Source organism: Sinorhizobium sp. NG07B (assembly GCF_002532005.1).
GTDB lineage: Bacteria > Pseudomonadota > Alphaproteobacteria > Rhizobiales > Rhizobiaceae > Sinorhizobium > Sinorhizobium fredii_C.
Map to the genome: position 1 here is coordinate 503,128 of NZ_NWTD01000004.1, position 112,760 is coordinate 615,887.

At 63.1% G+C, this 112,760-nt stretch carries 105 protein-coding genes, 4 tRNA genes and 1 pseudogene (2 of these 110 only partly in view); 67 read left to right on the forward strand and 43 right to left on the reverse strand.

Annotated features, from left to right (window positions below):
- Positions 1–5, reverse strand: the beginning of a protein-coding gene (hemB, locus tag CO664_RS17085) for a porphobilinogen synthase (RefSeq protein WP_097539417.1). The gene continues 1,009 nt to the left of window position 1, outside the view; only the first 5 of its 1,014 coding nucleotides appear in the window; the start codon lies at positions 3–5; the stop codon falls past the left edge of the window.
- A gap of 182 nt (positions 6–187) precedes the next feature.
- Here hemB and CO664_RS17090 point away from each other — a divergent pair, with 182 nt between their 5' ends.
- The 7 genes from CO664_RS17090 (at position 188) to CO664_RS17120 (ending at position 6,743) form a co-directional block, all read left to right on the forward strand.
- Positions 188–625, forward strand: a complete 438-nt coding sequence (locus CO664_RS17090; RefSeq protein ID WP_097539418.1) for a DUF6163 family protein — start codon at positions 188–190, stop codon at positions 623–625.
- Between the two features lie 130 nt (positions 626–755).
- A complete protein-coding gene (locus tag CO664_RS17095; protein WP_097526468.1) occupies positions 756–1,268 on the forward strand; it encodes a MarR family winged helix-turn-helix transcriptional regulator in 513 nt (170 codons plus the stop codon).
- Between the two features lie 352 nt (positions 1,269–1,620).
- Positions 1,621–2,949, forward strand: a complete 1,329-nt coding sequence (locus tag CO664_RS17100) for a murein L,D-transpeptidase (RefSeq protein ID WP_037413991.1) — start codon at positions 1,621–1,623, stop codon at positions 2,947–2,949.
- Positions 2,950–3,133: 184 nt separating this feature from the next.
- The gene (glyA, locus tag CO664_RS17105; RefSeq protein WP_097539419.1) at positions 3,134–4,429 is read left to right on the forward strand and encodes a serine hydroxymethyltransferase; all 1,296 of its coding nucleotides are present in this window, start codon (positions 3,134–3,136) and stop codon (positions 4,427–4,429) included.
- 12 nt (positions 4,430–4,441) lie between these two features.
- Complete coding sequence (nrdR, locus tag CO664_RS17110) at positions 4,442–4,915, forward strand: transcriptional regulator NrdR (RefSeq protein ID WP_026612571.1); 474 nt, start codon at positions 4,442–4,444, stop codon at positions 4,913–4,915.
- Positions 4,916–4,932: 17 nt separating this feature from the next.
- Positions 4,933–6,138 carry a bifunctional diaminohydroxyphosphoribosylaminopyrimidine deaminase/5-amino-6-(5-phosphoribosylamino)uracil reductase RibD gene (ribD, locus tag CO664_RS17115; protein ID WP_097539420.1) on the forward strand — a complete coding sequence of 402 codons (1,206 nt, stop codon included), beginning with the start codon at positions 4,933–4,935 and terminating at the stop codon, positions 6,136–6,138.
- Entirely contained in the window at positions 6,123–6,743 is a 621-nt protein-coding gene (locus CO664_RS17120; RefSeq protein ID WP_097539421.1) for a riboflavin synthase, read from the forward strand. The genes ribD and CO664_RS17120 overlap by 16 nt, the downstream gene beginning before the upstream one ends.
- Before the next feature lie 22 nt (positions 6,744–6,765).
- On the opposite strand, the gene CO664_RS17125 is transcribed toward CO664_RS17120, so the two are convergent.
- The 7 genes from CO664_RS17125 to CO664_RS17155 all read right to left on the reverse strand — a co-directional run bounded on the left by CO664_RS17125 (position 6,766) and on the right by CO664_RS17155 (position 13,676).
- Positions 6,766–8,979, reverse strand: coding sequence for a xanthine dehydrogenase family protein molybdopterin-binding subunit (locus tag CO664_RS17125; RefSeq protein WP_097539422.1), 2,214 nt, complete (start codon positions 8,977–8,979; stop codon positions 6,766–6,768).
- On the reverse strand, positions 8,976–9,953 hold the full coding sequence (locus tag CO664_RS17130) for a xanthine dehydrogenase family protein subunit M (RefSeq protein WP_097539423.1): 978 nt from the start codon (positions 9,951–9,953) through the stop codon (positions 8,976–8,978). The genes CO664_RS17125 and CO664_RS17130 overlap by 4 nt, the downstream gene beginning before the upstream one ends.
- 2 nt (positions 9,954–9,955) lie before the next feature.
- On the reverse strand, positions 9,956–10,588 hold the full coding sequence (locus CO664_RS17135) for a (2Fe-2S)-binding protein (RefSeq protein ID WP_234820275.1): 633 nt from the start codon (positions 10,586–10,588) through the stop codon (positions 9,956–9,958).
- A gap of 207 nt (positions 10,589–10,795) precedes the next feature.
- Positions 10,796–11,698 (reverse strand): AraC family transcriptional regulator, encoded by a 903-nt coding sequence (locus tag CO664_RS17140; protein ID WP_097539424.1) that lies wholly within the window; start codon positions 11,696–11,698, stop codon positions 10,796–10,798.
- 221 nt (positions 11,699–11,919) lie between these two features.
- Positions 11,920–12,270: a hypothetical protein gene (locus tag CO664_RS17145; protein WP_097526460.1), complete on the reverse strand. Its 351-nt coding sequence runs from the start codon at positions 12,268–12,270 to the stop codon at positions 11,920–11,922.
- 318 nt (positions 12,271–12,588) lie between these two features.
- Positions 12,589–13,125, reverse strand: coding sequence for a GNAT family N-acetyltransferase (locus CO664_RS17150; RefSeq protein WP_097526459.1), 537 nt, complete (start codon positions 13,123–13,125; stop codon positions 12,589–12,591).
- Positions 13,126–13,127: 2 nt separating this feature from the next.
- Positions 13,128–13,676 carry a cupin domain-containing protein gene (locus CO664_RS17155; RefSeq protein WP_097539425.1) on the reverse strand — a complete coding sequence of 183 codons (549 nt, stop codon included), beginning with the start codon at positions 13,674–13,676 and terminating at the stop codon, positions 13,128–13,130.
- 246 nt (positions 13,677–13,922) lie between these two features.
- Here CO664_RS17155 and CO664_RS17160 point away from each other — a divergent pair, with 246 nt between their 5' ends.
- The 4 genes from CO664_RS17160 (at position 13,923) to CO664_RS17175 (ending at position 18,435) form a co-directional block, all read left to right on the forward strand.
- The gene (locus CO664_RS17160; RefSeq protein WP_097539426.1) at positions 13,923–14,384 is read left to right on the forward strand and encodes a 6,7-dimethyl-8-ribityllumazine synthase; all 462 of its coding nucleotides are present in this window, start codon (positions 13,923–13,925) and stop codon (positions 14,382–14,384) included.
- Positions 14,381–14,863, forward strand: a complete 483-nt coding sequence (gene nusB, locus CO664_RS17165; RefSeq protein WP_037414021.1) for a transcription antitermination factor NusB — start codon at positions 14,381–14,383, stop codon at positions 14,861–14,863. Before CO664_RS17160 ends, nusB begins: the two co-directional genes overlap by 4 nt.
- A gap of 5 nt (positions 14,864–14,868) precedes the next feature.
- Positions 14,869–16,098, forward strand: coding sequence for an MFS transporter (locus CO664_RS17170; protein ID WP_037414023.1), 1,230 nt, complete (start codon positions 14,869–14,871; stop codon positions 16,096–16,098).
- Positions 16,099–16,299: 201 nt separating this feature from the next.
- Positions 16,300–18,435, forward strand: coding sequence for a sodium-translocating pyrophosphatase (locus CO664_RS17175; protein ID WP_037414025.1), 2,136 nt, complete (start codon positions 16,300–16,302; stop codon positions 18,433–18,435).
- 69 nt (positions 18,436–18,504) lie between these two features.
- On the opposite strand, the gene CO664_RS17180 is transcribed toward CO664_RS17175, so the two are convergent.
- Complete coding sequence (locus CO664_RS17180) at positions 18,505–19,014, reverse strand: outer membrane protein assembly factor BamE (protein WP_083853857.1); 510 nt, start codon at positions 19,012–19,014, stop codon at positions 18,505–18,507.
- 139 nt (positions 19,015–19,153) lie between these two features.
- Between CO664_RS17180 and CO664_RS17185 the strand changes: the two genes are divergently transcribed.
- The 8 genes from CO664_RS17185 to CO664_RS17220 all read left to right on the forward strand — a co-directional run bounded on the left by CO664_RS17185 (position 19,154) and on the right by CO664_RS17220 (position 25,455).
- Complete coding sequence (locus CO664_RS17185; protein ID WP_037414027.1) at positions 19,154–19,693, forward strand: ubiquinol-cytochrome C chaperone family protein; 540 nt, start codon at positions 19,154–19,156, stop codon at positions 19,691–19,693.
- 65 nt (positions 19,694–19,758) lie between these two features.
- Positions 19,759–20,310: a DUF177 domain-containing protein gene (locus CO664_RS17190; protein WP_097526455.1), complete on the forward strand. Its 552-nt coding sequence runs from the start codon at positions 19,759–19,761 to the stop codon at positions 20,308–20,310.
- A gap of 198 nt (positions 20,311–20,508) precedes the next feature.
- Positions 20,509–21,552 carry a phosphate acyltransferase PlsX gene (gene plsX / locus CO664_RS17195; RefSeq protein ID WP_097526454.1) on the forward strand — a complete coding sequence of 348 codons (1,044 nt, stop codon included), beginning with the start codon at positions 20,509–20,511 and terminating at the stop codon, positions 21,550–21,552.
- An 18-nt stretch (positions 21,553–21,570) separates the two neighbouring features.
- On the forward strand, positions 21,571–22,542 hold the full coding sequence (locus CO664_RS17200) for a beta-ketoacyl-ACP synthase III (RefSeq protein ID WP_097539427.1): 972 nt from the start codon (positions 21,571–21,573) through the stop codon (positions 22,540–22,542).
- A gap of 91 nt (positions 22,543–22,633) precedes the next feature.
- The gene (locus CO664_RS17205) at positions 22,634–22,972 is read left to right on the forward strand and encodes an integration host factor subunit alpha (RefSeq protein ID WP_037414032.1); all 339 of its coding nucleotides are present in this window, start codon (positions 22,634–22,636) and stop codon (positions 22,970–22,972) included.
- A 134-nt stretch (positions 22,973–23,106) separates the two neighbouring features.
- The gene (locus CO664_RS17210; RefSeq protein ID WP_097539428.1) at positions 23,107–23,637 is read left to right on the forward strand and encodes a MerR family transcriptional regulator; all 531 of its coding nucleotides are present in this window, start codon (positions 23,107–23,109) and stop codon (positions 23,635–23,637) included.
- Positions 23,638–23,876: 239 nt separating this feature from the next.
- A complete protein-coding gene (locus CO664_RS17215; protein WP_097539429.1) occupies positions 23,877–24,239 on the forward strand; it encodes a YbaN family protein in 363 nt (120 codons plus the stop codon).
- A gap of 133 nt (positions 24,240–24,372) precedes the next feature.
- Complete coding sequence (locus tag CO664_RS17220; protein ID WP_097539430.1) at positions 24,373–25,455, forward strand: hypothetical protein; 1,083 nt, start codon at positions 24,373–24,375, stop codon at positions 25,453–25,455.
- A 75-nt stretch (positions 25,456–25,530) separates the two neighbouring features.
- Here CO664_RS17220 and CO664_RS17225 read toward each other — a convergent pair.
- Positions 25,531–25,607: transfer RNA gene (locus CO664_RS17225), tRNA-Pro, on the reverse strand.
- A gap of 195 nt (positions 25,608–25,802) precedes the next feature.
- On the opposite strand from CO664_RS17225, the gene CO664_RS17230 reads away from it, so the two are divergent.
- Positions 25,803–26,018: a hypothetical protein gene (locus CO664_RS17230; protein WP_037414035.1), complete on the forward strand. Its 216-nt coding sequence runs from the start codon at positions 25,803–25,805 to the stop codon at positions 26,016–26,018.
- A gap of 146 nt (positions 26,019–26,164) precedes the next feature.
- Here CO664_RS17230 and CO664_RS17235 read toward each other — a convergent pair whose 3' ends face one another.
- The 4 genes from CO664_RS17235 to CO664_RS17250 are packed head-to-tail and all read right to left on the reverse strand — an operon-like array spanning position 26,165 to position 30,775.
- Positions 26,165–27,412: an O-antigen ligase family protein gene (locus CO664_RS17235; protein ID WP_097539431.1), complete on the reverse strand. Its 1,248-nt coding sequence runs from the start codon at positions 27,410–27,412 to the stop codon at positions 26,165–26,167.
- Positions 27,409–28,965, reverse strand: coding sequence for an undecaprenyl-phosphate glucose phosphotransferase (locus CO664_RS17240; RefSeq protein WP_037414038.1), 1,557 nt, complete (start codon positions 28,963–28,965; stop codon positions 27,409–27,411). The genes CO664_RS17235 and CO664_RS17240 overlap by 4 nt, the downstream gene beginning before the upstream one ends.
- A 57-nt stretch (positions 28,966–29,022) precedes the next feature.
- Positions 29,023–30,195, reverse strand: coding sequence for a glycosyltransferase family 4 protein (locus CO664_RS17245; protein ID WP_176536613.1), 1,173 nt, complete (start codon positions 30,193–30,195; stop codon positions 29,023–29,025).
- A gap of 4 nt (positions 30,196–30,199) precedes the next feature.
- The gene (locus CO664_RS17250) at positions 30,200–30,775 is read right to left on the reverse strand and encodes a polysaccharide biosynthesis/export family protein (protein WP_037414040.1); all 576 of its coding nucleotides are present in this window, start codon (positions 30,773–30,775) and stop codon (positions 30,200–30,202) included.
- Between the two features lie 213 nt (positions 30,776–30,988).
- Between CO664_RS17250 and CO664_RS17255 the strand changes: the two genes are divergently transcribed.
- A complete protein-coding gene (locus CO664_RS17255) occupies positions 30,989–33,106 on the forward strand; it encodes an exopolysaccharide transport family protein (RefSeq protein WP_097539433.1) in 2,118 nt (705 codons plus the stop codon).
- Positions 33,107–33,112: 6 nt separating this feature from the next.
- Here CO664_RS17255 and CO664_RS17260 read toward each other — a convergent pair whose 3' ends face one another.
- On the reverse strand, positions 33,113–34,357 hold the full coding sequence (locus tag CO664_RS17260) for a GNAT family N-acetyltransferase (RefSeq protein WP_097526447.1): 1,245 nt from the start codon (positions 34,355–34,357) through the stop codon (positions 33,113–33,115).
- Positions 34,358–34,569: 212 nt separating this feature from the next.
- On the opposite strand from CO664_RS17260, the gene CO664_RS17265 reads away from it, so the two are divergent.
- A complete protein-coding gene (locus CO664_RS17265) occupies positions 34,570–35,217 on the forward strand; it encodes a CatB-related O-acetyltransferase (protein WP_097539493.1) in 648 nt (215 codons plus the stop codon).
- 2 nt (positions 35,218–35,219) lie between these two features.
- Here the strand turns inward: CO664_RS17265 and CO664_RS17270 are convergent, their stop codons facing one another.
- Together CO664_RS17270 and CO664_RS17275 are read right to left on the reverse strand one after the other, a co-directional pair.
- Entirely contained in the window at positions 35,220–35,960 is a 741-nt protein-coding gene (locus CO664_RS17270) for a metallophosphoesterase family protein (protein ID WP_097539434.1), read from the reverse strand.
- A 17-nt stretch (positions 35,961–35,977) separates the two neighbouring features.
- Positions 35,978–36,190, reverse strand: a complete 213-nt coding sequence (locus tag CO664_RS17275; RefSeq protein WP_097539494.1) for a DUF2842 domain-containing protein — start codon at positions 36,188–36,190, stop codon at positions 35,978–35,980.
- A gap of 211 nt (positions 36,191–36,401) precedes the next feature.
- Between CO664_RS17275 and CO664_RS17280 the strand changes: the two genes are divergently transcribed.
- Positions 36,402–37,505 (forward strand): COX15/CtaA family protein, encoded by a 1,104-nt coding sequence (locus CO664_RS17280; RefSeq protein WP_095677929.1) that lies wholly within the window; start codon positions 36,402–36,404, stop codon positions 37,503–37,505.
- A gap of 72 nt (positions 37,506–37,577) precedes the next feature.
- On the opposite strand, the gene argC is transcribed toward CO664_RS17280, so the two are convergent.
- From argC to CO664_RS17310, 6 genes are all read right to left on the reverse strand, one after another.
- A complete protein-coding gene (gene argC, locus CO664_RS17285) occupies positions 37,578–38,510 on the reverse strand; it encodes an N-acetyl-gamma-glutamyl-phosphate reductase (protein WP_097539435.1) in 933 nt (310 codons plus the stop codon).
- Positions 38,511–38,594: 84 nt separating this feature from the next.
- Entirely contained in the window at positions 38,595–39,551 is a 957-nt protein-coding gene (speB, locus tag CO664_RS17290) for an agmatinase (RefSeq protein WP_037414062.1), read from the reverse strand.
- 2 nt (positions 39,552–39,553) lie between these two features.
- On the reverse strand, positions 39,554–39,889 hold the full coding sequence (locus CO664_RS17295; RefSeq protein WP_037414064.1) for an antibiotic biosynthesis monooxygenase: 336 nt from the start codon (positions 39,887–39,889) through the stop codon (positions 39,554–39,556).
- An 81-nt stretch (positions 39,890–39,970) separates the two neighbouring features.
- Positions 39,971–40,438, reverse strand: coding sequence for a 30S ribosomal protein S9 (rpsI, locus tag CO664_RS17300; RefSeq protein ID WP_018239369.1), 468 nt, complete (start codon positions 40,436–40,438; stop codon positions 39,971–39,973).
- Positions 40,439–40,440: 2 nt separating this feature from the next.
- Complete coding sequence (gene rplM, locus CO664_RS17305) at positions 40,441–40,905, reverse strand: 50S ribosomal protein L13 (RefSeq protein WP_014327963.1); 465 nt, start codon at positions 40,903–40,905, stop codon at positions 40,441–40,443.
- 220 nt (positions 40,906–41,125) lie between these two features.
- A complete protein-coding gene (locus CO664_RS17310; protein ID WP_037414071.1) occupies positions 41,126–41,557 on the reverse strand; it encodes a PaaI family thioesterase in 432 nt (143 codons plus the stop codon).
- 151 nt (positions 41,558–41,708) lie between these two features.
- Between CO664_RS17310 and CO664_RS17315 the strand changes: the two genes are divergently transcribed.
- A complete protein-coding gene (locus CO664_RS17315; RefSeq protein WP_037414072.1) occupies positions 41,709–42,530 on the forward strand; it encodes an enoyl-CoA hydratase in 822 nt (273 codons plus the stop codon).
- Here the strand turns inward: CO664_RS17315 and CO664_RS17320 are convergent.
- Positions 42,527–43,363, reverse strand: coding sequence for a DMT family transporter (locus tag CO664_RS17320; RefSeq protein WP_097526442.1), 837 nt, complete (start codon positions 43,361–43,363; stop codon positions 42,527–42,529). The genes CO664_RS17315 and CO664_RS17320 overlap by 4 nt on opposite strands.
- Before the next feature lie 211 nt (positions 43,364–43,574).
- Between CO664_RS17320 and CO664_RS17325 the strand changes: the two genes are divergently transcribed.
- From CO664_RS17325 to CO664_RS17340, 3 genes are all read left to right on the forward strand, one after another.
- Entirely contained in the window at positions 43,575–44,003 is a 429-nt protein-coding gene (locus CO664_RS17325) for a CoA-binding protein (RefSeq protein WP_037414077.1), read from the forward strand.
- A 25-nt stretch (positions 44,004–44,028) separates the two neighbouring features.
- The gene (locus CO664_RS17330) at positions 44,029–45,309 is read left to right on the forward strand and encodes an O-acetylhomoserine aminocarboxypropyltransferase (RefSeq protein WP_097539495.1); all 1,281 of its coding nucleotides are present in this window, start codon (positions 44,029–44,031) and stop codon (positions 45,307–45,309) included.
- 302 nt (positions 45,310–45,611) lie between these two features.
- The gene (locus CO664_RS17340; RefSeq protein WP_097539437.1) at positions 45,612–45,956 is read left to right on the forward strand and encodes a cupin domain-containing protein; all 345 of its coding nucleotides are present in this window, start codon (positions 45,612–45,614) and stop codon (positions 45,954–45,956) included.
- 21 nt (positions 45,957–45,977) lie between these two features.
- Here the strand turns inward: CO664_RS17340 and CO664_RS17345 are convergent, their stop codons facing one another.
- The gene (locus CO664_RS17345) at positions 45,978–47,168 is read right to left on the reverse strand and encodes a NosD domain-containing protein (protein WP_097539438.1); all 1,191 of its coding nucleotides are present in this window, start codon (positions 47,166–47,168) and stop codon (positions 45,978–45,980) included.
- An 83-nt stretch (positions 47,169–47,251) separates the two neighbouring features.
- The gene (locus CO664_RS17350; protein WP_097539439.1) at positions 47,252–48,499 is read right to left on the reverse strand and encodes a cytochrome P450; all 1,248 of its coding nucleotides are present in this window, start codon (positions 48,497–48,499) and stop codon (positions 47,252–47,254) included.
- Positions 48,500–48,682: 183 nt separating this feature from the next.
- Here CO664_RS17350 and CO664_RS17355 point away from each other — a divergent pair, with 183 nt between their 5' ends.
- From CO664_RS17355 to CO664_RS17390, 7 genes and pseudogenes are all read left to right on the forward strand, one after another.
- A complete protein-coding gene (locus CO664_RS17355) occupies positions 48,683–49,540 on the forward strand; it encodes an endonuclease/exonuclease/phosphatase family protein (RefSeq protein WP_097526557.1) in 858 nt (285 codons plus the stop codon).
- A gap of 118 nt (positions 49,541–49,658) precedes the next feature.
- Positions 49,659–51,218, forward strand: a complete 1,560-nt coding sequence (locus CO664_RS17360; protein WP_097539496.1) for a phospholipase D family protein — start codon at positions 49,659–49,661, stop codon at positions 51,216–51,218.
- A gap of 281 nt (positions 51,219–51,499) precedes the next feature.
- Positions 51,500–52,132 (forward strand): ATP-dependent Clp endopeptidase proteolytic subunit ClpP, encoded by a 633-nt coding sequence (gene clpP / locus CO664_RS17365; protein ID WP_037389081.1) that lies wholly within the window; start codon positions 51,500–51,502, stop codon positions 52,130–52,132.
- Positions 52,133–52,417: 285 nt separating this feature from the next.
- Positions 52,418–53,695: an ATP-dependent Clp protease ATP-binding subunit ClpX gene (clpX, locus tag CO664_RS17370; protein ID WP_018239383.1), complete on the forward strand. Its 1,278-nt coding sequence runs from the start codon at positions 52,418–52,420 to the stop codon at positions 53,693–53,695.
- Between the two features lie 543 nt (positions 53,696–54,238).
- On the forward strand, positions 54,239–56,656 hold the full coding sequence (gene lon, locus CO664_RS17380) for an endopeptidase La (protein ID WP_097539440.1): 2,418 nt from the start codon (positions 54,239–54,241) through the stop codon (positions 56,654–56,656).
- A gap of 157 nt (positions 56,657–56,813) precedes the next feature.
- Entirely contained in the window at positions 56,814–57,149 is a 336-nt protein-coding gene (gene hupB, locus CO664_RS17385; protein WP_158254928.1) for a DNA-binding protein HupB, read from the forward strand.
- 299 nt (positions 57,150–57,448) lie between these two features.
- Positions 57,449–59,645 (forward strand): annotated as a pseudogene (locus CO664_RS17390) (esterase-like activity of phytase family protein).
- A gap of 85 nt (positions 59,646–59,730) precedes the next feature.
- On the opposite strand, the gene CO664_RS17395 reads toward CO664_RS17390, so the two are convergent.
- The gene (locus CO664_RS17395; RefSeq protein ID WP_037414095.1) at positions 59,731–60,204 is read right to left on the reverse strand and encodes a MarR family transcriptional regulator; all 474 of its coding nucleotides are present in this window, start codon (positions 60,202–60,204) and stop codon (positions 59,731–59,733) included.
- Between the two features lie 182 nt (positions 60,205–60,386).
- On the reverse strand, positions 60,387–62,219 hold the full coding sequence (locus tag CO664_RS17400) for a methyl-accepting chemotaxis protein (protein WP_097539441.1): 1,833 nt from the start codon (positions 62,217–62,219) through the stop codon (positions 60,387–60,389).
- Positions 62,220–62,503: 284 nt separating this feature from the next.
- Between CO664_RS17400 and CO664_RS17405 the strand changes: the two genes are divergently transcribed.
- The 3 genes from CO664_RS17405 (at position 62,504) to CO664_RS17415 (ending at position 67,726) form a co-directional block, all read left to right on the forward strand.
- Positions 62,504–63,784 (forward strand): exonuclease SbcCD subunit D, encoded by a 1,281-nt coding sequence (locus CO664_RS17405; protein ID WP_037414100.1) that lies wholly within the window; start codon positions 62,504–62,506, stop codon positions 63,782–63,784.
- Entirely contained in the window at positions 63,784–67,239 is a 3,456-nt protein-coding gene (locus CO664_RS17410) for an AAA family ATPase (protein ID WP_097539442.1), read from the forward strand. Before CO664_RS17405 ends, CO664_RS17410 begins: the two co-directional genes overlap by 1 nt.
- A gap of 88 nt (positions 67,240–67,327) precedes the next feature.
- Complete coding sequence (locus tag CO664_RS17415; RefSeq protein WP_037414104.1) at positions 67,328–67,726, forward strand: cupin domain-containing protein; 399 nt, start codon at positions 67,328–67,330, stop codon at positions 67,724–67,726.
- Between the two features lie 57 nt (positions 67,727–67,783).
- Here the strand turns inward: CO664_RS17415 and CO664_RS17420 are convergent.
- Positions 67,784–67,859: transfer RNA gene (locus CO664_RS17420), tRNA-Val, on the reverse strand.
- A gap of 394 nt (positions 67,860–68,253) precedes the next feature.
- Between CO664_RS17420 and CO664_RS17425 the strand changes: the two genes are divergently transcribed.
- The 22 genes from CO664_RS17425 to CO664_RS17530 all read left to right on the forward strand — a co-directional run bounded on the left by CO664_RS17425 (position 68,254) and on the right by CO664_RS17530 (position 88,038).
- A tRNA-Asp gene (locus tag CO664_RS17425) sits at positions 68,254–68,330 on the forward strand.
- A 72-nt stretch (positions 68,331–68,402) separates the two neighbouring features.
- Positions 68,403–68,479: transfer RNA gene (locus CO664_RS17430), tRNA-Asp, on the forward strand.
- 298 nt (positions 68,480–68,777) lie between these two features.
- Positions 68,778–69,143, forward strand: a complete 366-nt coding sequence (locus tag CO664_RS17435) for an NADH-quinone oxidoreductase subunit A (protein ID WP_037389059.1) — start codon at positions 68,778–68,780, stop codon at positions 69,141–69,143.
- A complete protein-coding gene (locus tag CO664_RS17440) occupies positions 69,134–69,712 on the forward strand; it encodes an NADH-quinone oxidoreductase subunit B (protein WP_037414105.1) in 579 nt (192 codons plus the stop codon). Before CO664_RS17435 ends, CO664_RS17440 begins: the two co-directional genes overlap by 10 nt.
- An 18-nt stretch (positions 69,713–69,730) precedes the next feature.
- The gene (locus CO664_RS17445; RefSeq protein WP_097526432.1) at positions 69,731–70,336 is read left to right on the forward strand and encodes an NADH-quinone oxidoreductase subunit C; all 606 of its coding nucleotides are present in this window, start codon (positions 69,731–69,733) and stop codon (positions 70,334–70,336) included.
- A gap of 56 nt (positions 70,337–70,392) precedes the next feature.
- Positions 70,393–71,583, forward strand: a complete 1,191-nt coding sequence (locus CO664_RS17450; RefSeq protein ID WP_037414108.1) for an NADH-quinone oxidoreductase subunit D — start codon at positions 70,393–70,395, stop codon at positions 71,581–71,583.
- A complete protein-coding gene (locus CO664_RS17455; RefSeq protein ID WP_037389051.1) occupies positions 71,583–71,837 on the forward strand; it encodes a hypothetical protein in 255 nt (84 codons plus the stop codon). The genes CO664_RS17450 and CO664_RS17455 overlap by 1 nt, the downstream gene beginning before the upstream one ends.
- A 16-nt stretch (positions 71,838–71,853) precedes the next feature.
- Positions 71,854–72,684 carry an NADH-quinone oxidoreductase subunit NuoE gene (nuoE, locus tag CO664_RS17460; protein WP_097539443.1) on the forward strand — a complete coding sequence of 277 codons (831 nt, stop codon included), beginning with the start codon at positions 71,854–71,856 and terminating at the stop codon, positions 72,682–72,684.
- A gap of 11 nt (positions 72,685–72,695) precedes the next feature.
- Positions 72,696–74,000 carry an NADH-quinone oxidoreductase subunit NuoF gene (gene nuoF, locus CO664_RS17465; protein ID WP_097526430.1) on the forward strand — a complete coding sequence of 435 codons (1,305 nt, stop codon included), beginning with the start codon at positions 72,696–72,698 and terminating at the stop codon, positions 73,998–74,000.
- 6 nt (positions 74,001–74,006) lie between these two features.
- Positions 74,007–74,699, forward strand: a complete 693-nt coding sequence (locus tag CO664_RS17470) for an NADH:ubiquinone oxidoreductase (RefSeq protein ID WP_176536614.1) — start codon at positions 74,007–74,009, stop codon at positions 74,697–74,699.
- A gap of 99 nt (positions 74,700–74,798) precedes the next feature.
- Positions 74,799–76,877 (forward strand): NADH-quinone oxidoreductase subunit NuoG, encoded by a 2,079-nt coding sequence (gene nuoG / locus CO664_RS17475; RefSeq protein ID WP_097539444.1) that lies wholly within the window; start codon positions 74,799–74,801, stop codon positions 76,875–76,877.
- 20 nt (positions 76,878–76,897) lie between these two features.
- Positions 76,898–77,941, forward strand: a complete 1,044-nt coding sequence (gene nuoH, locus CO664_RS17480; RefSeq protein WP_037414126.1) for an NADH-quinone oxidoreductase subunit NuoH — start codon at positions 76,898–76,900, stop codon at positions 77,939–77,941.
- A gap of 64 nt (positions 77,942–78,005) precedes the next feature.
- Positions 78,006–78,497, forward strand: a complete 492-nt coding sequence (nuoI, locus tag CO664_RS17485; protein ID WP_097526428.1) for an NADH-quinone oxidoreductase subunit NuoI — start codon at positions 78,006–78,008, stop codon at positions 78,495–78,497.
- A 146-nt stretch (positions 78,498–78,643) separates the two neighbouring features.
- The gene (locus CO664_RS17490; RefSeq protein WP_037414129.1) at positions 78,644–79,258 is read left to right on the forward strand and encodes an NADH-quinone oxidoreductase subunit J; all 615 of its coding nucleotides are present in this window, start codon (positions 78,644–78,646) and stop codon (positions 79,256–79,258) included.
- A gap of 29 nt (positions 79,259–79,287) precedes the next feature.
- On the forward strand, positions 79,288–79,596 hold the full coding sequence (nuoK, locus tag CO664_RS17495) for an NADH-quinone oxidoreductase subunit NuoK (RefSeq protein ID WP_037414132.1): 309 nt from the start codon (positions 79,288–79,290) through the stop codon (positions 79,594–79,596).
- A 7-nt stretch (positions 79,597–79,603) separates the two neighbouring features.
- Positions 79,604–81,598 (forward strand): NADH-quinone oxidoreductase subunit L, encoded by a 1,995-nt coding sequence (gene nuoL / locus CO664_RS17500; RefSeq protein ID WP_097539445.1) that lies wholly within the window; start codon positions 79,604–79,606, stop codon positions 81,596–81,598.
- Positions 81,598–83,109, forward strand: a complete 1,512-nt coding sequence (locus tag CO664_RS17505) for an NADH-quinone oxidoreductase subunit M (RefSeq protein ID WP_097539446.1) — start codon at positions 81,598–81,600, stop codon at positions 83,107–83,109. The genes nuoL and CO664_RS17505 overlap by 1 nt, the downstream gene beginning before the upstream one ends.
- A gap of 19 nt (positions 83,110–83,128) precedes the next feature.
- Positions 83,129–84,571, forward strand: coding sequence for an NADH-quinone oxidoreductase subunit NuoN (gene nuoN / locus CO664_RS17510; protein WP_097526424.1), 1,443 nt, complete (start codon positions 83,129–83,131; stop codon positions 84,569–84,571).
- The gene (locus CO664_RS17515; RefSeq protein ID WP_097539447.1) at positions 84,568–85,335 is read left to right on the forward strand and encodes a biotin--[acetyl-CoA-carboxylase] ligase; all 768 of its coding nucleotides are present in this window, start codon (positions 84,568–84,570) and stop codon (positions 85,333–85,335) included. The genes nuoN and CO664_RS17515 overlap by 4 nt, the downstream gene beginning before the upstream one ends.
- Before the next feature lie 24 nt (positions 85,336–85,359).
- Positions 85,360–87,027 (forward strand): ribonuclease J, encoded by a 1,668-nt coding sequence (locus tag CO664_RS17520; protein ID WP_037414142.1) that lies wholly within the window; start codon positions 85,360–85,362, stop codon positions 87,025–87,027.
- Positions 87,028–87,094: 67 nt separating this feature from the next.
- Positions 87,095–87,499, forward strand: a complete 405-nt coding sequence (gene mce, locus CO664_RS17525; protein WP_037414144.1) for a methylmalonyl-CoA epimerase — start codon at positions 87,095–87,097, stop codon at positions 87,497–87,499.
- A gap of 269 nt (positions 87,500–87,768) precedes the next feature.
- Positions 87,769–88,038 carry a DUF1467 family protein gene (locus CO664_RS17530; protein WP_037414146.1) on the forward strand — a complete coding sequence of 90 codons (270 nt, stop codon included), beginning with the start codon at positions 87,769–87,771 and terminating at the stop codon, positions 88,036–88,038.
- Positions 88,039–88,121: 83 nt separating this feature from the next.
- On the opposite strand, the gene CO664_RS17535 is transcribed toward CO664_RS17530, so the two are convergent.
- Positions 88,122–88,367: a hypothetical protein gene (locus tag CO664_RS17535; RefSeq protein WP_234820276.1), complete on the reverse strand. Its 246-nt coding sequence runs from the start codon at positions 88,365–88,367 to the stop codon at positions 88,122–88,124.
- 367 nt (positions 88,368–88,734) lie between these two features.
- Between CO664_RS17535 and proS the strand changes: the two genes are divergently transcribed.
- The 3 genes from proS to CO664_RS17550 are packed head-to-tail and all read left to right on the forward strand — an operon-like array spanning position 88,735 to position 92,089.
- Positions 88,735–90,063: a proline--tRNA ligase gene (proS, locus tag CO664_RS17540; protein WP_037414149.1), complete on the forward strand. Its 1,329-nt coding sequence runs from the start codon at positions 88,735–88,737 to the stop codon at positions 90,061–90,063.
- A gap of 14 nt (positions 90,064–90,077) precedes the next feature.
- Positions 90,078–91,388: a lipoprotein-releasing ABC transporter permease subunit gene (locus CO664_RS17545; protein ID WP_037414151.1), complete on the forward strand. Its 1,311-nt coding sequence runs from the start codon at positions 90,078–90,080 to the stop codon at positions 91,386–91,388.
- 14 nt (positions 91,389–91,402) lie between these two features.
- A complete protein-coding gene (locus CO664_RS17550; protein ID WP_037414153.1) occupies positions 91,403–92,089 on the forward strand; it encodes an ABC transporter ATP-binding protein in 687 nt (228 codons plus the stop codon).
- Positions 92,090–92,102: 13 nt separating this feature from the next.
- Here the strand turns inward: CO664_RS17550 and CO664_RS17555 are convergent, their stop codons facing one another.
- Positions 92,103–92,570 carry a DUF5680 domain-containing protein gene (locus tag CO664_RS17555; RefSeq protein WP_097539448.1) on the reverse strand — a complete coding sequence of 156 codons (468 nt, stop codon included), beginning with the start codon at positions 92,568–92,570 and terminating at the stop codon, positions 92,103–92,105.
- A gap of 62 nt (positions 92,571–92,632) precedes the next feature.
- On the opposite strand from CO664_RS17555, the gene CO664_RS30725 reads away from it, so the two are divergent.
- Entirely contained in the window at positions 92,633–92,791 is a 159-nt protein-coding gene (locus tag CO664_RS30725) for a hypothetical protein (protein WP_158254926.1), read from the forward strand.
- 296 nt (positions 92,792–93,087) lie between these two features.
- The gene (gene dnaE / locus CO664_RS17560) at positions 93,088–96,582 is read left to right on the forward strand and encodes a DNA polymerase III subunit alpha (RefSeq protein ID WP_097539449.1); all 3,495 of its coding nucleotides are present in this window, start codon (positions 93,088–93,090) and stop codon (positions 96,580–96,582) included.
- Between the two features lie 27 nt (positions 96,583–96,609).
- Here dnaE and CO664_RS17565 read toward each other — a convergent pair whose 3' ends face one another.
- A complete protein-coding gene (locus CO664_RS17565) occupies positions 96,610–97,827 on the reverse strand; it encodes a L,D-transpeptidase family protein (RefSeq protein WP_097539450.1) in 1,218 nt (405 codons plus the stop codon).
- Positions 97,828–98,005: 178 nt separating this feature from the next.
- The gene (locus CO664_RS17570) at positions 98,006–99,295 is read right to left on the reverse strand and encodes a DNA polymerase IV (RefSeq protein WP_097539451.1); all 1,290 of its coding nucleotides are present in this window, start codon (positions 99,293–99,295) and stop codon (positions 98,006–98,008) included.
- Between the two features lie 74 nt (positions 99,296–99,369).
- On the opposite strand from CO664_RS17570, the gene CO664_RS17575 reads away from it, so the two are divergent.
- Entirely contained in the window at positions 99,370–99,957 is a 588-nt protein-coding gene (locus CO664_RS17575) for a GNAT family N-acetyltransferase (protein WP_280953099.1), read from the forward strand.
- Between the two features lie 50 nt (positions 99,958–100,007).
- Here CO664_RS17575 and CO664_RS17580 read toward each other — a convergent pair whose 3' ends face one another.
- Both CO664_RS17580 and CO664_RS17585 read right to left on the reverse strand, forming a co-directional pair.
- On the reverse strand, positions 100,008–100,661 hold the full coding sequence (locus CO664_RS17580; RefSeq protein WP_037414158.1) for a hypothetical protein: 654 nt from the start codon (positions 100,659–100,661) through the stop codon (positions 100,008–100,010).
- 2 nt (positions 100,662–100,663) lie between these two features.
- Positions 100,664–100,933 carry a DUF3572 domain-containing protein gene (locus tag CO664_RS17585; protein WP_037414160.1) on the reverse strand — a complete coding sequence of 90 codons (270 nt, stop codon included), beginning with the start codon at positions 100,931–100,933 and terminating at the stop codon, positions 100,664–100,666.
- Between the two features lie 156 nt (positions 100,934–101,089).
- Here CO664_RS17585 and CO664_RS17590 point away from each other — a divergent pair, with 156 nt between their 5' ends.
- Together CO664_RS17590 and CO664_RS17595 are read left to right on the forward strand one after the other, a co-directional pair.
- A complete protein-coding gene (locus CO664_RS17590) occupies positions 101,090–101,461 on the forward strand; it encodes a response regulator (protein WP_037382972.1) in 372 nt (123 codons plus the stop codon).
- Positions 101,462–101,478: 17 nt separating this feature from the next.
- Positions 101,479–102,846, forward strand: a complete 1,368-nt coding sequence (locus CO664_RS17595) for a PleD family two-component system response regulator (protein ID WP_097539453.1) — start codon at positions 101,479–101,481, stop codon at positions 102,844–102,846.
- Between the two features lie 570 nt (positions 102,847–103,416).
- Here the strand turns inward: CO664_RS17595 and rpmG are convergent.
- The 8 genes from rpmG to plsY form a co-directional block, all read right to left on the reverse strand.
- Positions 103,417–103,584 carry a 50S ribosomal protein L33 gene (gene rpmG, locus CO664_RS17600; RefSeq protein WP_034795357.1) on the reverse strand — a complete coding sequence of 56 codons (168 nt, stop codon included), beginning with the start codon at positions 103,582–103,584 and terminating at the stop codon, positions 103,417–103,419.
- Positions 103,585–103,679: 95 nt separating this feature from the next.
- Entirely contained in the window at positions 103,680–104,864 is a 1,185-nt protein-coding gene (locus tag CO664_RS17605) for an MFS transporter (protein WP_097539454.1), read from the reverse strand.
- A 12-nt stretch (positions 104,865–104,876) separates the two neighbouring features.
- The gene (locus CO664_RS17610) at positions 104,877–105,500 is read right to left on the reverse strand and encodes an NUDIX domain-containing protein (protein ID WP_234819785.1); all 624 of its coding nucleotides are present in this window, start codon (positions 105,498–105,500) and stop codon (positions 104,877–104,879) included.
- Positions 105,501–105,586: 86 nt separating this feature from the next.
- Positions 105,587–106,042 carry a DUF983 domain-containing protein gene (locus CO664_RS17615; RefSeq protein WP_037414170.1) on the reverse strand — a complete coding sequence of 152 codons (456 nt, stop codon included), beginning with the start codon at positions 106,040–106,042 and terminating at the stop codon, positions 105,587–105,589.
- 42 nt (positions 106,043–106,084) lie between these two features.
- Positions 106,085–108,451, reverse strand: a complete 2,367-nt coding sequence (gene rnr, locus CO664_RS17620; RefSeq protein ID WP_097539455.1) for a ribonuclease R — start codon at positions 108,449–108,451, stop codon at positions 106,085–106,087.
- A gap of 2 nt (positions 108,452–108,453) precedes the next feature.
- Positions 108,454–111,114, reverse strand: a complete 2,661-nt coding sequence (gene topA / locus CO664_RS17625) for a type I DNA topoisomerase (protein WP_097526553.1) — start codon at positions 111,112–111,114, stop codon at positions 108,454–108,456.
- A 200-nt stretch (positions 111,115–111,314) separates the two neighbouring features.
- On the reverse strand, positions 111,315–112,475 hold the full coding sequence (dprA, locus tag CO664_RS17630) for a DNA-processing protein DprA (protein ID WP_097539456.1): 1,161 nt from the start codon (positions 112,473–112,475) through the stop codon (positions 111,315–111,317).
- Positions 112,475–112,760, reverse strand: the end of a protein-coding gene (gene plsY / locus CO664_RS17635) for a glycerol-3-phosphate 1-O-acyltransferase PlsY (protein ID WP_097539457.1). It continues 326 nt past the right edge of the window; 286 of the gene's 612 nt are visible here — the last part of the coding sequence; its start codon lies beyond the right edge, outside the window — the gene reads right to left on this strand; it ends in the stop codon at positions 112,475–112,477. The genes dprA and plsY overlap by 1 nt, the downstream gene beginning before the upstream one ends.

Here is a 112,760-nt window from a genome sequence, read left to right on the forward strand (position 1 = left end):
TTCATCGCGCCCGCTTCCTTCTTCTTTCACTGCGTTGGTCGAAGGCGGTTTATCATGCGCCCCGGTCGATTGAAAACGGCGTTGCGGGAGGACGGCTGCGGCATTTCCTCCCGCGAGTGAGCCGCTCGGGGCGGACTCTCCTGCTTTGCGCTGGTGGATTGCCGGCACTCGGCCTATCTTGCCGGCCATGCTTCACGATTCTGCTCATGTGCCGAAGCCATCGCTCACCGAAGTGCTGTTCGGCTGGTTCCTGCGACTGGTCTCGGCCTCCTGCTTCTGGTTTGCGCTGAACTACTGGGCGATGCTGATCGGCTTTTCCCACGGCGGCGCCGGGCGTTTCGATTTGCTGGCGCCAGAGTGGCGCGCCGCCGCGACCGCGCTTGCCGTCCTTTATCCGGTCGCTGCCATCGGGCTTTGGTTGCTCGTCTCCTGGGGACCGGTTATCTGGGTGCTCGCGGCGACCATCGAGGTAGCCATGCTCGAATTCTATCCAGGCATGCTCGGGGCCCGTCCGCTGCTCCTCTTGCTCCACGGGGCGGTCGCGGCGACCTTCATTCTTTTCCGTGCGGCGCTCTTCTGGCAGCGCCTGCGCCAGGCGCGGCAGGTAAGGGTTGATTCACCCTGAGACAGGCTCCGCGGATGGTAAGTACATGTTAAGGCTGCGGTTTAAGTAGAATTTTATACGTATTCGATAGGGTCTCACTCAAGGCGGGAAGACAAAGAAACACCGCCAAACGAAACAGTGAGGCACGAAAATGAACACCAAGATGAAGCCGCAGGTAGCTGCACCACGGGACCCGCAGGAAGAGACGATCCGTGGTCTCTACATGGAATCCCTTCACCTCGTCGAGCGTCTGCATCGCCGTCTGCTCGACGTCATCAAGGACGAGTTCGACCGGCAGGGCCGCAGCGACGTCAACGCCGTCCAGGCGCTGCTGCTGTTCAACATCGGCAACTCCGAACTGACCGCCGGCGAGCTTCGTTCGCGTGGTTACTATCTCGGTTCCAACGTATCCTACAACGTCAAGAAGCTCGTCGATCTTGGCCTCATCAACCATCAGCGCTCCCGCATCGACCGCCGCTCGGTGCGCATCAGCCTGACGGAAGACGGCCAGGAGATTGCCGAAACCGTTGCCAAGCTCTACGAGCGCCATATCGGTTCTATCCACAAGGTCGGCGGCATCGGTTCTGATGAGTTCACTCAGATGAACAAGCTCCTGCAGCGCCTCGATCGCTTCTGGAACGACAGCATCATGTATCGCCTGTAACTGCAGGCATAACAACCTCCAGTTTCAAGGGTCGGGCGCAATCCCTGCGTGTCCGATCCTTGCCGACTTTTCCCGGCCGAATTGTCGTAGCAAAGCCTGCCCGCAGGTCGCCCGGCAGTGCCGAGACACGAATTGGCCATATTGCTATGACAGCGACGCTTAAGATGCGGCAGGTGCGCAATGGCGTTTATCGCGGCGATTCGTTTTCGTCCGACCTGCTGGAATGGCTCTCGCTCGCACGATCGTGAAAGCAATTTGAGGGCCGGGGTGGCACGCGGGTTTACGTTTGTTAACCACGTTTGTGCTAGGGCTCGGGCAGCGCGCGCTTCAGCGCCTTGAGATGGTAGGGACTATGTCGAAAAAGAACGGAATTGATGCTCTCTCGCGCCGCGCGTTTCTGCGTTCGGCCGCTACGATCGGTGCCGCCGCATGGGCAGGCTCCGCGAGTGCCCAGGACGCCCTGGGCGAGCTCATCAATTCGCCGCGCCGCGGCTCCTGGGACGACCAGTTTGACGCCAAGGCCTCGCGCACCGCGACGGCAGTCCTCTCCAACACGCCGGTTTTCGGCCCCCAGACCATCGGCCATGTGCAGCAGGCCATCTTCGACTATCAGCAGATCGTTGCCGCCGGCGGTTGGCCCCAGGTTCCGCAGACCGGGGTAAAGCTGGAGCTCGGCGTCACCGATCCCTCCGTGCAGCAGCTGCGTCAGCGCCTGATGATCTCCGGCGACCTGCCGCAGTCCGCCGGGATTTCCTCCTCCTTCGACTCCTATGTCGACGGCGCGGTCAAGCGCTTCCAGGCACGCCACGGCCTGCCGGCGGATGGCGTGATCGGCGAATATACGTTCAAGGCCCTGAACGTCGACGCCGCGACGCGGCTGGCCCAGCTCGAGACCAACCTCGTGCGACTTCAGTCGATGTCGGGCGATCTCGGTCGGCGCTATGTCATGGTCAACATTCCCGCCGCCTATATCGAGGCGGTCGAGAACGGTCGCGTCGTGCTGCGTCATGCTGCGGTCGTCGGCAAGATCGACCGACAATCGCCGATCCTCAATTCGAAGATCTACGAGGTTATCCTCAATCCCTATTGGACCGCGCCGAGATCGATCGTCCAGAAGGACATCATGCCATTGATGCGCAAGGACCCGACCTATCTCGAGCGCAACGCCATCCGCCTCTTCGACGGCAGCGGCAACGAGGTGTCTCCTGAAACCGTCGACTGGAATGCGGAGAAGGCGCCGAACCTGATGTTCCGTCAGGACCCGGGCAAGATCAACGCCATGTCCTCGACCAAGATCAATTTCCACAACGAGCATTCGGTCTACATGCACGACACGCCGCAGCAGGGCCTGTTCAACAAGCTGATGCGCTTCGAATCGTCGGGCTGCGTGCGCGTGCAGAATGTCCGCGACCTCTCCACCTGGCTGCTCAAGGAAACGCCCGGCTGGTCGCGCCAGCAGATCGAGGCGACCATCAAGTCGGGCGTCAACACGCCGATCAAGCTTGCCGAAGAGGTGCCGGTCTATTTCACCTACATCACCGCCTGGTCGGCAAAGGACCGTGTCGTCCAGTTCCGCGACGATATCTACCAGCGCGACGGCGCGGCGGAGCTCGCCCTCCAGACGACGACCGGAGTCGAGCAATCGCCGGGCCCGATCGACGCCGACGCCCTGCCGCAATAAGCAAAGTCCCGCGTTCAATTGCAAAGGCCGCGCATCTCCAGGATGCGCGGCCTTTTGCATGATTGGCGCCAGCGGTGTTTGGGCGCGGCGGATCGTGGAAATGACGCAAACCGCACAGCGGATATTGCTCTCGGCGTGCGAGGAAGCTAAAGGAACAGCCACCCTTGAGAGGAGCCGCGAGCCCATGCTTCCACAGACCAATGACGCCTTCTTCACCCGCTCTCTCGCCGATAGCGATCCGGAAATCTTCGGTGCGATCGAGAAGGAGCTGGGCCGCCAGCGCCATGAGATTGAGCTGATTGCCTCCGAGAACATCGTGTCGCGCGCCGTGCTCGAGGCGCAGGGCTCGATCATGACCAACAAATATGCCGAGGGCTATCCGGGCAAGCGCTATTACGGCGGCTGCCAATATGTCGACATCGCCGAGGAATTGGCGATCGATCGTGCCAAGAAGCTGTTCGGCGTCAATTTCGCCAACGTACAGCCCAATTCCGGTTCACAGATGAACCAGGCGGTGTTCCTGGCGCTCCTGCAGCCGGGCGATACCTTCATGGGCCTCGACCTCAACTCCGGCGGTCACCTGACCCATGGTTCGCCCGTCAACATGTCGGGCAAGTGGTTCAATGTCGTTTCCTATGGCGTCCGCGAAGACGATCACCTGCTCGACATGGACGACGTCGCCGAGAAGGCCCGCCAGCACAAGCCGAAGCTGATCATCGCCGGCGGCACCGCCTATTCGCGCATCTGGGACTGGAAGCGCTTCCGCGAGATCGCCGACGAAATCGGCGCCTGGCTGATGGTCGACATGGCGCACATCGCCGGCCTCGTCGCCGGCGGCCAGCATCCTTCGCCGTTCCCGCACTGCCACGTCGCGACGACCACGACGCACAAGTCGCTGCGCGGCCCCCGTGGCGGCATGATCCTCACCAATGACGAGGACATCGCCAAGAAGATCAACTCGGCCGTCTTCCCGGGCCTGCAGGGCGGTCCGCTGATGCATGTGATTGCCGCCAAGGCCGTTGCGTTCGGCGAGGCGCTGCAGCCTTCCTTCAAGGACTATGCGGCTCAGATCGTCAAGAATGCGCGTACGCTCGCCGAAACGCTGAAGGCCAATGGCCTCGACATCGTTTCCGGCGGCACCGATAACCACCTGATGCTCGTCGACCTGCGCAAGAAGAATGCCACGGGCAAGCGTGCCGAGGCGGCGCTCGGTCGCGGCTACATCACCTGCAACAAGAACGGCATCCCCTTCGACCCGGAAAAGCCCTTCGTCACCTCGGGCGTTCGCCTCGGCGCGCCGGCCGGCACGACGCGCGGCTTCAAGGAGGCGGAATTCAAGGAAATCGGCGAATTGATCGTCGAAGTGCTTGACGGCCTCAAGGCCGCAAACTCCGACGAGGGCAATGCCGCCGTCGAAGCCGCCGTCCGCGAAAAGGTGGTGAAGCTTACCGACCGCTTCCCGATGTACGGCTACATGTGATCGGAAGGTTGCATGCGCTGCCCCTATTGCGGTTCTGAAGACAGCCAGGTGAAGGATTCCCGTCCGGCCGAGGACGGGAACGCCATTCGCCGCCGCCGCATCTGCCCGGACTGCGGCGGCCGGTTCACGACCTTCGAGCGGGTGCAGCTGCGTGAGCTGATGATCATCAAGAAGACCGGTCGGAAGGTGCCTTTCGACCGGGACAAGCTGTTGCGATCCTTCGAGATCGCGCTGCGCAAGCGCCCGGTCGATCGCGATCGTATCGAGCGGGCGGTATCCGGCATCGTCCGCCGTCTCGAAAGCTCCGGCGAGACCGAGATTCCCTCGGAAGAAATCGGTCTCCAGGTGCTCGAGGCCCTGAAGAGCCTCGACGACGTCGCCTTCGTGCGATACGCATCCGTCTATCGGGATTTCTCCCACGCCGAGGATTTCGAAAAGGTCATTGCCGAGATCAGCGCCAAGATCGCGCGCGATCCGAGCGAGTAGCTCTGGCGGAGAAGCGCATGGGCGGGCCGACGCGTGAGGACGAGAGATTCATGGCGGCGGCGCTGCGCCTCGCCCGTCGCAATCTTGGTCTGACCTCCACAAATCCTTCCGTCGCTTGCCTTGTCGTCAAGGACGGAACGATCGTCGGGCGGGCCGTGACGGCGGCGGGCGGACGCCCGCATGCCGAGACGCAAGCACTCGCCGATGCCGGCGAGCAGGCGAGGGGGGCGACCGCCTATGTCACCCTCGAGCCCTGTTCGCATCACGGCAGGACGCCGCCCTGCGCCGATGCGCTGATTGCCTCGGGCGTTGCTCGCGTTGTCGTCTGCCTTGTCGATCCCGACGAGCGGGTCGCCGGCCGCGGGGGGGTGATGCTGCGCGACGCCGGCATCGATGTCGACATCGGCGTTCTCCATGAGCAAGGCGAGCGCGTCCTCGAGGCCTACCTCCTGCGCCAGCGCATGAAACGCCCATATGTGACTCTGAAGCTTGCAGTTTCTGCCGACGGCATGATCGGCCGAAAGGGCGAAGGGCAGGTCAGGATCACCGGTTCGGTCTCGCGCGCCCAGGTCCAGGTATTACGAGCCGAGACCGATGCGATCCTCGTCGGGGTCGGCACGGCAAATGCCGACGATCCGGAACTCACGGTTCGGTTGCCCGGGCTTGAAGAGCGCTCGCCAGTGCGGATCGTCCTTGATCGCCGTCTCGATCTGCCGTTGAACTCCAAGCTCGTGCGCTCGGCGCGGCAAGTTCCACTGATCATCGTCGCAGGTGACGCCGGCCTTCCTTCTCCCCGCGAGCGCGGAGAAGGTGCCCCAAGGGCGGATGAGGGGCAGGTCGAACTTGCTCCATTGCCCCTGACCCCGGCCCCGTTCGCGGGGAGAGGGGGTGATACGGCCATCCGCCGCGCGGCTCTCGAAGCCGCGGGCGTGGAGGTGCTGAACGCCGATACCGTCTCCGATCTGTTGACCGCCCTTGCCTCGCGCGGCATTTCCTCGCTTCTGGTGGAAGGCGGGGCGCGGGCGGCGCGGCAATTTCTCGATGCGGATCTCGTCGATCGCATCCTGCTCTATTCGGGTCCGTCGGCCATTGGCGAAGGCGGCATTCGATCCCCATTTGATCGGACGACCGTACCCGCGGGGTTCTCGCTCAAGCGCAGCGCCCGTTACGGCGATGATATTTTCGACGATTACGAAAGAGATACCGCATGTTCACAGGCATAATCACCGATATCGGTACGGTGGCGAAGATCACGGCGCTCAATGAGGGCCTCAAGCTTCGCGTCGCCACCAATTATGATCCGAAGACGATCGACATGGGCGCCTCGATCGCCCATGCCGGCGTGTGCCTGACGGTGACGGCACTGCCGGAGACCGGCAGCAACGAGCGCTGGTTCGAGGTCGAGGCCTGGGAGGAGGCCCTGAGACTGACGACCATTTCCGGCTGGCAGGAGGGGACGCGTATCAATCTCGAGCGCTCGCTGAAGATTGGCGACGAGCTCGGCGGGCATATCGTCTCCGGCCATGTGGACGGCCAGGCGGAAATCCTCGCCGTCGAGGCGGAGGGCGATGCGGTGCGCTTCCGGCTCCGGGCACCGGAACATCTCGCCCGCTTCGTCGCGCCAAAAGGGTCGGTGGCGCTCGACGGGACGTCGCTGACGGTCAATCGGGTCGATGGCGCCGAGTTCGACGTGCTGTTGATCCGCCATTCGCTCGAGGTCACCACCTGGGGTGAACGCCAGGCCGGCGATTTCGTCAATTTCGAGGTCGATACGATGGCGCGCTATGCGGCCCGGCTTGCCGAGTTTCCCGCTCCGAAGGGGGAATGATGGTCGACTGGCGGAGTCTGATCTAAGGGGTCAGCACGTCCTCTATTCGGATCGGCAGGGTGCGCACGCGCTTGCCGGTCGCGTGGAAGACCGCATTGGCAATCGCCGGGGCCATGCCGACGAGCGCGATCTCGCCAAGCCCTTTGACGCCGAGCGGATTGACGTGCGGGTCGAGTTCTTCGACGAAATGCGCCTCCAGCTTCGGGATATCCAGATTTACGGGCACGAGATAGTCGGCCATGTGGGCGTTGACCGGGCGCCCGTCGCGCGGATCGAGGACGGTTCGCTCCATCAGCGCCATGCCGATGCCGCCGATCATGCCGCCGGTGCACTGGCTTGCTGCGAGGCGCGGATTGACGACGCGGCCGATACCGTATGCGCCGACCGCGCGGCGCACGCGGATTGTCCCGACGTCCGGATCGACGGCGACCTCGACAAACACGGCTCCGAAGGAATGCATCGAATAGCGTTCGGCAACGTCCGGATCACGCTGCACAGACGCCTCCACCTCGATCGGGGTCCCGAGGCTCGACACGACATCTCCATAGGACTGGCCGGGCGACGGGTCGCCACGGCGACGCAGCCGGCCTCCGGTCCATTCGATCGCATCGAGCGCCGCTCCGAAGACCGGCAGGCGCTGGTCGGCAACAGCCTGTTGTGCAGCCTTCTCCTGCACCGCGATACAGGCGGCGCGGATTGCCGAGCCGACAGAGGCCATGGTCCATGAGCCTCCATGGGAGGGAGCAGGCGGATAGTCAGAGCGGCCGAGGCTGAAGCGCACCTGTTCCACCGGCAGGCCGAGCGTTTCGGCGGCGACCTGTGTCATCGACGTATAGGTCCCGGGACCCATGTCGCTCGCCGCGACGGCGACTTCGGCAGTGCCGTCGGGGAGCAGGCGCACGCGTGCGCTGGACGGCGCGTGGTAAGCCGGATAGGTGGCCGAGGCCACCCCCATTCCGATCAGGAGGCGGCCGTCGCGCATGGAGCGCGGCTCCGGAGTTCGGCGTGACCAGCCGAAGTGGCCCGCGGCCAGGTCGTAACACTTCATCAGCGAACGGCTGGAGAAGGGCTTGTTCTCGCTCTCGTCGATCTCAGGTTCGTTTCGCCGCCGCAGTTCGATGGGATCGAGCCCGAGGCTGTAGGACAACTCATCCAACGCACATTCGAGCGCAAAGATGCCGCTCGCCTCGCCCGGTCCACGCATATGGTTTGGCGTGCTGATGTCGAGCTGCTGCAGTCTGTACCGCGTACGCACGTTCCGGCAGGAATACATGTAGCCGCTGGCGCTGGTGAGCGCCTCGGTGAACTGTTCGTAGCGGCTGGTTTCGCCAGCGCCTTCATGGATGAGGCTTGTCAGCCTGCCGTCCGCGTTTGCGCCGATTGCGATCCGCTGAAGGGTGCGCGGGCGGTGACCGGTGGTGAAGAACATCTGCTTGCGCGTCAGCACGAGCTTGATGGCCCGCCCGGTCTGCCGCGCGGCCATGGCAGCAAGCGTTACATGCGGCCATGTCCTGAGGCTCGTGCCGAAGGCGCCGCCGATGAAAGGACAGACCACCTGCACGTTTTCGGGAGGAATGCCGAATATTGCCGCGATCTCCGCCTGTTCATTAACGACGAACTGGCTCTTGCTCCAAAGCGTCAGACGATCGCCGCTCCAGGCAGCGATCGTCGCATGCGGCTCCATCGGGTTGTGGTTCTCCCGTGCGATGTCATAGGTTTCGTCGACCTTTACGGGTGCGCTGGCCAGCATCGCGTCGGCGTTGCCGCGTGAAGTGTCCGCGTGTCCCGCTGCCGGGGCGATCGCTTCCACTGTCGGGTCCGCGGGATCGACGATCGGCCGCTCCGCTTCGTACGCGAGCTTCAACGATGAGGCTGCCCGTTCGGCCCGGTCGAGCGTGTCGGCAACGACGATCGCCACGGGTTGACCGTAAAAGCGTACGCGGTCGTCCTGCAGCACATGCAGCCGCTCGCCGACAGCCGGGTCGATGTAGCTCTTATGCTCGCCATAGGGCAGGCGTGGTGCGTTCCGATGCGTGATCACCGCAATGACGCCGGGCATGGACTCCACCATGGCGCTGTCGACACCGGCGATGCGGCCAGGGCCGGCAGTGGCGCTGACGATCACCGCATAGACCTGGCCCGGCTGATTGAAATCCGCGGCGTAGCGCGCATCCCCGGTGACCTTGGCGCGTCCGTCCACTCGCGGCAGCGGTTTTCCGATGACGCTCGTTGTCATGCGACTTCTCCTGCCAATTCAAGTGCCCGGACGATCGTCCGCGGCAAGAGCTCCATCTTATAGTGGTTGTCTCTCAGCGGCCGGCCCTCTCGCACCGCCAACTGGGCGGCCGCCTCGAACGCCTGGCGCTGTGGCGGCTTACCCGCCAGCGCCTCCTCCACGGCGCGCATGCGCCACGGCCGTGTCCCCACGCCGCCGGTGGCAATCCGCGCTTGACGGATCTGGCCGCTCTCAGTGTCCAGTGCGACCGCTGCCGAGACGAGCGCGAATTCGTACGAAGCCCGATCGCGCACTTTCAGATAGCGCGCGCGACGGCTATAGGCGCCCGCTGGGACCTGCACGTCAATGATGAGTTCGCCGGGCAGCAAAGTGTGTTCGAGATGCGGCGCGTCGCCCGGTAGACGGAAGAGGTCCTCCACCGGAAAACTGCGCTCCCCCTGCGGACCAAGGACCCGCATCGTTGCATCGAGAGCGACAAGAGCGACCGCGAGGTCGGAAGGATGCGTTGCAATGCAGTGATCGCTCGTGCCGAGAATGGCGTGGCCGGCATGGAGACCGTCGATTGCCGAGCAGCCCGAACCCGGATCGCGCTTGTTGCACGGCGCGTCGAGCATCCGGAAATAGGGACAGCGGACGCGCTGGAGCAAATTGCCGCCGATCGAGGCCATATTCCTGAGTTGCGGCGAGGCGCCCTCGATCAGGCTTTCGGCGATGAGCGGCTGCCGGGCTTGCACCTCCGGGTGAGCCGCAACATCAGCCATGCGAGCGAGTGCACCGATGACAAGAATGTCGTTCTCCACACGGATTTCCGCCAGGGGAAGTGCGTTGATATCGATGAGCCGTTCGGGGCGCTCCACCTCCTCGCGCATGAGATCGATGAGGGTCGTGCCGCCGGCGATAAAGCGGGAGCCCGCCGCGGCGGCGGCAATCGCCTGTTCGGCTGTCCTCGCCTTCTCGAGAGTGAAGGGGAACATGGTCAGCTCCTCTCCGCAGCATCCGCTACTGCCGCGACGATGCCGGGGTAGGCGCCGCACCGACAGATATTGCCGCTCATCCAGAACTGGATTTCTTCAGGCGAGCCGGCGTGGCCTTCCGCGATGCAGCCGACGCCCGACATGATCTGGCCGGGTGTGCAGTAGCCGCATTGCAGCCCGTCATGCTCGATGAAAGCTGCCTGCAGCGGATGAAGCTCCTCGCCCCTGGAAAGACCCTCGATTGTTGTGATCTCGGCGCCGTCGTGCATGGCGGCCAGCGTCAGGCAGGAAACGACCCGCCTGCCGTTGAGAAGAACAGTGCAGGCACCACAGGCGCCCTGGTTGCAGCCCTTCTTCGTTCCGGTCAGGTCAAGAGTTTCCCGCAGGACATCAAGCAGCGACTGACGAGGATCGAGCTCAAGTTCTCGTGCATCGCCATTGACGACCAAACGGACCCGCTCGAGTGCATTGCCGGTTTGGCCTGGGAGAGGAGCGGGCTGGGCGGCGACAGTGGGAATCGTCGCGAGCGAAGCGGCGCCTCCGGCCATTTGCAGCACCGCCCGGCGCGATACGATGGCCGGGAAGGGAGGCGAAGCTGCTTCTGCATTGGTTGATGGTGGCTGCCGATTGATCATCAGATTCTCCTGAGAATGCCGTGAAACGGCTGCGATCCTATGAACATGCAGGTCTGAACCGCGATCCCCGCGGCTTCGGATGAAAAAGCTATTCGTTTCCTTGACGCCCGCCAGTGATCGGAGTGCTGTTTCTTGCACGAGAGTGCTGTCTCCGAGCCGTGCGAAGTACCGCCCCGATAGCAGCACATAAGCCAGAGGCTCGATTTGCTACGCGAGACGCAGGCGGCGCCAATGGCTTGGCGTTACATTCATGGCTTTGACAAAACTGCGGGTGAGATGACTTTGATCCGTAAAGCCACAGCGACTTGCGATCTGCTCGATCGGCAACTCTGAATTGCCGAGGAGTTCCTGTGCGCGTTCTATGCGTCGGCCGAGCAGCCACTGCAGAGGAGACGATCCTGTCGTGGCCTTGAAGGCGCGGGCGAAATGACTGCGCGAGAGCCGACAGGCGCGGGCGAGTTCATCAAGGCCGATCTTTCCGTCCAAATGGGCCAGTAACATCTCCTTTGCCCGGCGTTCCTGCCACGGTGCCAGTCCTCCTATCGGACGCGCGACGGCAGGATTCTCTGCATAGTGGGTGGTGAGGTGCGTGAGCAGCGCCAAAGCGATGTAATCGACGAAAAGGCGGCTCGTCGTCTCTGGGCGCTCGAATGCAGGTGCAAGGCATGCTCCGAGATGTCTGATGACGTTATCGCTAAAGGCCACGCCGTTGGCCGTTCTAAGCTCGCCCACCGACTTCATATCGTGCTCGTGTTCGAACTGCCGGATCGCTGCACGCGGCGCGTACATTGAGACGCAGTCCACGGTGCCACGCGTTACGGAGGCATGCTCCTCGTTCAGATCGAGAAAGAGAAACTGCCCTCGATTTAGCGGCATCATGGACACCGGCTTTCCGTTTACCCAATAGGGGATTGCGGGCAGTTCGCGCCGCTGAAGACAAAGCAGGTAGCCGTTGCTGGTTTCCATTCGGACAGGCGCTGCGGCCTCGGAGCCGTCCCAACAGTGTCGGCTGCCGGAGATTTCTGCCAACTGTAAATAACGAGTGGTGAGAGTAGGAGGCTGATCCAGCCCCACGAACCTGCCCAAGCGCTGCCCAAGCTTTCCACTCATTGGCGCTCCCCTCTCAGCAGTCGAGCTGCTGGCGAACTATACTCTGCCCGCTGCACAATTGGAAAGTGTCTGGAAAAATCCAACGGCAGGGGTAAGAGGTCAAGCTTCGCACTGGCGTCGTGAATGATCCCGGGTCGAAAAACGACCCGGGATCATTCACAGAGCCGGGCCACAGGCAAGAACCGGACATGCTTGCCTAGCCTGCTCTGTCGGGTGCTCGCTTAGCGTACGTAGATCGTCAGGCCGCCGTCGGCGGCTTCCTCGGCGCCGGCGATGTTGTTCATCTCGACATTTTGCGCCTTCAGCTTGGTCGCCAGCGGCTTGTTGGCTTCGACTGCGGCAAACAGGGCGGCCCGTTGCTGCGCCGATGCCTCATCGATCCACATTCGGGTCTGGCTTTCCTGCTTCAAAGTGTCGATATCGATGATCCTGACATTGTCGCCCTTGAAGGCGCGAACGCTTTGGTCGATGTGGCTCGGCCAGTTCATCTTGGCGTCGGTGGCATAGGTGATGCCGCCGAAGCTCAATGTGGAGAGGGCGGCGATGACGGAAAAAGTCGCAAAGCGGTTCATTGTCACGCTCCTTTGGTTCGCGGCTGCTGCCCGGACCGGCAATCGAACGCATGACCCGTTGCGATTGCCGAGCCGTCCTGACGAGCTCCGCATGGCCAGCACAAGCCGTTTGCGGGTGGGACCATCCGCAGCGAAGGGGTGCTGGACTGTTTCGACTGGTTGAGGCGGCGTTTGCCCTTTTGCTCTCGGGTGCCGCGCCGTGCCAACGGTTAGGAAACTGGGCCGGAATGTGGCCGTTTCCATGACGTAAGTCGCTGAAAAATCATTAAAAATTTTTCATGTTCGCCGAGTTGAGGAGGCCGGCGAAGAAGTGGGCTTTCAGACCGTGCCCGTCCACCGCCGTTCGAACATGAGCATCGACCTGCCGTGATAGGTCGTCCGCCAGAATTCCCTGAAGCCGTGCTTGAGCGCGACCCGGATCGAGGCCTCGTTGCCGGGCTCAATGATGCAGGTCTTTCTGAGGGCGGGGAACTCTCGGTCGCCCCAGGCCAGCGCGGCGGAGACGGCCTCCGACGCAAGGCCGCGGCCATGGCTCTTTGGAGAAAGCGCCCAGCCCATCTCCATCGTTCCCTCGAGCGACGGTGTGATCTGGCGGTGGGGGTCATGGAAGCCGGCCTCACCGATAAAGGCACCGCTCTCCTTATCCTGGAGGGCGAAGAAGCCGAAGCCGAAATAGTGCCACATGCCGACCTGACGCAAGAAGCGCGTCCAGGACTGTTCACGCGTGTAGGGAACGCCGCCCGCGTAGCGTGTCACCTCCTCGTCTGAAAAGAGCGCGTTGTAGGAAGGAAAGTCGTCCCGACGGTAGGGACGCAGAAGAAGCCGCTCGGTCTCGATCACGGGCACACGATGCATTTTCACTCCGGTTTGGCTGATGGGGGAAATGGTATCGGATCTTGAACCTGAGCCCCGGGCTCCCCGTCCCAGTAGTCGACAACGAAATGCGGGCGGCCGATAAAGTCGAACGAAGCCTCGCCCGTGCCGGGCCGCCGGGTTCTCGCCAGGAACTTGCCTGAATCGGGATATTCGCAGATTTCCGTCGCCGCCATCGTGGAGATCGACAGATATTTGAGCGGCAGCGTCCCGGTATTGATCAGGTGATGGGCCGTTTCGGGGCCGCCGGCCGGTGCGCCAAGCACGTCGCCGGGCCCGACGGCAAAGCGTTCCGTTCCGAAGCGGTATGTGCCTTCTCCCTCGAGAATGACGAACAGTTCTTCCTCGACATGATGGTTGTGAAAGGGGCAGCCGGATTTGCCGGGCGGTACCTCGCCATAGCTGATGCCGAGCTCCTTCAGGCCGAGAAGCGCGCCGAAGGAAGCGTCGCGCGATTCGAAGAAGGAGCCGCGGCGCCAATGGTCGAGGGCGAGCTCCTTGAGGCTGACCATCGGTTTTCTGTCTTCCGTCATGGCTCTCCTCCCGGCCGCGGCGGCCTTCCGCAGCATGAACAGCTTCACCTTGTAGAATCGGCCGCAATATACTTGAGGTTTTAAGGCTAGTATATGTCGGAACTGTCATCGGGATAGTCCAAAGAGGAACATGGCGCGGCAAATGGCCTCCTGATAGAGGAATTTGCTTGCCATTCTGTGCAGGCCGTGGTTTGACCGCCGCCTGCGCCGGCCAAGGCCGGCCGATATTTTCAAGACAGGTGATCCATGGCGAAGACCAAGCCCGTCCGCATCCTGATTGTGGAAGCGCGCTTCTATGACGATATGGCGGATGCAATGCTCGACGGAGCGAAACATGCGCTCGACGCAGCCGGTGCGGCCTATGACATCGTCACGGTCCCGGGGGCGCTGGAAATCCCCGCGGCCATCGCCATGGCGCTCGACGGCGCCGACGAAGGCGGCACCGAATACGACGGTTTCGTCGCGCTCGGCATGGTGATCCGCGGAGAAACCTATCATTTCGACATCGTCGCCAACGAGTCGGCGCGCGCCTTGATGGATCTTGCGGTCAGCGAGAGCCTCGCGCTCGGCAATGGCATTCTGACGGTGGAGAATGAGGAGCAGGCCTGGGCGCGGGCCCGCCGGTCGGAAGGCGACAAGGGCGGCTTTGCGGCGCGCGCCGCGCTTACCATGATCGAACTGAAAAACAAGCTGAGTGCAGAACAGTGACGAACACACCCCCGGATCAGCCGCTGAAGCAGGTCAACCAGCGCGGCGCGGCGCGTCTTGCGGCCGTTCAGGCGCTTTACCAGATGGAAGTCGGCGGAACCGGCGTGCTCGAGATCGTTGCCGAGTTCGAGGCGCATCGCCTCGGCCAGGAACTTGACGGCGAGACCTACCTGAAGGCGGACGCCTCCTGGTTCCGCGCGATCGTCTCCGGCGTCGTGCGCGACCAGCGCAAGCTCGACCCATTGATCGGATCGGCCCTTCAGGACGATTGGGCACTGTCGCGGCTCGATTCCACCGTCCGCGCCATCCTGCGCGCCGGCACCTTCGAATTGCTGGAGCGCAAGGACGTGCCGGTGCCGGTGATCGTCACCGAATATGTCGAGATCGCCAAGGCCTTCTTCGAGGACGAGGAGCCGAAGCTCGTCAATGCCGTTCTCGACAGGATCGCCAAGCAGATCCGCGGCGAGCGGCGGAAATAGCCCTGATGCTTGTTGCGGCTTCGGAAGACATCGGAACCGTCCTTCGCGAAGCCCGCCGCAACGTCCTTTTGCTTACTGTCGCCCAGGCGCTGCTCGGCGTCATCGGGCCCATCAGCTTTGCCGTCGGCGGCGTTGCCGGCCATCAATTGCTCGGCGACGACAAGTCGCTCGCGACCGCGCCCCTGACCACCTTCAATGTCGGCATGGCGATGGGCGTCATCCTGGTGGCGATCCTGTCGCGCACGGTCGAACGGCGCTTTGCCTTCATGATCGGCGCGGTGATTGCCGCGATAGGCGGCATTGTTACCGCCGCGGCTTTGTTCCGCGAGAGTTTCTGGCTGTTCGCCACCGGCCTCGCCATGCTCGGCTCCTCGAACGGCTTTACCCAAAAATTGCGTTTCGCCGCCGCGGATGCGTCGCCTTCCTTCTACAAGGCGAAGGCTATTTCCTGGATTCTGGGCGGCGGCATCCTTTCGGCAGTGCTTGGACCGCAGATCGTCATCTTCGCCGGCGATTACTTCGCACCGGTGTGGTTCGCCGGCGCTTTCGTCGCGCTGATCCCCATCTGCCTCTTCGCCCTTTTCTTCTTCATGCCGCTGCGGCTGCCGAAAACGACGGCGGCGGCGTCTGTGCAAGCAGGCCTACCCGCCCGCCCGCTTCGCGAGATCGCCGGCAGCCAGCGCTTCCTGACCGGCATGGTCTGCGGCATCTCCTCCTATGCGCTGATGACCTTCATGATGACCGGCGCTCCGGTCGCCATGGTCGTCGGCTGCGGCTTTTCGAGCGATCTCGCCACGCTCGGCATCCAATGGCACGTGCTTGCCATGTTCGCTCCAAGCTTCGCCACCGGCTGGCTGATAAGCCGCTTCGGCGCGGAGCGCGTCGTTGCCTGCGGTCTCCTGCTGCTCATGGGCTGTGCGGCCGTCGCTCATCTAGGCGTGGCGCTCTGGAATTTCTGGGGCGCGCTCGTTCTCCTCGGGCTTGGCTGGAACTTCGGCTTCATCGGCGCGACGGCGATCGTCGCCCAGAGCTACCGTCCGCACGAGGCGGACAAGGTCCAGGGCTTCCACGACGTCGTGCTGTTTTCCACCGTTGCCGGCTCGTCCTTCGCCTCCGGGAAGGTTCTGGCCGTCTACGGCTGGGACATGCTCAATGCCGTCATTTGGCCGGTGGCGGGCTTTTGCCTTGTGCTTCTCTTTCTCCTGATGCGTGCAGGCAAAAGGGCCGCAGCCTGAAGTCGCTGTCCTTCGCCGGGAAACATGAGCCTCACGACCCCGATGTTTTCGCATTTTCAGGGGCTTGACGATCCACATTCGCAACCGCACTCTGGCCGCGCCGTGGGAGCATGCCGCTTGAGGAGGCGCGTGCGATTCGCGGAAAAGAGGGGCCGGCGGCAGGGAGTTGAGGCCGCGGGTTTTAACGGAGGATAATGCGAAATGACCATATTGTTGGGCGTTATCGCATGCGGGTTGCTTTCAGTGGCCTATGCCATCTGGGCGACACAGTCGGTGATGGCCGCCGACCAGGGGAATGCCCGCATGCAGGAGATCGCAGGTTTTATCAGGGAGGGGGCACAGGCCTACCTCGCTCGTCAGTACACAACCATTGCCATCGTCGGTGTCGTCGTCTTCATCGCCGCATGGGTTCTGCTCTCGAGTGCGGCCGCCATCGGGTTCCTGATCGGCGCGGTGCTCTCGGGCGCGGCCGGCTTCATCGGCATGCATGTTTCGGTCAGGGCCAATGTCCGCACGGCCCAGGCCGCATCGGTCAGTCTCGCCTCCGGTCTCGACATTGCTTTCAAATCCGGTGCCATCACCGGTCTTCTGGTGGCCGGCCTCGCTCTGCTGGGCGTCTCGGTCTATTACTTCATTCTCACCGTCGGCCTCGGCCATGAACCGGCCGAGCGCGAGGTTATCGATGCGCTGGTCGCACTTGGCTTCGGCGCCTCGCTGATCTCGATCTTCGCCCGTCTCGGCGGCGGCATCTTCACCAAGGGCGCCGATGTCGGCGGCGACCTCGTCGGCAAGGTCGAAGCCGGCATTCCCGAAGACGATCCGCGCAATCCGGCGACGATCGCCGACAATGTCGGCGACAATGTCGGCGACTGCGCCGGCATGGCGGCGGACCTCTTCGAAACCTATGCGGTCTCCGTGGTGGCGACCATGGTGCTCGCATCGATCTTCTTCGCCGGTGCGCCGGTGCTCGCGACGGTCATGACCTATCCGCTGGCGATCTGCGCCGCCTGCATCATCACATCGATCATCGGCACCTTCTTCGTCAAGCTCGGCACCAACGGCTCGATCATGGGGGCGCTCTATCGAGGTCTGATCGTAACCGGCGCACTGTCGATCCTCGGCCTCGGCGCAGCGACATCGTTGACGATCGGCTGGGGCTCGATCGGAACCGTTGCGGGTCAGGACGTCACCGGCTGGGCGCTGTTCGTCTGCGGCATCATTGGCCTGGTCGTCACCGCGCTCATCGTCGTGATCACCGAATATTATACCGGCACGAACAAGCGGCCCGTGAACTCGATTGCGCAGGCCTCGGTGACCGGCCACGGCACCAACGTCATCCAGGGTCTCGCCGTGTCCCTCGAATCGACCGCCCTGCCGGCGATCGTCATCGTCGGCGGCATCATCACCACCTATCAGCTCGCCGGTCTCTTCGGCACCGCGATCGCCGTCACCGCCATGCTGGGCCTGGCGGGCATGATCGTGGCGCTCGATGCCTTCGGACCGGTCACCGACAATGCCGGCGGCATTGCCGAGATGTCGCACCTGCCGCCCGAGGTGCGTAAGTCGACCGACGCCCTGGACGCGGTCGGCAACACCACGAAGGCCGTGACCAAAGGCTACGCCATCGGCTCTGCGGGGCTCGGTGCGCTGGTGCTGTTCGCCGCCTATTCCAACGATCTGGCGTTTTTCGCGGCGAATGGCGACAAGCATCCCTACTTCGCCGACGTCGGCACGATCTCGTTCGACCTTTCGAACCCCTATGTCGTCGCCGGCCTGATATTCGGCGGTCTCATTCCCTATCTCTTCGGCGGCATTGCCATGACCGCCGTCGGCAGGGCAGGGGGCGCCGTCGTCGAGGAAGTGCGCCGTCAATTCAAGGAGAAGCCGGGCATCATGGAAGGCAAGGATCGGCCGGACTATGGCCGCGCCGTCGACATGCTGACCAAGGCGGCGATCCGCGAAATGATCATTCCGTCGCTCTTGCCGGTGCTGGCGCCGATCGTCGTCTATTTCGGCGTGCTGCTGATTTCCGGCTCGAAGGCCTCGGCCTTCGCGGCGCTCGGTGCCTCGCTGCTCGGTGTCATCGTCAACGGCCTGTTCGTGGCGGTCTCGATGACCTCCGGGGGTGGCGCCTGGGACAATGCGAAGAAGAGCTTCGAGGACGGCTTCGTCGACAAGAACGGCACGCGCCACATGAAGGGCTCGGAGGCGCACAAGGCTTCGGTCACCGGCGACACCGTCGGCGATCCCTACAAGGACACGGCCGGTCCGGCCGTCAACCCCGCGATCAAGATCACCAATATCGTAGCCTTGTTGCTGCTCGCCGTGCTTGCCTGACGGTATCAGCCTTCAACGAAAAGCCCGCGGAACTGAGTTCCGCGGGCCATTGCGTGAGCGGGATTTCCGTCAGTTGTTGCCGAAGTTCTTGAACAGGTTGCGCGCCGCGGCTTGTCCGGCACCTGGGCCGGTCAAGAGCTGGCCGAGGAAGCTCGTCTCCTTGCCGCCCGTCGGCGTCGTGCGCGACAGCATGTCGAAGACCTTGCCGTCCTTCATCGTATAATGAGCAAGCTGGCTGACGACGCCTTCCTTGTCGAAATAGACCGCGAGGATCGATTGGTCGATCAGCTTGGGCTTCATGAAGGCGACAGGACGCTTTCGCTTCTGCGAGATGTAGTAGAACACCTCGTTGTCGAAGGTCGCCGTCGTCGAGGGGGTGCCGAGCGACAGCAGCACCTGTTCGCGGCTCGACCCGACGGGAACCAGATTGAGGGTTTCCTGATCGACGACATAGCCCTGGTGCAGGACTTCACCGACATTCGCCGCCTGGCAGCCGGCAAGCACTGCAGTGCATAGGGAAGCCACGACCACGGCACGGCCAAGAACTTTCAGGTTTGTTGTCAGATACCGCTTCGTCAACGACTGCTCCCCTTGGAGTAACGATGGCATATGCGCCATTGCAATTCGTGCCTGCTTCGGTAAACCAGCTTCGGCTATCATGCAATAACGTCATGGGCGCGTGCCCACGGATTCGAGAAAGCCACGGTTGGGCTTTGTTATGATTTTTGGACTGTTCAAGAAAAAAAGCGGCAACATTGCGATTGTGGAGCGCCAGTATGGCCTTCTGACCGCGGCGGCGCGCCAGCCGTTTCTCTATACCGACCTCGATGTGCCCGATACGGTGATGGGCCGTTTCGAGATGTTGTCAGCGATCCTGATTCTCTATTTCCGTCGGACCCGCGCCTCGGCCCGCACCGGCCAGGAAATCGCCCAGGAGATCGTCGATGCCTTCTTCGAGGATGTCGACCACTCGATCCGCGAGCTTGGCGTCGGCGACGTCAGCGTGCCGAAGAAGATGAAGAAGTTCGCCGGCATGTTCTACGGACGCCTCGAGTCCTATGCGACGGCGCTCGACGGCGGCGACAGGCACGCGCTTGCCAATGCATTGCAGCGCAACTTTCATCCGCAGCAAGATGATGCGCCGGCGATGACAGGCTTGGCGCGCTACCTGATGTCCATAGAGGCCGCCTTCGCGAAAGTCCCGGAAGAGCTGGTCGAAACGGGACAGTTGCGCGTACCGCCGGCCGGGAGCCAATAGGCGTCCCCCAACGCAGCGGCATCTGCGCATCGGTAAAGACGCGGCGCTGCAGGAAGGATCTTGTCATGAAGCACGAAAGCAAACCGGCATTTTCCTACCCGGTGAGGGTAGGGCATATCTCGGCCAATCCGGTCAGCGTCCGCCTGTCCGCCAACGACGCCGAGCGGCGGGCGCTGGCGGAACTTTGGAAGGTCAACGAGGTCCGTTCGCTGGTCGCGGACTTGCAGATCGGACGCTGGAAGAAGGATGGCGTGAAGATCAAGGGCGAGGTGCAGGCCGAACTCGTCCAGACCTGCGTCGTCACGCTCGAGCCCGTCACCGCAGGGATCTCCGAGCCGGTTGAGGCGATCTTCGTGCCGGAGGGCTCACGCCTGGCGCGCCAAGCCGACAACGACGGCGGCGAGATGATCCTCGACCCGGGTGGTCCGGACATTCCCGATACCTTCACCGGCGACACGATCGACGTGGGCGTGGTCGTCAGCGAGCATGTGGCGCTTGCGATCGACCCCTATCCCCGCAAGGACGGGGCCGTCTTCGGCGAGCGCATCGAAAGCTCGGCGGCCGATGACAAGCGGCCCAACCCGTTCGCGGTCCTCAAGGATCTTAAAAAGGATTGAAACGGAATCGGCCGGGCTTACAATTCGGTTGTCACGCAGACGAAAAGCAGTATTTTGGCCCGACTTCAGCCGAGGGGGCCGTGGTGCCGACACGCTGCATGCTGGCCCAAGTGTCAGAGGGAAGGACGAATCGCCGTTGCGTAGGGACTGCGCAGGGGCGGAATGCGTCGCGTGGCGGGAAGAAGGGATAAGACACGCGTGGTCAGAATTTCACTTGACGTTATGGGGGGCGACTATGGTCCGGAGGTCGTCATCCCGGGTGCTGCCAGGGCACTCGAACGTCACCCGGATATAAAGTTCGTCCTGTTCGGCCAGGAAGCGCGCTGCGCCGAACTCTTGGCCAAGTACCCGAAGCTTCAGGCAAGCAGCACTTTTCACGATTGCGAGATCGCCGTCGGCATGGACGAGAAGCCGAGCCAGGCGCTGCGGCGCGGCCGCGGCAAGTCGAGCATGTGGAGGGCGATCGACGCCATCAATGCCGACGAGGCGGATGTGGTGGTCTCGGCCGGCAATACGGGTGCGCTGATGGCCATGTCGGTCTTCTGCCTTCGCACCATGCAAGGTATTCAGCGTCCGGCGATCGCCGCCATCTGGCCGACGCTGAAAGGCGAGAGCATCGTGCTGGATGTCGGCGCGACGATCGGCGCGGACGCGCAGCAACTCATGGATTTCGCCTTGATGGGCGGCGCCATGGCCCGCGCCCTCTTCGAGGTCGAACGTCCTTCCGTCGGCCTGCTGAATGTCGGCGTCGAGGAGATCAAGGGCCAGGAGGAGGTCAAGGAAGCCGGCAGGCTCATCCGCGAGGCCAATATCGAGGGCATTGAGTATTACGGGTTCGTCGAGGGCGATGACATCGGTCGCGGCACCGTCGACGTCGTCGTCACCGAAGGCTTTTCCGGCAATATCGCGCTGAAGGCGGCCGAGGGCACGGCCCGCCAGATCGCCGAATATCTGCGCTCCGCCATGTCGCGCACCCTTCTTGCAAAGATCGGCTATGTCTTCGCCAAGGCTGCCTTCGATCGGGTGCGCGAGAAGATGGACCCGCGCAAGGTTAATGGCGGCGTGTTCCTCGGGCTCAACGGCGTGGTCATCAAGAGCCACGGCGGCACCGATGCGGAAGGCTTCGCCGCCGCGATCGACGTCGGCTACGATATGGTGAAGAACGGCCTGAAGGCCAAGATCGAGGCCGACCTCGCACGCTATCACGGCGCCGAGCCGACCGAAGCCCTGCCGCCGGCATGATTGAAGAGGTTTGATTAGATGATCCGTTCTGTCGTTCGCGGCTTCGGTGCAGCGCTGCCGAAGCGAGTGATGACCAATAAGGAAATGGAATCCAAGGTCGAGACGTCCGACGAATGGATCGTGCAGCGGACCGGCATTCGCCAGCGCCACATTGCCGGCGAGGGCGAAACGACCGCCTCGCTCGGCGAGGGAGCGGCGCGCGCGGCGCTCGAGAGGGCGGGCATGACCGCCGATGATCTCGATCTGATCATCGTCGCGACCTCGACGCCCGACAACACTTTCCCCGCGACGGCGGTCAATATCCAGAACCGTCTCGGCATGCGCCACGGGGCGGCCTTCGACCTGCAGGCGGTCTGTTCCGGCTTCGTCTATGCGGTGGCGACGGCCGACGCCTATATCCGCGGCGGCCTTGCCAGGCGCGCTCTGGTGATCGGTGCCGAGACCTTCTCGCGCATCCTCGACTGGTCGGATCGCACCACCTGCGTGCTCTTCGGCGACGGTGCCGGCGCAATCATCCTAGAAGCACAAAAGGGCGAGGGCACAAATGCCGATCGCGGCGTGCTGACGGCGCAATTGCGATCCGACGGCATCCATGGCGACAAGCTCTATGTCGACGGCGGCCCCTCGACGACCGGCACCGTCGGCCACCTCCGCATGGAGGGGCGCGAGGTCTTCAAGCATGCGGTCGGCATGATCACCGACGTGATCGAGGCCGCCTTCGAGGCCACGGGAATGACGGCCGAGGACGTCGATTGGCTGGTGCCGCATCAGGCCAATCGGCGCATCATCGACGGGTCGGCGAAGAAGCTCGGCATTCCAAACGATAAGGTTGTGGTGACCGTCGATCTGCATGGCAACACGTCCGCCGCATCCATCCCGCTCGCCCTCGACGCCGCCGCCTCCGACGGGCGCATCAAGAAGGGCGACCTGGTGATGCTCGAAGCCATGGGTGGTGGCTTCACCTGGGGTTCCGTTCTCATCCGCTGGTAAAAAAATTGAATGACGGCAGGCGCTTGACCGAAAAAGGCAAGGGCAATAGTCTTTCATCGCTGATCGGCGAGCCAGACATCGGTGGGGGAAGATGAGCGGAAAAACAGTTACGCGAGCAGACTTGGCTGAGTCGGTATTTCGCAAGGTCGGTTTGTCTCGAACGGAGTCTGCCGAATTGGTGGAGACCGTCATCGACGAGATTTGCAACGCAATCGTGCGTGGCGAGAGCGTGAAGCTGTCTTCGTTTGCAACCTTCCAGGTCCGCGACAAGAACGAGCGCATCGGCCGGAACCCGAAGACGGGCGAGGAAGTGCCGATCTCGCCGCGCCGGGTGATGACGTTCAAGGCCTCCAATGTGCTGAAACAGCGGGTCTTGAAGGCGCATCTCAGCCGGAAGGCCAAGCAGAAGCAGGCCGGAGCGGGCTCCTGAGGCACGGCCACAATCACAAATGTGGTTGAAAACCCATCCATAAGCCATTGAAACAGGCCTGATTCGTGCGATCATCGCGCAATTGTCCAGTGATGCGGCTGCTTGCTTCGCATGAATATGGGGATGGGGACGATATGGAAAAAAGCCCGGACGCTTTCCGCACCATAAGCGAGGTCGCCGACGAACTCGACCTGCCCCAGCATGTGTTGCGGTTCTGGGAAACCCGTTTCCAGCAGATCAAGCCGATGAAGCGCGGCGGCGGCCGGCGCTACTACCGGCCCGAGGACGTCGATCTGCTGAAGGGCATTCGCCACCTGCTCTACGACCACGGCTATACGATCAAGGGCGTGCAGAAGCTTCTGAAGGCCAATGGCAACAAGTTCGTCGCCGCGATCGCGAGCGGCGATCTCGCCACCGTCGAGGCGCTCGCGGCCTCCAGCCACGAAGAACCGCCGGCGCCGAAGGTCGGCGTCGCCGACGAGGATCAGATCGTCGGCCGCCCCAAGGCCCCAGCCACTCGGCGCTTCTTCTCCTTCGGCGCCAGCAGCGACGATGCGGAGATTTCGATCGGCAAGACCTCCGTCAGCAAGGAGGACAGGGCGCTGCTGCAGGAAGCGCTTTACGATCTTTTGGAGTGCAAGCGCCTGCTCGACCAGGTGCGATAGCACGTTGTCGGCCGACCAAAGCATCGTCGTCGTCACTCGCCGAGCCGGAGCAAAGCGCCGAGGTAGAGGCGATCTTCTCCCACTAGGGCGTTGGCGAATTGCTGGCCGAGGCTGCGCGGCGACCGGTCCGGCGGCAATAGCAATCCTCTCGCATTGACAGGCCGGCTCCGACCCCACAGGATGCCGAGAAAATCTCCCGCAGGTTGATGGCCTGACAAGGAGAAGCGAGTAACCTTCCCATGCGCCCTGTTCTTCTCGGCCTCGGCTGGGTCATGGTCGGCATCGGCGTCGTCGGCATATTCCTGCCGCTTCTGCCGACGACACCCTTCCTGCTCCTGGCCGCCTGGCTCTTTGCCCGATCCTCTCCGCGTCTCGAACAATGGCTGTTCGATCATCCCCTGTTTGGGCAGCCTTTGCGCGATTGGCGAGAGGATGGTGCGATATCGCGTGGGGCAAAGATGTGTGCCTTGTCGCTGATGGCGCTGGGTTTCGCATTCTTCTGGCTCCGCGCCCAACCCAGCATGATCCCAGCATCCATCGTTGCGACGATCATGCTCGCACTGGGCGCATTCATCGCGTCGCGGCCCGAGCCGCGGAAGTGACGGGATCCGCCGGCCCGCAAGCGGGGTTCCAAAGGTAACACGCAAAGCGGGCACTCCATGGCAAAATACACTGGGCCGATCCGACCTCTCGCGGGTCGGGCGGCGCCGGCATTCGCAACCATGGGAGGAAGCCATGCAAATAGCTGACCACATTGAACGCACGAGACCGGATCGGTCGGCGCCGGAGGTCCTGGATCGGCTTCAGGCGATTTATCAACGCCGTCAGAAGGACGAGTGGCGCGCGACGGTGGACAGGCTGGATGCGCTGCGGCAGTCGTTCAGCGAAGAGCGGCGGCAGGTCTTTCCGGCCGCATTGCGCGACAGGCTGACAAGCGCTGCACGGGGCGGAAGGCGGGATGATCCCCGCGGGCCCGGACTAAGATACAAGTCGCTGATCGAGGCGAGAAACGCCGAGGTCGACCTGAAGGCGGTCAAGGGGCTGCATGACCGGGCCTATGACAAGTTCGGTCAACTGGTGAAGGGCTACAGTGCCTTTCACTTCCATGAATCGGTGGTCGGAAGCCTTGCCGACGCATTGGTCCAGCCGCCGATCGTTTACGTCGCTCCCGATCCGGACAAGGAAAAGCTGTTTTACCCGCATTTCGGCGGCTGTTGGGACCGGCTTGACCAGAACCAGGCAACCGGCGACGGAGCGATCGTCGAGAACAGGTCCTATCTCGATTGCGCCGCCCGCATGGGATCCAAGCTCGTCGCCCGCAACGACGACGCGTCCGACGTGGACCTCCTCTGCGCCTATCGGGAGAACGGCTATCTCGTTCCCTTCAAGACACTTCGTACCGGCATATTGCAGGTCAAGGCCGACCTCACGGCCCTCGTATGCCGCCATCATATCTCGACCTATGACGAGTTCGGATGGTCCGACTTCCATGCCACGACGCGCGGCAGACTCGTGATGGCGGTGTTCTGGAACTGGGACGACATCGATCCGGCCAACGAGGTCAGCGACCAATGGTTCATTTCCGGTCTCGACTGCCGCGGCGACGGCGAGAGCTTCCCCGGCACCCGCGTCCAGGCACTCCCGGGCGAAAGACGGATCATCAACCTGTTCACGGACGTGGCCTTCCCGGCCGGCCGCGAACTCTGGGTCTATGTCGGCATTGCCGATCGTATCTGGGCGCTGCTCAATGACGTCAGCATCGATATCTCGATCGACTCGGCTTGGCTGCTGAATTCGCTGGCAATCCGTTCGATCTGAGGGCCGCGACAGCCATTGTCCTTGCAACGGGCGACTGCGGCAGGGACAGGCTAAGCCTTGATTTTAGGAAATAAATGGTCGGAGCGACTGGACTCGAACCAGCGACCCCTTGACCCCCAGTCAAGTGCGCTACCGGGCTGCGCTACGCTCCGACCCGCTTCGTTACAAGCCCGCTCTCATTAGTCGGAACATAAGAGCGGCGCAAGGGGAAAATGGAATTTCGCCGGTCCTTCCGCAGCTGTTGAGAAACTGGGGATCCGCCGAAAGCAGTGGAGCGAACGGTTTTGTGATTTGGTCGGCGCAAGGGGCGCAGATACACTACGGCCTGCAACAACAGGAGAAGCCCTATGAAGCGCATCCTCGTATTTGCAGCCGCCCTCGCGCTTTCTGCGACCGCAGCGTCAGCCGCGTGCCTCGGCCACAACACCACAGCCTCGGCGGATCCGGTGGACAAGGAGATCACGACAGCCAGCGTGACAGAGACCGAACAGTCCAAGCCGGCCGACGAGCTTCTCCTGCAGCAGCGGAAGCTGCAGCAAGACGAACCGACCGCCGAAGAATAAGCCAGGAGAGCGGCGAATGCGGGTCTCGCCGGGCGTCTTTGCCTTCGAGGCCCGCTTTCCGCCTTGACTTGAACATGCGATCTGCCGACGACGCTTTCCTGCGTCGACCGCGTCCGTGTGTCTCAGACCCACACCTGCCTGTTTCGTCATCGCGAAGGTGATCTCATCGGCACGGCCTGCCGACGATTGCGATATTCGAGTGCGGCGCACCCCCAGACGATGCCGAGAAGCAAATAGAAATGCCGCCAGTGATCGGTATCGATGACGTTGCCTATGCCCACATGGCCGATAAGCGTCACCCAAGCGATCATCAGATAGGGCTGCCAAGGCCGGTCGAGCAGAAGAAGTCGAAACCCGAGCGTGAGCGTCCACGCGATCAGCGTAATATAAGCGACGAAGCCGATCCAGCCGTAGGACGTCAGGCTTTTCAGCCAGACATTGTGCTCGTCCTCCAAGAAGATCGCGCCGAACATCAGCGGGCCGATGCCGAGCGGCCTCTCCATCGACATCATAAAGCCGATCCGGTGCCGGTCGAAACGCCCGAGGTGGCCGCCGTCGTAATCCTGAACGAGTTGGGAGCGGCTTGAAAAGAGCGTTGCCACCTGTTCCGATTGCAGGGCGGCGACAAGGGCCGCCATGACGAAAAGGGCGCCGCAGAGTGCGAGCACGAGAATTCTCAGCCGGAATAGTCCGCTGCGCTCCTTGAGGAGCATGACGAAGACCAGCGCGACCACGCAGAAGAGATTGAGCGCCCAGGCCGCGCGGGAGAAGGAGAGGAACACCCCCAGCGTGAGGGCGAGCAGGCCGGCGATTTTGAGCGGAGCACGCCGGATCGGTTCCGTCAGCAGGCCGTGTACCAGATAGAGCACCGGCGCGGCGAGAAACGGCCCGAAGACGTTCGGGTCCTGGAAGGCACCCTTGGCGCGGTCGTAGAGGGTGAAGTTTGCGGCTCCCGGGATTGCGCCGAAATAGCCGAGAATGCCGAGAAGGGCCGTGAGCACGGCAGCCGAGACCCAGGCATTGAAGATCAACCGCAGTCGCTGGTGACGGTCTTCGATGATCGCAGCGAAGAAGACGGCGGTCAGTGCCAGGAAGCCGGAGACCGCCATGTACATCGGTGCCGTGGCGAGTTCGGTCATCACCGTCAGCGACAGCATGCCGCCGACCATGAACAGTACGAGCAGGGCCAGGAGGGGAGCGACGCGGCGTGAAATCCTCAGCCCGAAGAGCGACCAGAGACCGATGAGGCCCGCCATGAAGACCTCGTAGGGCGCCGGCTCCGCGATGACGAAGCCCGAGAGGAAAACGCCGATCGTCACCAGGCCGGAGCCGATGATCGAAACCGCGGCGAGCTGGGGCCGGATGACGGCCGGCTGGGAGGTGGTGGCGATCAATACGCGTTTTCCGTATTGAGCAGCCGGAAAGGCGTCAGGAACAGGATCTTCAGGTCCAGAAGCAGCGACCAGTTCTCGATGTAGTAGAGGTCAAAGGCGGTGCGGAAACGGATCTTCTCGTCGTTGTCGATTTCTCCCCGCCAGCCGTTGATCTGCGCCCAGCCGGTGACGCCAGGTTTGACCCGGTGGCGGGCGAAATAGCCTTCCACCACATCCGAATAGGTGCGGTTGTGCGTTTGCGCGAGAACGGCATGCGGGCGCGGCCCAACAAGCGAGAGCTCGCCCTTCAGCACGTTCACGAGCTGCGGCAGCTCGTCGATCGAGGATTTGCGCAGGAAGCGGCCGACGGGGGTGACGCGGGGGTCCCCCTTGGAGACCGCGTTGCGGGCGCTCGGATCGCTCAAATGGGTGTACATCGAGCGGAACTTGTAGACCTCGATGATCTCGTTGTTGAAGCCGTGGCGGTGCTGCTTGAAGATGATCGGCCCAGGCGACGTGAGCTTGACCGCGAGCGCGGCGACCAGCATCACCGGCCAAAGCAGGGCGAGCGCCACGATGCTGAAGAAGACGTCGAAGCACCGCTTAGCGACGGAATCCCAATCGGCAATCGGCTTGTCGAAAATGTCGAGCATCGGCACCTCGCCGACATGCGAGTAGCTGCGCGGGCGGAAGCGCAGATTGTTGGCATGGGCGGCGAGACGGATGTCGACCGGCAGCACCCAGAGTTTCCTTAAGAGTTCGAGAATGCGCTTCTCCGCCGTCAGCGGCAGCGAGAAGATCAGCATGTCGATGCGGGCGAGCCGGGCGAATTCGACGAGTTCGTCGACGGTTCCGAGTTTCGGGTAGCCGGCGATCACATGCGGCGAGCGCCGCTCGTCGCGGTCGTCGAAGATCCCGCAGATGCGGATGTCGTTATCCGGCTGGTGCTCGATCGTGCGGATCAGGTCTCGTGCCGGGGCACCGCCGCCGACGATCACCGCGCGGCGCTCCATCGTGCCGTTGCGCGACCAATGCCGGATCGAATAGGCGATGAAGGCGCGTTCGGCGACCAGGAAGAGCGCGCCGGCGACGAACCAGCCGCCGACCCAGACGCGCGAATAGAGATGTCCCCATTTCAGAAAGAACAGGACGAGCGCGATGGTGCCGAATGTCGCAGTCCAGGCGGCCAGGATGCGCGGCGTCATCCGGAGCCAGGCCCTGAGCGCCGGCACCTGATAGGTATCGGCGATCTGCATGGCGATCACGGCAAGCGCCGAACCGAAGGCGAGAATGGCGAGGTAGACCGGCAGGTCCTGGAGCGGAGGGCGGACATATTGCGTATTGATGGCATAGCCGATCGCGAACAGCGCGCAGAGGTCGAGCAGCCGGATGAGACCGGTGATCATCGACGGGGAATAGGTATCGGCCCGGAACTGGAGTGCGATCTGGCGCGCCAGCGGATTGAGCGGCGTAGGGTCGCCGGCCTTTTTCCCGTCGGCGGTCGTTCGGATCTCGGAGACCTTCTTGCGAAGCGCCTCGGTATCGAAGGTCTCGGGCCTGTCAAACTTGTTCATGGTGGCTTTCCGGCGCTGTCCGCTACGCCCGGATAGCAGAAAGCCACTAAGAAACGCTTACGTTGTGCGAAGTCGCGCCTCGGCGAAGATCGATTCCTCGGTAAGTTCACCGTAGAGTTGCATCACGCGCCTGGTCATCACCGCAGCCGAGAAGCGCGACTTGAAGCCCTCCGCATCGGGCATCGTGCGGACTGCCCAGTCCTGGTCGACGGCGGCCGCCGCCATGACTTCGGCGAACGCCCTTGCATCTGCCGGCTGGACGAGCGCTCCGCTGTCGGCGCCCAGCACTTCCGGCATGCCGCCCACCCGGGACGCGATGACCGGTTTTCGGGCGGCGAGCGCTTCGAGAAGGATATAGGGCATCGACTCCGCGCGAGAGGGGATGACGACTGTCCGGGCAAGCGCGAAGGCCGCGCGCGCCTTCATTGCCGGGCGCATCCTGACGCGATCGCCAAGCGCCATGCGCGCTATCATTTCTTCATACCGGGATTGCTGCGGACCATCGCCGATCATCAGGCCCGAAAGCGGCCGCCCGGCAAGTTCTTCGGCCTTGGCGAAGCTCTCGATAAAGAGATCCGGCCCCTTCAGATCCCGCATCATGCCGATATAAAGAAAATCGACCGCCCCGGGACTTTCGGCGACCGGCGCGAACTCCGTGTCTCCGATGCCGTTATAGATCAGTTCGTTGCGCCCCGCGGGCCGGCCAACCTTGGCGAAATAGGTCTGCCGCTCGAAATCGCAGACGAAGACGAGCGCGTCGGTGAGACGCTCCTGGAGGCGCTCCATCCGGAAGATGGCGCCGCCGGCGAGCGACTTCCGTTCATAATGGAGGCTGCCCCCGTGGGGCGAATAGAGGCGGGCTACGCGATACTTGTTGACCCGCAGCGCTGAACCGATGATGCGTGCGAGCACGCCGCCCTTGGCGCCATGCCCGTGCAACACATCCGGTTGCAAGCTTCTGATCTGCTTGTAGCTGCGCCAGAGCGCGGCAAAATCCGAAGGCCCGATCGTCCGATGGATCGGCGTGCGGACGACACCGAGCGCCAGGAAGGGGCGGATCTCGTCGAAGAGGGCATCCTCGTAGGCGCCGCCCGTGGCGCTATCGCAGAGAATTCCCACCTGATGGCCCGCTGCCGCATGCGCCTCGGCAAGATCGCGAACGTGGCGGAAGATGCCGCCGATCGGCGATCTGAAGCAATGGAGAATGCGCAGGGGCCGCTCGTTCGACATGGCGTCAGAACAGCCGTTCGCGAACATAGATCGTGTCGCCCGCAAGCACCGGATCGGTGATCGGCACGCGACCCGTTATGATACGGCCGTTGACCTTGCGGGTGATGTCGGCATTCGCCTGGTTTGCGCGGGGGGTGAAGCCGCCGGCAACCGCGATCGCGTTCTGCACGGTCATTCCGGGAACGTAGCTGTACTGGCCGGATTGGCCCACTTCGCCCATGATGAAGACGGAACGGTAGCGATCGACCTCGATGGTCACGTCCGGGTCGCGCAGAAAGCCCTCGCGGAGCTTCGCCGCGATCATCCCTTCGAGTTCCGGAAGCGTATGGCCGCGCGACGGCACTGCGCCGATCAACGGGAAGGCGACGTAGCCCGCCTGGTCGACAGTGTAGGTCCCGCTGAGGCCCGGCTGTTCGAATACGGTGACGCGAAGGCGATCGCCGCTGTCCAGCCGGTAGGGTTGGATAGTCGCCTCGCTGAAGGCCTTGGGAGCCGGCTGATAGCTCGTGCAACCGCTGGCCAGCGCCGACAATATTGCCACGGCGAAAGCGCGTGCTGCCTTTGTGCCTGCGATCGACATGCGGGTTCTCGTTGGCTCCGGAAATGAATACCTTTCGGTGATGTTATCGATCCGTTAGGGTTAATAGCCGGTAAACTCCGGTAGAATTCCGATCCGGCGGCGATCCGCACCCTTCCGCGGCACCGGCATCCGACGGTTGTGCCTGCAATTAACACTTGCGTTACCATGTTCCTTTACCTTCCGGCTGAATGCGGAAGCTATTGGGGTTGCGGCATGTCGGACGTCGGCGGTCAGCAGGATGTGGATATCGATCTGGGCAGGCTCGTTCGCGCCATCTGGCAGCGTCGCACCCGTGTCTTGCTTGCGACGGTCGGGGCCACGGTGCTTGCCTTCGGCGCGGCGAAGATGATCGCGCCCGGCTATGAAAGCGAAACGCGTGTCCTGATCGAATCGCGCGAGCCGGAGTTCAGCGGTCCCAATCAGGCGTCTCAGACGAGTTCGGACCGAATTTTCGACGAGTCCGGCATCGCCAGCCAGGTGCAGGTGCTGCGCTCCGCCGACCTCATCAAGCAGGTCGCCCGCAACATGAAGCTGCACGAGCTGGAGGAATTCGATCCGTCGGCGCATCCCTCGGCCGTTTCCGATCTCCTGGTCATGCTGGGGCTCAAGAAGAACCCGCTCGAACTGCCGCCGGAAGAGCGGATCCTCAAAGAGTTCAATACTAAGTTGCAAGTCTACCAGGTCGAGAAGTCACGCGTGATCGCCATTGCCTTCACGTCGAAGGATCCGAAACTCGCCGCTGCCATTCCGAACGAGATGGCCAAGGTCTATCTCTCGCTGCAGAGCGGTGCGAAGCTCGACTCCAACTCGGAAGCCAGCCGCTGGCTGGAGCCGGAGATCGCCAATCTAAGGGAAAAGGTTCGCGAGGCGGAGGCCAAGGTCGCCGCCTATCGCGCCGAATCCGGTTTGCTCCCGACCGGCGAAACGGAGAACTTCGCGACTAGGCAGCTCACCGATATTTCGACCGAGCTGGCGCGGATCCGGGGCGAAAGGGCGAATGCGGCGGCACGCGCCGAAGGCGTGCGCGCAGCGCTTGCCGATGGCCGCCCGGTCGAAACGCTGACCGATATCGTCGGCTCACCGATGATCCAGCGGCTGAAGGAGAGCCAGGCCACTCTGCAGGCGCAGATCGCCGATCTATCGACCTCGCTGCTCGACGGGCATCCTCGGCTGAAGGGGCTGAAGTCACAGCTCGAAGGTATTCGGGAGCAGATACGTTCGGAAACGCGAAAGATTCTCTCCAGTCTCGAGAACGAGGCGAAGGTCGGGCAGCTTCGCGAACAGCAATTGCTGCAGCAGTTGAACGCGCTGAAGGCGCAATCGGCGCAGGCGGGCGAGGAAGAGGTGGGGCTTCGTGCGCTGGAGCGCGAGGCGGCGGCCCAACGCCAGCTCCTGGAGACCTATCTGGCCCGCTACCGCGAAGCGACATCGCGAACCGTCGCGAATGCGACGCCGGCGGACGCGCGGGTGATTTCCAATGCCGTGGTGCCGACGTTGGCGAGCTTTCCCAAGGTGGTGCCGATCACGATCGTCGCCGCGCTTGCGAGTTTCCTGATCAGCTGCGTCGTCATCATGCTCGGCGAACTCTTCAGCGGCAGGGCGCTGAGGCCGGTCTCCGGTTCCGGAAGGATGCCCGAAACTGCTGGTACGACTGTCCCGGACGAGGTGCCGGCAACCGTTGCCGTGCCGGAAGACGAGCGGGCACGAGAGGAGCAGGAGCCGAGCATCGCAGCAGAGCACGACTTCTCGATCGAGTCCGTGGCCGGACATCTGCTCGACAACGCCGTCCGGGTCGCCGTTTCGGTCTCGCCCGGAGGGGATGAAGGATCGACGGCAACGGTGATGCTGGCGCGTCTGCTTGCCGAAGAGGAACACAAGGTCGTGCTCATCGACCTTTCCGGATCGGCCTGCCCGACGCGGCTGATGGCCCAGGCGCTGCATCTGCCCGGCATTACGAACCTCCTATCCGGCGAGGTTGCCTTCACCGAGACGATCCATGCGGACAGGTTTTCCGAGGCGCACATCATCCCGCAGGGCGACGCAGATCCCCACACGGCGATGCGCGGCATCGAGCGTCTGCAGATGATCATCGACGCGCTGACAAGCGCCTATGATCTTGTGCTGGTCGAATGCGGTGCCGCGGACGCGGCTTCCGTCGCCAAGGTGGCGCGGCGCGAGGAGGTCGAGATTATCGTTTCGGCGCCGTCGGTCAGCGAGGACGGGATCATCGAAGCACTGACAAGCTTCGGGGAGGCCGGCTACCGCGACATCCTGCTGATGACCGGTGGCGGCGAAAGCGGTCCCGAGCTTCGCGACCGCCGCGCGGCGTGAGGTGCTTCAATCGGCTGCGATTTCCGTGGTGGTCCGCAGCCGGCGCCGCTGTCGCTGGACGAGGGCATAAAGGGCTTTGTTTGCCTTGATGGCGCGTTTGGCGCGGACCGCGGCTCGGTGCAGGCCGGCTGCCGCATGTCCACGCAGCGTCAGCGGCAGGGTGATGTCCCGCAAGACGGTCTCAATCGTACACCACGATCGCTTATAGGGCTGGTCGCCGATGCCGAAGTCGAAGAGTACGACGCCTTCGCCGCAAAGACGCTCGATCACCCGGTAAAAGAGCAACTCGCCCGGGCTGCTGTCGGCGGCAATCGTGTCATCGATCGAGCCGAACTGGCAGATGACATGGTCGCCCTTGCGCGACAGGCCGGTCACGGCGATGATCCGCCCCTCGTGCTCGCCCTTGAGACGGATCGCGTTGAGTTCGAGCAGCCTGTCGCCGGCGCGATGGCGATCGATCAGCAGGCGAAAGAAGGCGCGCGTCTCCGGCTCGTCGAAGACGTCGGGTAAGCCTTGGGCCTCCAGCCGCGCGGCCTTCTGCCGGAAGAACGTCTCCAGCAGCGCCTGCGCCTCCGCCGCCTCACGGGCAACCACATAGTCATAGCCACCGATTTCGGCGAGACGCCTTTCGGAGAGACGCATCTTCTTGCGCCGGCGTTTTGCATTGAGCTGGGCGAGCGTCCGCTCCATGTCGCCGGCAAGCCCGAGCTGGAAAGAGGCGTTCGGATTGGCGATTCCGGGCAGGGCGGCGAGGGGATGGGGCAGGCCGCGCCAAACTGCCGGCGTCCTTTCGAAGGCAACGACATCCGCATGCGCGCGCAGCGCCTGGCGGACTCCTTCGCTCAGCGAGCGGACGAGGTCGTCCCGCGGCACGCGCTCGATCTCGGCAGCAAACAAGCCGGTGTTGAGATTGCTGTGCCCGGTCGCGATCAGTCGCGCGGTCCGGAAGAATTGGCCCCGTTCGACCTCGAACGGCAGGAGGAAAAGCAGTTGCTCGGCAATGGCGCCGCGCACGACCAGCAATTGGCTGTCATGCGCTCTCTTCCAGGCGGCACACCAGTCGAAGCTTTGATGCAGGGAGTTGAGATTGTTGGCGTCGAGCGCACGCCAGTCCGCCTCCAGTTCCGCCATATCGCGATGCACGGAAAGCGTGACCCGGTCGGCGTAAGGATTATGGGCAGCCGGGCGCATCGAAAGGTCGCGCCAGGATTGCCCCTCTGGCGCGGCAAGGGTGAAATTGAAATTGGCCATCTCTCGGATCATCCGGCATACGTCGCGTATCGATAAGACGGCAAAAATTGCTACATCCTCTTTAAATCCGCCGCTGCCTACCCTGCGATCGGCAAATGCGGTTAGCAAAGCGTGAAGCGACTGGTTTGTCTGCGGCTTGGAAATCGCCGCCGCGGCGTTACATCTCGCGGCCGATACGACGTCATGAAGAAACAACTGCGGAACTGCTGATGATGCCGAGCCATGCCCTGCCGGACCCCGGCGCCAAGTTTCCGGTCGCGGAATTTCCGCGGATAGGATTTCTTAGGAACCTGGTGCGGTCGCCGTTGATCGAAGCCGGCGAGTACAGCTACTACGACGATCCCGAGGGCCCCGAATGTTTCGAGGAGAAGTGCGTCCTCTACCACTATGACTTCGTCGGGGATCGGCTGGTTATCGGGCGGTTTTGCGCGTTGGCGACCGCTGTCCAGTTCATCATGAACGGCGCCAACCACGCGCTGTCCGGCTTTTCGACCTTCCCTTTCGGCATTTTCCCCGGTGCCTGGCGCGAGGGCTTCGATCCGTCCGCCTATGGCACGGGCCATCGCGGCGACACGATCGTCGGCAACGATGTCTGGCTCGGCAGGGAGGCGACGGTTCTGCCGGGCGTTACCATCGGCGACGGCGCGATCGTGGCGGCGAAATCCGTTGTGAGCAAGGACGTTCCTCCCTACGCGATCGTCGCGGGCAACCCGGCAAGGGTCGTCAGGATGCGGTTCCCGGCTGAGATCCTCGAGCGCTTGCAGGCGGTGGCCTGGTGGAACTGGCCGGCCGACAAGGTGACGCGCAACATCGCGGCGATCACCGGCGCGGACATTGGGGCGCTTGAAATCGCAGAGTAGCCTCAGTCCAGAAATCCGGTCGCCAGCGCGGCTGCCCAGTCGGCTCGGCCGCGTTCGGCGGCGAGGCGCGACATTGCCCTGTGGTCGTAGGGCAGGCAGCGGAAGCTGACAGTCCAACCGTCAGAAGTGCATTCGACGATAGCGTAGCGCGCGTCCGGCGCGCCGGTTTCCACGTTGTGCGCCACGGGTTGATCGTCATCGTAACCCGGGCAGCCGACGCTGCCGGGATTGACGAGGAGGCGCCCGTCCGCCAGCCGCACGGCGCGCGGAATATGCGTGTGTCCGCAGAGGATCACCGGGTAGTCGACACCATCGGCCAAACGCTCGATCGCCTTTCGCGCAGCCATGTGGACGACGCCATCGGCTGTCAGCGCCTCCATCCAGTAGGTCTCGTCACTCGTGGGCGTGCCGTGGCAGAGGAAGAGCGTATCGCGATGGACGAGCGTTTCCGGGAGCGCAGCCAGCCATTCCTTGTGGCGCGGTTCGAGTTCGTCACAGGCCGCGCGATCGGAAGGCCCCATTTTGGCCGGCTCCAGCGTCAGCAGGTAACGATCGTGATTGCCGCGGATCGCCGGCATTCCGCGGTCGATCAGGAGGTCCGCCGTGCGGGCGGCATTGAGCGGTCCGCTCAGGTGGTCACCCAAATTGACGATGTCGTCGATCCCCTGGGCGTCGATGTCCGCCAGCACCGCCTCGAGTGCCAGGTCGTTGCCGTGAATGTCGGAGATGACGGCGATCTTCATGGGTGCACCTCAGCCGGTCAGCGGTTGTTTGCCGGTTTTTCCATCCACTTGATGATCACCATCGCCGGAAGGATCCACAGGAGCCCGGTGAAGAAGAAATAGAGAAGATGCACCCACCAGGGCGACGCGCCGAGTAGCAGGGAGGCAAAGGTGACTGCCGCCAGCGCATAGACGATGACAAGAATGATGATGAGGACGGTGCCGATGAGTTTTCTGAGGCGTAGGGGCATTGGATGTCTTTCGGATGGCGGCAGCCGCGCCGGATCGGGAGAATTGCTTGCGGCTCCCTGCATCCCGCTTCAACCTGGAACTGGCCGCGACGGCATGCCGCAAAGGCTTCGGCCTTGTTTTGCACGCCGCTCTGGTGCAAATCAACGGCTTTCGAACGCTTGGCGGCAACCCGTCCCTACAAGGTTGTCGCCGACAAACGAGGAAGACGTCATGGCGCATGCCGAACTGGCAACGGAACAGACGCTGCGGCGCGAGATCGACAGAGCCGAGCGCAATCGCCGGCAGATCCGCGGTTGGCTCGCGGTCGTCCTGTTCGCCCTGTTCGCCCTGGTGATTGTCGGCGGTGCGACGCGCCTGACGGAGTCCGGCCTGTCGATCACTGAGTGGAAGCCGATCCATGGCGTCGTTCCGCCTCTGTCCGCGGAGGAATGGGAGGAGGAGTTCCGCCTTTACCAGCGCATTCCCCAATATGAGCAGATGAACAAGGGAATGACCGTCGAGGAGTTCAAGACGATCTTCTGGTGGGAATGGGCGCACCGGCTGCTCGCGCGCGGGATCGGCGTGGTCTTCGCCCTGCCACTTCTGTTCTTCTGGCTGACCCGGCGGATCGAGCCGCGATTGCGGCTGCCGCTCCTCGGCATTCTGGCGCTCGGGGGCTTTCAGGGCTTCATCGGCTGGTGGATGGTCTCCTCCGGTCTCGTCGAGCGCACGGAGGTCAGCCAGTACCGCCTTGCCACGCATCTGGTGATCGCCTGTCTGATCTTTGCTGCCTGCATGTGGATCTATCGCGGGCTTTCGCCGCATTCCGGCGATGCGGCGCCGACGCAAAGGTCGCGAATGATGGCCGCCATCATCGCAGTGATCAGCCTCTTCCAGATCTATCTGGGCGCGCTCGTCGCCGGTCTCGACGCCGGCCTGAGCTACAATACCTGGCCGCTGATGGATGGCGCCCTCGTACCGGGGGATCTCTTCGTGCAGCAGCCCGCCTGGATCAACCTTTTCGAGAATCCGAAGACCGTGCAGTTCCTGCACCGCGCCGGCGCCTACCTGCTGTTTGCGCTGGTGCTCGTGCACATGGTCGCCTCCCTTCGAGCCGCGCCGGGCACGACGCATGCACGCCGTTCCGTGCTTCTCCTTGCATTGATAGCCATCCAGGCCGCGATCGGTATCACGACGCTCGTTCTGCAGGTGCCGATCGGCTGGGGCGTGCTTCACCAGGCAGGCGCGCTTGTCGTGCTCGGCTTCGCGATCGCCCATTGGCGCGGCTTCGTCGGCGAATATCCGAGACCGACGGCGATCGAAATCCGCAACTGATCCGCGGCTCGAAAGGCGCAAAGAAAAACCCCGGCAGCGATGACTGCCGGGGTTTTGTTTCCTGAGCCTTTGTCAGGCAGACAGCATCAGGTCCATGTTCTGGACGGCCGCGCCCGAGGCGCCCTTGCCGAGATTGTCGAGCAGGGCGACGAGGTTCACATGGGCACCGCCGCTGGTTCCGAATACGAAGAGCTTCATCGTGTCCTTGCCGGCGAGCTCGGTGGCGTCGATCCTGGCAAGCTTTGCGCTGTCGGCAAGCGGAACCACTTCGACGATCGACTGGCCGGCATAGTGCGCGGCGAGCGCGGCATGGATGCTTTCGAGCGTCGTTCCGGCGGCGAGGTCGTCGAGATAAAGCGGCACCTGGACGATCATGCCCTGCGGGAACTTGCCGACCGAGGGTGAGAAGACCGGCGCGCGCTCGAGCAGACCGTGCATCTTCATTTCCGGCACATGCTTGTGCTTGAGCGTGAGGCCGTAGAGGAAGTGCGGGGCGCTGATGCGGTCGGCGTGGTTCTCGTCCTCGATCTGCGCGATCATCTGTTTGCCGCCGCCGGTATAGCCGGAGACGGCGTTGACGGTGACCGGGTAGCCGTCCGGCAGGACGCCCGCCTGGCGCAGCGGCCGGATCAGGCCGATCGCGCCGGTCGGGTAGCAGCCGGGATTGGAGACATGCCGCGCGTCGCGGATTTTGGCGGGCTGTGCCTTGTCCATCTCGGCAAAGCCATAGGCCCAGTCGGGCGCGACGCGGTGCGCTGTCGATGTGTCGATGATCCGCACCCGATTGTTGCCGGCGACCATGGCGACCGCTTCGCGCGAAGCGTCGTCCGGCAGGCAGAGGATGGCAATGTCGGCGCTGTTCAGAAGGTCTTCACGCATCGCCGCGTTACGGCGTTCCGCTTCCGGGATCGACAGGAGCTCGAGATCGGAACGACCGGCCATGCGGGTCCGGATCTGCAGGCCCGTCGTGCCGTGTTCGCCATCGATGAAGATCTTCGGTTTCATGATTTTCCTGCTCCTGCAGATGGTTACCGGGGTTTCCGGATTCAATCTGGCATAGAATTGAATCAGTTTCTTGAGCGGCGGCGATCAGCCGCGCCGTTCCGCCAGCCATTCGGCTCGAAGGCCCAGCATATACATGGCGATGGTCGAGCCAGCAATGGCGGTCAGGTCGGCATGGTCATAGGCGGGCGCCACCTCGACGACGTCGCTGCCGGCGATATGCAATGCTCCCAGCTTGCGCAGCACCGAGAGGATCTTGGCGCTGGACGGACCGCCCGCAACCGGCGTGCCGGTGCCCGGAGCATAAGCCGGGTCGAGGCAATCGATATCGAAGGTCAGGTAGGCCGAATGGCTGCCGACATGCCGGACGATGGTGTCGGCGACCTCTTCGGCGCGCATCTCCTCGACCTCGTAGCCGTGGACGATGCGGATGCCGCAGTCGTCCGGCGCATGCGTGCGGATGCCGATCTGGATCGACCGCTCGACGTCGATCAGCCCCTCGCGCGCGGCCCGACCGACAAAGGAGCCGTGGTCGATACGGCCCTTTTCATCCGGCCAGGTATCCTGATGCGCGTCGAATTGCACGAGCGCGAGGGGGCCGTGGAGCGCTGCGTGCGCCTTGAGGATCGGATAGGTGACGAAATGGTCGCCGCCAAGCGTCAGCAGATAGGCGCCCGACCTCAGGATCTTCGCCGCCTCGCGCTCGATCGTGGCTGGGGTCTTCGCATGGTTGCCATAGTCGAGCAGGCAGTCGCCATAGTCGATCGTCGCCATGTCGGCGAAGAGATCGCGCTGGAACGGGTATTGGGGATCGTTGTCGAAGATCGCCGACGCCCGGCGGATCGCCTGCGGACCGAAACGCGCGCCGGGGCGATTCGAGGTGGCGGCGTCGAAAGGAATGCCCCAGACGACGGCATCCACGTCTTGCAGCCGCTTCGAATATTTGCGCCGCATGAAGGAAAGCACGCCGGCATGGGTCGGGTCCGTGGCGGCACCGTGCAGCGAACCGGCGGTAATCGCGTGATCGATGGATTTCGGAGCCATCTTCAACCCTCTGTCTTGCTGAAGCCATAGGCGCGCTCGACCCGCGCCACGCGCACCTCATAGTGGCTGTACCATTCGGCACGGCCGCGCTTTTGCGCGGCGAGATGATCGACGTTTCTTTTCCAGGCTCGGATGGAATCTTCATCGCGCCAGAAGGCATTGGTGATCCCGAAGCCGTCATTGCCGCGGGCGCTCTCTAGGCCGAGAAAGCCGGGCTGCTCCCGCGCCAGTTTCTCCATCGCGTCGGCCATGTCTCCATAGCCGTTGTCGCCGTCGGTTCGGGCGGAAGAGAAGCAGACGACGTAGTAGGGCGGGGCAGGCAATTTGGCGAAGGGCATCCGACGCTCCCGTGACCGATCCGCAAAAGAAAAGGCGGAGCTGAAAGCCCCGCCTTTCGATCTCGTAATCCGTGAGCGCGATTAGCGCTTGGAGAACTGGAACGAACGGCGTGCCTTCGCACGGCCGTACTTCTTGCGCTCGACGACGCGGCTGTCGCGGGTGAGGAAACCGCCGCGCTTCAGAACGGAGCGCAGGCCCGGTTCGAAGTAGGTCAGCGCCTTGGCGATGCCGTGACGAACGGCACCGGCCTGGCCGGAGAGGCCGCCGCCGGCAACGGTCGCGTCGACGTCGAACTGGCCGTCACGGGCAGCGGCGACGATCGGCTGCTGCAGGATCATCTGCAGGACCGGGCGGGCGAAGTAGGCCGAGAACGGCTTGCCGTTGACGGTGATCTTGCCGGAGCCGGCCTTAACCCAAACGCGGGCGACGGCGTCCTTGCGCTTGCCGGTCGCGTAGGAGCGGCCCTGCGCGTCGACCTTCTTGACGTGAACCGGAGCGGCCGGTTCCGCGGTCGTGGCAATATCCTTGAGAGCGGAAAGGTCAGCCATTATCAGGCGCTCCTTGTGTTCTTGCTGTTCAGCTTGGCGACGTCGAGGACGGTCGGCTGCTGTGCTTCATGCGGGTGGTTCGTACCGGCGTAGACACGCAGGTTCTTCATCTGGCGACGGCCGAGCGGACCACGCGGAACCATGCGCTCGACGGCCTTCTCGATGACGCGCTCCGGGAAGCGGCCCTCGATGATCTGGCGAGCGGTGCGCTCCTTGATGCCGCCGGGATAGCCGGTGTGCCAGTAGTACTTCTTGTCGGTGTACTTCTTGCCGGTGAGAACGGCCTTCTCGGCGTTGATGACGATGACGTTGTCGCCGTCGTCGACGTGCGGCGTGAAGGTGGCCTTATGCTTGCCGCGCAGGCGGTTTGCGATGATGGAAGCGAGGCGACCGACAACGAGGCCTTCGGCGTCGATGAGGATCCACTTCTTCTCCACCTCTGCAGGCTTCTGAACGAAGGTTGCCATATCTAAACTCTTTCGTTGGACCCGGAAGCGAGCCGGGCGTTTCTTGTTGCTTGCTTTGGCTCTGAGGAGGCCAAAAAAGAAGGCGGCCCAAAATGGACCGCGATCTGGGGGCAGCTTATACGCAAGCGCAAAAGTTAGGTCAAGTGCCATGTTCCTGAGATTATAAAAGATTTCTATGTAAAATCAAATCCTTAGAACTATGGTTTTATAATACCACATCTCAGCGAGGCGGAATCGAATACGTCGCGGTGGCATGCGCCACCAGATCGTCGCCGCCAACGGGCGCAATTGAGGCATCGAGGACCGCAAGCCGCTTGCCTAGCTTCAGGATCCGGCAGGTGCATTCGAGCGGCTCGGGCTCAGGCTTGCGCAGGAAGTTGATGTTGAGGTTCGTGGTGACCGCGAGCGCGACCGGACCGATATGCGCGATCAGTGCTATATAGGCCGAGACGTCGGCAAGCGCGAACAGCGTCGGCCCGGAAACGGTGCCGCCCGGGCGGATGTGGCGCTCGTTCGGGTCAAGCCGCATCGTCGCAAAACCGGGGCCGGTCGCCGTCACGGCGAAGACCTTGCCGTCCGTATGGACCTGCGGAAAATCCGTGTCGAGGAAGCGATTGAGCTCCTCGACGGTCATGATCGGCTGCAAGCTCATGCGCATCCCTCCATTGCTTACACCCGTTACAGGACGTCCGAGCCCGCCGCGCAAGCCGGAAAATGGTCTGAGCCGGAGATGCTGCCCCGGGGTTGAAAGAGCGGTAGCGGCGGCGTACCACGGGCCGACCTACGGCGAACGGGAGAAGACCATGGCGGATGTCGTTGCATTCAAGAAGGAAGAGCCGAACGGGCCTTTGCTGCGAGAGACGAACGGTCCGGTCTTGCGCTTGACGCTCAACAACCCTCCGGCCAACGCACTGTCGATTGCGCTGATGCAGGCGCTTGCGGCCGAACTCGACGCCGCTGCCGGCGCCAAGGAGATCAAGGTCGTCGTCATCGCGGCCACGGGTAAGGTCTTTTCCGCCGGCCACGACCTGAAGGAAATGACGCTGCATCGCGCCGATGAGGATGGCGGCAGGGCCTTCTTCGAGAGTGCCGTTCGGTTGGCGGCCGACATCATGCTGAAGATCACGAAGCTGCCGCAGGCGGTCATCGCCGAGATTGACGGTCTCGCCACCGCGGCCGGCTGCCAGTTGGTCGCGAGTTGCGATCTCGCCATCTGCACCGACAGCTCGACCTTCTGCACGCCGGGCGTGAATATCGGTCTCTTCTGTTCGACTCCTATGGTCGCCCTGTCGCGCGCGGCCCATCGCAAGCAGGCGATGGAAATGCTGCTGACGGGCGAAACGATCGATGCCTCGACCGCGAAGGACTTCGGCCTCGTCAACCGGATCGTGCCGCAGCAATATCTGCGTCAGGTGGTCGACAAATATGCCTCCGTCATCGCCTCGAAGTCGCCGCAGGCACTGAGGATCGGCAAGGAGGCCTTCTACCGCCAGGCAGAGATGCCGCTCGCCGACGCCTATGACTATGCGGTCGGCGTGATGGTCGAGAACATGCTGGCACGCGATGCGCAGGAAGGGATCGGCGCGTTTATCGGCAAACGCATGCCGGAGTGGAAGGAAGACTAGGCAAGTCTTAGGAGCAAGGCACCAAGGGCAATGACGCCGGCGGCGGCTATGCGCCAGACGCTGACGCGCTCCTTGAGGAAGACGACGGAAATCACCACCGCAAAAAGGATCGCCGTTTCGCGAAGCGCCGCGACGGTCGCGACGGGCGCCCTGGTCATGGCCCAGAGCGCCAGTCCGTAGGCGCCGATCGAGCCCGCTCCGCCGATGAGGCCGCGCCACCAGTGGTGCCGGACGTGGCGGAGCACGGGCTTGACGCCGCGGCTGGCGAAGGCCCAAGCAAAGAGCAGGACGGGCGGCAGCAGCGCCATCCACAGCGTGTAGGAAATGGCATTGCCGGAGACCCGCGCGCCGATACCGTCGACGAAAGTGTAGCTGGCGATCACGCAGGCATTTGAGAGCGCCAGCCCGATCGCCTGTTTGCCGCCCTTGCGCGATTCGAAGGCGAGCGTCAGCACGCCGGCCGAGATCGTCAGGATGCCGGCGAGCGCGCCGCCGGTCAGATGCTCGCCGACGACGATGCTGCTGGTGGCGGCGACGATGAGCGGCGCCACGCCGCGCATCAGCGGGTAGACGAGGCCGATGTCCCCGGCGCGGTAGGCGGCCGCCACGAGCTGGAAATAGGCGAACTGCAGCACTGCCGAAGCAAGGATATAGGGCCACGCTTCGGCGTCGGGCAGCGGCAGCAACGGCAGGAAAGGCAGCGCCACGACAGCGGCGCCAAGCGCGATCATGGCGGCATCCAGCGATTTTTCCGCGCCCGCCTTGACCAGCGCGTTCCAGATCGCGTGCAGCAGCGCCCCGAAGAGCACGAGCGCGATGACATCAAGCGGCAAGGTGAACCTCTACGGGCGACTTGGAGGGAATTCTCCGCGTTTGTCGCCTTGCTTCCCCCGAAATGCAATCGGATTTGGAGAACTGGCGTTGAGAGAGCGCTCACGGCTACGAAACGGTGCATAGGGCCGGATGCGAACGCAGCCTTGGTTGACTCGTTGCCGCGCCGCCCCAACTATCGCGCGGCAACGACAACAATACTTGGACGCAAGCATGAACCACGATGTCTACCCGGATCACTACCTCGCCGACATCCTGCGCGAGACCAGGACCATTGCTCTCGTTGGCGCGTCGCCGAAGCCGGAGCGACCGAGCCACCGCGTCATGGCCTTCCTCTTGCGCAAGGGATACCGCGTCATCCCGGTCAATCCGGGCCATGCGGGCCGGACGATCCTCGACCAGACCGTGGTGGCACGGCTCGCGGATATCGACGAGCCTGTAGACATGGTCGACGTCTTCCGCGCCGCCCACGCCTTGCCTGCACTGGTAGACGAAATTCTTTCGCTGCCGAATCTGCCCAAGGTCATTTGGGGCCAGTTGTCGGTCCGCGACGACAAGGCGGCCGCCAAGGCAGAGGCGGCGGGCATCAACGTGGTCATGGACCGGTGTCCGGCGATCGAATATCCGCGCCTGATCGGCTGACCCGCCCACCATGGAGTTAGGAATGATGAAGACCGGCCCTGGCTTCAGCACGCTCGCCGTCCATGCGGGAGCGCAGCCCGACCCCACGACCGGCGCGCGGGCGACGCCGATCTATCAGACGACGAGCTTCGTCTTCAATGACGCGGATCACGCGGCGGCGCTCTTCGGCCTGCAGCAATTCGGCAACATCTACACCCGCATCATGAACCCGACGCAGGCGGTGCTGGAGGAGCGCATCGCAGCGCTCGAGGGCGGCACGGCGGCGCTGGCCACCGCCTCCGGGCACGCGGCCCAGCTTCTCGTCTTCCATGCGATCATGAGGCCGGGCGACAATTTCGTCGCCGCAAGGCAGCTTTACGGCGGCTCCGTCAACCAGTTCGGCCAGGCCTTCAAGTCCTTCGACTGGCAGGTGCGCTGGGCCGATGGCGACGACCCCGAAAGCTTCGAGGCGCAGATCGACGAGAAAACCAAGGCGATTTTCATCGAAAGCCTTGCCAACCCCGGCGGCATCTTCGTCGATATTGCCGCGATTGCCGAAGTCGCGCGCCGGCACGGGTTGCCGCTCATCGTCGACAACACGATGGCGACGCCCTATCTGGTGCGGCCGCTAGAGCATGGGGCCGATATCGTCGTCCACTCGCTGACCAAGTTCATCGGCGGCCACGGCAACTCGATGGGCGGGATCATCGTCGATGGCGGCACGTTCGATTGGTCGAAATCCGGGAAATATCCGCTTCTCTCCGAGGCGCGTCCCGAATATGGCGGGATCGTGCTGCACCAGGCCTTCGGTAATATTGCCCTTGCGATCGCCGCGCGCGTTCTGGGACTTCGGGATTTCGGTCCGGCGATCTCGCCTTTCAACGCCTTCCTGATCCAGACCGGCGTCGAGACATTGCCGCTGAGGATGCAGCGCCATTGCGACAATGCGCTCGCCGTCGCGGCGTGGCTGCAGCGGCAGGAAAAAGTCTCGTGGGTGCGCTATGCCGGGCTCGAGGACGACCCGAACCATCCGCTTCAGAAGCGCTATTCGCCGAAAGGGGCGGGCGCGGTCTTCACCTTCGGTCTCGGGGGCGGGTACGAGGCGGGAAAGCGCTTCGTCGAGAGCCTCGAGATGTTTTCGCATCTTGCCAATATCGGCGACACCCGTTCGCTGGTCATTCACCCCGCCTCGACGACCCATCGGCAGCTTACGCCCGAACAGCAGGTCGCGGCCGGGGCGGGTCCCGACGTCGTGCGGCTGTCGATCGGCATCGAGGATGTCGACGACATCATCGCCGACCTGGAGCAGGCGCTTGCAGGAATTTGACGAGATTCACCGCCGACTGAGGGTATGACATGAGCGACGACAATATCGTTAAGTTCGAACGACGGAAACCTAAGCAGGAGCAGAGGACTGCCAGCCCACTGCAGCGGAAAGCGCTTATCTGGATCGCGGTTATAGCCGCGTTGGTCCTGGTGTGGGCCTATTATCAGTTCATCTCGCCGCCGAGCCTGCCATGAGCGCAGGTGAACGAAGCATATTCCTGCATTCGAATTCAGAGTCGCGCCGTATGCGAGGAACTGCAATTTGAACCGGCGACGGACGCGCCGCTGCGACGGAGGGGGCTCATGAGTTACGTGCTGAAATTCGACCTTGCTTCGGTTGAGCCGGAAATCGGTGCCCCGGCGCCCGACCGTCTGATTTCGGGAAACCCGGAGTTCCGCACCTGGAATTTCGAGGAAGCGCCGGACGGGCTCTATGCCGGCATCTGGGAGGCGACACCCGGAAAGTGGCGTATCGTCTATGACGAATGGGAGTATTTCCACATCCTCTCCGGCCATTCGATCGTGACGGAGGACGGCGGCGAGCCGATGCACCTCAAGCCCGGCGACAGCCTAGTGCTGCGGCCGGGTTTTGCCGGAACCTGGGAGGTCGTCGAGACGACCCGCAAGGATTACGTGATCCGGCTTTGACGCGCGGCGGTTTTCGACCGCCTATCCGCCGGTCGCGGTGTTCCCGCCGATGTCGTTGGTGGGATCGTCATTGCGGATAAGATTGTCCGATCCGCCTTCGAGTTTGTTGTTGCGCACCACATTGTTCTGCGCGAAATCGCGATTGCTGGCGCTGCTGCCGAAGGGGTAAGCCGGATCCGTGAAGCAATAGCTGCTGCTGCCGTTGCGGGAATTCAGCCAGACCGCCGGCCGCGCAAGGAATGAGGACCGGTAGCGGAAGGTGTTGCCGACGATCTGATTGTGCTGCGGTTTCTGGTGACGGATGACGCCGCCTTCGCCGCAATTGCGGTAAACGAATATGCCGCCATTGTCGGAGCGTTCGAAGATGTTGTTGGTGATCCGGTTGTTCGCCGAGCCGTCGATGGCGATCAATTCGCGCTTCTCCGTGGAGATCCCGAAGACGTTGTTGCTGATCGTGTTGTTGGCGGACTCCGCATCGAGATAGACGGCGACGGCCGTCGACCGGCCGTCGATCTGCGAGTTGACGAGAGCCGCGTTGGTGACGCCGGGCCCCACATAGAAGGGTATTCCATCCGGAGCGTCGAAGGCGATGTTTTCGAGCCGCACGTTCCTCGGAGCCGATGCCTGGGCGAAAGCCGTGTGGTCGGGGTTGCGCGATGATGCCTTCATGGTCCCGCCGTTGGCGTTCTCGCCGAGGCCGTAGACGCGGACGAAGCCTTTGATCCTGCAATTGCGGATCGTCACGTTCGACGGCGCATCCCAGGGGCCGGAGCCCGCTTTCCTGGAGCGAACGGCGACAGCGGTCTTCTCCTTGCGCGATTGACCTGCACTGACATCGAGCGTTCCGCCGCCGCAGTCGAGCACCGATCCGGACGCGGCACTTCCCTCGAAGACCAGTGGATGGGTGATGACATCGGCAGAGGTCAGCCGAAGGCTGCAGGCAAGTGTCACCGGATTGGTTCCGGGCGCCTTCAGCTTGGATTGAACCTCCGCGTCGCAGCCCGGCTTGGCATCGACAGTCTCGACTGGCGGAGGGGAGGGAAGTGTCGGCGGGTCGGCTGGCGTTGTGGGCGTGGTTGGCCGGCCCGTGTCAGGTTGCGCGACCAGGGGCGGATTCCTGAAAGCTGCGTCGGCAACTGTTGCCAGCTCGCTCTGGCAGCCGCTCAAGGCAAGGCTGAGGAGAACCAGGCTTGTGAACTTGATCGGCGACATCGGCAGGCTCCTGTGACGGTTCCGTTCAGAGCCGAATAGGGCCTTATGCTTAATCGACTCTGAACGAAGGTGTGCCTTTCCGGCTACCAGACGAGATCCAGCCGCTCCAGCCCGTGAAAGTGGAAGCTGTCCTTGACCGGCGGCTCGCGCTTGAGCCGCAGCCCGGGCAGGCGGCGGAACAGGATCGGCAGGGAAAGATTGAGTTCAAGCCGTGCGAGCGGCGCGCCGATGCAGAAGTGCAGGCCGGCGCCGAAGGAGACATTGGCGCCCTCGTTGCGGTCCGGCCTGAACGTGTCCGGGGCAGTGAACTTGCGCGGATCGACATTGGCCGCCCCGAGCATCAGGCCGATTTTGTCGCCTTTCCTGAGAGAGATGCCGTCTTCCAGTTCGATATCCGAGAGGGCGTAGCGCTGGAAGATATGGAGCGGCGCGGCGAAGCGCAGGCATTCTTCCACCGTTCGAGCCGTCGCTTCCTCGCTCGCAAACAGCGTGTCGGGAGAAAGGCCGGATTTCAGGATGGCGCTGACCGCATTGCCGATCTGGTGCACGGTCGCCTCGTGACCGGCGTTCAGAAGCAGCACCGTCGTCGAGATCAATTCGGCCTCCGAGAGGCGCTCGCCGTCCTTCTCCGAGCTGATCATATGGGTCAGCAGGTCGTCTGCCGGACTGACGCGCTTCTCCGCGATGATATCCTTCAGATATGCGGCAAATTCGGTGGAAGCCCGGTTGGCGTCGAGTTCGGTCTCGAAGCTTGGATTGAAGACATACATCTTCACCATCCGGTGCGACCAGTCGAGGAGGCGAGGAGCGCTCTCGACCGGAATGCCGAGCATGCGGGCGATGATGGTGACCGGGATCGTCTCGGCGTAGGTCTTCAAGAGTTCGACCTCGCCGTCCTTTTCGAAGCCGTCGATGATCGCATGCGAGAGCGTTTCGATATCCGGCCGAAGCTGCTCGATCTGCCGCGAAACGAAGGCTCGGTTGACGAGCGTGCGCAACCGCGTATGGGCCGGCGGCTCGAGCTCCAGCAGCGAATGTTCTTCGAGCGCGTCGAAATCCTTGAGATGCGATTTCGGTGCGGGCTGGCCGAGTTCCTCCCGCGTCGCCACATGCAGGATCTGCCGGCCGAAGCGCCGGTCGCGCAGAAGGGCGTTCACCTGGTCGTAGCCTGCGAAATACCACTGTTGCGGTTCTTCCCAGAAGAAGGCCGGACATTGCGCATGGAGTGCGCTATAGGCCGGCAGCGGATTGCGGAAAAAGTCGGGGTTGCGAACGTCGAGAGAAACGCGCCGCGCGGGGCCGTCGATGGTAATGCCGGGGGCTGGAGACATGATATCGGGCTCTCGATAAATAGGCAGGCTGATGCTTCCACCCCCATCTCTATTGCGCCGGGCGGGACTGCGGCAAGAGCAATCGATCGGCATCGGCCTCAAGGAACAACATCCGCAATATCGACTTTTTCAGTGGCAATGATTGATCTCATTGAGCATGATGCGGCAGCAGCAGGGAGCGGCATGGCAAAAACGCAAGGCAGTTTTTCCGCGGGCATCATGGCCGCGATCCGGAAACGGCGGCCGACCGTGGTCAATCGCGACGCGGCCGTGAGCCGTGGCGATATCGTGATCGCCTCCTACAATATCCACAAATGCGTAGGCACGGACGGGCGCTTCGATCCGGGCCGCATCGCTCAGGTCATCACCGAGATCGGCGCGGATATCGTCGCGCTCCAGGAGGCCGACCAGCGGTTTGGCGAACGCGCCGGGCTCCTGGATCTCGAGCATCTGCGACGCGAGGCCCATCTTGTTTCGGTGCCGATCTCCCCTTTCTCGGAAAAGGGGCACGGCTGGCATGGCAATGTCCTCCTGCTCAGGGAAGGCGCCGTATCCGACGTTCGGCAGCTCAATCTTCCGGGCGTCGAGCCGCGTGGCGCGCTGGTCGTCGATCTTGATCTCAAGGCCGGACCGCTGCGGGTGATCGCCGCCCATCTCGGCCTGTTGCGCCACTCCCGGGCGCGGCAGGCGGAGAGTATCCTGCGGGTTGCGGCCGACGGCGTCGGCCGGCCGACGCTGCTCATCGGCGACCTCAACGAGTGGCGCATGGGTAGACGTTCTTCGCTGAGCTTCCTCAGTCCCATTTTCGACCCGACCCATGCGACAGTTGCGAGCTTTCCATCGCGTTTCCCGCTGTTGCCGCTCGATCGCGTGCTTGGTAATCCGCATCATCTCGTGACGTCGGTGTCGGTGCACGACACGCCGCTGGCGCGGGTGGCGTCCGATCACCTTCCGGTGAAGGCGTCGATCGATCTCAAGGCTGCTCTCAAGGACGGCGGCACCGACAACCGGGCAGGGTTGATCGACCTGGAGTCGGCGTGAAGCCGTCCGAACAGCCTCTTAAATCGGGTTCGATTTCAAGTAGAATTGGTCGAGAACCCAAGATGTTAAAGGAGCCGCGGCGAGTCTGAGGACGCAGCCGATGCTGTGGACGGCGTGGATGTTTTTCTGGATTGCGTTCTTTCTTGCCGTTCTCCTGGTTCTTGTCGCCGCCGCGACATTATATGTCTACGGCGTGTTCGGGCGCCGTCCGCAGGCCCCCAGGTCCTTCGCCCTGCCTCTCGGCGGCAAGCCGACCCGGATCGATGCAAGCGTTGCTTCGCTTCTTTCCGCCAGTCCCGGCGAGTGCGCCGTTGCGCTGATCTCGGACAACATCGAGGCCTTCGTCGCGCGTGCCCATTCCGCCCGCGCCGCTGGCCGCAGTCTCGACCTGCAATATTACTACTGGAAGGACGAGCTGACAGGTTTTCTCCTCACCCGCGAGATCATCAAGGCGGCCGACCGGGGCGTGAGGGTGCGGCTGCTGCTCGACGACATCAATGCCGGCATCCACGACCGGCTCTGCATAGCGCTCGACGCGCATCCGAATATCGACGTGCGCCTGTTCAATCCCAGCCGGGCGCGCACCGATCGGTTCCGCCGCGGCTTTGAAATGGCGGTGCGCGCCTTGAGCGCGACGCGGCGCATGCACAATAAATTGTGGATTGCCGATGGCCGGGTAGCGATCGCCGGGGGACGCAATATCGGCGACGCCTATTTTGATGCGGCCGAACTGTCGAACTTCCGCGACCTGGATGTCTGGCTCACGGGACCCGTCGCCGATCAGGCCACGGCGATGTTCGACCAATACTGGAACAGCGCATCCGTGTTGCCGATCGCAGCACTCCGGACGCCGCGCAAGCACTACCTGCCGGCGCTCTGCGAAACACTCGATACGCTGGCGCGCACCGCGGCGGCACGCTTCTATCTGGAAAGAGTGAGTGACGCCGACGCCGGAGCGGATCTCTACTGGGGCGGCCGCAGGCTTCACCGGAGCGACGGCGTCCGGCTCGCCTTCGACCCGCCCGAAAAGGCCCTGCTGCAGAAGCGGCAGAACTGGCTGCTGCGCGAGCTTTTTCCGCTGATCAACGACGCCGAGCGCGAGCTGCGCATCATGTCGCCATATTTCATTCCAGGGGCTGAGGGAACGCGCCAGCTGACGACGCTCGCGAAGAAAGGCGTGCGCGTGGCCGTGCTGACGAACTCGCTTGCCGCAACGGACGTCGCAGCCGTCCACGGCGGCTATATGAAGTATCGCAAGGGCCTGCTTGAGGGGGGCATCGAGCTCTATGAACTCAAGGAATACGGCGAGGTGATCGACCGCCATCGCATGTCGCTGTTCGGCGCCCGCAATGCTAGCCTGCACACGAAGGCCTTCGTCGTCGATGGCAGGTTCGGCTATGTGGGATCGATGAATTTCGATCCGCGTTCCGCTTCCCTCAACACCGAGATGGGAGTGATCTTCTCCGACGCGGCGCTCGCCGACGAGCTCCAGTCCATCTTCGACGAGGAGACGCTGCCGGAGAGGAGTTATCGGCTGGCACTCGAAGGCGGAAGGCTCGTCTGGCGCGACCGGGCGAACGGAGCGATCCGGCTGCTCGCGCGCGAGCCGGACGCCGGCGCCCACCGTCGCCTGATTGCCGGAGCGATCCGTTTCCTGCCGCTCGAATCCCAACTCTGACAGCCGGGGCATCAGCTTTACGGATCGTTTACCCCGACGCCGCGAATGCCTGTGAGCAAGGCTGAAATGGCGGTGCCATCGGGTGGCGGACCTGGAAAAGTGTTTTATCGGCAGGACAACGGGGTCAATGAAAAACGTTGGTTCCAAGCGCTGCGACCATTAAGCTTATCGAATGTTCGCGACTTGAAGTGAAGGGCATTGACACTCTATGTAAGGACTGAGGCTTATCCGATGATTCCCGGTCCGCGAAGGGATTGCGGGCCCGACTATGAAGGTTCGATATGAGAAATCCAGTTGATACGGCCATGGCTCTTGTGCCGATGGTTGTTGAGCAGACCAACCGCGGCGAACGGTCCTACGACATCTATTCGCGGCTGCTCAAGGAGCGCATTATCTTCCTTACGGGCCCGGTCGAAGACCACATGGCGACGCTCGTCTGCGCGCAATTGCTCTTCCTGGAAGCGGAAAATCCGAAGAAGGAAATCGCCCTCTACATCAACTCGCCGGGCGGCGTCGTCACGGCCGGCATGGCGATCTACGACACCATGCAGTTCATCAAGCCGGCGGTCTCGACGCTTTGCATAGGCCAGGCAGCGTCGATGGGCTCGCTGCTGCTGGCGGCCGGCCACAAGGACATGCGCTTTGCGACGCCCAATGCGCGCATCATGGTGCACCAGCCCTCCGGCGGGTTCCAGGGCCAAGCTTCCGACATCGAACGGCATGCCAGAGACATCCTCAAGATGAAGCGCCGCTTGAACGAGGTCTATGTCAAGCATTGCGGCCGCACCTATGAGGAAGTCGAGCAGACGCTCGATCGCGATCATTTCATGAGTGCCGACGAGGCGCTCGATTGGGGCCTGATCGATAAGGTGATCACCTCGCGCGAAGCCGCGGAGGGCGGCGAACAGGGTTGAAGCCAGGCGCGTCTGCCGCCGCAGACGCGAATGTGACACAATTGTAACGGCTGAGGGCTTTATCGGAAGGGCAAAGCCGTTAATATGAACCGTTAATGCTGTGCCGGTGTTTAGGGTATAGCATTCGGATTTCGACGGGAGAGTCGTTGCAACCGAATCAGGCATTGCCCTGAGGCGGTGAGTACTCCCAGGAACCCTGCGCGGCGCTGCTTGCTGTGCGCAAGGCGAATTGACTGGTCCGTGATATCTTTCCGAAGGTGTCCGGCGTGCTGGAAGGAAGTGAAAATGAGCAAGGTCAGCGGTAGCAACGGCGGTGACTCGAAGAATACCCTCTATTGTTCGTTTTGCGGCAAGAGCCAGCACGAAGTGCGCAAGCTGATTGCCGGGCCCACGGTATTCATCTGCGATGAGTGCGTGGAACTCTGCATGGACATCATCCGGGAAGAGAACAAGACCTCGATGGTCAAGTCCCGCGACGGCGTTCCCACGCCGCAGGAAATCATCAAGGTTCTCGACGAATATGTCATCGGGCAACAGCAGGCGAAGCGCATCCTGTCGGTCGCCGTGCACAACCACTACAAGCGCCTTGCCCATGCGGCAAAGAGCAGCGACGTGGAACTGGCCAAGTCGAATATCATGCTCGTCGGCCCGACCGGCTGCGGCAAGACCTATCTGGCGCAGACGCTCGCCCGTATCATCGACGTTCCCTTCACCATGGCCGACGCCACGACGTTGACGGAAGCGGGTTATGTCGGCGAAGACGTCGAAAACATCATCCTGAAGCTGCTCCAGGCCGCCGACTACAATGTCGAGCGCGCCCAGCGCGGCATCGTCTACATCGACGAGGTCGACAAGATTTCGCGCAAGTCAGACAACCCGTCGATCACCCGCGATGTTTCGGGCGAGGGCGTCCAGCAGGCGCTTCTGAAGATCATGGAAGGTACCGTCGCCTCCGTTCCGCCGCAGGGCGGCCGCAAGCATCCGCAGCAGGAATTCCTGCAGGTGGATACGACGAACATCCTGTTCATCTGCGGCGGCGCTTTCGCCGGCCTCGACAAGATCATCTCCGCCCGCGGCGAGAAGACCTCGATCGGCTTCGGCGCCACGGTTCGTGCACCGGAAGATCGCCGGGTCGGCGAAGTGCTGCGCGATCTCGAGCCGGAAGACCTAGTCAAGTTCGGCCTCATTCCGGAATTCATCGGCCGTCTTCCGGTTCTCGCCACGCTCGAGGATTTGGACGAGGATGCCCTGATACAGATCCTCTCGGAGCCGAAGAACGCGCTCGTCAAGCAGTACCAGCGGCTGTTCGAGATGGAAGACGTCGAATTGACCTTCCACGAGGACGCGCTGCGCGAAATCGCCCGAAGGGCCATCGTCCGCAAGACGGGCGCGCGCGGGCTGCGCTCGATCATGGAAAAGATCCTGCTCGACACCATGTTCGAACTGCCGACGCTTGAGGGCGTTCGCGAAGTGGTGATCTCGGACGAAGTGGTCAAGGGAACGGCACGACCGCTCTATATCTACTCGGATCGCTCCGAGGAGAAGACCAACGTCTCGGCTTGATTACCTACAGCGCCGCGCGTCTTTACGCGCAAAGGCCGTGTAGCACGTTGAATTGCTGCATGTCTGTGTCCTTAAATCGAGGACGATTTAAGGACACATGCAGTAGCACTCTACGGTGCAGGGAGAGCCCGCCTAGTGCGGGCTTTTTTGTGCGCGCCGGCAGGTTTTTGCTGCTCGCGAAGATGTGAAGCCGCCGGCCCGGCCATTTCTCATCCGCGGCGTTCATGAGGACGGATCGAGCCCTTCGCAATTTCGCCCCAAAATGATTGGGGTCAATCGAATAGAATATTGCGAAACCTCCGCAACAACGCGATGATACGACGATTCAATGAACGCGTTTGGGTGCCGGAGTCGGGGGGGGCCACGTAAGGCCGGCATCAGCCTCTCAGCGTAGAAAACAAGAATTGTCCACGGAGGCGGAGATTGCGCCCGGCCTTGAAATGGCCCCTGTTGCATTCCACTTTCGTGAAGGAAATTTGACAGCCGGGAGTGCCGCTGAGGCTCCCGGGAACGGGCCCGAAATCGGGACGGAAAGGAAAAGACATGACGAACAAAACGTCTCCGGCCGAAAGCGCGACCTATCCGGTTCTGCCGTTGCGCGACATTGTGGTCTTCCCGCATATGATCGTGCCGCTATTCGTCGGCCGCGAGAAGTCCATCCGGGCGCTTGAAGAGGTCATGGGCACCGACAAGCAGATCATGCTGGCGACCCAGATCAATGCGACGGATGACGATCCGGAACCCTCCGCGATCTACCGCGTCGGAACGATCGCCAACGTGCTGCAGCTCCTGAAGCTCCCCGATGGCACCGTCAAGGTTCTCGTCGAGGGGCGTGCACGGGCGGAGATCGACCGCTACACCTCCCGCGACGACTTCTACGAAGCGGTCGCCCATGTGTTGCGCGAGCCGGAAGAGGACCCGGTCGAGATCGAGGCGCTGAGCCGCTCGGTCGTGTCCGAATTCGAGAGCTACGTGAAGCTGAACAAGAAGATTTCGCCGGAAGTCGTCGGCGTCGCCAGCCAGATCGACGACTATTCCAAGCTCGCCGACACGGTTGCCTCGCACCTGTCGATCAAGATCGTCGAGAAGCAGGAAATGCTCGAGACGACCAGCGTGAAGATGCGCCTTGAAAAGGCGCTCGGCTTCATGGAAGGCGAGATCTCGGTTCTGCAGGTGGAAAAGCGCATCCGTTCGCGCGTCAAGCGCCAGATGGAGAAGACACAGCGCGAGTACTACCTCAACGAACAGATGAAGGCGATCCAGAAGGAGCTCGGCGACAGCGAAGACGGCCGCGACGAGATGGCCGAAATCGAGGAGCGTATCGCTAAGACGAAGCTCTCCAAGGAAGCGCGCGAAAAGGCCGATGCGGAGCTGAAGAAGCTGCGCCAGATGAGCCCGATGTCGGCCGAAGCGACCGTCGTGCGCAATTATCTGGATTGGCTCCTGGGCCTGCCCTGGGGCAAGAAGTCAAAGATCAAGACGGACCTCAACCACGCCGAAAAGGTGCTGGACGCCGATCACTTCGGTCTCGACAAGGTCAAGGAGCGTATCGTCGAATATCTCGCCGTGCAGGCCCGTTCCGCGAAGATCAAGGGCCCGATCCTGTGCCTCGTCGGCCCTCCGGGCGTCGGCAAGACCTCGCTCGCCAAGTCTATCGCCAAGGCGACCGGCCGCGAATATATCCGCATGGCGCTCGGCGGCGTGCGTGACGAGGCCGAGATCCGTGGCCACCGCCGCACCTATATCGGCTCCATGCCCGGCAAGGTCGTGCAGTCGATGAAGAAGGCCAAGCGGTCCAATCCGCTGTTCCTGCTCGACGAGATCGACAAGATGGGCCAGGACTTCCGCGGCGATCCGTCCTCGGCGCTTCTCGAAGTGCTCGATCCGGAACAGAACTCGACCTTCATGGATCACTATCTCGAGGTCGAGTACGACCTCTCGAACGTGATGTTCATCACCACGGCGAACACGCTGAACATTCCGGCGCCGCTGATGGACCGCATGGAAGTGATCCGCATCGCCGGCTACACGGAAGAGGAAAAGCTGGAAATCGCCAAGCGGCACCTGCTGCCGAAGGCGATTCGCGATCATGCGCTGCAGCCGAACGAGTTCTCCGTGACCGACGGCGCGCTTATGGCGGTGATCCAGACCTACACGCGCGAGGCGGGCGTTCGCAACTTCGAGCGTGAGCTGATGAAGCTTGCGCGCAAGGCCGTGACCGAGATCCTAAAGGGCAAGACCAAGAAGGTCGAAGTGACGGCCGAGAACGTCCCCGACTATCTCGGCGTGCCGCGCTTCCGCCATGGCGAAGCCGAACGCGACGACCAGGTAGGCGTTGTCACGGGTCTTGCCTGGACCGAGGTGGGCGGTGAATTGCTGACGATCGAAGGCGTGATGATGCCGGGCAAGGGCCGCATGACGGTCACCGGCAACCTGCGCGACGTCATGAAGGAATCGATTTCCGCGGCGGCCTCCTATGTCCGATCGCGTGCGATCGATTTCGGCATTGAGCCGCCGCTCTTCGACAAGCGCGACATCCACGTGCACGTGCCGGAAGGTGCAACGCCGAAGGATGGCCCGTCGGCGGGCGTCGCCATGGCGACGGCAATCGTTTCGGTGATGACCGGCATTCCGATCTCCAAGGATGTGGCGATGACCGGCGAGATCACCCTGCGCGGCCGTGTCCTACCGATCGGCGGCTTGAAGGAGAAGCTGTTGGCGGCTCTGCGTGGCGGCATCAAGAAGGTGCTGATCCCTGAAGAGAACGCCAAGGATCTTGCGGAGATCCCGGACAATGTGAAGAACAGCCTCGAAATCATCCCGGTTTCGCGGATGGGCGAGGTGCTCGAGCACGCATTGACGCGGCGTCCTGAGCCGATTGAATGGGACCCGGCAAGCCATGCCGGCACCATTTCGCCGGTCGATTCGCAGGACGAGGCGGGCACCTCGATCGCCCACTGAGGACGCGCAAATAGGGCAGGGACTGTGTCCCCGTTGCGCCCTTTGCCCAGAAAAACGGAAAAGACCGGCCATTTGCCGGTCTTTTCTGTTGTAAAAGCACCCTCTAAGCCTTGCATTTCAAGGGATTCGGCGCAATTGGGAATGGCAAGACGTGGCTGTGCGCAAGCGGCCGCGGCTTAAGAAGACAGTCGTTTCGAACCAATTTGAAAGGGGTGGAAACATGAACAAAAATGAGCTCGTGTCTGCCGTTGCCGAGAAGGCCGGTCTTTCCAAGGCCGATGCGTCTTCCGCTGTTGATGCAGTGTTTGAGACCATTCAGGGTGAACTGAAGAACGGCGGCGACATTCGTCTCGTCGGCTTCGGCAACTTCTCCGTGACCCGCCGCGAAGCGAGCAAGGGCCGCAACCCGTCGACGGGTGCGGAAGTTGACATCCCGGCACGCAACGTGCCGAAGTTCACGGCCGGTAAGGGCCTGAAGGACGCCGTCAACTAATCGGACGTGTCGAGGTCCGAAAGGGCCTCGAGATGGCCGCGCGGTCCGGGTCGGCGGCGACGCCAGAGAGGCCGCAAGCAAGTTCATGTTCCATCTGCCGCCTTCCTTGCAGGATCGCCGGCAGGTTGATTGGGGCCCGGTCGATCCGGGCCTCTTTTCATTTAACCTCCGCTGTCATCGGGCTGTTACAGGACGGTTGCACAAGCCTCCCATCCGGAGGTGGACGAATTGCGACTCCGGACGCGAACGCGGTGTCTGAAGGCCTGATCTCCGGGCGCGCGCCGCGACAGGAGGGATAAATGAGGGCTTTTTCCATCACAGCCGCCTTGGCGGCGGCACTCGCCGCATCGACGGCGCCGGCCGCTCAGGCCGAACAGGTCTTTAACCGCATTGCATCCTTTGCGGTCGCCGGCAACTTGCCCGAAGGCGCCGACCAAAAGGCACCGACCTCGGCGGAAATCATTGCCGCCAGCGAGGACGGCAACACGCTCATCTATACGGACAGCCCCGGCAAGCGTATCGGCTTCATCGATATCACCGACGCCCGCGCGCCGAAGGCCGGCGGCATCGTTTCCTTCGAGGGCGAGCCGACGTCGGTCGCTGTCGCCGGCCCAAAGGCGCTGGTCGCCGTCAACACCCGTGAAAGTTTCACCAAGACCTCCGGCCTGCTTGCCGTCGTCGATGTCGCGACGAAAAAGATCGACGCCACCTGCGATCTCGGTGGCCAGCCGGATTCCGTCACCGTCAACAAGGACCGGACGCTGGCGGCGATCGCCATCGAGAACGAGCGCGACGAGGACGTCAACGACGGTGAGATCCCGCAGCTGCCGGCCGGCGATCTCGTGATCCTGTCGCTGAAGGACGGCGTTGCCGATTGCGCGACGATCAAGCATGTGACGCTCACCGGCCTTGCCGAAGTCGCCGGCGACGATCCGGAGCCGGAATTCGTCGCGTTCAACGGCAAGGCCGAGATTGCGCTGACGCTGCAGGAAAACAATCACATCGTCATCATCGACGGCAAATCAGCGGCCGTGAGGGCGCATTTTTCCGCCGGTACGGCGGACCTCAAGAATGTTGACGCCAAGCGTGACGGCGCCATTTCGTTTGCGAGCGATCTGACCGGCGTCAAGCGCGAGCCGGATGCCGTGAAGTGGCTCGACGACAACCGTCTAGTCGTCGCCAATGAGGGCGACTACGAAGGCGGCTCGCGCGTGCTTCACGATCTTCGACGTCACCGGCAAGGTGCTGTTCGAGTCCGGTGCAAGCCTGGAGCACGCCATCGCTGCCGTCGGCCACTACCCGGAAAAGCGCTCTTCGGCGAAGGGCATCGAGCCGGAAGGCATGGAAACGGCGCAGTACGGCGACGACAAGCTGTTCTTCGTGCTTTCCGAACGCGCCTCGATCGTCGGCGTCTACAAGGACACCGGTGCCGAGCCGCAACTGCTGCAGCTGCTGCCGTCCGGGGTTTCGCCCGAGGGCGCGGTCGCCATTCCCGGCCGCAATCTGTTCGCCACCGCCAACGAGGTCGATCTCGTCGAGGACGGCGGCGCGCGGGCGCATGTGATGATTTACGCGCGCGGCGAGGGGGACGCCATCTACCCGCAGATTCGCTCCGCCGAGAAGGACGGTCTGCCGATCGGGTTCGGCGCCCTTTCCGGCCTGGCGGCCGTCGGCGACAAGCCGGGCTTCCTGCGGGCGGTGAACGACTCCGTTCTTTCGTCGCAGCCGATGATTTTTGCGATCGACGCGACGCAGAAGCCGGCGGTGATCACCGAGGCGCTGCCGATCACCCGCGATGGCGCAGCCGCGCAAAAGCTCGATATCGAAGGCATTGCCAATGATGGCGAAGGCGGCTTCTGGCTGGCGTCGGAAGGCGACTCGGACAAGCTTTACAGCCACGCACTCCTTCACGTGAACAAGAAGGGCGAAATCAAACAGGAGATCGCTCTTCCGGCGGAGCTGCGCGCCAACGAAATCCGCTCCGGCTTCGAAGGAATCACCGCGGTCGGCGAAGGCGACGGCCTCACGCTCTGGATGGCGGTCCAGCGCGAGTGGAAGGACGACGAGAAGGGCTTCGTCAAGCTCGTCGCCTACAAGCCGGCGACGAAAGAGTGGGGCGCAGTGCGCTATCCGCTCGACAAGTCCGAAGCCGGCTGGGTCGGTCTTTCGGAGATCTCCGTCCATGGCGACTATGCCTATCTGATCGAGCGCGACAATCTGATCGGCGAAGCCGCGAAGCTCAAGAAGCTCTATCGTGTGGCGCTCACCGAGCTGAAGCCCGCTGCGCTCGGCGGCGAACTGCCGGCCGTCAAAAAGGAAGAGGTGCGCGACCTCATTCCTGACCTGAAGTTGCTGAACGGCTATGTAGTCGACAAGGTGGAGGGCTTCACGGTCGACGCCGCTGGAAACGGCTATGTCGTTACCGACAATGACGGCGTCGACGACTCGTCCGGCGAGACCCTGTTCTTCTCCATCGGCGCAATCAACGCGATGTAAGCGTCGGGCCAGGAGAAAACGGAAGAGGCCGGGGCATGACGTCCCGGCCTCTTCCTTTGTACCAAGTTCGGTTGTGCCTGCGGGGTTACCGCGCGGCAGCGATGTCTGCCTCTTCCTTCGCTTCCTTGCGCTTGCGGATCTCGTCGGTCTTGTCGACGAGCCTGCTGACGATGTCGTAGAGCTGATCGAGCTGCTCGTCGTCGAGCGCCGAGAAGATTTCCTCGATAAGCTGCTTGCGCGGATGTTCCGCCGCCTGGAGGACGGCACGGCCCGTCTCGGTAATCGAGACGATCTTGGCGCGGCGATCGTCCGGATCGGGCTTGCGCATCACCAGGCGATCGCGCTCCAGCCCGTCGATCGCCTCCGTCACGGTCCTGGGGGCGAAGTTCAACGCGCAGGCGATGTCGGTCGAGCGGCACGGGCCGAGCTTGCTCAGGAAGAACAGGAACTTGCTTCGGGCAAGTGACACACCTTCCTCGGTCATCGACTCGTTCACCAGGCGATGGACGCGATGGTAGAGTTCGAACAGTTTGTCGGAGACTTCGAATGTGTTCTTCATGAAAGCCGTTGCGATATGGTGAGGTGCCATGTCAAATGGCAGTTAGACTATATTTAGTGACGACCGCGGTATTTGTCGACAAAAACCTCCTGATTCTTACGGTCGACGTCCTTTGAAAAGAAACGGCCCCCGAATCCGAGAGCCGTTGATCTTTCCGAGGCGAAGAACTGCTGTCCCTGCTGTTAAGCGGCGTGGCGTGGCCGCGACGCCCAAGCGCTGGCGCGGTCCGCATCGGCGAGAGTGAACCGATCGATCAATTCGCGCAGACGACCCGCCTCCTGTGCCAGGGTCGCGCTGGCCGCATTGGCTTCCTCGACCATCGCGGCGTTCTGCTGCGTCACCTGATCCATCTGATTGACCGCCATGTTGACTTCGGAAAGCCCTGCGGACTGCTCCTGGGCCGAAACGGCGATCGCGTCCATATGTTCGTTGATCGTAACGATAAGGCTCTCGATGGTGCGCAGGGCTTCGCCCGTTTCGCGCACGAGCCGGACGCCGCTTTCGACCTCGTTCGCCGAATTGCGGATCAGTTCCTTGATCTCCTTGGCCGCCTTGGCCGAGCGCTGGGCGAGCTCTCGCACCTCCTGTGCAACGACGGCAAAGCCCTTGCCGGCTTCGCCGGCGCGTGCCGCTTCCACCCCGGCATTGAGCGCCAAAAGGTTGGTCTGGAAGGCGATCTCGTCGATGACACCGATGATGTTGGAGATCTGGCTGGAGGAATGCTCGATTCGCCCCATCGCGTCGACGGCGCCGGAGACGATCGCGCCGGACTTGCGTGCACTCTCGTTCGCCTGGCTCGCCACGGCGCGGGCCTCGTTGGTGCGCTTCGAGGAGTTGGAGACATTGACGGTGATCTGGTCGAGCGCGGCGGCGGTCTCCTCGAGCGATGCCGCCTGTTGTTCGGTCCGTCGCGACAGGTCGTCGGCACTGTGGCTCACCTCACGGGCGCCGCCGTCGATGCTGCTCGAACTCGTCGCGACGGCGGAGAGCGTGTCGGCAAGCTGGGCGACCGCCTGGTTCAGGTCGTGCCGAAGGGGCTCGAAATCGGGCGCAAAAGCCTCGTCGAGCTGGAAGGCGAGGTCGCCGCCGGCCAGCCGCCGCAGTCCGCTTGCAAGCCCGGCCGTCGCTTCTTCGAGACGCCGCTGCGCCGCCGCTTCGGCCTCCTCGGTCACTCTCTGGCGTTCGCTCTCGGATGCGGCGCGCTGGATACGGGCTTCCTCCTCGAGCTTCTGGTTGGTGATTGCAGCCTGCCGAAAAATTTCGACGGCGCGGGCCATTTCACCGATCTCGTCCTTCCGGCCGCCATAGGGGATGCCGCTTGCCGTATCGCCCCCGGCAAGCTTCGCCATCGACGCCGTGATGATCCGGATCGGACGTGCGACGCCGCGTATGGCGTAGGCGACCGCGCCCAGAATGACGAGGGCAGCGAAAGCAATGACCACGGTTTCGGTGGTCATGGCTTCCTTGTGCGTTGCGGCACTGGCGGCGACGGCGGCGCCGGCGCCGGCAAGATTTGCGGCAAGCACGTCGTCGATCGCCGCATCGACCTTCTTTTCGGCTGCCGCCATCTCGACTTTGAAGACGCTCTGGGCCTTCATGTTCTCGAGGTTGTTGGAATATTTCAGCATGGCATCGGCGTCCGACAGATAGGCCTGGTAGGTCGCATGCACCTTTGCGAGCGCCTCCTTGTCGGCATCCGATGTCGCAAGGACCGCATAGTCTTCCGAAAGCTTGCCGAAGCCTGCGACAGTTTCGCCGATCACCTTTTCCGCCCGTTTCTTCTCGAACGGAGTGAGCGAGATCAGGTGCCGGGCGAAGGCCATCCGGGTGTCCGAAAGCTGAGTCTCCAGCGCCCGGGCCAGCGAGACGCGCGGCAGCCAGCTGGCGGCGAGTTCGTTGTTCCGCTCGTTCAGCATGCGGATGCTCTTCATCGAGGAGAGGGCAAGCGCTGCGACGATGGCGACGACCACAACGAAAAGACCGATCAGCGTATGCGAAATCTTCAGGCGGGACATGGACCACTCCGGAATAGCGTCCGCGAAACTTGGGGTGAACTGTTCCGGCTCTTGATCGTCATGACGGAGCGGAAGCAGAAGCAGGAATCATTCCGGTGCTGAAAATGCTCAATGCGTTTCCATCGCGAAAACTACCGAGCAAGGCGTTACAAATCCGCTAATCGGCGAGCCCGGCGGATGCTGAAGCGGCGCTCTCGGACGGCTGCGCGACGTTGCCCACAACTCAGTTGGGCCCCGTCAGCCCGCGTCGTTGACGGCAGGGGCAGGGCCGGCCATGGTCGGTCATGCCTTTCCGATTTATCCATACCGCAGATCTCCATCTCGATTCGCCCTTGCGCAGCCTGGCGCTCCGCAACGAGGAGCTCGCCGGGATCGTGCGGGGTGCCACCCGCAATGCCCTCGTGCGTATCGTCGATCTCTGCATCGCCGAAAGCGTCGACGCGCTGCTGATCGCCGGCGATCTCTATGACGGCAATCAGACGTCGATGAACACGGCGCTCTTCCTCGCCGGTGAGCTGCGCCGTCTCGACGAGGCGGGCATCCGCACCTTCATCATCCGCGGCAACCATGATGCCCAGTCGCAGGTGACGCGCGAGCTGACGCTGCCGGCGTCCGTGCATGTCTTCAGCGGCCGCGGCAAGCCGGTGCTCGCCAAGACGCTGGAAAACGGCAGAGCCGTTCACATTCACGGCATGAGCTTTGCCGACCCGCACGCGCCGGAAAGCCTGCTGCCGCATTTCCAGCCTCCCATCGCGGATGCCATCAACATCGGCATGCTGCACACGAGCCTCGCCGGCTCGGCGGGGCACGACCCCTATGCGCCCTGCAGCGTCGCCGATCTGGAGCGGCATGGCTATGACTATTGGGCTCTCGGCCACGTGCACCAGCGGCAGGTCCACGGCGTCAAACCATGCATCGTCATGTCGGGCATGCCGCAGGGCCGGGATATCAACGAATCGGGCGTGAAGGGCGTCACCCTTGTCACGATCGACCACGACGGTGAGGTGACGCTGGAAGAGCGGGCGGTGGGTGCGGCTGTGTTCGAGCGCGTGTCGATCGACCTGACCGGGACGGCGGACTGGCGCGACATGCTGGAGGTCGCCGGCCGGCAGCTCGGTCTGATTCGAAAGGGTCTGCCGGAAGCCGATCTCATCCTGCGGATCACGCTGAACGGTACGACGCCGCTTTCCTGGCGGCTGCGGCGGGATTTCGACCTGCTGCAGGGAGAGCTGGCGAATATCGCCGCCGGGCTCGGCCGATGCTGGGTCGAGAAGATCGAGACCCAGTTTGCAAATTGCAGCAAGCATGCCGGGCCTATCGCTGCCGATCCGATCGGCGAACTGACGGCACTCGTCGAGACCGAAGTGTTGTCGGCCTTCGCCTACCGCGCCGACATGCGCGCCGTCGCCGAGGAGCTGCTGCCGCATCTGCCTGTCGAACTGCGGCATCTGCTTGCCGGGGACGAGGGCATGCTCGACGAGCTGGTGGAGAATGCCGCGCTTTCAGGTAGCGCCGATGTCCTGTCGCATCTCCATGGCCGCAGCCTCGTCGAGGGCATCGACTGATGCGGCTGCAACAGCTGGATCTCGTCCGCTACGGCAAGTTCACTGAACGAAGCCTCGATTTCGGCACTGCCCAGCGGGGAGAGCCAGATTTCCACTTGATCTACGGCCCGAACGAGGCGGGCAAATCGACCCTGTTCTCGGGCTTCCTCGACCTGCTCTTCGGCATCGAACGCATGAGCCCCTACGGCTTCCTGCATCCCTACCAGACAATGCGGATCGGCGGCGTTGTCGAGGCTGGCGGCAAGAGACATCACGCCTATAGGATCAAGCGCAACGCCAACAGCCTTGTCGGTCCCGACGAGCAGCCGCTGCCGGACAACCTCTTCTCCTCGGCGCTCGGATCGATCGACCGGGATACCTACCGCATGATGTTCTCGCTCGACGACGACAGCATCGAGGAAGGCGGGGAAGCCATCCTGAAGAGCGAAGGCGAACTCGGATCGCTGCTCTTCTCGGCAAGTTCGGGTCTGCCGGACAGTAGTGCGGTGCTTGCCAATCTGCGCACCGAAGCGGACGCCTTCTTTCGCCCCCAGGCGCGCAAGCATCAGCTTGCGGAGCTGAAGGCGGAGCTCGATGCCCTGAAATCCCAGCGCAAAGCAGTGGACGTCAACGCGCGCGAATATGCCGAACTTCGCAAGACGCTGACGAAAGCCCGCGACCGCCACGATGCAGCATCGCGACAGCGCGCCGAACTGCGCGTGCGCCGGGATCGGCTGCGCGCCGAGCTCGAATCCCTGCCGATCCTTGCAAGGCTCAACCTTGCACGGGAAGAGCTTGCCGGCACGCAGGCCTTGCCGGTGCCGCCGCAGGAATGGTGGAACGATCTGCCGGCCCTCCGCCGCCGGGAGGTCGAAATCGCTACCCGGCTCCGGCAACTGGACGAGGAACTGGCGCAGCGCCGGGCGGAGCTCGAGGATCTGCCGCGGGACGAAGAGGCGCTTGCGCTCGCGGCACGCTTCGAGGCGTTGCGCGAATCGGCACTCGACGCCCGCTACCAGACGGCCGCCCGCGATATGCCGTCGCGCCTCGACGAATTGGCAAGGGTCTCCGCCGAGATTCGTGCCTGCCTCATCCGTCTCGGCGAGGCGGACAATGCCGATCCCGTTTCGCTGGTGCTGCCGACTGCCCGCGCTGCCCGGCTGCAGGAACTGGTTCGCCAGCACGCGGGCCTCGCGGAGAAGCTGGCGTCGGCGCGCGGGGAGCTCGACAGCGCCAGACGCGATCGTGCTCAGACCGAACGCGATGCGGAGCGGCTCGGCAACGGTGTCGCCGATACGGGCATTCTGGCCGAACGGCTGCATGTGCTGCGGCAGAGCGATTGCCTTTTGCGCCAGCAGGCCGCGACCAGGGAGGTCGACCGGCTGGCGGCGGCGCTTGCCGATGCCATGGACGGCTTGCGGCCGTTCGCCGGCGATGCGGATGAACTGGCGACGCTGCCCGTTCCCGCGCCCGGCGTGGTCGCCATGTGGAAAGCGGAGGAATCCGCTCTTTCGGAGCGGCGGCTGCGGCTCGACGACCGGATCGGCGACGAGCGCGCGCGCCAGGCGGCAGACGAGGCGCGGCTTGCCGCACTCGCTGCAGACGGCGCTGCAGTGGACGATGCGACCGCAGGCGAGCTGCGCCGGCGCCGGGACCTCGCCTGGCAAGTGCATCGCACCAGCCTCGACAAGCGGACGGCAAGCGCCTTCGAGGCGGCATTGCGGGAGGACGATGCCGCCGCGGCGCTGCGCCTCGCCCATGCCGAGCGGCTGGCTGAGATGCGCGGCCTCACTTTGGCGATTTCCGAAAGGCGCGCGCGCCTGCAGGCGCTCGAAGCACAGCGGGCGGCGCTCTCCGAAGAGGGCCAGCGGCTGCACAAAACGGTGGCCGCTGCCGCAAGTGCAAGCGGCTTACCCAACGTCAGGCAAATATCGCAGCTGGAGGCTTGGCTTGCCGCGCGAGCCGCAGCGCTGGCGCTTCGCGCCGAGCTGCGCGCCGCGCACCAGGCGAAAGACCGGGCCGCGTCGGAAGAACAGACGGCGGCACGCGCATTGCGGGGAGAATTGGAGCGCCTCGGCGCGGCGGACCACCTGCCGGACAGCTTTGACGAGCTCCTCGTTGTTGCGGAACGGGTCGTCTCCCGCGCGCAAGCGGCATCGGCGGCCCACAGCACGGCAGTGGCACAGCTTCACCGCGCCACGGAAGCTATGGAAAACCGGGAGACGGTTCTCGCCGCCGCCGAGGCCGCCATGATCCGCTGGGAAGAGGCGTGGGCGGAGGCGCTCGCCGCGACCTGGCTTGCCGGCCGCGCCGACCGGCCGGCTCCGCACGAAATCGGCCCGGTGCTCGCGGTCCTGCAGGACTTCGACAAGCTCATGCAGAAGAAGGGCGAGCTCGACCATCGCATTGCCGGCATGCGGAAAGACCAGGCGAGCTTTGCCGAGGCGATCGTGGATCTCGCCCACGACGCCGGAGAGCAGGGCGATCCGCTCGCGCTTTATGCGTCGCTGCGCGACCGCATCGCCGCCGCACAGCGCCAGGAAGAGCGCCGCCTCGAAGCCTTGGGCAGCATCGAACGTCTAGAGGAGGCGCTTCGGCTGCTGCGCAGCGAGGAGCGGCAGCACCTGGCGATGAAGCAGGTGATGTTCGACTTCTTCGGATGCGAAACGTTGGAGGAGGCCGGGCTTTGCCTGGAGGCCGTTCGCGAGCAGGAGCGGCAACGGCTGAGATGCGCCGAGCTTGAGCATGATCTGCTAACCAAGCTCGGCGCCGCCACGACCGGAGAAGCCGAATCCATCCTCGCCGGCGTGGACGAGGCCGAGCTTCGGCTTGAGCTCACCCGGCTGGAGGAAGCGATCGACGTCATCGATCGCGACGTCAGCGAACTGCACGCGGAAGTCAGGAACAAGGAAAGGGCGCTTGCCGAGATCGAGGGCGGCGACCGGGTGGCCGAACTCGAGCAGAAGCAGCGGACCATCCTGCTCGAGATCGAGCACAAGGCGGTCGGCTATCTGCGGCTCAAGGCCGGCGTCGTTGCCGCCGAACACGCGCTGAGGCTGTTTCGCGAGCGCCATCGCAGTGCCATGATGCAACGCGCCTCGCGGACCTTTTCGCATATCAGCGGCGGCGAATATGCCGGGCTTTCGACCCAGGCGGAAAAGGGTCAGGAATTCCTGATCGCCAACACGGCGGCGGGCGGCTCGAAGCTCGCCGGCGACCTCTCGAAAGGCACCCGCTTCCAGCTCTACCTTGCCTTGAGAATGGCCGGCTACCACGAGGTCGCCGCGGCCCGCGAGACGCTGCCCTTCATCGCAGACGACATCATGGAAACGTTCGACGACAACCGCGCTGGCCGCGCCTTCGATCTGATGGCGGAGATGGCCCGCGTCGGCCAGGTGATCTATCTGACGCACCACGAGCACCTTTGCGATATCGCCCGCAGCGCCTGCCCCTGGGTAAAGCTTCACAGGCTGTAGCGGCTGGCCGGAAAAACGCTAAGGTGCTTCCGATTGCGCCCGCATGGTGCGCGACGTGATTTCATGCGTATGCCAAGAGGAGGTTCGAATGGAAATCTTTGAGTGTGGCTCGAGACCCTCGTCGCGCGGACCGTCCGACTATTTTCAGGGATCCGTACGCATCGACCCGGCCTTCGAGGCGCCCGCGCCGGCGCGGGTGCGGGGAGCGACGGTCACCTTCGAGCCCGGCGCCCGCACCGCCTGGCACACCCACCCGCTCGGCCAGACGCTCATCGTCACCGCCGGCCGCGGCCTCGCGCAAAGCTGGGGCGGCGAACTCCGCGAAATCCGCGCCGGCGACGTCGTCTGGTTCCCGCCGGGCGAAAAACACTGGCACGGCGCCGCCGCCGACACGGGAATGACCCATATCGCCATTCAGGAGGCGCTCGACGGCAAGGTCGTCGATTGGCTGGAGCATGTGACGGACGAGCAGTCTCGCGGGGGGTGATGAGCCGAATGGCAACGATCGTAGCCACTTGCGGTGAATTGCTAATGCTTTGGATAATGGTGGGCGATGAGAGACTCGAACTCCCGACATCCTCGGTGTAAACGAGGCGCTCTACCAACTGAGCTAATCGCCCTTTCGCGTGCCGGACCGCTGTCCGCCGCGTCGGTGGGCGTGATCTATGCGCAACCGGCAAAAACCGCAAGAGCATTCGATCGATTTTTTTGATTTTTTTGCGAGCGGGTCGGCGAGCGCGGGATCGGGCGCTGCCGGCGCTGTGGACAGGAGAGGGGGGCGGCGCCGGCGGTAGCGACGTCGCGGCGTCCGGGTAGCGAGAGAGGGGGCTTCGACCGTCCCGCCCTATGCGGATTTTCTCATTTGGGCAGCCTGTGGGTCAAAATTCTCTCCGTCACGGATTTGTCTTCAAACACGCTTGACACCCCAGGGCGAACCGCTTAGTTAGCCGCTCATCGAAACGGCAGGGCCGCTTTGATAAAGGGGTGCGCGAGCGCCCCGGCCAGTCAAGAGAAGCGGGTGTAGCTCAGTCGGTTAGAGTGCCGGCCTGTCACGCCGGAGGTCGCGGGTTCGAGCCCCGTCACTCGCGCCACTCTTCTTCTGGTGCATCGGCATCCTCAAGGAGTGCCGATGGTGAGATAATGGCCTGCCATGGCCATGATGCGCGGGTGTAGCTCAGTCGGTTAGAGTGCCGGCCTGTCACGCCGGAGGTCGCGGGTTCGAGCCCCGTCACTCGCGCCATTTCTCCTCACACCATGCTTCAGTGTCAGTCGGCCGTTTTTGCATTGCCGCAATGCGGTCTCGGCATGGCTCTTGCGGGGAGGGGCGACCGGTTCCCAGGATTCCGTGTTCCACTGTGTCAACTGTGAGAAAGTGCCGTTCAAACCTGTGCCGCGAACCGGTTTAAATGCCTCGTCGAGGCTTGCGCATGGGCGCGGGCTGCGCTAACCACTCTGGCGTTGCAACATGATTTTCGGCCTGCGGCATTCGTTGTTCGAGCGCTTCTCCCAAGGCGCTTCGCAGGCAGGGACGGATAACAATGACAGAACTTCTCGGTTCCTATGTTCCGATCGCGATTTTCATTGGAATCGCTCTTGTGATCGGTCTCGCACTCCTGATCGCTCCCTTCGCAGTTGCCTTCAAGGCGCCCGATTCGGAAAAGCTCTCGGCCTATGAGTGCGGCTTCAATGCGTTCGACGACGCCCGCATGAAGTTCGACATCCGCTTCTATCTTGTGTCGATCCTCTTCATCATCTTCGACCTGGAAGTCGCCTTCCTCTTCCCCTGGGCGGTTTCGTTCAAGGCGATGGGCTGGTTCGGCTTCTGGTCGATGATGGTCTTCCTCCTGGTCCTGACGGTCGGCTTTATCTATGAATGGAAAAAGGGAGCGCTGGAATGGAACTAGCATCCGGCACCACGCTCATTGCGCCGCAGCCGAAGGGCATCATCGATCCCGCGACCGGCAAGCCGATCGGCAGCAATGACGCATTCTTCGGCGAGATCAACAACGAGCTCGCCGACAAGGGCTTCCTCGTCACCTCGACCGACGAGCTGATCAACTGGGCGCGCACCGGTTCGCTGATGTGGATGACATTCGGTCTCGCCTGCTGCGCCGTCGAAATGATGCAGATGTCGATGCCGCGCTACGATGCCGAACGCTTCGGCTTCGCGCCGCGCGCCTCGCCGCGCCAGTCCGACGTCATGATCGTCGCCGGCACGCTGACCAACAAGATGGCGCCGGCGCTGCGCAAGGTCTACGACCAGATGCCCGAGCCGCGCTACGTCATCTCGATGGGCTCCTGCGCCAATGGCGGCGGCTATTATCACTATTCCTATTCGGTGGTGCGCGGCTGCGACCGCGTCGTGCCCGTCGATATCTACGTGCCAGGCTGTCCTCCCACGGCAGAAGCGCTGCTCTATGGCGTGCTTCTGCTGCAGAAGAAGATCCGCCGGACCGGCACCATCGAGCGCTAAGGCAGGGGGTTCTTTTCAATGAGTGAAGCCCTGAACGAGCTTGCGACCTATCTTCGGGAAGCACGCGGATCGCTGATTGCCGACGCGGCGATGAAATATGGCGAGTTGACGCTGACGGCGACGGCCGACAACGTCATCGAACTCCTGACCTTCCTGCGCGACGATCCGCGATGCGGCTTTGTGAGCTTTATCGATGTCTGCGGCGTCGACTATCCGCAGCGGCCGGATCGTTTCGATGTCGTCTACCACCTGCTGTCGCCGCGCCAGAACCTGCGCGTCCGCGTCAAGGTCGCGACCGGCGACGGCGAGCCCGTGCCGTCGGCAACCTCCGTCTACCCGGGCGCCGACTGGTTCGAGCGTGAAGCCTACGACATGTACGGCATTCTCTTCACCGGCCACCCGGATCTGCGCCGTATCCTCACCGACTACGGCTTCGAAGGTTATCCGCTGCGCAAGGACTTCCCGCTGACCGGCTTCGTCGAGGTTCGCTACGACGATGAAGTCAAGCGGGTGGTCTATGAACCCGTCGAACTGAGACAGGAATTCCGCAACTTCGATTTCCTTTCGCCCTGGGAAGGCACGGAATACGTGCTGCCCGGCGATGAAAAGGCGAAGGCACGGTGAGATAAGTCGGCCCGCGGCGATCCCGAGGGGATCCCGTCCGGCCTGGAGCAATCGGTATGACCGAACACAACGTCCGGAACTTCAACATCAACTTCGGTCCGCAGCATCCGGCCGCGCACGGCGTTCTGCGCCTCGTGCTGGAGCTTGACGGCGAAATCGTCGAGCGCGTCGATCCGCATATCGGCCTCTTGCACCGCGGCACCGAGAAGCTGATCGAGGCGAAGACCTATCTGCAGGCGGTGCCCTATTTCGACCGGCTCGACTATGTCGCGCCGATGAACCAGGAGCACGCCTTCGCGCTTGCCGTTGAAAGGCTGACGGGCACCGAAGTGCCGATCCGCGGCCAGCTTATCCGTGTCCTCTACTCGGAAATCGGCCGCATCCTCTCGCATCTCCTCAACGTCACCACCCAGGCCATGGACGTCGGTGCGTTGACGCCGCCGCTCTGGGGCTTCGAGGAGCGCGAGAAGCTGATGGTGTTCTATGAGCGGGCCTGCGGCGCGCGCATGCACTCGGCCTATTTCCGTCCAGGCGGTGTCCACCAGGATCTGCCGCATGAACTGGTCGACGATATCGGCAAGTGGATCGATCCGTTCTTGAAGACGGTCGACGACATCGACGAGCTTCTGACCGGCAACCGCATCTTCAAGCAGCGCAACGTCGATATCGGCGTCGTCAAGCTCGAGGACGCCTGGGCCTGGGGCTTCTCGGGCGTCATGGTGCGCGGTTCGGGTGCCGCCTGGGATCTGCGCCGCGCGCAGCCCTATGAGTGCTACTCCGACATGGAGTTCGACATCCCGATCGGCAAGAACGGCGACTGCTACGACCGCTACCTGATCCGGATGATCGAAATGCGCCAGTCGGCGCGGATCATGCGGCAATGCGTCGATCGCCTGCTCGGCGACGCCAAGGTCGGACCGGTTTCTTCGCTCGACGGCAAGATCGTGCCGCCAAAGCGCGGCGAGATGAAGCGCTCGATGGAGGCGCTGATCCACCACTTCAAGCTCTATACCGAGGGCTATCACGTGCCGGCCGGCGACGTTTATGCCGCGGTCGAGGCGCCGAAGGGCGAGTTCGGTGTCTATCTGGTCTCCGACGGCACCAACAAGCCCTATCGCTGCAAGATCCGTGCGCCGGGCTATGCGCATCTGCAGGCGATGGATTTCCTCTGTCGCGGACACCAGCTCGCCGATGTTTCGGCCGTGCTGGGCTCCCTCGATATCGTGTTCGGCGAGGTGGATCGCTGATGCGTCTGGCGCCGCTTGCCGTTCTCGGGTTTCTCGCGCTGAGCCCTGCCGCCGTCGCTCAGGAGGATGTCGCCAGCACGTCCTCCTCCGGGCTGCATGGCGGCTCCATGGCCGCGCTCCTGTCGAAGGGATACGAGATCAAGGCAGCCGTCGCCAACGGCACGCGCTACATCGTGTTCATGCAGAAAGACCAGTCCGCCTATGCCTGCGAATTCGTCACGCTGACGAAATCGCGGTGCGGTTCGATTAATTGATAAGGTGTCCACTAGAATGTCCGTTCGTCGACTAGCCGAAGACACTGTCCAGCCAGCGAGCTTTGCATTCAGCAAGGAGAACGCGGCCTGGGCCGAGGCAACGATCAACAAATATCCTAAGGGCCGCGAGCAATCGGCGATCATTCCGCTGCTGATGCGCGCCCAGGAACAGGACGGCTGGGTGACGAGGGCGGCCATCGAGTCGATCGCCGACATGCTGGGCATGGCCTATATCCGCGCCCTCGAAGTGGCGACCTTCTACACGCAGTTCCAGTTGAAGCCGGTCGGATCGCGCGCCCATGTGCAGGTCTGCGGCACGACGCCCTGCATGCTGCGCGGTGCGGAAGACCTGATCAAGGTGTGCAAGAAGAAGATCGCCGCCGAGCCCTTCACGCTGAACGGGAGCGGCACGCTCTCCTGGGAAGAGGTCGAATGTCAGGGCGCCTGCGTCAACGCGCCGATGGTGATGATCTTCAAGGACTCTTACGAGGACCTGACGCCTGAGCGGCTCGAGGAAATCATCGACGGCTTCGACGCAGGCAAGGGTGCCGAAATCGAGCCCGGCCCCCAGATCGACCGCATCTTTTCCGCACCGGCCGGCGGGCTGACGACATTGCAGCTCGTGGATGCGCCTCAAAAGACCAAGGCGCCGGCCCGCGCCAGCAAGGCCAAGGCTGAAGAGGCGGTAAGCGTGCCGCCGTCGAACGCCGCCAAACCGGAGACCGCCGCAGACGTCACCAATCCGGCGCTGAAGACCCCGGCGACCGCGAAGAAAGCGGCGGCGAAGAACGCCAAGGCCGAAGGCGAGACGGTCGACAAGTCCAAGCCGGCGAAGAAGCCGCGGTAAAGAGGTGACCCATGCTGAGAGATGAAGATCGCATCTTTACCAATATCTACGGCCTCAAGGATAGGTCGCTCAAGGGCGCGATGGCGCGCGGCCACTGGGACGGCACCAAGGAGTTGCTCGAGAAAGGTCGCGACTGGATTATCAACGAGGTGAAGGCCTCGGGCCTGCGCGGCCGCGGCGGCGCAGGCTTCCCGACCGGCCTCAAATGGTCCTTCATGCCGAAGGAAAGCGACGGCCGGCCGCATTACCTCGTCGTCAATGCCGACGAGTCGGAGCCCGGTACCTGCAAGGACCGCGACATCATGCGCCACGATCCGCATACGCTGATCGAGGGCTGCGTCGTGGCAAGCTTCGCTATGGGCGCGCACACCGCCTACATCTACGTGCGCGGCGAGTTCATCCGCGAACGCGAGGCGCTGCAGGCCGCGATCGACGAATGCTACGAATACGGCCTGCTCGGCAAGAACAACAAGCTCGGCTACGATATCGACGTCTTCGTCCATCACGGCGCCGGCGCCTATATCTGCGGCGAGGAAACGGCGCTGCTCGAGAGCCTCGAGGGCAAGAAGGGCCAGCCGCGCCTGAAGCCGCCGTTCCCGGCGAATATGGGCCTCTATGGCTGCCCGACGACCGTTAACAACGTCGAATCGATCGCAGTCACGCCGACCATCCTCCGGCGCGGCGCCGGCTGGTACACGAGTTTCGGCCGCCCGAACAACCATGGCACCAAGCTCTATTCGGTCTCCGGCCACGTCAACCGTCCCTGCACGGTCGAGGACGCCATGTCGATCCCGTTCCACGAGCTGGTCGACAAGCACTGCGGCGGCATCCGCGGCGGCTGGGACAATCTGCTCGCCGTCATCCCCGGCGGCTCGTCGGTTCCCTGCGTGCCCGGCGCGCAGATGAAGGACGCCATCATGGACTATGACGGCCTGCGCGAGCTTGGCTCAGGCCTCGGAACGGCGGCCGTCATCGTCATGGACAAGTCGACCGACATCATCAAGGCAATCTGGCGGCTTTCCGCCTTCTACAAGCACGAGAGCTGCGGCCAGTGCACGCCCTGCCGCGAAGGCACCGGCTGGATGATGCGCGTCATGGAGCGCATGGTGCAGGGCCGCGCCCAGAAGCGCGAGATCGACATGCTCTTCGACGTGACGAAGCAGGTCGAAGGCCACACGATCTGTGCGCTTGGCGACGCGGCCGCCTGGCCGATCCAGGGCCTGATCAAGCATTTCCGTCCGGAAATGGAAAAGCGGATCGACGAATATACGCGCAATGCAACGTCGCACGGCGCCGTATTGGAAGCAGCGGAGTAACGAGCGATGGCCGGGACGCGCAATGAAGGACAGGGCATGAAGGCGGCAGTCATTCCTTTTGTGCGGCCCTTGGGCGCCGGCTCGGCCGATCCGTTCGGCATGGCCGAATGGATGAAGACCATGCCGGCCGTTCCGCTGATGGCCAATCCCGTGGCTGCCGTAGCGGCGGCGACGGCGCTCGGCTTCGGCCTGTCGAGCCACTTCGCAGGCGTCATGTTCGGCGCCATGCAGGGGGCTGCAAGCGCTCTGCAGAAGAGCGCCGGCGTGGCCGAACCGGCGGAGATTGCCGAACCGGCACCGACCGTCGAAAAGCCCGAGCCTGTAACGCAGCGGGCTTCGCCGGCGCCGGCGGCCAGCGAGGACCGTCCGGCTCCGGTCGCCCGCGAGTCCAAGCCAGCTCCGGCTGCCCGCGAGGCTCGGCCCGCACCCGCTGCCGTCGCCAAGCCCAAGGCGCGCGCCGCCAGGAAGCCCGTCGCAGCGAAGCCGAAGGGCGGCGTCGCCGACGATCTCAAGCAAATTTCCGGGATCGGCCCGAAGCTCGAACAGGTGCTGAATGGCCACGGCCTTCGTCGGTTCGCCGACATCGCGGCTCTGAGCGAGGCGGATGTCGCGCGGCTCGATGCCGAGTTCGCGCTCGATGGCCGCATCCTGCGGGACGATTGGATCGGGCAGGCAAAGACGCTGATCGGCAAGAGATAACGTGACGGCCGCCCGGTCGTTACCATACCGGAAGAGCCGTGAAGGAATTGTCCGGCGCCGCAGAAGGCAGCCGGACGGAAGACAGGATTGAGTACGAAGATGGCAAAGCTGAAAGTCGACGGAAAAGAGATCGAGGTCCCGGATCATTTCACGCTGCTTCAGGCGTGCGAAGAGGCCGGCGCCGAGGTTCCGCGCTTCTGTTTCCATGAGCGGCTTTCGGTTGCCGGCAATTGCCGCATGTGTCTGATCGAGGTGAAGGGCGGGCCGCCGAAGCCGGCCGCCTCCTGCGCCATGGGCGTGCGCGATCTGCGCCCCGGCCCGAATGGTGAGGCGCCCGAAGTCTTCACGACGACGCCGATGGTCAAGAAGGCCCGCGAAGGCGTCATGGAATTCCTGCTGATCAACCATCCGCTCGACTGCCCGATCTGCGACCAGGGCGGCGAATGCGACCTGCAGGACCAGGCGATGGCCTTCGGCATCGACAGTTCGCGCTATCAGGAAAACAAGCGCGCCGTCGAAGACAAGTATATCGGTCCGCTCGTCAAGACGGTGATGAACCGCTGCATTCACTGCACGCGCTGCGTCCGCTTCACGACGGAAGTGGCGGGCATCGCCGAACTCGGGCTGATCGGCCGCGGCGAAGATGCCGAAATTACCACCTATCTCGAACAGGCGATGACTTCCGAACTGCAGGGCAACGTCGTCGATCTGTGCCCGGTCGGCGCGCTGACCTCGAAGCCCTTCGCCTTCACGGCGCGTCCGTGGGAGCTCAACAAGACCGAATCGATCGACGTCATGGATGCGGTCGGCTCGGCGATCCGCGTCGACACCCGCGGCCGCGAGGTGATGCGCATCATGCCGCGCGTCAACGAGGAGATCAACGAAGAGTGGATTTCCGACAAGAGCCGCTTCATCTGGGACGGGCTGAAGACGCAGCGTCTCGACCGGCCCTATGTGAGAAGGGACGGCCGTCTGCAGGCCGCGACCTGGCGCGAGGCCTTCCAGGCGATCAAGGCTGCCGTCGCCAAGACCTCGGGCGACAAGATCGGTGCGATTGCCGGCGACCTCGCCTCCGTCGAGGAGATGTACGCCCTGAAGGAGCTCATCACTTCGCTGGGCTCTGAGAGCGTCGACTGCCGCCAAGACGGCGCAGCCCTCGATCCGTCGCTCGGCCGCGCAAGCTACCTGTTCAATCCGACGATCCAGGGAATCGAGAGCGCCGACGCGCTGCTCGTCATCGGCTCCAACCCGCGCTTCGAGGCTTCGGTTCTCAATGCGCGAATCCGCAAGCGCTATCGCATGGGCAAGTTCCCGATCGCGGTCATCGGCGAGCGGGGTGAACTGCGTTACGACTATGAGTATCTCGGCGCCGGCACGGAGACGCTCGCTGAGCTCGTTTCCGGCAAGGGCAAGTTCTTCGAGACGCTCAAGAATGCCGAGCGGCCGCTGATCATCGTCGGCCAGGGTGCGCTTGCAGGGGAGGGCGGTTCTGCCGTTCTCGCCAATGCCGCAAAGCTTGCCGTCGCGGTCGGTGCGGCCGGCGGAGAATGGAACGGCCTTGCCGTCCTGCACACGGCGGCATCACGCGTCGGCGGTCTGGACCTCTGTTTCGTTCCCGGCAAGGGCGGCATTTCGGCAGCGCAGATGGCCGGCAGCGCAGAGGTGCTGTTCCTGCTCGGCGCCGACGAGATCGATCTTTCGGCGCGTAAGGGCTTCACGGTCTATATCGGCTCGCACGGCGACAATGGCGCGCATGCGGCGGATGTCATCCTTCCCGGCGCCGCCTATACGGAGAAGTCCGGCACCTGGGTCAACACCGAAGGCCGCGTCCAGGTCGGCAACCGCGCCGGCTTTGCACCGGGAGACGCGCGCGAGGACTGGGCGATCATCCGCGCCCTTTCCGACGTGCTCGGCCGCAGGCTGCCGTTTGATTCGCTTGGGGAATTGCGTGCCAAGCTCTACGCGGCTCATCCGCATTTCGCAGAGGTCGACAGCATCGCCGCAGGAAGCAGCGACGAAATTGCCGCACTTGCGCAAAAAGCCGGTGAGATGGGCAAATCCATGTTTGCGTCTCCGGTCAAAGACTTCTATTTGACGAACCCGATAGCGCGCGCATCCGCCGTCATGGCCGAATGCTCGGCCTTGGCGCGCAACAATTTCAAAGCTGCCGCGGAATGAGCGCGAGGGAATAGAGCATCATGGACGCTTTCATTTCGAGCTACGTCTGGCCCACGGCCATCATGATCGGCCAGTCGCTGCTGCTTCTGGTCGCGCTGCTGGTCTTCATCGCCTATATCCTGCTCGCCGACCGCAAGATCTGGGCCGCCGTGCAGCTTCGCCGCGGTCCTAACGTGGTGGGCCCCTGGGGACTTTTCCAGTCCTTTGCCGACCTTTTGAAATTCGTCTTCAAGGAGCCGGTCATTCCGGCCGGCGCCAACAAGACGATCTTCCTGCTCGCGCCGCTCGTCTCGGTGACGCTGGCGCTTGCCGCCTGGGCCGTCATTCCGCTCAATGCGGGCTGGGTGATCGCGAACATCAATGTCGGCATCCTCTTCGTCTTTGCCATATCTTCTCTCGAGGTTTATGGCATCATCATGGGCGGCTGGGCGTCGAACTCGAAATATCCCTTCCTGGGCGCGCTGCGCTCCGCCGCGCAGATGGTGTCCTATGAAGTCTCGATCGGCTTTGTCATTGTCACGGTGCTGCTCTGCGTCGGTTCGCTCAACCTGACGGACATCGTCAATGCGCAGTCGGACGGCCTTGGAACGATGATCGGCCTGCCGGCCTCCTTCCTCGACTGGCACTGGCTGTCGCTGTTCCCGATGTTCATCGTGTTCTTCATCTCGGCGCTCGCCGAGACGAACCGTCCGCCCTTCGACCTGCCCGAAGCCGAGTCCGAACTCGTCGCCGGCTTCATGGTCGAATACGGCTCCACCCCGTACATGATGTTCATGCTCGGCGAATACGCTGCGATCTGCCTGATGTGCGCGTTGACGACGATCCTGTTCCTCGGCGGTTGGCTGCCGCCGGTCGATATCTGGATCCTGAACTGGGTGCCGGGCATCATCTGGTTCGTGCTGAAGGCCTCGCTCGTGTTCTTCATGTTCGCGATGGTCAAGGCTTTCGTCCCGCGCTACCGCTACGACCAGCTGATGCGTCTCGGCTGGAAGGTCTTCCTGCCGCTGTCGCTGGCGATGGTCGTCATCGTCGCATTCGTTCTGAAGCTCATGGGATGGGCATGATGCCCGCCCGCGCTTCGCTGCATACCGCCGACCCCTCCCAGGCCGGCAAATTTGGAGGTAAATGATGGCCGGTCTTTCGCAAGCCGTCAGCTCGCTGTTCCTCAAGGAATTCGTCGGCGCATTCCTGCTGTCGATGCGGTATTTCTTCCGGCCGAAGGCGACCGTGAACTATCCCTTTGAAAAGGGCCCGGTCAGCCCGCGCTTCCGCGGCGAGCATGCGCTGCGCCGCTATCCGAACGGCGAAGAACGCTGCATCGCCTGCAAGCTCTGCGAGGCGATCTGTCCTGCCCAGGCCATCACCATCGAGGCCGGCCCGCGCCGCAACGACGGCACCCGCCGCACGGTGCGCTACGACATCGACATGGTGAAGTGCATCTATTGCGGCTTCTGCCAGGAAGCCTGTCCGGTCGATGCCATCGTCGAAGGGCCTAACTTCGAATTCGCCACTGAGACGCGCGAAGAGCTCTATTACGACAAGGAAAAGCTGCTCGCCAACGGCGACCGGTGGGAGCAGGAAATCGCGCGCAACATTGCAATGGACTCGCCCTACCGCTGAGGCCATTTGCGTAAACGCCGCATCGCGCCGCTCGCAAGGGGCACATGCGGAACGGTTTTGGCACTGGCCGGACAGACGTCCGGCTTTGCCTCATGGAGTGAGGGCGGTCGGCCTTCACGCCGAGCAAGACGAAAAAGGCACCGATCATGGGTCTGCAGGCTCTTTTTTTCTATCTCTTCGCCTTCATCGCGGTGGCATCGGCATTCATGGTCATCGCGGCCAAGAACCCGGTCTATTCGGTTCTGTTCCTGATCCTGACCTTCTTCAATGCGGCCGGCCTCTTCCTGCTGACGGGCGCCGAGTTCCTGGCGATGATCCTGCTGGTGGTCTATGTCGGCGCTGTCGCGGTTCTCTTCCTTTTCGTGGTCATGATGCTCGACATCGACTTCGCCGAACTGCGGGCGGGCGTGCTGGAATACGCGCCGGTCGGTGCGCTGATCGGGCTGATCCTCGCCGCCGAATTGATCATCGTCGTCGGCGGTTCGACCTTCTCGCCGGAGATCGCCAAGGGCATTTCCATGCCGATCCCGGCGGCTACCGAGCGGACCAACACGGCGGCACTCGGGGACGTGCTCTACACCCATTACATCTATTTCTTCCAGATCGCCGGGCTCGTGCTGCTCGTCGCCATGATCGGCGCCATCGTGCTCACCCTGCGTCATCGTGAAAACATCAAGCGCCAGAGCATTCCGCGCCAGGTTGCCCGCTCGCCCGAGACCGCCGTCGAGGTGGTCACGGTTAAGCCGGGGCAGGGCCTTTAATCGGGACGCGAGGTCGAGGGATCGGACATATGGAAATCGGAATCTCCCACTATCTCACCGTCAGCGCCATTCTGTTCACGCTCGGCGTCTTCGGCATCTTCCTCAACCGGAAGAACGTCATCATCATCCTGATGTCGGTCGAGCTCATCCTGCTCGCGGTCAACATCAACATGGTCGCCTTCTCGTGGGTTCTCAAGGACATTACGGGCCAGGTCTTCGCGCTGTTCATTCTGACCGTCGCGGCCGCCGAGGCGGCCATCGGGCTTGCAATTCTCGTCGTCTTCTATCGCAATCGCGGCTCGATCGCCGTCGAAGACGTCAACATGATGAAGGGCTGACAGGGCCATGGACACCATTATCAAGGCTATCGTCTTTCTGCCTCTGATCGGCTTTCTGATCGCCGGCCTGCTCGGTACGCAGATCGGCGCCAAGGCATCCGAATATGTGACCAGCGGCCTGATGCTGATTGCGCTGGCGCTCTCCTGGTTCGTCTTCTTCGACGTCGCACTCGGTCACGAGGAGATGATCAAGGTCTCGGTGCTGCGCTGGATTCAGTCGGGCAGCTTCGACGTCGAATGGGCCTTCCGTGTCGACACGCTGACCGCCGTCATGTTCGTGGTCGTCAACACGGTCTCGACGCTGGTGCATATCTATTCGATCGGCTACATGCACCACGATCCGCACCGCCCGCGCTTCTTCGGCTATCTGTCGCTCTTCACCTTCGCGATGCTGATGCTGATCACCTCGGACAACCTGCTGCAGATGTTCTTCGGCTGGGAAGGCGTGGGCCTGGCGTCGTACCTGCTGATCGGCTTCTGGTACAAGAAGCCCTCGGCCAATGCCGCAGCGATCAAGGCCTTCATCGTCAACCGCGTCGGCGACTTCGGCTTCTCGCTCGGCATCTTCTGCGTCTTCGTCCTCTTCGGCTCGATCAATCTCGAAACGGTCTTCGCCGCCGCCCAGAGCTACCTGCCGGCTGAAGGTGCAGAGGCAGGAGAAGCGGTGATCACGCTCTTCGGCATGCATCTCGACAAGGCCGATGCGCTGACGGCAACCTGCCTGCTGCTCTTCATGGGCGCCATGGGCAAATCGGCGCAATTCCTGCTGCACACCTGGCTGCCGGACGCCATGGAAGGCCCGACGCCAGTTTCGGCGCTGATCCATGCCGCCACCATGGTGACCGCCGGCGTTTTCCTCGTCGCCCGCATGTCGCCGCTCTTCGAGCTGTCGCCGGATGCCCTGACTGTCGTCACGCTCATCGGTGCGATCACCGCCTTCTTCGCTGCCACCGTCGGTCTCGTTCAGAACGACATCAAGCGCGTCATCGCCTACTCGACCTGTTCGCAGCTCGGCTACATGTTCGTTGCGCTCGGCGTCGGCGCCTATGGCGCCGCGATCTTCCACCTCTTCACGCACGCCTTCTTCAAGGCGCTGCTGTTCCTCGGCGCCGGTTCGGTGATCCACGCGGTCGATGGCGAGCAGGACATGCGCTACATGGGCGGCCTGCGCACCCATATCCCCGTCACCTACTGGATGATGTTCATCGGCACGATCGCGCTGACCGGCGTCGGTATTCCAGGAACGGTGATCGGCACCGCGGGCTTCTTCTCGAAGGATGCGATCATCGAATCCACCTTCGCGTCGCACAGCGTCGTTTCCGGTATCGCCTTTGCGCTTTTGGTGATCGCCGCGCTGTTTACCAGCTTCTATTCCTGGCGCCTGACCTTCATGACCTTCCACGGCACGCCGCGCGCCTCGCATGAAGTCATGCATCACGTCCACGAGTCGCCCCAGGTCATGCTGGTGCCGCTCTACATCCTCGCCCTCGGCGCGCTCGTCGCCGGCTTCCTGTTCCACGACTATTTCTTCGGCCACCACTACGCCGAATTCTGGCAGGGCGCGCTCTTCACGTCGGCCGAGAACGAAATCCTCGAGGAATATCACCATGTTCCGCTGTGGGTGAAATGGAGCCCGTTCGTCGCCATGGCGCTCGGCCTGTTTACCGCCTGGTACATGTATATCCGTTCGCCGGAGACGCCGAAGTACCTCGCCCGGCAGCATCGCGGTCTCTACCAGTTCCTGCTCAACAAGTGGTATTTCGACGAGCTCTACGATTTCCTTTTCGTTCGCACCGCCAAGCGTCTCGGTACCTTCCTCTGGAAGGAGGGTGACGGTCGCGTCATCGACGGCTTCGGGCCGAACGGGGTGGCGGCGCGGGTTCTCGACGTGACCGACCGCGTCGTCCGGCTGCAGACCGGATACCTCTACCACTACGCGTTTGTCATGCTGATCGGCATTGCGGCGCTCGTTACCTGGATGATGCTCGGGAGTTCCTTCTGATGACCGATTGGCCCGTACTTTCCGCGGTCACCTTCCTGCCGCTGGTCGGCGCCCTGCTTCTCCTGCTGATGCGGGAAGACAGCGCCGCCGGCCGCCGCAACATCCTGAACATCTCGCTCATGACCACGATCGTGGTTTTCGGCCTGTCGCTCTATGTCTGGTATCAGTTCGATCCTTCGAACCCCGGCTTCCAGATGGTCGAGAAACATGAGTGGCTGGGCACCGGCATTTCCTACCATCTCGGCATAGACGGCATTTCCGTGCTGTTCCTGCCGCTGACGGCATTCCTGATGCCGTTCTGCGTGCTGGCGAGCTGGGTCACGATCGAGAAGCGCCTGAAGGAATACATGATCGCGTTTCTGATCCTGGAAACGCTGATGCTCGGCGTCTTCGTCTCGCTCGATATCGTGCTCTTCTATGTCTTCTTCGAGGCGGGCCTCATCCCGATGTTCATCATCATCGGCGTCTGGGGCGGCAAGGACCGCGTTTATGCGAGCTACAAGTTCTTCCTGTATACGCTGCTCGGCTCGGTTCTGATGCTGCTCGCCATCATGGCGATGTACTGGCAGGCCGGCACCACCGACATCACCGAACTGCTCAAGTACAATTTCCCGCGCCAGATGCAGACCTGGCTGTGGCTTGCCTTCTTCGCGTCCTTCGCGGTGAAGATGCCGATGTGGCCGGTCCATACCTGGCTTCCCGACGCGCACGTCCAGGCGCCGACGGCAGGCTCGGTCATCCTGGCCGGCATTCTCCTGAAGCTCGGCGGCTACGGCTTCCTGCGCTTCTCGCTGCCGATGTTCCCGCTGGCGTCCGATTATTTCGCGCCGCTCGTCTATACGCTGTCGATCATCGCGATCATCTACACCTCGCTGGTGGCGATGATGCAGAGCGACATCAAGAAGCTGATCGCCTATTCCTCCGTTGCCCACATGGGCTACGTGACGATGGGGACCTTTGCGGCGAACGTTCAAGGGGTGCAGGGCGCGATCTTCCAGATGCTCTCGCACGGCATAGTCTCGGGGGCGCTCTTCCTTTGCGTCGGCGTTGTCTACGACCGGCTGCACACGCGCGAAATCTCGGCCTATGGCGGTCTCGTCAACAACATGCCGAAATATGCGGTGGCCTTCATGGTGTTCACCATGGCCAATGTCGGTCTTCCGGGCACCTCAGGCTTCGTCGGCGAGGTCCTGACGCTGGTCGGCGCCTTTCGCGCCAATACCTGGGTTGCGCTCTTTGCGACCAGCGGCGTCATCCTGTCGGCCGCCTATGCCCTCTGGCTCTATCGCCGGGTGATCTTCGGCGCGCTGGAGAAGGATAGCCTGAAGGCGATGCTCGACCTGTCGACGCGCGAGAAGGTCATCCTCTATCCGCTGGTGATCCTGACGATCTTCTTCGGTGTCTATCCGGCGCCGGTCTTCGATGCGACGGCGGCCTCCGTGGATCTGCTCGTCAACAACTACGCCGCAGCCCTGCAGGCAGCGCAAGACGTTGCGCTTTCGGTGCACTGACCACAGGACGTGATTGGACATGACTGCTGAAACCCTTTTTGCAAGCCTGCAACTCTCGGTTCCCGAGCTGATCCTGGCGGTCGGCGCGCTGGTGCTGCTGATGGTCGGCGTCTATTCGAGCGAGCGCGCGACCCCCGTCGTGACCAGTCTCTCCATCGCGGTGCTCGCCATTGCCGGGTTGTGGCTCGTTCTGAACACCGGCGACGGCGAGGCCTATGGCGGCGCCTTCCTTTCGGATCCCTTCGCGAAATTCATGAAGGTTCTGGCGCTGATCGGCTCGGTCACCGTCATGGTGATGACCATCGGTCAGGCGCGCGCCGCGCAGATCGACCGCTTCGAGTTTCCGGTGCTGCTGCTGCTCGCAACCCTCGGCATGTTGCTGATGATCTCGGCCAATGACCTGATCTCGCTCTATCTGTCGCTGGAGCTGCAGTCGCTGGCGCTCTACGTCGTGGCCGCGATCAATCGCGACAGCGTGCGGTCCACCGAAGCGGGCCTCAAATATTTCGTTCTCGGCGCCTTGTCCTCGGGCATGCTGCTCTACGGCATGTCGCTCGTCTATGGCTTCACCGGCCATACCGGTTTCGACGAGATTGCCGCGGCGCTTACCGCGGAAGGCCGCTCGCTCGGCCTGGTCTTCGGCCTGGTCTTCATCCTTGCCGGCCTTGCCTTCAAGATCTCCGCGGTTCCGTTCCATATGTGGACGCCGGACGTCTATGAAGGCGCACCGACGCCGGTGACGGCCTTCTTTGCCGCCGCGCCGAAGGTTGCGGCCATGGCGATGCTCGTCCGCATTGTCATCGAGGCCTTCGAGCCGGTCGTCGCCGACTGGCGGCAGATCGTCGTCTTCATCTCGATCGCTTCGATGCTGCTCGGCTCCTTTGCGGCGATCGGCCAGCGCAACATCAAGCGGCTGATGGCCTATTCCTCGATCGGCCACATGGGCTATGCGCTCGTCGGTCTTGCCGCCGGGTCCATGGCCGGCGTGCGCGGCGTCATCCTATACATGCTGATCTACATGGTGATGACGCTCGGCACCTTCGCCTGCATTCTCGCCATGCGCCGCCGGGATGGCGAGCATGTCGAAGGCATCGATGACCTCGCCGGCCTGTCGCAGACCAATCCGTTCATGGCGACGGTGCTGACGATCCTGATGTTCTCGCTTGCCGGGATCCCGCCGCTTGCCGGCTTCTTCGCGAAATATTTCGTGTTCGTTGCCGCGATCGAAGCCCAGCTCTATGGTCTGGCGATCATTGGCGTCCTCGCATCCGTCGTCGGCGCTTACTATTACCTGCGCGTCATCAAGGTCATGTGGTTCGACGAGGCCAAGGGCGAATTTGCCCGCACGTCGGGCGAACTGCGTTTGGTCTATGGCCTTTCCGGCCTTTTCGTGCTCGGCTATGTGCTGATCGGCGGCCCGCTCGGTAATGCCGCCGAGGCGGCGGCGCGGACATTCTTTTGACCGGCGGGCAGGGCAGCGGCCGGATTTCGCCCGATGAATTCCGGCACATAGCGCTTGCCGAAACTGTCTCGACGAACAGCGAATGCCTGGCGCGGGCGCGAGAGGGTGATCCGGGCAATCTCTGGATCACCGCGGCGCGCCAGACCGGCGGCCGCGGTCGACGCGGCCGCGAGTGGCTTTCCGAGCCCGGCAATCTTTACGCATCCTTGCTGCTCATCGATCCGGCGCCGGTTAAGCACCTGCATTCCCTGCCGCTCGCTGCAGCCGTTGCGGTGCATCGGGCCATTCGCAGGGTCATGCCTTCGGGTTCGCCGGAAGTGGCGATCAAGTGGCCGAACGACATCTTGATCGATGGCCGGAAGACCTGCGGGATCCTGCTCGAGGGCGAAGCGCTTCCGGAGGGCCGCCACGCTCTGGTGATCGGCTGCGGCGTCAACGTAGCGGTCATGCCGGAGACGGGGCTCTACCCGGTCACCTCGCTTCGGCGCGAGGGCGCCACGATCTCGGCCGAGGAACTATTCGCTCACCTGTTCGTGACAATGGCTGAGGCGCTTTCCATTTGGGATAGAGGCGCCGGCATTGCCGCGATCATCGATCAGTGGAAGGCCGCCGCGAAGGGCATTGGCGAGGCCATCACCGTTAACCTGCCGGACCGTTCGCTCGGCGGCCGCTTCGTCGGTATCGACGAAGACGGCCGGCTGCTGCTCGACACGGGCTCCGGTGCGCCGCTGGCAATCGCCGCCGGCGACGTGTTTCTCGGATAAACAAGAATAGAGGCGCAGCGCAAAATGGCGCAGGAAGAAGAATTGGTGTTCTTGCCGCTCGGCGGCGTTGGCGAGATCGGTATGAATCTCGGCCTTTACGGCTATGGCAGCCCCGGCAGCCGCCAATGGATCATGGTCGATTGTGGCGTGACCTTTCCCGGTCCGGAACTGCCCGGCGTGGAACTCGTCCTGCCCGACATTTCCTTCCTCGCCGAGGAGCGCCGCAATCTCAAGGCGATCATCATTACCCACGCCCACGAGGACCACTACGGCGCCCTGAACGATCTCTGGCCGGGGCTGAACGTCCCGGTCTATGCCTCGCCGTTCACGGCCGGCATGCTCGAGGCGAAGCGCGACTTCGAAAAGAGCCGCGGCGAAATACCGGTGACCGTCTTTAAGGCGGGCGACCGCATCAATGTTGGCCCCTTCAGCATCGAGGCCGTCGGCGTCAACCATTCCATTCCCGAGCCGATGTCGCTGGTCATCCGCACGCCGCTCGGCGCCGTCGTGCATACGGGCGACTGGAAGATCGACCTGGAGCCATCGCTCGGCCCGATCACCAACGAAGCGCGTTTTCGTCAGATCGGCGAAGAGGGCGTGTTGGCGCTCGTCTGCGACTCGACCAATGCGCTGCGCGACGGCGTTTCGCCGTCCGAGCGCGAGGTATCGGAGAGCCTGGCGAAGATCATCGCCAATGCCGAGGGTCGCGTCGGCATCACCACCTTTTCGTCGAATGTCGGCCGCATCCGCTCGGTCGCCGAAGCCGCGGAGGCCGCAGGCCGCGAAGTGCTCCTGCTCGGCAGTTCGATGAAGCGCGTCGTCGACGTCGCAAAGGACCTCGGCATCATGGAGGGGCTGAAGCCGTTCCTGGCCGAGGACGAGTTCGGCTATATCCCGCGCGACAAGGTGGTCGTCATTCTCACCGGGAGCCAGGGCGAGCCGCGCGCTGCACTTGCCAAGATCTCTCGGGACGAAATGCGCAATGTGGCGTTTTCGGCCGGCGACACGATCGTCTTTTCGTCGCGCACCATCCCCGGCAACGAAAAGGCGATCAACGACATCAAGAACGGCCTGATCGAGCAGGGCATCCACATCATCACCGACAGCGAGGCGCTGGTGCATGTGTCCGGCCATCCGCGCCGTAACGAACTGCAGCAGATGTATCAATGGGTGAAGCCCCAGATCGTCGTGCCGGTGCATGGCGAGGCGGCGCATCTGACGGCGCATGCCGAGCTTGCGCTCAACTCGGGCATCGCCAGCGTCCCGCGGCTGCGCAACGGCGAAATGCTGCGCCTGGCGCCCGGTCCCGCCGAGGTCATCGATGAGGCACCGCACGGCCGCATCTACAAGGACGGCACACTGATCGGCGATTTCGACGAAATGGGCATTGGGGAACGGCGCAAGCTCTCCTTTGCCGGCCACGTCTCGGTCAACGTCGTGCTCGACAACCGTTACGACTTCCTCGGCGACCCGGACGTCGTGCCGATCGGGCTTCCGCAGTTCGACGACGAGGGCGACGACATGGACGACGTGCTCTATGACGCCGTGCTCGGGGCGGTGGAAAGCATCCCGCGCGCCAAGCGCAAGGATCTGGCGATGCTGCAGGAAGCGGTCCGGCGGGCGGTGCGCAGCACGGCCAACCAGATCTGGGGCAAGAAGCCGATCGTCACGGTCTTTGTCACCAAAGTCTGATTGGCCCGACCGGCGGGCCGGTGTAAACCGGTCGGAGCCCGCACGGCGCTGAAGGGGAGGAGGTTCGATGCTCGGCAGAGTGAATCACGTGGCGATCGCCGTACCGGACCTCGCGTCCGCGGCCGAAAACTATCGTGCCACCCTCGGAGCAACGGTCACCGAGCCGCAGGCTTTGCCGGAACATGGCGTGACGGTCGTTTTCGTCACGCTTCCCAACACCAAGGTCGAACTGCTGGAGCCGCTCGGCGATCAGTCGCCGATTGCCGCCTTTCTCGAAAAAAATCCGGCCGGTGGCATGCACCACATCTGCTACGAGGTGGAGGACATTCTTGCGGCGCGCGACCGGCTGCGGCAGGCGGGGGCACGTGTGCTGGGCGACGGCAATCCGAAGATCGGCGCCCACGGCAAGCCGGTCCTTTTCCTGCATCCGAAGGATTTCCACGGCACGTTGATCGAACTCGAAGAGGTGTGACACTCGGGCGCGGCGGAGCGGTTTGCGCGATCCACAGCAAAGGCCCTATAAGGCGTTGCCTCGCAGAAATCGCTTCGACAGCCGCTTGCGATCGGCGCAATCAAGACGGTATGGCAGCAAGGCTGCTGCCAATGGGCGTTGCCCATCTGCATGTCTCCTTACATCGACCTCGATTTAAGGAAAAGACATGCAGCGATTCAAGTGCTACAGCGACCTTTGCGCGTCCGATGAGACGCCCGGCGCTGTAAGCCTTCCATCAGGGAACCTGGATGTCCGCCTTTTCGATCTTTGCCGTCTATTTCATCATCTGGTGGCTGACGCTTTTTACCGTGCTGCCGTTCGGGGTGAGGACCCAGGCCGAGGAGAATGAGGTCGTGCCCGGCAGCGTCGAGAGCGCTCCGGCCCGCTTTCGTGGCCTGCGGGTGGTGCTGATCACGACGGTAATCGCCGGCTTGATCCATCTGGGCTGGTATGTGCTTTCCGTGAAGCTCGGATACGACCTCGATGCGATATTCGGCTTCATAGGTCCGAGAGGCTGAGGCGAGGGCGCTCGATCGGCCGCACGCAAGAAACGTGCCGCACTTTCATGGAGACGTTGCAGCAGCCGTTACGCACTTCGAGCTCAGGCGCAGCCCTTGACAGTCGTCAAATCGACATATTTGCCCGCTGCTTCGTTTTCATTGGCGGGTAAATAGCAAAAAAAAAACAAGGCCAAAGCCTTGTTTTCAAGTTTCGCGTGATCTTTGAACCGTTGCCGGCGGCAGCGAACGAGCGCGCCTAAGATCTTATCCTCCCAAGACTTGACCGCGAAATTCGGCAAGAATTTGGTCTTCTTGCCTGTTTTGTGAGCCGAAACTAGCTCAAACATTGGGCTATGTCACCAGCTTTTTTTGCATTTTTGCTACAGTTTGGCAAAAAAATCCGATTGACAGAAATGGGCCTTGTCCTGTTACTACCGTGCTCTTTTGACGCAGGTCTGAGAGAGCGTTTCCGCCGCAGCGTCATTTTCGGTGTGGCTTTCTTCCCGATCTAGCAGGGTTTTCTTCCGCGCGCGAAGCGGCTATGAACGCTGAACTCGGAAGTTCCCGTGGCCGCGCCGATGGGAAATCAAGAGCCCGATTTCAAACGGCAATCGCCACCTCCGCCTGTTGGAGGGCGAGGGCGGCTGCCGCAGCACAACGTCATTTCGCCCGAATCCGCCGATAGTGCGAGAGCCACCAGTTCCGGAACCCGTCATGCGCCTGTCCCGCTATTTCATGCCCATTCTGAAGGAAAACCCGAAGGAAGCGGAGATCGTTTCCCATCGCCTGATGCTGAGGACCGGCATGATCCGCCAGCAGTCGGCCGGCATCTATAGCTGGCTGCCGCTCGGCAAGCGCGTGCTCGACAAGGTCAATGCGATTATTCGCGAGGAACAGAACCGGTCCGGCGCGGTCGAGCTCCTGATGCCGACTTTGCAATCGGCGGAGCTCTGGCAGGAGAGCGGCCGCTACGATGCCTACGGCAAGGAGATGCTGCGCATCAAGGACCGGCAGGATCGGCCGATGCTCTACGGGCCGACGAACGAGGAGATGATTACCGACATCTTCCGCTCCTATGTGAAGTCCTATCGGAACCTGCCTCTCAATCTCTACCACATCCAGTTGAAGTTCCGCGACGAGATCCGTCCGCGCTTCGGCACCATGCGCTCGCGCGAGTTCCTGATGAAGGATGCTTACTCCTTCGACCTCGATCGAGAGGGCGCGGAGCATGCCTATAACAAGATGTTCGCCGCCTATCTGCGGACCTTCGACCGCATGGGCCTGCGCGCCATTCCGATGCGCGCGGACACCGGCCCGATCGGCGGCAACCTTAGCCATGAATTCATCATTCTTGCCGATACAGGCGAGTCCGAGGTGTTCTGCCACAAGGATTTCCTCGGCTTCGACATTCCGGGCAAGGAGACGAATTTCGATGACGTCGGCGGGCTGAAGGCGATCTTCGACAAGTGGACTTCGCGTTATGCCGCCACCTCGGAAATGCACGACGAGGCCGCCTTCAACGCTATTTCCGAGGGCGACCGGCTGTCGGCGCGCGGCATCGAGGTCGGTCACATCTTCTATTTCGGCACGAAATATTCGGAGGCGATGGGTGCCAAGGTGCTTGGACCCGACGGCAAGGAGCACACCGTGCACATGGGCTCCTATGGCATCGGCCCGACACGCCTGGTGCCGGCGATCATCGAAGCCTCGCATGACGAGAACGGCATCATCTGGCCGAAATCGGTGGCTCCGTTCGACGCGGTCGTCATCAACATGAAAGCGGGCGACGCCGCTTGCGATGCGGCCTGCGGCACGCTCTACTCCGACCTCGGCAAGGCGGGATTCGACGTCCTTCTGGACGACACGGACGACCGCGCCGGCGCTAAGTTCGCGACCGCCGATCTTATCGGCGTTCCCGTGCAGATCATCGTCGGGCCGCGCTCGGTCGCCAATGGCGAGGTCGAGGTGAAGGACCGCAAGACCGGCGCGCGCGAGACGATGACGGTGGAAGCCGCAATCAACAAGCTGGTTGCGAACAGATAGAGGCAAGGACGACGATGACCGCGGCGACGGAAGAGCAAGTGCAGGTTGCCGCGCCATCCGGCATAAGGTCCAGTCGTCCCTTCTCCGCCTTCGAGCGCATGGTCGCCTGGCGCTATCTGCGCTCGCGCCGCAAGGAAGCCTTCATTTCCGTCATAGCCGGCTTTTCCTTCATCGGCATCATGCTCGGCGTGGCGACGCTGATCATCGTCATGGCAGTGATGAACGGTTTCCGCACCGAGCTGATATCGCGCATTCTCGGAATGAACGGCCATGTGATCGTCCAGCCGCTCGACGGGCCGCTCACCAACTATGCCGAGCTCGCCACCAAATTCTCGGCCGTTCCAGGGGTGACGATGGCGATCCCCCTGGTCGAGGGGCAGGTGCTCGCGCAGGGCGTTGGCGACGCCTCGACTGGCGCCCTGGTTCGCGGCATCCGGGCGGAAGACCTCGCGAAGCTCAAATCGATCTCGGAGCACATCCAATCCGGCGACCTCGTCGGCTTTGCCTCGGGTGCCGGCGTTGCCATCGGCTCGCGCATGGCCGAACAGTTGGGAATTCGCGTCGGCGGAACGATTACGCTCACCTCGCCGAACGGCGACGTCACGCCCCTCGGCATGAATCCCCGCGTCAAGGCCTATACCGTTTCGGCGATCTTCGAGATGGGCATGTCGGAATATGACGCGACGATCGTCTTCATGCCGCTAGAGGAAGCGCAGCTCTATTTCAATGCCGAGGGCCTCGTCCAGTCGATTGAGCTTTTCGTCGAGCAGCCGGACGCCGTCGACGCCTTGCGCAAGCCGATCGAGGACGCCGCCGGACGGCAGGTCTACCTGACGGACTGGCGGGACCGCAACAGAACCTTCTTCTCGGCGCTCGAGGTCGAGCGCAACGTGATGTTCATGATCCTGACGCTGATCGTGCTCGTCGCCGCGCTCAATATCGTTTCCGGCCTGATCATGCTGGTGAAGGACAAGGGCAGCGACATCGCCATTCTGCGCACGATGGGTGCGACCTCCGGCTCGGTGATGCGCATCTTCTTCATGACGGGGGCGGCGATCGGCGTTACAGGAACGATCGCCGGCGTCATTCTCGGCGTGGTCGTCTGCCTCAACATCGAGTCGATCCGCCAGTTCTTCTCCTGGGTCTCCGGCACGACGCTCTTCGATCCGGAGCTCTACTTCCTCAGCCAGCTGCCGGCCGACATGAATGCCGACGAGACCATCTCCGTCGTCATCATGGCGCTGGCGCTCTCCTTCCTGGCGACGATCTTCCCGGCCTGGCGCGCCTCGCGCCTCGATCCGGTGCAGGCCCTGCGGTACGAATAAGGACAAGAACGTAGATGAATGCGCGCGTGGCACTGCAGCTCTCCGGCGTCGAGCGGCACTATGGCGAGGGGGATACCTACCTGCCGATCCTCAAGGGTGCCGACCTGACGCTGCGGAGCGGCGAGACGATTGCGCTCGTCGCGCCCTCGGGCACCGGGAAGTCGACCCTGCTTCACCTCGCCGGGCTGCTCGAACATCCGGACGAAGGAGACGTGATCGTCAACGGCATCCCATGCAACGGCCTCAGCGACGACCGGCGCACGGCGATCCGCCGCAACGAGATCGGCTTTGTCTATCAGTTTCACCACTTGCTGCCGGAATTCTCAGCGCTCGAGAACATCATGATGCCGCAACTGATCGCCGGCTTGTCCAAGGCGGAGGCGGCCGAGAGGGCGAGGGCACTGCTGGACTACATGCGGATCGGACACCGGGCTGCACACCGGCCGGCCGAACTTTCCGGCGGCGAGCAGCAACGTGTGGCGATCGCCCGGGCGGTCGCCAACGCGCCGCTCATCCTGCTGGCCGACGAGCCGACCGGCAACCTCGACCCCGAGACGGCTGGCTATGTCTTCGAGGCGATGGAAGCCCTTGCGCGTCAGTCAGGCCTAGCGGCGCTGATCGCCACCCACAATCACGAACTTGCTGCTCTTATGGATCGTTGCGTGACGATCGAGGACGGCAAGGTCGTCGAACTTCGATAGGCCGGAAGGAAGCTCACGGCACGATCAGTCCGCCGCGATAATCGAGCTCATAGGCCTCTTCGCCATCGACGAATATGGTCTCGCGTCCGGAAAAGTGGTCGGTCCCGCCGCGGCTGCTGTCGATATAGCAACCATAGGCGTGCTGATATTCCATGCCGCCGAGGAAGTGGCGCTTCTCGTGATACATCGTCTGCAGCGCCGCCTTGATGACGGCGCCGCCCCGTCGCGCATCGATCAGTTCCGGTCGGACGATCCGGCCGAAATAATTCATCGCCCAGCACGGCTTGCCGTCGTGCCAGACCGCTTCCTGACCGGCGAAGTCGCTGCCGCCGAAATAGCTGTCGAGATAACGCCAGGCCCCGCGCTGATGGCCAATATCGTGGGAGCCTGTCCGGCACGCCGGCAGCCTGGCGCCATCACTGACATAGGTTTTAGCCTTAGCTTCGACGATGAAGTCTGTGAGTTCGTCGATGTTGATCATGGGCGTTCCCCTGGTATTGGATTGAGGATGCCTCAAGAGGATGCGCGTGTAAAGAACAAATAGTGAACAAACGTCTCCGCACCGCAGCCTTTTTGGCGGCAGATCGCCCCAAGGCCTTGCGTTTGGATGCCACCCTATTCGTCGATTCGGTCGGCCTGGCGTTTTGCCAGTCGCGTGGAAAGCTGATCGCCTTGGTTGCATTAACCATAGCCGGTGAATAACGGGCGTTTCATGCGTGCTTGCTTGACCATTGAACAAAAATAGAACAAAAAAAGAACAATAGCCGAAAGGAGCCATGTTATGACTGATTTCGTCCGTGATCTCGCTGCCTTCGCCTCGATGACCCTTTTCATCGCCAGCATCTCGGTGATCGCACTCGGCATGTGACCGCTCCACCCTTTCCCACGGTCCTCCGCTCTGCGGCCCTGGCAAAAACATCCCCGACAGGGCCGGAAGACTGGACAGTCGCGGCGGGAAACAGGATATCCTCGCACCGAACAGGAATCGGAGTGCGGCAATGGCAGGCGAGGATAGCATTGGGCAGAGCATGGCGGACGCGAATCCGCAATTCGTTCACCTGCGCGTGCACTCGGCATATTCGCTGCTCGAAGGCGCGCTGCCGCTGAAGAAGATCATCGCCAAGGCGGTGGCCGACGATCAGCCGGCCATCGGCATCGCCGACACGAACAACCTTTTCGCGGCGCTGGAATTTTCCCAGAAGGCGGCGGACGAGGGATTGCAACCGATCATCGGCTGCCAGCTCTCCATCGACATGGAGGACGAGGCGGAGGGGGAGCGGCGCGGTCACGCGCAGCAGCTCGCCAAGCTGCCTTCGATCGTCCTGATTGCCGCGACCGACGCAGGCTATGTCCGTCTCGTCGACCTGGTCAGCCGCGCCTATCTCGAAGGCGAAGGTCATCAGGCGGCGCGGGTGACGCGCTCCTGGCTCGCGGCGGGCGGCACCGATGGTCTGATCGCGCTGACGGGCGCCGGCAGCGGCCCTGTCGATCTGGCGCTGAAGGCCGGTTCGGCCGCTCTTGCCGAGGGGCGCCTCAAGGCGCTGGTCGAGCTGTTCGGCAATCGCCTCTATATCGAACTGCAACGGCACGGCAGCTATGATCGACGTCATGAGAGCCGGCTGGTCGAGCTCGCCTATCGCTACGACATTCCGCTCGTGGCGACGAACGAGGCCTTTTTCCCGTCGCCGGCCGACTATGATGCGCATGACGCGTTGATGGCCGTTGCCCACAATGCCGTCGTCTCTGACGACCGCCGCTTCCGGCTGACGTCGGATCACTATCTCAAGAGCCGCAAGGAGATGGCAGCGCTTTTCGCCGATCTTCCGGAAGCGCTGGAAAACACCGTGGAGATCGCGCGGCGCTGCTCCTTCATGCTGAAGACCCGCGGGCCGATCCTGCCGCGCTTCACCGGTGCCTCGGACGATCCCGTCGAGGCCGAGCGCGCCGAGTCCGCCGAGCTTCGCCGCCAGGCGGAGGAGGGGCTGGAGAAGCGGCTCGCCAAGCTCGGCATGGCGCCGGGCTACAAGGAAGAAGACTATCGCGAGCGCCTGGCCTTCGAACTCGGCGTCATCGAGCGCATGAAGTTTCCGGGTTATTTCCTGATCGTTGCCGACTTCATCAAATGGGCGAAGCAGCACGACATCCCCGTCGGTCCGGGCCGCGGCTCGGGCGCCGGCTCGCTGGTCGCCTATGCGCTGACGATCACCGACGTCGATCCGATGCGCTTCTCGCTCCTCTTCGAGCGCTTCCTCAATCCCGAGCGCGTCTCGATGCCGGACTTCGACATCGACTTCTGCCAGGACCGCCGCGAAGAGGTGATCCGCTACGTGCAGCAGAAATACGGCCGCGAGCAGGTGGCGCAGATCATCACCTTCGGATCGCTGCAGGCGCGTGCGGCGCTGCGCGACGTCGGCCGCGTGCTCGAAATGCCCTACGGCCAGGTCGACAAGATCTGCAAGCTGGTGCCGAACAATCCGGCAAACCCGACGCCGCTGTCGAAGGCGATCGAGGAGGAGCCGCGCCTTAAGGAGGAGGCGGAAAAGGAACCGGTCGTCGGCCGGCTGCTCGATATCGCGCAGAAGATCGAGGGTCTCTACCGCCACGCCTCGACCCATGCGGCGGGCATCGTCATCGGCGACCGTCCGCTGTCGCAACTGGTGCCGATGTACCGCGATCCGCGCTCCGACATGCCGGTCACCCAGTTCAACATGAAATGGGTCGAGCAGGCAGGCCTCGTCAAATTCGACTTCCTCGGACTGAAGACCCTAACCGTGCTGAAGACGGCGGTCGACTTCGTCGCCAAGCGCGGCATTCAGGTCGATCTGGCGAGCATTCCGCTCGACGATCCCAAGACCTACGAGATTCTGTCCCGCGGCGAGACGGTCGGGGTGTTCCAGGTGGAAAGTGCCGGCATGCGCAAAGCGCTGATCGGCATGCGGCCGGACTGCATCGAGGACATCATCGCGCTGGTGGCGCTCTACCGTCCCGGTCCGATGGAAAACATCCCGGTCTACAACGCCCGCAAGCATGGCGAGGAAGAGATCGAATCGATTCATCCGAAAATCGATTACCTGCTCAAGGAAACGCAAGGCGTTATCGTCTACCAGGAGCAGGTGATGCAGATCGCCCAGGTGCTGTCGGGCTATTCACTCGGCGAGGCCGATCTCTTGCGCCGCGCCATGGGCAAGAAAATCAAGGAGGAGATGGACAAGCAGCGCGCCCGCTTCGTCGAGGGCGCGGTCGGCAATGGCGTGTCGAAGCCGCAGGCGGACCTGATCTTCGATCTGCTCGCCAAATTCGCCAATTACGGCTTCAACAAGTCGCATGCGGCCGCCTACGCCATCGTCTCCTACCAGACCGCCTATATGAAGGCGCATTATCCGGTCGAGTTCCTCGCGGCGTCGATGACGCTCGACATGTCGAACACTGAGAAGATCAACGACTTCCGCCAGGACGCGATGCGCCTCGGAATTCAGGTTATCGCCCCCTCGGTGCAGAGCTCGTTCCGTCCTTTCGAGACCGGCGACAACCGGATCTATTACTCGCTGGCTGCCATCAAGGGCGTCGGTGAATCCGCCGTCGACCACATCGTTGCCGTTCGCGGCGACCGTCCCTTCGCGAGCCTCGAGGATTTCTGCCTCCGGATCGACCCGAAACTTCTGAACCGGCGCGTCTTTGAAAGCCTGATCGCCGCCGGTGCTTTCGACTGCTTCGGTTACGACCGGGCCGAGCTCATCGGCGGCCTCGACCGGATTCTCGGCTTTGCGCAGCGCGCCCAGGAAAACAAGCTCAGCGGCCAGAGCGACATGTTCGGCGCGGGCGCTGCGACGGGTCCCGAAAAGATCGCTCTGCCGGCCTACACGCCCTGGCTTGCCTCGGAGAAGCTGCACCGCGAGTTCCAGGTGCTCGGCTTCTACCTTTCCGCCCATCCGCTCGATACCTACAACAATCTCCTGGCGAAGATGCGGGTGCAGACATTCGCGGATTTTTCCGCCGCCGTGAAGAAAGGGGCGACCGCGGGCCGCCTTGCCGGCACCGTGACGTCGAAGCAGGAGCGCAAGACGCGTACCGGCAACAAGATGGGCATCGTCGCCTTCTCCGATGCGTCGGGCCAGTTCGAGGCGGTGCTGTTTTCCGAAATGCTGCACCAGTATCGGGACCTGCTGGAACCCGGCAAGTCGCTGGTGATGACGGTAGACGCGGAGGAGCGGCCGGAAGGCGTCGGCCTTCGCATCCGGACGCTGCGGTCGCTCGAAGAGGAATCGCTGCAAATGCAGAAGGCGCTGCGCGTCTATGTGCGGGACTCCGGCCCCTTACGCTCCATCGCCTCGCACCTCAACGCCAAGGGCGACGGCCTCGTCTCCTTCATCGTCATCAAGGACAACGGTCAGCGGGAGATCGAGGTCGAGCTCAGCGAGAGATACCGGATCTCGCCGGAAATCGCTGCGGCCCTTCGCTCCGCGCCGGGTGTCGTGGACGTCGAGCTGGTATAGGCACCGGCCGCAAGCGTCAGCGACCGCTTACGGAGCGCGAGTAATGGTGATGAAATCGGTCCCTTCGCCGGTCTCCAGCCCGGTGTCCGTGTCGGAAACCGACAGCGACGATCCGTCGGCAAGGAGGCTTGCTATGCGCCGGCGCACGTCCACGGACATTGTGAGGCGGCTCAGGCTCCGCTGAAGGCCGTTGTATTCCATGCGGTCGGCGTCCACCGTGATGCCCAGCCGTTGTTTCGCGGCCTTTGAGAGCGCGTTGTCGAGCGACATGCCGAACCACTTGCCCTCGCCGGTTGCTGCGTCTGTATCCTGGTACTGCAGAAAATGCGTGCCGAGCGCCAGTTCGGGTCTCTCTATCCTTACGTCCGCCTCGAAGAGCGGTTCAAACGCGCGGCGTACGCGCAGAATACCGTTCGCCGGCATGTCCCTGCCGGCCTTGCGATAGACCGCCCCGATCAGTTCCGGGGTCGCTTTTCCGTCCACCGGCAGCCCCTCTGCCGTCTGGAACGAGCGGATCGCCGCAAGCGTCATGGGGCCGCTGCGGCCATCCGGCTCACCCGCGTCGTAGCCGAGCATCGTCAGCAGCACCTGCAGATCGCGCATCGTCTCCCGGTCGCCACGCCGGGTGATCAGAATGCGAATTGGCGGCTGATCGTGCTCCAGCACCGGCAAGGGGTTGCTTTCCGTCATGGCGACTTCGACGGAACTCCCGTCGAAATGGCTGATGGCGGGCCGCAGCGGCACGTCCGACATCGGCCGCTGCGGCGGGCGCGCCTCTCTCGGCTGGAACAGCATCACGCTCGAAATTTCGGCGGGCGTCACCTGGCGATCGGAGATCACCACGTGCATGCCGCGTTCTGTCATCTTGAACAAGCCGACGGCGAATTTGCTCGGCAGGCGCACGCAGCCATGCGAGGCGGGATAGTCCGGCACATGGTTCGACCCATGCAAGGCGATACCGGACCAGGTGAGCCGCTGCATGAACGGCATCGGTGCATTCGAATAGATGTTGGACCTGTGATGGCGGCGCTTTTCGAGAATCGAAAAGATGCCCGTCGGCGTCGTGTGGCCGCGCTTGCCCGTCGAAACATTGGACGTCGCGACGACGGTGTCGCCGTCATAGACGACGAGCGACTGCTGCTGCCTCGAGACGACGATCTGCAGCGGCGGCTTGGTGCCGGCCACAAGCGCCGACGGCGCCGACACGATGAGAACGGCCAGTCCCATTCCGAGAGTGATACGCAATACAAACCCTCATCCGACCTGAAGCGCAATACCGATGCAGCGCTTCCATGCGGCCCTTTTCATGCACGCCTCGGTCGAGCGGGCGCGCCGAAATCTGTCGAGCAAGGATACGGATCAAGATTTAACGAATTGAAACACAGGAAGCCGCGCCGTCGCCGAGGGGCAAAGGGTTTACGCGCTATTGGTCGCGTCGGCGTTGGCCGAACGTATAGCCCGTTTCGACGCTGGCCTTGCCGAACTTGTCGCGCAGCTTGTTGATCGCCTCCTCGGCCGCAGCGCGTCTGGTCGCCAGAGGATCGACGAGATCCGGCGGATCGGCGAGATCGGGATGGGTGAGGTCGCTGACGCCGATGCCGATCAGTCGGTATTTCGTACCGTCGACCTCTCTTTCGAGCAGCTGGAGGCCGACCCGAAAGATGCGGTCGGCCAGCCGGGTCGGACTTTCGAGCCGCCGGTTGCGGGTGCGGAGCTTGAAATCCGCGGTCTTGAGTTTCAGGACAACCGTTTGGCCGGCAAGCTCCGACTTGCGCAGCCGCAGCGCCACCTGCTCGCTCAGCCGCCTGAGATGCGAAACGAGCTCGTCCGGGCGCGACAGGTCGTCGTTGAATGTCGTCTCCGAGGAGACGCTCTTCGCCTCGCCGTCGATCTCGACGGTGCGCTCGTCCTGACCGCGCGACAGGCGGTATAGCCTTTGGCCCATCGAGCCATAGCGGCGCATCAGGTCCGCTTCGTCCATCGTCTGCAACTGGCCGATGGTGCGGATTCCGTCACGCTCCAGCGTCGCGGCAAAGGCCTTGCCGACGCCCCAGATCAGCGTGACCGGGCCCTCCTTGAGGAAATCGACCGCCTCAGCCTGGCCGATGACGGAGAATCCGCGCGGCTTCTGCAGATCGGAGGCGACCTTTGCGAGGAACTTGCAGTAGGAAAGCCCGACCGAGACGGTGATGCCGACTTCCTCTTCGACGCGTTTCGCGAAGCGCGCCAGCGTGCGGGCAGGGGGATGGTGATGCAGCCGCTCGGTGCCGTTCAGGTCCAGGAACGCCTCGTCGATCGAGAGCGGCTGCACGAGCGGTGTCAGCTCGAGCATCATTGCCCTGACTTCGCGCCCGACCTGCGAGTACTTTTCCATGTTGGGCTTGATGACCACGGCTTGCGGACAGGCTTCGAGCGCCTTGAACATCGGCATAGCCGAGCGGACGCCGTGAATGCGGGCGATGTAGCAGGCTGTCGAGACGACTCCGCGCTTGCCGCCGCCGATGATCACCGGCTTGTCGGCAAGCTCCGGATTGTCGCGCTTCTCGATCGAGGCATAGAAGGCGTCGCAGTCGATATGCGCCAAGGTCAACCGATAGAGTTCGGCATGGCTGAGAAGCCGCGGGCTGCCGCAGGCCAGACACCGTCGCACCGGCGCAGCCAGTTCCTTGAGGCAGTCTCGGCAGAAGCCGGAAAACGGTGCAGCGCTGGTCATGGAGGAACAAATGTTGAACGCGGTGACTTTACGCTCTACGCTAGTGAGTCTCAAGGCGGCGATCGGAGGCCATGGTGGATATCGCCCTGCAATTTGCGCCGGTGACACGGGATCTCTGGCCAGATTTCGAGACGCTCTTCGGGCCGAAGGGGGCCTATTGCGGCTGCTGGTGCGTTGCCCTGCGCCTGCCCTACAAGATCCGCGGCACCATGTCGGCCGATGACCGCAAGGCGTATATCCGCGAGCGCATCGAAGCCGGCCCGCCGCCGGGCATCCTCGGCTATTGCGAGGGAAGGCCGGTCGCCTGGATCCAGGTCGGCCCTCGTCAGGATGTGCCGCAATTCAATTCGCCGCGAACGTGTTCGCGGCCGTTGGAAGAACGCGAGGCCGAGGACGCAAGCGTCTGGGCGGTGAGCTGCTTCTTCCTTGCCTCGCCGCTGCGCGGCAAGGGACTTAGCCACCATATGCTCTCTGCGGCGATTGACCATGCGCGGGCGAGCGACGCGCACTACCTCGATGCCTGTCCGATCGATCACACGAAGCGGCCGAAATCGGTGGGTCTCTATATCGGCTCGACGGCGATTTTCGATGCGGCCGGCTTCGAGACGGTCGCCTGCCGCAAGGACGGCAGGCCGCTGATGCGACTGGACTTGAGGCAATGACGATGCGTCTGGAAATTCTGCCGGCCTGTGGAACGCCGCCCCGGCTTGCTTCAGCCGCCCGTCGTCGCGCCCCAGTGGGCGCGGATCAGCCCTGCCGCTACGCCCCAATCGGCGGCAACCTGGATGCCGGCGGCCGGCGTCGGGGCGAGTGCGCGAAACTCCGCGTTCGCCATCAGATTGATGAGGAAGGAGGAGGGCGCGTGCTCCTGCACGGAATGGAGGTTGCGCAGGATGTCGTCGATGAAGACGAGCGGAAGGCGGCGCTCCCCGTGCAGGTGCTTGACGAGCGGTCCCTTCGGCTCCTCGGAGGCAATCAGCGGATAGGGAAGGCCGAGGGCGTCGAGCAGGGCAGTGCGCAGCGGCGCATGGCGCGGCGGCATCGCCGTCAGGAAGACGATGTCGGCCTCTTCCGAAAGTGCCGTGAGCGTCTCGACGGCCAACGCGGCCGGCGTCTGCCATTGATCCTGGGCGGTGTAGAAGGCTTCGAGCAGCGCTTCCGCCGTCGCTTCGCTGACTGGTTCGCCGCTCCGCCGGTCGATGATGTTGCCGGCAAGGCGAAAGGAGCGCGGGAGCAAAACGTGCTCGCGGGCCTCCAGGAATGCGATGAACGGAGTCAGGAATTCGAGCACGACCTCGTCGACGTCGGTGACGATCAGCGGCCGTGGCTTAAGAGGCACGTCGCCAGGAGCGGCGAAGGTAGGCATGCTCAATCCTCGAAGTGCGCCGGGCCGGAAAATGCCTGGTGCGCCCAGACGACGTCTTCGGGAGCGGTCCCAGTCGCCGCACAGAAGGCGATGAGCGTCGGCTCGTGGTCCATCAGAAAGGCGACGACCCCGCCCATGAAGGCCGGGTCCCCCACGGCTTTGCGCAGCGACACAGGGTCGGTGCCGGTCAGCGCCAGGAAACGCGACAGCAGTTCCGGTTCGTTGGCGAGCCAGCCGAGGATCGCGATCGCCGTTTCGTCAGCGCTCTTCATGTTCTTGAATCTCTTCTCATATGGCGCTCGGAGTTACCTCTTTTTCAACCAAATATCGTTAGTCTTGCGACCGAGAAAGTGGGTCGAGTCACCGTTCGTGAAGCTTATATCTCTCCAGGGGACTTGCAAGGCGGCGACAGACAGCAAGGGATCGACATGCCCAAACAGGTGATGATTGTTGAGGATAACGAGCTGAACATGAAGCTCTTCCGCGACCTGATTGAGGCTTCTGGCTATCAGACGATCCAGACGCGCAACGGCATGGAAGCGCTCGAACTAGCGCGCAAGCACCGGCCCGACCTCATCCTCATGGACATTCAACTGCCGGAGGTTTCCGGCCTCGAAGTGACGAAATGGCTGAAGGAGGACGACGAGCTCCACGTCATTCCGGTCATCGCCGTAACCGCCTTCGCCATGAAGGGCGACGAGGAGCGTATTCGACAGGGCGGATGTGAAGCCTATGTGTCCAAACCGATTTCCGTTCCGAAATTCATTGAAACAATCAAGACATATCTGGGCGATGCCTGATTGCCGGGAAAGACGATATGACTGCTCGCATCCTCGTCGTCGATGACGTACCAGCCAACGTAAGGCTTCTGGAGGCGCGCCTCGTCGCCGAGTATTTCGATGTCTTGACCGCCGGCGACGGACGCTCCGCATTGGCAATTTGCGAGAATACGCCGGTCGACCTTATCCTCCTCGACATCATGATGCCGGACATGGACGGCTTCGAGGTTTGCGCGAGACTGAAGGAAAACGGCCGCACCGCCCATATTCCCGTGGTCATGGTGACGGCGCTTGACCAACCCTCCGATCGGGTCCGGGGCCTCAAGGCCGGTGCAGACGATTTCCTCACCAAGCCGGTCAACGATCTGCAGCTGATGTCCCGGGTGAAAAGCCTGGTGCGGCTCAAGAATGTCAGCGACGAATTGCGCCTCAGGGCGCAGACGGCGCAGACGATCGGGCTGCAGGAACTTGCCCGCGCCGACCGGCCCGACGAGCCCGGCAACGTGCTCCTTGTCGACGGTCGGGCCTCCTCGCAGGAGCGGCTGCTGCGCGCCTTGAAGCCGATCGCCGACGTTTCGGTGATCTCCGACCCCCAGGCTGCCCTTTTCGAGGCTGCGGAGAACAGCTTCGATCTGGCGATCGTCAATGCCAACTTCGACGACTACGATCCGCTGCGTCTCTGCTCGCAATTGCGCTCTCTCGAGAGGACGCGCTTCATACCGATCCTGCTCGTCACCGAGCAGGGGAGCGAAGAAATGGTCGTCCGCGCCCTGGAACTCGGGGTAACGGACTACATCATGCGGCCGGTCGATCCCAACGAGCTGGTGGCGCGCTCCCTGACGCAGATCCGCCGCAAGCACTGCAATGACCGGCTGCGCGCCAGCGTCCAGCAAACCATCGAATTGGCGATCACCGATGATCTCACCGGCCTTCACAATCGCCGTTACCTCGACAGCCATCTGAAGCTCCTGATCGATCGGGCGAGCGCGCGCGGCCGGCCGCTTTCGATCTGCATCACCGATATCGACCGCTTCAAGCTGGTGAACGACACCTATGGGCACGATGCGGGCGACGAAGTTCTGCGCGAATTTGCCAACCGCGTCCGTGCGACGGTTCGCGGCGCCGATCTCGCCTGCCGGTTCGGCGGCGAGGAGTTCGTCATCGTGATGCCGGACACGACGCCCGAGATGGCCGCGATCGTCGCGGAGCGGCTTCGCTTGATGGTTGAGGGACGCGCCTTCGGGATTTCACAGGGCGAAACGATCCTCAGCGTCACGGCGTCCCTGGGCATCGCCACGCTGCGGCCCCGGGACGATACGCCCGAAGCCCTGCTGAAGCGCGCCGATACGGCGCTGTACCAGGCCAAGAACAACGGGCGCAACCGGGTCGTGGCGGCGGCCGCGTAAGCCGAATTGGCAAGCGGCGCTCGCCGGCCGTCACGGACTTCGCCATTGGGCGTATGGGAGAGCGAAGCATACGCCCAAACTCAGCTTGCCATCTTACTTATAAGTTGTATCTTTTGCCGCATCGCTGATGCTGGGGCAAGCATTTCCAAAGAGCGGTCGGTTCGGATTTGTCCGAAGACGAGACAGAATTAACCAAACGCCGAGCAACGCGCTCCGGCGATTAAGAATTCGTTGATTTTTTTTTATTTTCAAGCAATGCTGATATTAAGGAAGTGTGACTTCCACGATCGATCGGTTACCCCATGATGCTCAGGTCCGCCGCATCTCCTGGGTCGTGGGGTCGGTCGGCTGGTTTCCGACATCCGCGGATTCCTCGTGCCGCAGTCGGAGCCAGCCGACCCCCTTTCAAAACGCCGCTTCGGACTGAGGCGGCGTTTTTCGTTGCCGATCGCAAGGCGTCGCGCGTGCTGTCGGACGCTGTTCAAGCGAAGAACTTCGCCATCGGCTGCAGCCAAAGAAAAAGCGCCGAACCTTGCGGCCGGCGCTCATCGGTCGAACCGAAACGCGATCTTACTTGATCTTCGTTTCCTTGAATTCGACGTGCTTCTTGACGACCGGATCGTACTTCGTCTTCGTCATCTTTTCCGTCATCGTGCGGCTGTTCTTGGTCGTGACATAGAAGAAACCCGTGTCGGCCGTCGACAGCAGCTTGATCTTGATGGTGGTAGCTTTCGCCATGGTCGTCCTGCCTTTATAGAAAGATGAAAGCCGTGGACAACCGGTTGCGGGCCACGGTCAAGGTTGGCGCGAAAGTACAAATCGCGGCCGAAAAGTCAAGGCCGTTTTGGATTCAAAACCATGCGGGCGAGCGAAAGCACGACATAGAGCCCGAAGAAGCCGGCAATGGCCCAGGCAAACCCGTCGTTGCCGGTGACATCCATTGCGGCGCCGATCACTTGCGGGCCCGCTACCGTGCCGACGGCGTATGAGAACACGAAGGCTGCGTTGGCGGCCGCGAGGTCGGCCCCCTGGAGTCGGGCGCCTAGATGGCTGAGTCCGACCGTGTAGAGGCCCGAGACGCACCCTCCCCAGAACAGAAGCACAAGTGCCATGAGAAACCAGTTTTCGACCAGCATCGGCAGAAACAATGCGCCCACGAAGCCGATCAAGGTCAGTGCCGACAGGATCGTACGGCGATCCTTCACGCGGTCGGACAGCATGCCGAGCGGAATCTGAAAGATGAAATTGCCGATGCCCATGACGGTCAGGAGCAGAGCCGCCTGCGATTCGGTAAAGCCGGCGCGTGTCCCGAAGATAGGGAAGAGCGAAAGGCCACCATATTCCACCGCGCCGAAGATGAAGACGGCGGCGGTGGCCGTCGGCACGAGGAAGACGTAACGCATGAAATGGCGTTTCGGCTTCTCGTCGAGGGCCGGGCTTTCGTTGCGCGCGAGAAAGATCGGAATTGCCGAGAGCAGGATGACCACCGCGCCGACGGCGAAGGGCAGCACGCCCTCGCTCCCCAGCATAGAAAAGAGCAGGGGGCCGCTGGCGAAGCCAAGCGAGAGCACCGTGCCGTAGATGCCGAGCACGAAGCCGCGCCTGTTGGGCGGCGCAGTGGCATTGATCCAGAATTCCGAGAGAATGAAGAGAACAGTAATTGCACCGTGAAACACGATTCGAAGCGGAAACCAGAGCCAGAAATTGCTGACGTAGTAGAAGCCGAGCGCGCTTGCCGCCGCGAAAACGATCGCCAGCAGCATGGTCGGCGCAACGCCGTGACGATGGGCGAATTTCATTGTGAACGGAGCGGCGGCCATCGATGCGATGCCGGCCATCGCGGCATTCAACCCGTTCAGCGTCGGTGCGATGCCGCGCTTTTCCATGATGATGCTGAGCAGCGGAAGGCCAAGACCCATCGCAATGCCGACGGCGGTGATCGACGCAAGCGCAGCGATCAGCGAAGGCCAGTGAATTTCGTCAACCGGCGCGGATGTGCCGGACTGCGGCTTCGACATTCGGCAGGATCCCTAGAGAAGCGTGCGAAGAAAGCGCCCGCGGCGCGTGAAGTAGAACGGGATTGCTCGGTCATGAGGAAGCGAGGAATCCGCCTCAAGCCCGGCTCTCAGATCCGCGAGGATGATTGCGGTGATCTCCGGCACTTGGAGAGACGAGAAGTCGTTGACGTCGATCCACTGCAAATCCTGAAGCTCCCGGCTGTCCAGGATAGCAGACGGATCGATTTCGGCCTCATCCGCGAAGACTGCAAAGAAGCGCGTGTCGAACCGCCGCGCTTGTCCCGGCGGCGTGATGGCCCGCGCCATATAGCGCAAGTTTGTGAGATCGGGAAGAAAGGGAAGGGGAGCACCCGACGGGCTGTGCTGCCGGCCGAGACATACTCCCGCCTCTTCGAAGAGTTCTCGCGCGGCCGCGAGCGCCAGCGCCCGGGCGCGTCCCTCGGGGATCGGGCGCCCTTCGCTTGCCTTCAGCGCGCTGAGCACTGTCGGCTTCAGATCGCCGGAAAATCCCAGCCGATGGTCCGTCGGATCGCGGCGGCCACCGGGAAAGACATAGAGGTCGGGCATAAAGGCATGGGCGCTGTGGCGCTTGCCCATCAGGACACGCACGCCCTTGTTGGAGCGGTCGAGGAGCATGATCGACGCCGCGTCCCGCGGTCGGAGCGGCGGATGCTTGGCCGCGCCCGGCTGTGGCTGCGGCGGGCCGCTGCTCCGATTAGGCTTCATGCCGAGGGATCCCGCGGCGGCAGGATGTCTTCCGGCCGGTCTTCGTGACCGCCGAAGCCGTGCATCTTGAGAGCCCATTGCAGGCCGATGACCGCGCCCTTGACCGGCTGCATCAAAGCGAGTGCGCTGACGAGCGTCACCGGCGCCCAGAGCGCCAGGTGCTGCCAGGTGGTGAGCGGAAGGACGAGATCGGTCATCATATAGCCGCCGAGCACCACATGGCCGACGATCGTCACGACGATATAGGGCGGAAAGTCGTCGGCACGGTGATGGTCCATTCGCTCGCGGCAGACGGCGCAGGCATCCACCGATTTGACGAAGCTTCGAAACAGTCGGCCCTGGCCGCAGGCGGGGCACTTCCCGAGAAAGCCGCGCTTCATCGAGCGGCCGACGGGCCGCTCCTCCCGCTGCTCCCCGCCCAGTTGGAGCTTATCCGTTGCCATTGCCTTCATGCCCAATCCTAATCGAACGAGGACCGCTCCGGCCGCTGAAGATCAGCGCCTGCCGCGCGGCGGTCGCGTTCCCGGCCGCTTGCCTGCGTTCATGCGATCGCGGCGGCCGGACTTGTGAAAGGAGCGCATTGCCGTCGGCATCTTTCGCCCTTCGCTCAGCATCTCGAAGCGGAGCGCGCCGGCGAGCGGCACGGCTTCTGCGAGCTTGACGCGGACCGGATCGCCGAGCCGATAGCCAAGTCCGGTTTTTTCGCCGGAAAGGGCCTGATGCGCTTCGTCATAGATGAAGTAGTCGCGTCCGAGCGTAGATATAGGGATGAACCCATCGGCACCATAGGCGGGAAGGGTGACAAATAGTCCCGCCTTGGTGACGCCCGAAACGCGCCCGTCGAACTCCTCGCCGACGCGTCCGCTCAAGTGATGGGCGATCAGCCGGTCGACCGTATCGCGTTCGGCCGCCATCGCGCGCCGCTCAAAGGTGGAGATTTCCGCTGCGATATCGTCGAGCACGCCCTCTTCCTGGGGTGTCAAGCCGCCCTCGCCAAGCCCGAGCGCGCTCACCAGCGCCCGATGCACCACTAGGTCGGCATAGCGCCGAATCGGCGAGGTGAAATGAGCATAGCGCATCAGATTAAGGCCGAAATGGCCGATGTTCTCCGGACTGTAGATCGCCTGGCTTTGCGACCTCAGCACCATCTCGTTGACCATCGTCTCGTAGGGTTTGCCGTCGGCCCGGGCGAGTACGCCGTTGAAATGGTTGGCGCGCATATTGCCGCCTTTGGAGAGCGAGATGTCGAGCGTCGCCAGGAACTCGCGCAGGCTTTCCTGCTTGGCGAGCGACGGCTGGTCATGGACGCGGTAGATCAGTGCCTGGCGTTTCTGTTCCAGCGTCTCCGCGGCGGCGACGTTGGCCTGGATCATCATTTCCTCGATCAGCCTGTGGGCGTCGAGCCGCTCCGGCACGAAGACCCGGTCGACGGTCCCATCCGGCTTCAGGATGATCTTGCGTTCGGGCATGTCGAGCTCGAGCGGCTGGCGCCGTTCCCGCCCGCGGCTGAGAATGCGGTAGCCTTCCCATAGCGGCTTCAGGATCGGTTCCAGGATCGGCCCGGTCTTTTCGTCCGGCGCGCCGTCGATGGCGGCCTGGGCCTGTTGATAGGAAAGCTTGGCGGCGCTGCGCATCATGATGCGGTGGAACGTATGCCCCGCCTTACGGCCCTCCTTGGAGAAGCGCATCCTGACGGCGAGCGCCGGGCGATCGACGCCTTCCTTCAAGGAGCAGAGATCGTTGGAGATTCGCTCGGGCAGCATCGGCACGACGCGATCGGGGAAATAGACGGAATTGCCGCGTTTCAACGCTTCGAGATCGAGAACCGATTTCGGCCGGACGTACCAGGAGACATCGGCGATCGCGACCGTGACGATGACGCCGCCGGGATTGTCGGGCGAGGGGTCCGGTTCGGCATGGACGGCGTCGTCGTGGTCCTTGGCATCGGCCGGGTCGATGGTGACGAGCGGCAGCGAGCGCCAATCCTCGCGATGCGCCATTGTCGCGGCCTCTGCCGCATCGGCCTCCTGCAGCACACGCTCCGGAAAAATGTGAGGAATGCCATGCGCATGGATGGCAATCATCGAGATCGCCTTTTCGGAAGCGACGGAGCCGATGATGTTCTGCACCTGTGCACGCGGCAGGCCGTAGCGGCCGAGGCGGGCGAGATGCACTTCGACGAGGTCGCCGTCCTTGGCCTCGCCGGTGAATTCCGGATCGACGAGGACTTCCTCGCCCCGCTTGTCGATCGGCAGCAGCCGTCCGCCGCCGCCCGGTGTAGCGCGGAAAACGCCGAGCACGGCATCCTTGCGCTTGTCGAGGACCTTGATGATGCGCGCCGTGTAGGCCGGCCCGCCGCGCTCCTTGGCCGGGAAGATCTTGGCAAGCACCCGGTCGCCGAGACCGGCGACGGGTATCTTGCCCTTCGCCTTGCCGACGGCAGACTGCCGGATGAGGACGGCCGGCGCGACGCCGTCGTCGTCGAGCCATTCGGCCGGCCGGCCGATCAATTCGCCGTCGATATCGCGGATCGTGATGTCGAGCACGGTCACCGGCGGCAGGGCGCCGGGGCGAACGAGCGACTTGCGCTTCTTCTCGACCAGCCCGTCCTCTTCCAGCGAGCGCAGCAGCGCCTTGAGTTCGACGCGAGCTTCCCCCTTGAGGCCGAAGGCCTTGGCGATCTCCCGCTTCGAGGCCTGCTGCGGGTTTTCGGCGATGAAGCGCATCAGCACGTCGCGTGACGGAACGGCGCCGTGGATGATCGTTTCCTTTTGGGCGGGCGCCGCCTGGGCCGCGCGCAACTGCTTCTTGCCGGCGCCTCTTGCGGGCCGTTCGGTCGGATCGCGCGGAATTCTGCTCAAGGTCAGTCCTTCTTGGCCTTCGCGGCCGTCTTGCTCTTCGCCTTTGCAGCGGTCTTGGGCTTTCCGGTTTTCGTCGCCGTGCTCTTCGTTGCCGCGGCCGCGGATCGGCCCCTGGCCGACTTGCCCTTCGACACGCCGCTTTTCGCCGCGCGTTCGGCGATCAGTGCGAGCGCCTCTTCGACGCTCACCGATTGCGGATCCTTGCCCTTCGGCAGGGTTGCGTTCACCTTGCCCCAGTTGACATAGGGGCCGAAGCGACCGTCGCGTACCGTAATCGCCCCGCCGTCGGGATGTTCCCCGAGTTCCTTGAGAGCGGCGGCGGTGCGCCCGCGGCCGCCTTCTGCAGCCTTCGACTGCTTGTCGGCGAGTGCAGAAACGGCCCGATTGAGGCCGATCGAGAAGACGTCCTCGACAGACTCCAGATTGGCATAGGTGCCGTCATGCAGCACGAACGGGCCGTAGCGGCCGATCCCGGTCGAGATCATCTTGCCGGTCTCCGGATGCTTGCCGATGTCGCGCGGCAGCGAGAGAAGGGCAAGCGCCTTCTCGTGGTCGATCGTCGCCGGCGTCCAGCCCTTGGGAAGGCTTGCGCGCTTGGCCTCCTTGCCGTCGCCCCGCTGGACATAGGGTCCGAAGCGGCCGCTGCGCAGCGTGATTTCCTCGCCGGTGTGCGGGTCCTTGCCGAGGCTCTGCGGCTCGTTCGACACGGAGGCTTCCGCCTCGCCGTTGCTTTCCGACGAAAGCTGGCGCGTATAATTGCACTCCGGATAGTTGGAGCAGCCGACGAAGGCGCCGTATTTGCCGAGCTTCAGCGAGAGCTTGCCGGTGCCGCAGACCTGGCAGGTCCGCGGGTCGCCGCCGTCTTCGCGATTCGGGAAAACGAGCGGCGCCAGCTCCTCATTGAGCGCATCGAGCACATTGGTGACACGCAGTTCCTTGGTATCCTCGATCTGCGAGAAGAAATCCTTCCAGAACTCGCGCAGCACGTCTTTCCAGTTGAGCTCGCCGGCGGAAATCTGATCGAGCTTTTCCTCAAGCGACGCGGTGAAGTCGTACTCGACATAGCGGGTAAAGAAGCTCTCGAGGAAGGCGGTGACCAGCCGGCCCTTGGCCTGCGGCAACAGCTTGCGCTTGTCGATCGTCACATAGTCGCGGTCGACAAGCGTGCTGATCGTCGCGGCATAGGTAGAGGGCCGCCCTATGCCGAGTTCTTCCATCTTCTTGATCAGCGTCGCTTCCGAATAGCGCGGCGGCGGCTCGGTGAAGTGCTGGGTGGCGTTGATTTTCTGCTTGGCGAGGTTTTCGCGCGCATTGATCTCGGGCAGCCGGCCATCCTCATCGCCGTCGTCCGCCTGCTCGCCGTCTTCCTTCATGTCGGTATAGGCAGCGATGAAGCCGTCGAAGCGGATGACCGAGCCGGTGGCCCGGAGGCCGGCTTTCCTGCCGCCATTGTCGGCCGCGATCTCGGCCGTCGTCCGTTCGATCTCAGCGGAGGCCATCTGGCTGGCGATGCCGCGCTTCCAGATCAGGTCGTAGAGCTTCAGCATGTCGCCGTCGAGGAAGCGGCGGACCTGATCGGGCGTGCGGTTGAAGTCGGTCGGCCGGATCGCTTCGTGGGCTTCCTGAGCGTTCTTCGCCTTGGTGGAATAGAAGCGCGGCTTTTCCGGCAGGTAACGGGGCCCGAACTGGCCGCCGATCGCCCGACGCGCTGCATCGATCGCCTCCGGCGCCATCTGTACGCCGTCGGTACGCATATAGGTGATGAGACCGACCGTCTCGCCGCCGACATCGACGCCTTCGTAGAGCTTCTGCGCCACCTGCATGGTGCGCGACGCCGAGAAGCCGAGCTTGGAGGAAGCGGCCTGCTGCAATGTCGAGGTGGTGAAGGGCGGACCGGGATTGCGCTTGACCGGCTTCGCCTCGACGCTCTCGACCACATAGCTCGCGCCGTCGAGCAACGCCTTCAGCCGATTGGCCTCCTCGCCGTTGCCGATCGACTTCGCCTGCAGCCGCTTGCCCTCCGCCGAGACGAGCCGCGCTTCGAACTCGTCGCCGCGCGGCGTCTTCAAGAGCGCCGCGATATTCCAGTATTCCTCCGTGACGAAGCGTTCGATCTCCGCCTCGCGGTCGCAGACGAGCCGCAGCGCCACCGATTGCACGCGGCCGGCCGAGCGCGCGCCGGGCAGCTTGCGCCAGAGAACCGGGGAAAGATTGAAGCCGACGAGGTAGTCGAGGGCGCGGCGGGCGAGATAGGCGTCGACCAGCGAGATATCGATGTCGCGCGGGTCCGCCATCGCATCGAGCACCGCCTTTTTGGTGATGGCATTGAAGACGACGCGCTTGACCGGCTTGTCGCCGATCACCTTCTTTTTCTTGAGGAGATCGAGCACGTGCCAGGAGATCGCCTCACCCTCGCGATCCGGGTCGGTTGCGAGAAACAGCCCGTCCGACGACTTCACGGCGTCGGCAATGTCCTTCATCCGCTTGGCGGAGGCGCCGTCGACTTCCCACGACATTTCGAAATCTTCGTCCGGCCGAACCGATCCATCCTTGGCCGGCAGATCCCGCACATGGCCGAACGAAGCAAGTACCTTGTAGCCGGGGCCGAGATACTTGTTGATCGTCTTGGCCTTGGAAGGCGACTCCACCACTACAACATTCATCGTCATTCTCTGAGACAATCTCTTCTGGCAAGGCGCAGGTGTTGCGCGGCCTTTATGGTGGCCACGAAATGGACAGGGATTCGGGCGCGGTCAAGGGGTTTATCGAAAATAGCGAACCGCAACCAAACCGCAACATTCGATTTTCCGCAACTTCCGGTGGTTCGTTTTGCGATTTCCCCGTGTAGAGCTGCGTTTGCCGCCTATTGCGGTGGCGCGAGGGATACGAGATTGCCGCCGTGGCGGCTGAGCTGGCCGGCAAGATCGAGCTCGAGAAGCACGAGGTGCACCTCGGAGGCGGAAAGGCCGGTGTGGCGGATGATGTCGTCGATCTCGACCGGCGTCGGACCGAGCGCTTCGACGATAAGGGCGCGGCCGCCTCCTCCGGGCGAAGGCATCGTGGGCGGCACGGCGGGCGCATGTTCAGGCACCGGCTCCCGGGCGCTCAGCCGCGAGAATAGATCGTCGCGGCTGAGCGGCGCCAATCCCTCCAGAACGTCGGCGGCGGAGGTGGTGACGATCGCGCCCTGTTTCAGGAGATCGTTCGTGCCGTGACAACGCGGATCGAGCGGTGAGCCCGGTACGGCAAAGACGAGCCGGCCGAAATCGGCCGCATAGCGGGCGGTGATGAGCGAGCCCGAACGGCTGGCGGCTTCAACAATTGCGACGCCGAGGCTGATGCCGGCCACCAGGCGATTTCGTCTTGGAAAATCGCGGGCGCGCGGCTCCCAGCCGAAGGGCATTTCGCTGATCGCCAAGCCCGCTTCCGCGGTGATCTGCTGCAGGAGGCCGACATTTTCGGGCGGATAGGGTTGGTCGAGGCCGCCGGCGAGCGCAGCAATCGTGCCGGTCTCGAGGCTGGCGCGATGGACGGCTGTGTCGATGCCGCGGGCGAGGCCGGAAGTAATGACATAGCCCGCGGCACCGGCGTCGCGCGCGATCATCGCTGCGAATTTCGCGCCGCTGACCGAGGCATTGCGCGAGCCGACGATGCCGAGCGAGGGGCGGCTTGCCGCCTGGAGGTTGCCCTTCATCGCAAGAAGCGGCGGAGCGGCGTCGATTTCCTTGAGCGCCGGCGGATAGTCCGGCTCGCCGATACCGACAAATACCGCGCCGAACCGATGCGCCGCCTCGAGCTCGCGCTCCGCGTCTGCCACCGAGGCGATGCGGAACTGTCGATCCGAGCCGCCGCGCCGCGACAGTTCCGGCAGCGCCTCGAGCGCCGCCTCCGCGGAGCCGAAGTGGTTGACGAGGTCCCGAAAGGTCGCCGGACCGACATTATCGCTGCGGATCAGCCGCAGCCATGCGATTCTCTGCCGCTCCGTCAGCGCGGTTCCGTTACGTCGAGCGATGCCGGCCGGCATTATCCCTTTTCTCCGATCCGGCTTTCCGTACCGCTCAAGAGCCGCTGTATGTTGGCGCGGTGCTTGATCCAGGTGATGACCGTCATCAAGGCGAAGAGCAGGGCGATCTTCCCGTATCCGGTGGCGTAGAGTGCAATCGGCATGATCGCGGTGGCAACCAGTGCCGACAGTGAGGAGTATCGGGTGATCTTGGCCGAGACGAGCCAGATCGCGGCAAACGCGGGAACCATCAGAGGCGCAAGGCCGAGCAGGATCCCGATATAGGTGGCGACGCCCTTGCCGCCC

What these genes read in the sequence shown, in the direction of transcription:
- CO664_RS17615 (WP_037414170.1), bottom strand. Translation starts at nt 106,042, where the DNA reads ATGAAGGCAATGGCAACGGATAAGCTCCAACTGGGCGGGGAGCAGCGG.
- rpsI (WP_018239369.1), bottom strand. Translation starts at nt 40,438, where the DNA reads ATGGCTGACCTTTCCGCTCTCAAGGATATTGCCACGACCGCGGAACCG.
- nuoK (WP_037414132.1), top strand. Translation starts at nt 79,288, where the DNA reads ATGGAAATCGGAATCTCCCACTATCTCACCGTCAGCGCCATTCTGTTC.
- CO664_RS17450 (WP_037414108.1), top strand. Translation starts at nt 70,393, where the DNA reads ATGACCGAACACAACGTCCGGAACTTCAACATCAACTTCGGTCCGCAG.
- CO664_RS17610 (WP_234819785.1), bottom strand. Translation starts at nt 105,500, where the DNA reads ATGCTCCTCGACCGCTCCAACAAGGGCGTGCGTGTCCTGATGGGCAAG.
- CO664_RS17220 (WP_097539430.1), top strand. Translation starts at nt 24,373, where the DNA reads ATGCAAATAGCTGACCACATTGAACGCACGAGACCGGATCGGTCGGCG.
- speB (WP_037414062.1), bottom strand. Translation starts at nt 39,551, where the DNA reads ATGGCTCCGAAATCCATCGATCACGCGATTACCGCCGGTTCGCTGCAC.
- CO664_RS17580 (WP_037414158.1), bottom strand. Translation starts at nt 100,661, where the DNA reads ATGCCTACCTTCGCCGCTCCTGGCGACGTGCCTCTTAAGCCACGGCCG.
- CO664_RS17400 (WP_097539441.1), bottom strand. Translation starts at nt 62,219, where the DNA reads ATGTCCCGCCTGAAGATTTCGCATACGCTGATCGGTCTTTTCGTTGTG.
- dnaE (WP_097539449.1), top strand. Translation starts at nt 93,088, where the DNA reads ATGGCAGGCGAGGATAGCATTGGGCAGAGCATGGCGGACGCGAATCCG.
- CO664_RS17535 (WP_234820276.1), bottom strand. Translation starts at nt 88,367, where the DNA reads ATGTTTGAGCTAGTTTCGGCTCACAAAACAGGCAAGAAGACCAAATTC.
- rpmG (WP_034795357.1), bottom strand. Translation starts at nt 103,584, where the DNA reads ATGGCGAAAGCTACCACCATCAAGATCAAGCTGCTGTCGACGGCCGAC.
- CO664_RS17555 (WP_097539448.1), bottom strand. Translation starts at nt 92,570, where the DNA reads ATGATCAACATCGACGAACTCACAGACTTCATCGTCGAAGCTAAGGCT.
- CO664_RS17490 (WP_037414129.1), top strand. Translation starts at nt 78,644, where the DNA reads ATGGGTCTGCAGGCTCTTTTTTTCTATCTCTTCGCCTTCATCGCGGTG.
- CO664_RS17585 (WP_037414160.1), bottom strand. Translation starts at nt 100,933, where the DNA reads ATGAAGAGCGCTGACGAAACGGCGATCGCGATCCTCGGCTGGCTCGCC.
- CO664_RS17145 (WP_097526460.1), bottom strand. Translation starts at nt 12,270, where the DNA reads ATGAACCGCTTTGCGACTTTTTCCGTCATCGCCGCCCTCTCCACATTG.
- CO664_RS17270 (WP_097539434.1), bottom strand. Translation starts at nt 35,960, where the DNA reads ATGAAGATCGCCGTCATCTCCGACATTCACGGCAACGACCTGGCACTC.
- CO664_RS17520 (WP_037414142.1), top strand. Translation starts at nt 85,360, where the DNA reads ATGGCGCAGGAAGAAGAATTGGTGTTCTTGCCGCTCGGCGGCGTTGGC.
- CO664_RS17570 (WP_097539451.1), bottom strand. Translation starts at nt 99,295, where the DNA reads ATGACCAGCGCTGCACCGTTTTCCGGCTTCTGCCGAGACTGCCTCAAG.
- CO664_RS17355 (WP_097526557.1), top strand. Translation starts at nt 48,683, where the DNA reads ATGGCAAAAACGCAAGGCAGTTTTTCCGCGGGCATCATGGCCGCGATC.
- CO664_RS17260 (WP_097526447.1), bottom strand. Translation starts at nt 34,357, where the DNA reads ATGGCCAATTTCAATTTCACCCTTGCCGCGCCAGAGGGGCAATCCTGG.
- CO664_RS17595 (WP_097539453.1), top strand. Translation starts at nt 101,479, where the DNA reads ATGACTGCTCGCATCCTCGTCGTCGATGACGTACCAGCCAACGTAAGG.
- CO664_RS17545 (WP_037414151.1), top strand. Translation starts at nt 90,078, where the DNA reads ATGACCGCGGCGACGGAAGAGCAAGTGCAGGTTGCCGCGCCATCCGGC.
- CO664_RS17325 (WP_037414077.1), top strand. Translation starts at nt 43,575, where the DNA reads ATGAACCACGATGTCTACCCGGATCACTACCTCGCCGACATCCTGCGC.
- CO664_RS17120 (WP_097539421.1), top strand. Translation starts at nt 6,123, where the DNA reads ATGTTCACAGGCATAATCACCGATATCGGTACGGTGGCGAAGATCACG.
- CO664_RS17330 (WP_097539495.1), top strand. Translation starts at nt 44,029, where the DNA reads ATGAAGACCGGCCCTGGCTTCAGCACGCTCGCCGTCCATGCGGGAGCG.
- nuoI (WP_097526428.1), top strand. Translation starts at nt 78,006, where the DNA reads ATGGCCGGTCTTTCGCAAGCCGTCAGCTCGCTGTTCCTCAAGGAATTC.
- CO664_RS17530 (WP_037414146.1), top strand. Translation starts at nt 87,769, where the DNA reads ATGTCCGCCTTTTCGATCTTTGCCGTCTATTTCATCATCTGGTGGCTG.
- CO664_RS17255 (WP_097539433.1), top strand. Translation starts at nt 30,989, where the DNA reads ATGTCGGACGTCGGCGGTCAGCAGGATGTGGATATCGATCTGGGCAGG.
- CO664_RS17155 (WP_097539425.1), bottom strand. Translation starts at nt 13,676, where the DNA reads ATGACGGAAGACAGAAAACCGATGGTCAGCCTCAAGGAGCTCGCCCTC.
- CO664_RS17125 (WP_097539422.1), bottom strand. Translation starts at nt 8,979, where the DNA reads ATGACAACGAGCGTCATCGGAAAACCGCTGCCGCGAGTGGACGGACGC.
- CO664_RS17185 (WP_037414027.1), top strand. Translation starts at nt 19,154, where the DNA reads ATGATTTTTGGACTGTTCAAGAAAAAAAGCGGCAACATTGCGATTGTG.
- CO664_RS17190 (WP_097526455.1), top strand. Translation starts at nt 19,759, where the DNA reads ATGAAGCACGAAAGCAAACCGGCATTTTCCTACCCGGTGAGGGTAGGG.
- CO664_RS17205 (WP_037414032.1), top strand. Translation starts at nt 22,634, where the DNA reads ATGAGCGGAAAAACAGTTACGCGAGCAGACTTGGCTGAGTCGGTATTT.
- CO664_RS17135 (WP_234820275.1), bottom strand. Translation starts at nt 10,588, where the DNA reads ATGATCAATCGGCAGCCACCATCAACCAATGCAGAAGCAGCTTCGCCT.
- CO664_RS17505 (WP_097539446.1), top strand. Translation starts at nt 81,598, where the DNA reads ATGACCGATTGGCCCGTACTTTCCGCGGTCACCTTCCTGCCGCTGGTC.
- nuoG (WP_097539444.1), top strand. Translation starts at nt 74,799, where the DNA reads ATGGCAAAGCTGAAAGTCGACGGAAAAGAGATCGAGGTCCCGGATCAT.
- CO664_RS17360 (WP_097539496.1), top strand. Translation starts at nt 49,659, where the DNA reads ATGTTTTTCTGGATTGCGTTCTTTCTTGCCGTTCTCCTGGTTCTTGTC.
- rplM (WP_014327963.1), bottom strand. Translation starts at nt 40,905, where the DNA reads ATGGCAACCTTCGTTCAGAAGCCTGCAGAGGTGGAGAAGAAGTGGATC.
- CO664_RS17455 (WP_037389051.1), top strand. Translation starts at nt 71,583, where the DNA reads ATGCGTCTGGCGCCGCTTGCCGTTCTCGGGTTTCTCGCGCTGAGCCCT.
- CO664_RS17445 (WP_097526432.1), top strand. Translation starts at nt 69,731, where the DNA reads ATGAGTGAAGCCCTGAACGAGCTTGCGACCTATCTTCGGGAAGCACGC.
- glyA (WP_097539419.1), top strand. Translation starts at nt 3,134, where the DNA reads ATGCTTCCACAGACCAATGACGCCTTCTTCACCCGCTCTCTCGCCGAT.
- topA (WP_097526553.1), bottom strand. Translation starts at nt 111,114, where the DNA reads ATGAATGTTGTAGTGGTGGAGTCGCCTTCCAAGGCCAAGACGATCAAC.
- CO664_RS17310 (WP_037414071.1), bottom strand. Translation starts at nt 41,557, where the DNA reads ATGAGCTTGCAGCCGATCATGACCGTCGAGGAGCTCAATCGCTTCCTC.
- CO664_RS17265 (WP_097539493.1), top strand. Translation starts at nt 34,570, where the DNA reads ATGCCGAGCCATGCCCTGCCGGACCCCGGCGCCAAGTTTCCGGTCGCG.
- nrdR (WP_026612571.1), top strand. Translation starts at nt 4,442, where the DNA reads ATGCGCTGCCCCTATTGCGGTTCTGAAGACAGCCAGGTGAAGGATTCC.
- CO664_RS17250 (WP_037414040.1), bottom strand. Translation starts at nt 30,775, where the DNA reads ATGTCGATCGCAGGCACAAAGGCAGCACGCGCTTTCGCCGTGGCAATA.
- proS (WP_037414149.1), top strand. Translation starts at nt 88,735, where the DNA reads ATGCGCCTGTCCCGCTATTTCATGCCCATTCTGAAGGAAAACCCGAAG.
- CO664_RS17130 (WP_097539423.1), bottom strand. Translation starts at nt 9,953, where the DNA reads ATGTTCCCCTTCACTCTCGAGAAGGCGAGGACAGCCGAACAGGCGATT.
- CO664_RS17405 (WP_037414100.1), top strand. Translation starts at nt 62,504, where the DNA reads ATGCCTTTCCGATTTATCCATACCGCAGATCTCCATCTCGATTCGCCC.
- CO664_RS17295 (WP_037414064.1), bottom strand. Translation starts at nt 39,889, where the DNA reads ATGCCCTTCGCCAAATTGCCTGCCCCGCCCTACTACGTCGTCTGCTTC.
- CO664_RS17435 (WP_037389059.1), top strand. Translation starts at nt 68,778, where the DNA reads ATGACAGAACTTCTCGGTTCCTATGTTCCGATCGCGATTTTCATTGGA.
- mce (WP_037414144.1), top strand. Translation starts at nt 87,095, where the DNA reads ATGCTCGGCAGAGTGAATCACGTGGCGATCGCCGTACCGGACCTCGCG.
- clpX (WP_018239383.1), top strand. Translation starts at nt 52,418, where the DNA reads ATGAGCAAGGTCAGCGGTAGCAACGGCGGTGACTCGAAGAATACCCTC.
- CO664_RS17170 (WP_037414023.1), top strand. Translation starts at nt 14,869, where the DNA reads ATGCTTGTTGCGGCTTCGGAAGACATCGGAACCGTCCTTCGCGAAGCC.
- CO664_RS17315 (WP_037414072.1), top strand. Translation starts at nt 41,709, where the DNA reads ATGGCGGATGTCGTTGCATTCAAGAAGGAAGAGCCGAACGGGCCTTTG.
- CO664_RS17200 (WP_097539427.1), top strand. Translation starts at nt 21,571, where the DNA reads ATGATCCGTTCTGTCGTTCGCGGCTTCGGTGCAGCGCTGCCGAAGCGA.
- CO664_RS17230 (WP_037414035.1), top strand. Translation starts at nt 25,803, where the DNA reads ATGAAGCGCATCCTCGTATTTGCAGCCGCCCTCGCGCTTTCTGCGACC.
- CO664_RS17240 (WP_037414038.1), bottom strand. Translation starts at nt 28,965, where the DNA reads ATGAACAAGTTTGACAGGCCCGAGACCTTCGATACCGAGGCGCTTCGC.
- CO664_RS17550 (WP_037414153.1), top strand. Translation starts at nt 91,403, where the DNA reads ATGAATGCGCGCGTGGCACTGCAGCTCTCCGGCGTCGAGCGGCACTAT.
- CO664_RS17095 (WP_097526468.1), top strand. Translation starts at nt 756, where the DNA reads ATGAACACCAAGATGAAGCCGCAGGTAGCTGCACCACGGGACCCGCAG.
- nuoE (WP_097539443.1), top strand. Translation starts at nt 71,854, where the DNA reads ATGTCCGTTCGTCGACTAGCCGAAGACACTGTCCAGCCAGCGAGCTTT.
- CO664_RS17410 (WP_097539442.1), top strand. Translation starts at nt 63,784, where the DNA reads ATGCGGCTGCAACAGCTGGATCTCGTCCGCTACGGCAAGTTCACTGAA.
- CO664_RS17590 (WP_037382972.1), top strand. Translation starts at nt 101,090, where the DNA reads ATGCCCAAACAGGTGATGATTGTTGAGGATAACGAGCTGAACATGAAG.
- CO664_RS17210 (WP_097539428.1), top strand. Translation starts at nt 23,107, where the DNA reads ATGGAAAAAAGCCCGGACGCTTTCCGCACCATAAGCGAGGTCGCCGAC.
- CO664_RS17395 (WP_037414095.1), bottom strand. Translation starts at nt 60,204, where the DNA reads ATGAAGAACACATTCGAAGTCTCCGACAAACTGTTCGAACTCTACCAT.
- CO664_RS17605 (WP_097539454.1), bottom strand. Translation starts at nt 104,864, where the DNA reads ATGTCGAAGCCGCAGTCCGGCACATCCGCGCCGGTTGACGAAATTCAC.
- CO664_RS17280 (WP_095677929.1), top strand. Translation starts at nt 36,402, where the DNA reads ATGGCGCATGCCGAACTGGCAACGGAACAGACGCTGCGGCGCGAGATC.
- CO664_RS17160 (WP_097539426.1), top strand. Translation starts at nt 13,923, where the DNA reads ATGGCGAAGACCAAGCCCGTCCGCATCCTGATTGTGGAAGCGCGCTTC.
- nuoH (WP_037414126.1), top strand. Translation starts at nt 76,898, where the DNA reads ATGGACGCTTTCATTTCGAGCTACGTCTGGCCCACGGCCATCATGATC.
- lon (WP_097539440.1), top strand. Translation starts at nt 54,239, where the DNA reads ATGACGAACAAAACGTCTCCGGCCGAAAGCGCGACCTATCCGGTTCTG.
- CO664_RS17215 (WP_097539429.1), top strand. Translation starts at nt 23,877, where the DNA reads ATGCGCCCTGTTCTTCTCGGCCTCGGCTGGGTCATGGTCGGCATCGGC.
- CO664_RS17470 (WP_176536614.1), top strand. Translation starts at nt 74,007, where the DNA reads ATGGCCGGGACGCGCAATGAAGGACAGGGCATGAAGGCGGCAGTCATT.
- ribD (WP_097539420.1), top strand. Translation starts at nt 4,933, where the DNA reads ATGGGCGGGCCGACGCGTGAGGACGAGAGATTCATGGCGGCGGCGCTG.
- CO664_RS17340 (WP_097539437.1), top strand. Translation starts at nt 45,612, where the DNA reads ATGAGTTACGTGCTGAAATTCGACCTTGCTTCGGTTGAGCCGGAAATC.
- CO664_RS17345 (WP_097539438.1), bottom strand. Translation starts at nt 47,168, where the DNA reads ATGTCGCCGATCAAGTTCACAAGCCTGGTTCTCCTCAGCCTTGCCTTG.
- argC (WP_097539435.1), bottom strand. Translation starts at nt 38,510, where the DNA reads ATGAAACCGAAGATCTTCATCGATGGCGAACACGGCACGACGGGCCTG.
- CO664_RS17175 (WP_037414025.1), top strand. Translation starts at nt 16,300, where the DNA reads ATGACCATATTGTTGGGCGTTATCGCATGCGGGTTGCTTTCAGTGGCC.
- dprA (WP_097539456.1), bottom strand. Translation starts at nt 112,475, where the DNA reads ATGCCGGCCGGCATCGCTCGACGTAACGGAACCGCGCTGACGGAGCGG.
- CO664_RS17140 (WP_097539424.1), bottom strand. Translation starts at nt 11,698, where the DNA reads ATGAGTGGAAAGCTTGGGCAGCGCTTGGGCAGGTTCGTGGGGCTGGAT.
- nuoN (WP_097526424.1), top strand. Translation starts at nt 83,129, where the DNA reads ATGACTGCTGAAACCCTTTTTGCAAGCCTGCAACTCTCGGTTCCCGAG.
- CO664_RS17440 (WP_037414105.1), top strand. Translation starts at nt 69,134, where the DNA reads ATGGAACTAGCATCCGGCACCACGCTCATTGCGCCGCAGCCGAAGGGC.
- CO664_RS17275 (WP_097539494.1), bottom strand. Translation starts at nt 36,190, where the DNA reads ATGCCCCTACGCCTCAGAAAACTCATCGGCACCGTCCTCATCATCATT.
- CO664_RS17350 (WP_097539439.1), bottom strand. Translation starts at nt 48,499, where the DNA reads ATGTCTCCAGCCCCCGGCATTACCATCGACGGCCCCGCGCGGCGCGTT.
- CO664_RS17090 (WP_097539418.1), top strand. Translation starts at nt 188, where the DNA reads ATGCTTCACGATTCTGCTCATGTGCCGAAGCCATCGCTCACCGAAGTG.
- CO664_RS17150 (WP_097526459.1), bottom strand. Translation starts at nt 13,125, where the DNA reads ATGCATCGTGTGCCCGTGATCGAGACCGAGCGGCTTCTTCTGCGTCCC.
- CO664_RS17100 (WP_037413991.1), top strand. Translation starts at nt 1,621, where the DNA reads ATGTCGAAAAAGAACGGAATTGATGCTCTCTCGCGCCGCGCGTTTCTG.
- nuoL (WP_097539445.1), top strand. Translation starts at nt 79,604, where the DNA reads ATGGACACCATTATCAAGGCTATCGTCTTTCTGCCTCTGATCGGCTTT.
- CO664_RS17415 (WP_037414104.1), top strand. Translation starts at nt 67,328, where the DNA reads ATGGAAATCTTTGAGTGTGGCTCGAGACCCTCGTCGCGCGGACCGTCC.
- nuoF (WP_097526430.1), top strand. Translation starts at nt 72,696, where the DNA reads ATGCTGAGAGATGAAGATCGCATCTTTACCAATATCTACGGCCTCAAG.
- CO664_RS17245 (WP_176536613.1), bottom strand. Translation starts at nt 30,195, where the DNA reads ATGTCGAACGAGCGGCCCCTGCGCATTCTCCATTGCTTCAGATCGCCG.
- clpP (WP_037389081.1), top strand. Translation starts at nt 51,500, where the DNA reads ATGAGAAATCCAGTTGATACGGCCATGGCTCTTGTGCCGATGGTTGTT.